This window comes from Acinetobacter sp. LF10 (assembly GCF_048585715.1).
In the GTDB taxonomy this organism is placed as follows: Bacteria; Pseudomonadota; Gammaproteobacteria; order Pseudomonadales; family Moraxellaceae; genus Acinetobacter.
Window position 1 is genome coordinate 230430 of record NZ_CP184160.1, and the last position, 115343, is coordinate 345772.

At 38.4% G+C, this 115343-nt stretch carries 96 protein-coding genes, 7 tRNA genes and 6 pseudogenes (2 of these 109 cut by a window edge); 72 read left to right on the top strand and 37 right to left on the bottom strand.

The genetic code is table 11. From position 1 onward, the window contains the following. The 4 genes in view from ACN19N_RS01025 to ACN19N_RS01040 are tightly spaced (at most 47 nt apart) and all read left to right on the top strand, a layout consistent with a single transcriptional unit that may run on beyond the window. Positions 1-563 carry the end of an N-6 DNA methylase gene (locus ACN19N_RS01025; RefSeq protein WP_270913299.1) on the top strand. 1000 nt of this gene lie to the left of the window's left edge, so only the last 563 of its 1563 coding nucleotides appear in the window; the start codon falls outside the window, past its left edge; it ends in the stop codon at positions 561-563. Beyond that, entirely contained in the window at positions 563-2092 is a 1530-nt protein-coding gene (locus tag ACN19N_RS01030; protein ID WP_270913301.1) for a restriction endonuclease subunit S, read from the top strand. Before ACN19N_RS01025 ends, ACN19N_RS01030 begins: the two co-directional genes overlap by 1 nt. Next, positions 2092-3732 (top strand): AAA family ATPase, encoded by a 1641-nt coding sequence (locus ACN19N_RS01035; RefSeq protein WP_270913304.1) that lies wholly within the window; start codon positions 2092-2094, stop codon positions 3730-3732. The genes ACN19N_RS01030 and ACN19N_RS01035 overlap by 1 nt, the downstream gene beginning before the upstream one ends. 47 nt (positions 3733-3779) lie before the next feature. Beyond that, positions 3780-4859: a hypothetical protein gene (locus ACN19N_RS01040; RefSeq protein WP_346808804.1), complete on the top strand. Its 1080-nt coding sequence runs from the start codon at positions 3780-3782 to the stop codon at positions 4857-4859. A gap of 77 nt (positions 4860-4936) precedes the next feature. Here ACN19N_RS01040 and ACN19N_RS01045 read toward each other — a convergent pair whose 3' ends face one another. After that, complete coding sequence (locus ACN19N_RS01045; RefSeq protein ID WP_270913308.1) at positions 4937-6118, bottom strand: tyrosine-type recombinase/integrase; 1182 nt, start codon at positions 6116-6118, stop codon at positions 4937-4939. Positions 6119-6285: 167 nt separating this feature from the next. After that, positions 6286-6375: transfer RNA gene (locus tag ACN19N_RS01050), tRNA-Ser, on the bottom strand. 122 nt (positions 6376-6497) lie between these two features. On the opposite strand from ACN19N_RS01050, the gene ACN19N_RS01055 reads away from it, so the two are divergent. From ACN19N_RS01055 to ACN19N_RS01065, 3 genes are all read left to right on the top strand, one after another. Continuing rightward, the gene (locus tag ACN19N_RS01055; protein WP_420001807.1) at positions 6498-8375 is read left to right on the top strand and encodes a potassium transporter Kup; all 1878 of its coding nucleotides are present in this window, start codon (positions 6498-6500) and stop codon (positions 8373-8375) included. Between the two features lie 163 nt (positions 8376-8538). Beyond that, positions 8539-9612 carry a DNA/RNA non-specific endonuclease gene (locus tag ACN19N_RS01060; protein WP_420001808.1) on the top strand — a complete coding sequence of 358 codons (1074 nt, stop codon included), beginning with the start codon at positions 8539-8541 and terminating at the stop codon, positions 9610-9612. Positions 9613-9685: 73 nt separating this feature from the next. Next, positions 9686-9928 (top strand): hypothetical protein, encoded by a 243-nt coding sequence (locus tag ACN19N_RS01065; protein WP_420001809.1) that lies wholly within the window; start codon positions 9686-9688, stop codon positions 9926-9928. Between the two features lie 43 nt (positions 9929-9971). Here ACN19N_RS01065 and aqpZ read toward each other — a convergent pair. Then, a pseudogene (gene aqpZ / locus ACN19N_RS01070) lies at positions 9972-10603 on the bottom strand (aquaporin Z). Positions 10604-10818: 215 nt separating this feature from the next. After that, positions 10819-11826, bottom strand: coding sequence for an AraC family transcriptional regulator ligand-binding domain-containing protein (locus tag ACN19N_RS01075; protein WP_420001810.1), 1008 nt, complete (start codon positions 11824-11826; stop codon positions 10819-10821). Between the two features lie 115 nt (positions 11827-11941). On the opposite strand from ACN19N_RS01075, the gene ACN19N_RS01080 reads away from it, so the two are divergent. Continuing rightward, on the top strand, positions 11942-12586 hold the full coding sequence (locus ACN19N_RS01080; RefSeq protein WP_420001811.1) for a hypothetical protein: 645 nt from the start codon (positions 11942-11944) through the stop codon (positions 12584-12586). 324 nt (positions 12587-12910) lie between these two features. Here ACN19N_RS01080 and hisF read toward each other — a convergent pair whose 3' ends face one another. Next, the gene (hisF, locus tag ACN19N_RS01085) at positions 12911-13669 is read right to left on the bottom strand and encodes an imidazole glycerol phosphate synthase subunit HisF (protein ID WP_004659983.1); all 759 of its coding nucleotides are present in this window, start codon (positions 13667-13669) and stop codon (positions 12911-12913) included. Between the two features lie 101 nt (positions 13670-13770). Between hisF and ACN19N_RS01090 the strand changes: the two genes are divergently transcribed. From ACN19N_RS01090 to ACN19N_RS01105, 4 genes are read left to right on the top strand one after another with little or no spacing between them, the layout of a single operon-like run. Continuing rightward, complete coding sequence (locus ACN19N_RS01090; protein ID WP_420001812.1) at positions 13771-14727, top strand: homoserine kinase; 957 nt, start codon at positions 13771-13773, stop codon at positions 14725-14727. A 4-nt stretch (positions 14728-14731) separates the two neighbouring features. Continuing rightward, entirely contained in the window at positions 14732-15349 is a 618-nt protein-coding gene (locus tag ACN19N_RS01095) for a DUF1294 domain-containing protein (RefSeq protein ID WP_420001813.1), read from the top strand. A 31-nt stretch (positions 15350-15380) separates the two neighbouring features. Beyond that, complete coding sequence (locus ACN19N_RS01100) at positions 15381-15773, top strand: DUF4870 family protein (protein ID WP_046739924.1); 393 nt, start codon at positions 15381-15383, stop codon at positions 15771-15773. Between the two features lie 12 nt (positions 15774-15785). Beyond that, positions 15786-16097 (top strand): antibiotic biosynthesis monooxygenase family protein, encoded by a 312-nt coding sequence (locus ACN19N_RS01105; RefSeq protein WP_420001814.1) that lies wholly within the window; start codon positions 15786-15788, stop codon positions 16095-16097. Between the two features lie 21 nt (positions 16098-16118). Here ACN19N_RS01105 and ACN19N_RS01110 read toward each other — a convergent pair whose 3' ends face one another. Next, positions 16119-17048, bottom strand: coding sequence for a DMT family transporter (locus tag ACN19N_RS01110; RefSeq protein ID WP_420001815.1), 930 nt, complete (start codon positions 17046-17048; stop codon positions 16119-16121). 63 nt (positions 17049-17111) lie between these two features. Here ACN19N_RS01110 and ACN19N_RS01115 point away from each other — a divergent pair, with 63 nt between their 5' ends. Continuing rightward, positions 17112-17663, top strand: coding sequence for a helix-turn-helix domain-containing protein (locus ACN19N_RS01115; RefSeq protein ID WP_293738495.1), 552 nt, complete (start codon positions 17112-17114; stop codon positions 17661-17663). Positions 17664-17705: 42 nt separating this feature from the next. Here the strand turns inward: ACN19N_RS01115 and hisA are convergent, their stop codons facing one another. The 5 genes from hisA to hisB all read right to left on the bottom strand — a co-directional run bounded on the left by hisA (position 17706) and on the right by hisB (position 21173). Then, entirely contained in the window at positions 17706-18437 is a 732-nt protein-coding gene (hisA, locus tag ACN19N_RS01120) for a 1-(5-phosphoribosyl)-5-[(5-phosphoribosylamino)methylideneamino]imidazole-4-carboxamide isomerase (protein WP_004659990.1), read from the bottom strand. 66 nt (positions 18438-18503) lie between these two features. Beyond that, positions 18504-19166, bottom strand: a complete 663-nt coding sequence (locus ACN19N_RS01125) for a 3'-5' exonuclease (protein WP_420001816.1) — start codon at positions 19164-19166, stop codon at positions 18504-18506. A gap of 140 nt (positions 19167-19306) precedes the next feature. Next, a complete protein-coding gene (locus ACN19N_RS01130) occupies positions 19307-19810 on the bottom strand; it encodes a DUF805 domain-containing protein (protein WP_420001817.1) in 504 nt (167 codons plus the stop codon). 152 nt (positions 19811-19962) lie between these two features. Continuing rightward, on the bottom strand, positions 19963-20580 hold the full coding sequence (gene hisH, locus ACN19N_RS01135) for an imidazole glycerol phosphate synthase subunit HisH (RefSeq protein ID WP_269229412.1): 618 nt from the start codon (positions 20578-20580) through the stop codon (positions 19963-19965). Continuing rightward, positions 20580-21173 (bottom strand): imidazoleglycerol-phosphate dehydratase HisB, encoded by a 594-nt coding sequence (hisB, locus tag ACN19N_RS01140; protein ID WP_000194096.1) that lies wholly within the window; start codon positions 21171-21173, stop codon positions 20580-20582. Before hisB ends, hisH begins: the two co-directional genes overlap by 1 nt. Before the next feature lie 103 nt (positions 21174-21276). Between hisB and ACN19N_RS01145 the strand changes: the two genes are divergently transcribed. The 4 genes from ACN19N_RS01145 (at position 21277) to ACN19N_RS01160 (ending at position 22887) form a co-directional block, all read left to right on the top strand. Next, positions 21277-21654, top strand: coding sequence for a GNAT family N-acetyltransferase (locus tag ACN19N_RS01145; protein ID WP_018678860.1), 378 nt, complete (start codon positions 21277-21279; stop codon positions 21652-21654). A gap of 109 nt (positions 21655-21763) precedes the next feature. Next, a tRNA-Phe gene (locus ACN19N_RS01150) sits at positions 21764-21839 on the top strand. A 138-nt stretch (positions 21840-21977) separates the two neighbouring features. Beyond that, positions 21978-22053, top strand: a tRNA-Phe gene (locus ACN19N_RS01155). Positions 22054-22149: 96 nt separating this feature from the next. After that, on the top strand, positions 22150-22887 hold the full coding sequence (locus ACN19N_RS01160; protein ID WP_420001818.1) for a class I SAM-dependent methyltransferase: 738 nt from the start codon (positions 22150-22152) through the stop codon (positions 22885-22887). A 50-nt stretch (positions 22888-22937) separates the two neighbouring features. Here ACN19N_RS01160 and ACN19N_RS01165 read toward each other — a convergent pair whose 3' ends face one another. From ACN19N_RS01165 to ompR, 3 genes are all read right to left on the bottom strand, one after another. Further along, positions 22938-24452, bottom strand: a complete 1515-nt coding sequence (locus ACN19N_RS01165) for an acetyl-CoA hydrolase/transferase family protein (protein ID WP_293739731.1) — start codon at positions 24450-24452, stop codon at positions 22938-22940. A 147-nt stretch (positions 24453-24599) separates the two neighbouring features. Beyond that, positions 24600-26054, bottom strand: coding sequence for an ATP-binding protein (locus ACN19N_RS01170; protein ID WP_269229415.1), 1455 nt, complete (start codon positions 26052-26054; stop codon positions 24600-24602). 17 nt (positions 26055-26071) lie between these two features. Beyond that, positions 26072-26836 (bottom strand): two-component system response regulator OmpR, encoded by a 765-nt coding sequence (ompR, locus tag ACN19N_RS01175; protein WP_004657337.1) that lies wholly within the window; start codon positions 26834-26836, stop codon positions 26072-26074. 318 nt (positions 26837-27154) lie between these two features. On the opposite strand from ompR, the gene ACN19N_RS01180 reads away from it, so the two are divergent. The 4 genes from ACN19N_RS01180 (at position 27155) to ACN19N_RS01195 (ending at position 31605) form a co-directional block, all read left to right on the top strand. Beyond that, a complete protein-coding gene (locus ACN19N_RS01180) occupies positions 27155-29512 on the top strand; it encodes a Tex family protein (RefSeq protein ID WP_269229416.1) in 2358 nt (785 codons plus the stop codon). 161 nt (positions 29513-29673) lie between these two features. Beyond that, positions 29674-30504, top strand: coding sequence for an AraC family transcriptional regulator (locus ACN19N_RS01185; RefSeq protein WP_269229417.1), 831 nt, complete (start codon positions 29674-29676; stop codon positions 30502-30504). A gap of 76 nt (positions 30505-30580) precedes the next feature. Next, positions 30581-31291 carry an AzlC family ABC transporter permease gene (locus ACN19N_RS01190; protein WP_269230388.1) on the top strand — a complete coding sequence of 237 codons (711 nt, stop codon included), beginning with the start codon at positions 30581-30583 and terminating at the stop codon, positions 31289-31291. Then, on the top strand, positions 31288-31605 hold the full coding sequence (locus ACN19N_RS01195; protein WP_420001819.1) for an AzlD domain-containing protein: 318 nt from the start codon (positions 31288-31290) through the stop codon (positions 31603-31605). The genes ACN19N_RS01190 and ACN19N_RS01195 overlap by 4 nt, the downstream gene beginning before the upstream one ends. A gap of 99 nt (positions 31606-31704) precedes the next feature. Here the strand turns inward: ACN19N_RS01195 and ACN19N_RS01200 are convergent. Further along, a pseudogene (locus tag ACN19N_RS01200) lies at positions 31705-32638 on the bottom strand (MFS transporter). A 178-nt stretch (positions 32639-32816) separates the two neighbouring features. After that, on the bottom strand, positions 32817-33194 hold the full coding sequence (locus ACN19N_RS01205) for a heavy metal-responsive transcriptional regulator (protein WP_420002340.1): 378 nt from the start codon (positions 33192-33194) through the stop codon (positions 32817-32819). Between the two features lie 105 nt (positions 33195-33299). On the opposite strand from ACN19N_RS01205, the gene ACN19N_RS01210 reads away from it, so the two are divergent. Continuing rightward, entirely contained in the window at positions 33300-34409 is a 1110-nt protein-coding gene (locus ACN19N_RS01210) for an SDR family oxidoreductase (protein ID WP_420001820.1), read from the top strand. 58 nt (positions 34410-34467) lie between these two features. On the opposite strand, the gene ACN19N_RS01215 is transcribed toward ACN19N_RS01210, so the two are convergent. Beyond that, complete coding sequence (locus tag ACN19N_RS01215; RefSeq protein ID WP_269229420.1) at positions 34468-35355, bottom strand: SDR family NAD(P)-dependent oxidoreductase; 888 nt, start codon at positions 35353-35355, stop codon at positions 34468-34470. Between the two features lie 245 nt (positions 35356-35600). After that, on the bottom strand, positions 35601-36878 hold the full coding sequence (locus ACN19N_RS01220; protein WP_005219416.1) for an O-acetylhomoserine aminocarboxypropyltransferase/cysteine synthase family protein: 1278 nt from the start codon (positions 36876-36878) through the stop codon (positions 35601-35603). Positions 36879-37174: 296 nt separating this feature from the next. Between ACN19N_RS01220 and ettA the strand changes: the two genes are divergently transcribed. From ettA to ACN19N_RS01250, 6 genes are all read left to right on the top strand, one after another. Next, entirely contained in the window at positions 37175-38836 is a 1662-nt protein-coding gene (gene ettA / locus ACN19N_RS01225) for an energy-dependent translational throttle protein EttA (protein ID WP_269229421.1), read from the top strand. A 183-nt stretch (positions 38837-39019) separates the two neighbouring features. Beyond that, complete coding sequence (locus ACN19N_RS01230; RefSeq protein ID WP_420002341.1) at positions 39020-39418, top strand: cation efflux protein, CzcI-like; 399 nt, start codon at positions 39020-39022, stop codon at positions 39416-39418. Positions 39419-39472: 54 nt separating this feature from the next. Next, a complete protein-coding gene (locus ACN19N_RS01235) occupies positions 39473-40900 on the top strand; it encodes a TolC family protein (protein ID WP_420001821.1) in 1428 nt (475 codons plus the stop codon). A 3-nt stretch (positions 40901-40903) separates the two neighbouring features. Then, entirely contained in the window at positions 40904-42151 is a 1248-nt protein-coding gene (locus ACN19N_RS01240) for an efflux RND transporter periplasmic adaptor subunit (protein ID WP_269238659.1), read from the top strand. Beyond that, on the top strand, positions 42141-45284 hold the full coding sequence (locus ACN19N_RS01245) for an efflux RND transporter permease subunit (RefSeq protein WP_420001822.1): 3144 nt from the start codon (positions 42141-42143) through the stop codon (positions 45282-45284). Before ACN19N_RS01240 ends, ACN19N_RS01245 begins: the two co-directional genes overlap by 11 nt. Positions 45285-45518: 234 nt before the next feature. Beyond that, positions 45519-46463, top strand: coding sequence for a cation diffusion facilitator family transporter (locus ACN19N_RS01250; protein ID WP_269238657.1), 945 nt, complete (start codon positions 45519-45521; stop codon positions 46461-46463). A gap of 31 nt (positions 46464-46494) precedes the next feature. Here ACN19N_RS01250 and ACN19N_RS01255 read toward each other — a convergent pair whose 3' ends face one another. Further along, on the bottom strand, positions 46495-46833 hold the full coding sequence (locus tag ACN19N_RS01255) for a hypothetical protein (RefSeq protein WP_269238656.1): 339 nt from the start codon (positions 46831-46833) through the stop codon (positions 46495-46497). A gap of 329 nt (positions 46834-47162) precedes the next feature. On the opposite strand from ACN19N_RS01255, the gene ACN19N_RS01260 reads away from it, so the two are divergent. After that, positions 47163-48773, top strand: coding sequence for a hypothetical protein (locus tag ACN19N_RS01260; RefSeq protein ID WP_420001823.1), 1611 nt, complete (start codon positions 47163-47165; stop codon positions 48771-48773). A 179-nt stretch (positions 48774-48952) separates the two neighbouring features. Then, positions 48953-49888, top strand: a complete 936-nt coding sequence (locus ACN19N_RS01265) for a hypothetical protein (RefSeq protein WP_004660107.1) — start codon at positions 48953-48955, stop codon at positions 49886-49888. A gap of 42 nt (positions 49889-49930) precedes the next feature. Here ACN19N_RS01265 and ACN19N_RS01270 read toward each other — a convergent pair. The 7 genes from ACN19N_RS01270 to ACN19N_RS01300 form a co-directional block, all read right to left on the bottom strand. Further along, positions 49931-50006, bottom strand: a tRNA-Glu gene (locus ACN19N_RS01270). Positions 50007-50043: 37 nt separating this feature from the next. Continuing rightward, positions 50044-50119: transfer RNA gene (locus tag ACN19N_RS01275), tRNA-Glu, on the bottom strand. Positions 50120-50330: 211 nt separating this feature from the next. Beyond that, the gene (locus tag ACN19N_RS01280) at positions 50331-51737 is read right to left on the bottom strand and encodes an amino acid permease (protein ID WP_269229427.1); all 1407 of its coding nucleotides are present in this window, start codon (positions 51735-51737) and stop codon (positions 50331-50333) included. Positions 51738-51853: 116 nt separating this feature from the next. After that, positions 51854-51929, bottom strand: a tRNA-Glu gene (locus tag ACN19N_RS01285). A 26-nt stretch (positions 51930-51955) separates the two neighbouring features. Beyond that, a tRNA-Ala gene (locus ACN19N_RS01290) sits at positions 51956-52031 on the bottom strand. Positions 52032-52089: 58 nt separating this feature from the next. Continuing rightward, on the bottom strand, positions 52090-53598 hold the full coding sequence (gene gltX / locus ACN19N_RS01295) for a glutamate--tRNA ligase (RefSeq protein ID WP_269238654.1): 1509 nt from the start codon (positions 53596-53598) through the stop codon (positions 52090-52092). Positions 53599-53703: 105 nt separating this feature from the next. Beyond that, positions 53704-53949: a DUF4179 domain-containing protein gene (locus ACN19N_RS01300; protein WP_413772447.1), complete on the bottom strand. Its 246-nt coding sequence runs from the start codon at positions 53947-53949 to the stop codon at positions 53704-53706. Positions 53950-54414: 465 nt separating this feature from the next. Between ACN19N_RS01300 and ACN19N_RS01305 the strand changes: the two genes are divergently transcribed. The 8 genes and pseudogenes from ACN19N_RS01305 to ACN19N_RS01340 all read left to right on the top strand — a co-directional run bounded on the left by ACN19N_RS01305 (position 54415) and on the right by ACN19N_RS01340 (position 63644). Then, positions 54415-55410, top strand: a complete 996-nt coding sequence (locus tag ACN19N_RS01305; RefSeq protein WP_269238653.1) for a sulfate ABC transporter substrate-binding protein — start codon at positions 54415-54417, stop codon at positions 55408-55410. 197 nt (positions 55411-55607) lie between these two features. Next, on the top strand, positions 55608-56531 hold the full coding sequence (rsmH, locus tag ACN19N_RS01310; RefSeq protein ID WP_269229430.1) for a 16S rRNA (cytosine(1402)-N(4))-methyltransferase RsmH: 924 nt from the start codon (positions 55608-55610) through the stop codon (positions 56529-56531). Next, positions 56531-56869: a cell division protein FtsL gene (gene ftsL, locus ACN19N_RS01315; protein WP_420001824.1), complete on the top strand. Its 339-nt coding sequence runs from the start codon at positions 56531-56533 to the stop codon at positions 56867-56869. Before rsmH ends, ftsL begins: the two co-directional genes overlap by 1 nt. A gap of 10 nt (positions 56870-56879) precedes the next feature. Beyond that, a pseudogene (ftsI, locus tag ACN19N_RS01320) lies at positions 56880-58713 on the top strand (penicillin-binding protein PBP3). Positions 58714-58716: 3 nt separating this feature from the next. Then, the gene (locus ACN19N_RS01325) at positions 58717-60216 is read left to right on the top strand and encodes a UDP-N-acetylmuramoyl-L-alanyl-D-glutamate--2,6-diaminopimelate ligase (protein WP_269229431.1); all 1500 of its coding nucleotides are present in this window, start codon (positions 58717-58719) and stop codon (positions 60214-60216) included. A 22-nt stretch (positions 60217-60238) separates the two neighbouring features. Then, positions 60239-61648, top strand: a complete 1410-nt coding sequence (locus ACN19N_RS01330; RefSeq protein WP_420001825.1) for a UDP-N-acetylmuramoyl-tripeptide--D-alanyl-D-alanine ligase — start codon at positions 60239-60241, stop codon at positions 61646-61648. Then, a complete protein-coding gene (gene mraY / locus ACN19N_RS01335) occupies positions 61649-62767 on the top strand; it encodes a phospho-N-acetylmuramoyl-pentapeptide-transferase (RefSeq protein ID WP_004660135.1) in 1119 nt (372 codons plus the stop codon). Between the two features lie 58 nt (positions 62768-62825). Further along, entirely contained in the window at positions 62826-63644 is an 819-nt protein-coding gene (locus tag ACN19N_RS01340; protein WP_420001826.1) for a putative RNA methyltransferase, read from the top strand. A gap of 19 nt (positions 63645-63663) precedes the next feature. Here ACN19N_RS01340 and ponA read toward each other — a convergent pair whose 3' ends face one another. Next, positions 63664-66234, bottom strand: coding sequence for a penicillin-binding protein PBP1a (gene ponA / locus ACN19N_RS01345; RefSeq protein ID WP_420001827.1), 2571 nt, complete (start codon positions 66232-66234; stop codon positions 63664-63666). A 162-nt stretch (positions 66235-66396) separates the two neighbouring features. Between ponA and ACN19N_RS01350 the strand changes: the two genes are divergently transcribed. The 27 genes and pseudogenes from ACN19N_RS01350 to ACN19N_RS01480 all read left to right on the top strand — a co-directional run bounded on the left by ACN19N_RS01350 (position 66397) and on the right by ACN19N_RS01480 (position 98237). Continuing rightward, positions 66397-67455: a pilus assembly protein PilM gene (locus tag ACN19N_RS01350; RefSeq protein ID WP_004660139.1), complete on the top strand. Its 1059-nt coding sequence runs from the start codon at positions 66397-66399 to the stop codon at positions 67453-67455. Beyond that, a complete protein-coding gene (locus tag ACN19N_RS01355; protein WP_269229435.1) occupies positions 67455-68096 on the top strand; it encodes a PilN domain-containing protein in 642 nt (213 codons plus the stop codon). Before ACN19N_RS01350 ends, ACN19N_RS01355 begins: the two co-directional genes overlap by 1 nt. After that, on the top strand, positions 68093-68836 hold the full coding sequence (locus tag ACN19N_RS01360; protein ID WP_269238646.1) for a type 4a pilus biogenesis protein PilO: 744 nt from the start codon (positions 68093-68095) through the stop codon (positions 68834-68836). Before ACN19N_RS01355 ends, ACN19N_RS01360 begins: the two co-directional genes overlap by 4 nt. Beyond that, positions 68836-69363, top strand: a complete 528-nt coding sequence (locus tag ACN19N_RS01365; protein WP_241306541.1) for a pilus assembly protein PilP — start codon at positions 68836-68838, stop codon at positions 69361-69363. The genes ACN19N_RS01360 and ACN19N_RS01365 overlap by 1 nt, the downstream gene beginning before the upstream one ends. Positions 69364-69424: 61 nt before the next feature. After that, positions 69425-71548, top strand: coding sequence for a type IV pilus secretin PilQ (pilQ, locus tag ACN19N_RS01370; RefSeq protein ID WP_420002342.1), 2124 nt, complete (start codon positions 69425-69427; stop codon positions 71546-71548). Positions 71549-71558: 10 nt separating this feature from the next. Continuing rightward, a complete protein-coding gene (aroK, locus tag ACN19N_RS01375) occupies positions 71559-72125 on the top strand; it encodes a shikimate kinase AroK (RefSeq protein ID WP_087535970.1) in 567 nt (188 codons plus the stop codon). 24 nt (positions 72126-72149) lie between these two features. Beyond that, positions 72150-73232 carry a 3-dehydroquinate synthase gene (aroB, locus tag ACN19N_RS01380; protein ID WP_269229438.1) on the top strand — a complete coding sequence of 361 codons (1083 nt, stop codon included), beginning with the start codon at positions 72150-72152 and terminating at the stop codon, positions 73230-73232. Between the two features lie 19 nt (positions 73233-73251). Beyond that, on the top strand, positions 73252-74118 hold the full coding sequence (locus ACN19N_RS01385) for a hypothetical protein (protein ID WP_269238644.1): 867 nt from the start codon (positions 73252-73254) through the stop codon (positions 74116-74118). Between the two features lie 463 nt (positions 74119-74581). Beyond that, complete coding sequence (gene gltB, locus ACN19N_RS01390) at positions 74582-79060, top strand: glutamate synthase large subunit (protein ID WP_420002343.1); 4479 nt, start codon at positions 74582-74584, stop codon at positions 79058-79060. Positions 79061-79131: 71 nt separating this feature from the next. Then, entirely contained in the window at positions 79132-80553 is a 1422-nt protein-coding gene (locus ACN19N_RS01395; RefSeq protein ID WP_004660164.1) for an FAD-dependent oxidoreductase, read from the top strand. Positions 80554-80721: 168 nt separating this feature from the next. Further along, positions 80722-81612, top strand: coding sequence for a metal-dependent hydrolase (locus ACN19N_RS01400; protein WP_241306546.1), 891 nt, complete (start codon positions 80722-80724; stop codon positions 81610-81612). A gap of 179 nt (positions 81613-81791) precedes the next feature. Beyond that, a complete protein-coding gene (locus ACN19N_RS01405) occupies positions 81792-82382 on the top strand; it encodes a LemA family protein (RefSeq protein ID WP_269229441.1) in 591 nt (196 codons plus the stop codon). Between the two features lie 85 nt (positions 82383-82467). Continuing rightward, positions 82468-83475: a TPM domain-containing protein gene (locus ACN19N_RS01410; RefSeq protein WP_420002344.1), complete on the top strand. Its 1008-nt coding sequence runs from the start codon at positions 82468-82470 to the stop codon at positions 83473-83475. Beyond that, positions 83469-84029 carry a TPM domain-containing protein gene (locus tag ACN19N_RS01415; RefSeq protein WP_420001828.1) on the top strand — a complete coding sequence of 187 codons (561 nt, stop codon included), beginning with the start codon at positions 83469-83471 and terminating at the stop codon, positions 84027-84029. The genes ACN19N_RS01410 and ACN19N_RS01415 overlap by 7 nt, the downstream gene beginning before the upstream one ends. Before the next feature lie 406 nt (positions 84030-84435). Continuing rightward, positions 84436-84837: a pilin gene (locus ACN19N_RS01420; protein WP_420001829.1), complete on the top strand. Its 402-nt coding sequence runs from the start codon at positions 84436-84438 to the stop codon at positions 84835-84837. Between the two features lie 94 nt (positions 84838-84931). Next, on the top strand, positions 84932-86878 hold the full coding sequence (locus tag ACN19N_RS01425; RefSeq protein ID WP_420001830.1) for a hypothetical protein: 1947 nt from the start codon (positions 84932-84934) through the stop codon (positions 86876-86878). Then, positions 86878-87735 carry a glycosyltransferase family 2 protein gene (locus ACN19N_RS01430; RefSeq protein WP_269238638.1) on the top strand — a complete coding sequence of 286 codons (858 nt, stop codon included), beginning with the start codon at positions 86878-86880 and terminating at the stop codon, positions 87733-87735. The genes ACN19N_RS01425 and ACN19N_RS01430 overlap by 1 nt, the downstream gene beginning before the upstream one ends. 3 nt (positions 87736-87738) lie before the next feature. After that, positions 87739-88467, top strand: a complete 729-nt coding sequence (locus ACN19N_RS01435) for a class I SAM-dependent methyltransferase (protein ID WP_269238637.1) — start codon at positions 87739-87741, stop codon at positions 88465-88467. A gap of 124 nt (positions 88468-88591) precedes the next feature. Beyond that, positions 88592-89302, top strand: a pseudogene (locus ACN19N_RS01440) (ABC transporter transmembrane domain-containing protein); the annotation flags it as partial. An 84-nt stretch (positions 89303-89386) separates the two neighbouring features. Further along, positions 89387-90065 (top strand): annotated as a pseudogene (locus ACN19N_RS01445) (ATP-binding cassette domain-containing protein); the annotation flags it as partial. 879 nt (positions 90066-90944) lie between these two features. Beyond that, the gene (locus tag ACN19N_RS01450; RefSeq protein ID WP_420001831.1) at positions 90945-92045 is read left to right on the top strand and encodes a DegT/DnrJ/EryC1/StrS family aminotransferase; all 1101 of its coding nucleotides are present in this window, start codon (positions 90945-90947) and stop codon (positions 92043-92045) included. Continuing rightward, entirely contained in the window at positions 92042-92695 is a 654-nt protein-coding gene (locus ACN19N_RS01455; RefSeq protein ID WP_420001832.1) for a NeuD/PglB/VioB family sugar acetyltransferase, read from the top strand. The genes ACN19N_RS01450 and ACN19N_RS01455 overlap by 4 nt, the downstream gene beginning before the upstream one ends. Continuing rightward, on the top strand, positions 92692-93912 hold the full coding sequence (locus tag ACN19N_RS01460; RefSeq protein WP_420001833.1) for a glycosyltransferase family 4 protein: 1221 nt from the start codon (positions 92692-92694) through the stop codon (positions 93910-93912). Before ACN19N_RS01455 ends, ACN19N_RS01460 begins: the two co-directional genes overlap by 4 nt. Positions 93913-93954: 42 nt before the next feature. Further along, complete coding sequence (gene gmd, locus ACN19N_RS01465) at positions 93955-95082, top strand: GDP-mannose 4,6-dehydratase (RefSeq protein ID WP_420001834.1); 1128 nt, start codon at positions 93955-93957, stop codon at positions 95080-95082. Continuing rightward, complete coding sequence (fcl, locus tag ACN19N_RS01470; RefSeq protein WP_269238631.1) at positions 95079-96056, top strand: GDP-L-fucose synthase; 978 nt, start codon at positions 95079-95081, stop codon at positions 96054-96056. The genes gmd and fcl overlap by 4 nt, the downstream gene beginning before the upstream one ends. A 15-nt stretch (positions 96057-96071) precedes the next feature. Then, positions 96072-97496, top strand: a complete 1425-nt coding sequence (locus ACN19N_RS01475; protein WP_420001835.1) for a mannose-1-phosphate guanylyltransferase/mannose-6-phosphate isomerase — start codon at positions 96072-96074, stop codon at positions 97494-97496. A 3-nt stretch (positions 97497-97499) separates the two neighbouring features. Next, the gene (locus tag ACN19N_RS01480; protein WP_269238629.1) at positions 97500-98237 is read left to right on the top strand and encodes a glycosyltransferase; all 738 of its coding nucleotides are present in this window, start codon (positions 97500-97502) and stop codon (positions 98235-98237) included. Here the strand turns inward: ACN19N_RS01480 and ACN19N_RS01485 are convergent. The 4 genes and pseudogenes from ACN19N_RS01485 to ACN19N_RS01500 all read right to left on the bottom strand — a co-directional run. After that, positions 98227-99249, bottom strand: coding sequence for a glycosyltransferase family 4 protein (locus ACN19N_RS01485; RefSeq protein ID WP_420001836.1), 1023 nt, complete (start codon positions 99247-99249; stop codon positions 98227-98229). The two genes, ACN19N_RS01480 and ACN19N_RS01485, sit on opposite strands and share 11 nt — an antisense overlap. Beyond that, positions 99246-100385: a glycosyltransferase family 4 protein gene (locus ACN19N_RS01490; protein WP_420001837.1), complete on the bottom strand. Its 1140-nt coding sequence runs from the start codon at positions 100383-100385 to the stop codon at positions 99246-99248. Before ACN19N_RS01490 ends, ACN19N_RS01485 begins: the two co-directional genes overlap by 4 nt. Next, a complete protein-coding gene (locus ACN19N_RS01495) occupies positions 100382-101350 on the bottom strand; it encodes an SGNH hydrolase domain-containing protein (RefSeq protein WP_420002345.1) in 969 nt (322 codons plus the stop codon). The genes ACN19N_RS01490 and ACN19N_RS01495 overlap by 4 nt, the downstream gene beginning before the upstream one ends. A 48-nt stretch (positions 101351-101398) precedes the next feature. Further along, positions 101399-102301, bottom strand: a pseudogene (locus ACN19N_RS01500) (acyltransferase family protein); the annotation flags it as partial. 164 nt (positions 102302-102465) lie between these two features. Here ACN19N_RS01500 and ACN19N_RS01505 point away from each other — a divergent pair. Further along, entirely contained in the window at positions 102466-104100 is a 1635-nt protein-coding gene (locus ACN19N_RS01505; RefSeq protein WP_420001838.1) for a Wzy polymerase domain-containing protein, read from the top strand. Positions 104101-104153: 53 nt separating this feature from the next. Here ACN19N_RS01505 and bfr read toward each other — a convergent pair whose 3' ends face one another. The 6 genes from bfr to gmk all read right to left on the bottom strand — a co-directional run bounded on the left by bfr (position 104154) and on the right by gmk (position 109099). Further along, positions 104154-104618, bottom strand: coding sequence for a heteropolymeric bacterioferritin subunit Bfr (gene bfr, locus ACN19N_RS01510; protein ID WP_269229455.1), 465 nt, complete (start codon positions 104616-104618; stop codon positions 104154-104156). Positions 104619-104880: 262 nt separating this feature from the next. Beyond that, positions 104881-105075: a bacterioferritin-associated ferredoxin gene (locus ACN19N_RS01515; RefSeq protein WP_004660183.1), complete on the bottom strand. Its 195-nt coding sequence runs from the start codon at positions 105073-105075 to the stop codon at positions 104881-104883. A gap of 172 nt (positions 105076-105247) precedes the next feature. Then, a complete protein-coding gene (locus ACN19N_RS01520; protein ID WP_269229456.1) occupies positions 105248-105637 on the bottom strand; it encodes a RidA family protein in 390 nt (129 codons plus the stop codon). Positions 105638-105809: 172 nt separating this feature from the next. Continuing rightward, positions 105810-107918: a RelA/SpoT family protein gene (locus ACN19N_RS01525; protein ID WP_269229457.1), complete on the bottom strand. Its 2109-nt coding sequence runs from the start codon at positions 107916-107918 to the stop codon at positions 105810-105812. Positions 107919-108126: 208 nt separating this feature from the next. After that, complete coding sequence (rpoZ, locus tag ACN19N_RS01530; RefSeq protein ID WP_004660187.1) at positions 108127-108405, bottom strand: DNA-directed RNA polymerase subunit omega; 279 nt, start codon at positions 108403-108405, stop codon at positions 108127-108129. Between the two features lie 70 nt (positions 108406-108475). After that, positions 108476-109099, bottom strand: coding sequence for a guanylate kinase (gene gmk, locus ACN19N_RS01535; protein ID WP_004660188.1), 624 nt, complete (start codon positions 109097-109099; stop codon positions 108476-108478). A 102-nt stretch (positions 109100-109201) separates the two neighbouring features. On the opposite strand from gmk, the gene ispH reads away from it, so the two are divergent. From ispH to ACN19N_RS01565, 6 genes are all read left to right on the top strand, one after another. Further along, positions 109202-110152 carry a 4-hydroxy-3-methylbut-2-enyl diphosphate reductase gene (gene ispH, locus ACN19N_RS01540; protein WP_269229458.1) on the top strand — a complete coding sequence of 317 codons (951 nt, stop codon included), beginning with the start codon at positions 109202-109204 and terminating at the stop codon, positions 110150-110152. Between the two features lie 140 nt (positions 110153-110292). Continuing rightward, positions 110293-110808: a pilus assembly FimT family protein gene (locus ACN19N_RS01545; protein WP_241306567.1), complete on the top strand. Its 516-nt coding sequence runs from the start codon at positions 110293-110295 to the stop codon at positions 110806-110808. Beyond that, positions 110805-111299: a type IV pilus modification protein PilV gene (pilV, locus tag ACN19N_RS01550; protein ID WP_269229459.1), complete on the top strand. Its 495-nt coding sequence runs from the start codon at positions 110805-110807 to the stop codon at positions 111297-111299. Before ACN19N_RS01545 ends, pilV begins: the two co-directional genes overlap by 4 nt. Beyond that, positions 111299-112300 (top strand): PilW family protein, encoded by a 1002-nt coding sequence (locus tag ACN19N_RS01555; RefSeq protein ID WP_269229460.1) that lies wholly within the window; start codon positions 111299-111301, stop codon positions 112298-112300. Before pilV ends, ACN19N_RS01555 begins: the two co-directional genes overlap by 1 nt. Further along, positions 112297-113046: a pilus assembly PilX family protein gene (locus ACN19N_RS01560; RefSeq protein ID WP_269229461.1), complete on the top strand. Its 750-nt coding sequence runs from the start codon at positions 112297-112299 to the stop codon at positions 113044-113046. Before ACN19N_RS01555 ends, ACN19N_RS01560 begins: the two co-directional genes overlap by 4 nt. Before the next feature lie 13 nt (positions 113047-113059). Then, positions 113060-115343: the 5' portion of a hypothetical protein gene (locus ACN19N_RS01565; protein ID WP_420001839.1), read on the top strand. The gene runs 1718 nt beyond the window's last position; the window shows 2284 of its 4002 coding nt (coding positions 1-2284); it begins with the start codon at positions 113060-113062; its stop codon lies off the right edge, out of view.

A 115343-nucleotide genomic window follows, 5' to 3' on the forward strand; every position in this document is an offset into this window, starting at 1 on the left:
TTCGTCGGGATTTGATGAATAAGTGTAATCTGCATACGATTTTGCGTCTACCGACAGGGATTTTTTATGCACAAGGTGTGAAAACGAATGTCTTGTTTTTTACGAAAGGCAGTGTTGAAGAAAAATACCAAGAAGAAAATTGTACCAAGCAGGTTTGGGTCTATGATTTGCGCACAAATATGCCAAGTTTTGGTAAACGAACACCGTTTACAGAGCAACATTTAAAGCCATTTGAAGTGGTATATGGTGATGACCCTAAAGGTACTAGCCCAAGACAAGAAGGTGAATATAGTTTTGATGCTTTATCAATAGAGTTAGCAAATGACGATGCAAACCGAAATGTAGATAAAGAGTTAGCTCATAGCCGTTGGCGCTGTTTTAGCCGTGAGTGGATTGCTAAGAACAAGGATGATTCATTAGATATTAGCTGGCTAAAAGATAAAGATAGTGTAGATGCTGCAAATTTACCTGAGCCTGAAGTTTTAGCGAGTGAGGCTAAAGAGGAACTGGTAGCTGCATTGGCTGAGCTAGATTCGTTATTAGCTGCTTTAGGGGTTAATTGATGAGTCAGAAAGAATGGTTGCCTAATGGATGGGTGATAGCGAAGGTCGGTGATTATTTATTTTTGAAGAATGGGTTTGCTTTTAAAAGTAATAGTTATGTTCAACCTAATGATGTGACATATCCTGTTATTCGCATTTCTGATATTGATGGCATGTATGCATCAGATGCGGATGCGATACACGTTTCGGACCCTGTGGTTGGGTTCGAAGTCTGTAAAGGCGATTTGCTGATAGCAATGTCTGGGGCAACAACCGGAAAAATTGGAGTATATAAAGGCAAAGAGCCAGCGTTCCAGAATCAGCGAGTTGGTAATTTAAAATTACGCTCAGATAAGTTAGGCAGTACGAGATTTAGGAACTATCTTATTGCTTCATTAAGCGAGAATATTCTTAAAGAGGCTTATGGTGGGGCACAGCCTAATATTTCGGGAAAAGCTATTGAGAATATGGAGATTCAACTCCCACCACTAGCCGAACAAAAAGTCATTGCAGATAAGCTTGATACCCTACTGGCTCAAGTAGAGAGCATTAAAGCTCGTTTAGAGCGGATCCCTGAGATTCTTAAACAATTCCGTCAGTCTGTGCTTGCTGCTGCTGTGAGTGGGAAGTTGACGGAGGAGTGGAGAGGGAAACAATTAGGCAGTTCACCTATAACTCGAAAGGATATTTTAGAGGCTAGGAAATCACATTGGGAGCATGCGGAGTATCAGAGACTTTGTAGACAAGATAAGGTTCCAACTAATGAAAAATGGAGGGCAAAATATAAAGATCCAGAATCTGTTCTGGATGAAGATTGCTTTGCACTACCTGCAGGCTGGTTGTGGACTAATCTCGGGGAGTTAGCTTGGAGTGTTAAAGATGGACCACACTTCAGCCCGAAATATACACAGGAAGGTGTCCCATTTATATCTGGTGGGAATATTACTGAAAAAGGAATTAATTTTACTCAATGTAAGTTTATTAGTAATGAGCTCCATGAAGAATTATCTAAAAGATGCAAGCCTGAAATAGGTGATATTCTTTACACGAAAGGGGGCACTACAGGAATTGCCTACTTTAATCAGGAAAGTAGGGATTTTAATGTATGGGTTCATGTTGCTGTCTTAAAAATAACAAACGTGATTGACGGGAATTATCTAGCGAAGGCTATGAATTCGAGTCATTGCTACCAATTGTCTCAGAGATATACTCATGGGGTGGGTAATCAGGATCTAGGTTTAACTAGGTTGATTAAAATTACAGTTCCAATTCCTCCTTTGGAGGAGCAATTGGAAATTATAAATCGAGTGGATCAGTTATTTAGCACTAGTGAGAGCATAGAGCAGCAAGTGCTGTCTGCTTTAGATCGTGTAAATAACCTTACTCAATCTATCCTATCTAAAGCATTTCGGGGAGAGCTCACTGCTGAATGGCGTGAGGCTAATCCAGAGTTAATCAGTGGTGAAAACAGTGCTGAAGCATTATTGGAAAGGATTAAAGCAGAGCGATCAGCTAAATCTGTTACAAAGCCTGGTCGAGGTAAAGCATAATGCGTTTATTGTCTTTAGAGCTAATTGGGCAATATAAGGGCTTAAAAAATCAATATTTTGATTTTCGAAATACTAAGGGAAATATTCATGCTTTGATAGGCTTGAATGGCTCTGGTAAGTCTCAGCTTCTTGAGTTAATCGCAGAAACCTTTGCTTATCTTGAGCGTTGGCAGCGTGAGGATTTTGTTGTACGAACTCCATTACCATTTGAAGTAAGTTTGGAGTATGCAATAAAAAATCAGAATCAAACTGAAGACGTGATTTTGGTGAATATTAATGAGAATGAGGTCAAGTCTTATAAGATTACTAATGATGGCGAACAACATCTATTGCTTTTAGGAGCTCCATTACCTGATTTTATAGTGGGTTATGCATCTGGATTGAATGAAAATCTTCAGCGTGCTTTTATGAAAAACTCATTACAGTACTTTGAAATTAAAAGAATAAGTGCACAGCGTCAAAAACTATTAACTGAGAGTGTTGATGAAGAGCAAGTTTCTGAAATTAATAAAAAATTTCTTAAGAAATATCCTCATATATTCGATAATCTCTATTCTGAAGATTATGATCAAGAGAACTATTTAAGTCTTAGGGAAGTTAACCCACAGCCAAGTAATCTTATATATCTGGATTACGATAGCACAAGCCTTTTGTTGTTGAGTCTCGTTTTATTACCTTTAGAAAAAGTTGAACAGATATTAGGGGAGTTAGGCTTTAAATATCCTATAAAGGCTAAGATTTATTATGATTTGAGATCGGGGGTTATCGATACAGATGCGATCCGTGATATAAAAATGCTCGTACGGTCTGTTGGGGAAAATAATATAACTCCTATTGGAAATAGAACGACTAATGATCAATTTGATCAATATGAGTTAAATTTTCTAGCTGGTATAATTGAGCTTGATTTTAGTAATTCGAGTATTTTGAATAATTTACGAGAAGCTAATTATCATGATCCTAGATCGTTTTTCCTAAGATTGTTGAAATTACAACAATTAGGGAATAAAAAATGGCCTATTACTAATAGAAGAAAGTTAGCTAAAGATGACTTTATTGAAACAGTTAAAACACCTTTGAAAACTCAGTTACCTTTAAGTATGGTTGAGCTGAGATTTCTGAACAATAAGAATCAGGAAGTATGTTTTGATGATCTTTCTGATGGTGAAGCTCAACTTATGCAGGTGTTAGCAGCTTCAACTATTTTTGGTCTTGGGCAGTCTCTCTTTTTATTTGATGAACCAGAAACACATCTTAATCCTTCATGGCGAACTTACTTCCATACTTACCTTGAAAAAGCATTGAATCTAAATGATGAGGGAGTTGAAGATTCACAAATATTTTTATCAACACATTCACCATTTATGATTTCTTCACTTAAAAAAGAAAATGTCTTCTTTTTTGAAAGAAATCACAATGGTTTGATTGATTTAAAACCTGTTGAGGAAGAAACTTATGGGGCCTCTTTTGATGTGATTATTAAACGGTACTTTGGGCTAAGATCTTTGATTTCTCATAGTGTCATTGATGAAATACGTGAGCAATTAAAATTCGGTGATGCTCAAGCTAAGCAATGGATTGAAGACAATTTGGGTCTTTCAGCTGAACGTGCATATTTGATTAAAAAGTTGAGTGATTAATGCTTTTTAGATTACATCCACAAACTCCTAAATTTCGAGTTTTCGAGTTGTTAAATGAAGAATTAATTTATTTCTTAAACAAATCTATTAATCAGCAGAGATTTGGGAGACGTCTATTTAGCTATACTCCTGTTGGTAAAGCATGTTGGAATAACTTTAGAAAACCAACTGGTAAAAATGATTTAACTCGTGATAAATTTAAAAAATTATTTCTATGTCTAAAAGGCGAAGAACAATTAATTCGTGAACAATTGTATCAAGTAATGATTGATAATCAAAATCTTGAAAATTTTTTTTCAACGCCTAATCCCAATTTAATCAGCTTTTTATCGCAAGAAAGTTTTGAAGCATTTAAAGTTCTAGCAACACATCTATATGAAAGTACTAAAGAATTGCAGCCTATTATTAATCAAGCTGGTGGTGTAAACATCTTAACTCATTTTCTTGAGTTTCGCTCAGATTCAATCAATGGAAATGTTTGTAAGGCCTGTGGTATGTCTACATTAGCAGATATTAGAGCAAATATTCCTGATGAAAAACAATGGAGGTCGGATTATGATCATCAATTATGTAAATCAGATTACCCATTGTTTTCAGTCCATCCTGACAATTTAGTTCCTATATGTGATACTTGTAATAAAAAAGCAAAAGGAGACGATAATCTCTTTTTTAAAAATAATAATATAAGATTTAGCTTTTATCCTTATACAGAATCCGCTTACAACTGCTTAGAACTAAAAATCATTAATTTGCGAGATCCTGTACCTATTATAGAACTTAACTGGAATACATCAGATCCAGATTTAATCAGTAAGTTGGATACATGGAATGATATCTATGAAATAAAAAACAGAGTTGAGGGTGAGTTTCGGTGTTTAGATGAAACAATTCTAGATATAATTAATCCTATAGATTTTAATGATTTCCAAGTACAAGTTCTACGACATGCTAGGCCAGTAGGCGATGAAACTCTCAAGAGAAAACCTTGGGCATATTGGTATCAGAAGTTTTTTTGTGAATTGAATTCTACAGATAAAGCTGCTTTTTGGCAGAAAAGTCGATTTTTTTGTGATATGGCGGAAGAAAGTGCTTTTTATATTTTAAATCGGACGAATAATCCTTCTTAGTACTATACTAAAAAAATAGATTAAGAAATTGATAGTTTTACATTCTATGTTATTAAAAATATTGAGAATAGTGAGTGTTATTTGCCCCTTAACCCATCAATAAAATCTGACCATTCTTGCATCATTTGAGTTCGATATTCAAGATGCTGTGCATGATTATATGCTTGAGATACAGCATTACCAACTCTATGAGCTAATTGTATTTCAATGGCATCATGCATATAGCCTTGCTCATGTAGGGTAGTTGATGCAAGTCCACGGAATCCATGACCAGTCATTTTACCGTTATAACCCATTGTTCGAATTGCACATAAAAGAGCATTGCTGCTAATTGGCTTAGCGGTACTGTAATTATAGAAAACGTACTGTTTTATACCTGTAATCGGTTGAATCCTTTCTAGTATCTCTAAAGCTTGCTTTGATAAAGGCACTATATGAGGCATAGCCATTTTCATTTTATGTGCAGGAATTCTCCATAAATGATTCTCATAATCAATCTCATTCCACTCCATCATTCTCAGTTCTGCCGTTCTTACAAAGGTAAGAGTCATCAACTGCAAGGCTGACCTAATGATCAGGTTGCCGTGGTAGCGATCCATACGTTCAACAAAGGCAGGAAATTCAGAAATGTCCAGACGAGCCATATTTTTTACTTTACGAGGCTTGAGAGCCTCGCCTAAGTGAGGGGTAGGATCGTTCTCAATAATTCCTTTACGAATCGCAAATCGGAAAATACGCCCAGCTAAAGGGATTGAGCGTTTCGCCATTTCCAGCGCACCACGCTCTTCAATTTTTTTGGCACAAGCGAGTACATCTTTACCTTTGATTTGATCAATTGGCATATCACCTAGAGCAGGGAAAAGGTCTTTCTCAAATACGGATAAATCACGTAAGTAAGTTGCTTCTTTTATAACTGCTTTACGATCTTGCATCCATTCCATAGCAAGTGCTCTGAAAAGTGTGCTTTCATCTACCTGCAATTTTTTTTGTTTCTTCGCTTCGTTTGGATTAATTCCATCTTTTAAGTTTAAGCGTGCTTCATCACGGATTCTTCTTGCTTGGGCAAGTGTGGTGTCGGGATATGTGCCAATGCTGAAAATATTTTCTTTCCCATTGAAGCGAAATTTCATACGCCAATGCATGCCACCTGAAGGGGTAACTTCTAAATACATGCCTTTTCCATCAGGATATTTTACTTTTTTTTCAGAGGGTTTGATCTTTCTGAGTTGAGCATCTGTAAGTCGTGTGGCATTTTTCATAGAAATTTGGGGGTAAAAAAATGAGGGTAATTTATTATACCCCCAGTTATACCCCCAACTATATCAGGATTCAATAGGGTCAATTGGAAAACATAAGGCAATAAAAAAGCCTAAACCCTTTAGATTTAAGCTTTTAGGACTCTATGAGATATCATAGAAAGTAAACTTGGCGGTGAGAGAGGGATTCGAACCCTCGATACGCGCAAACGTATACACACTTTCCAGGCGTGCTCCTTAAGCCACTCGGACACCTCACCAAGGTGTGCGATAGTAACTAAAAAAAAGCAGACTGCCAAGTTGTAGTCGAACAGATTTGCAGAAAAACTTCTTGGCTAATGATAATATTAAGGAATATAACGTTCTATATTGAAGACAATATATGCAAAGTACTGCAAAAAAAGCAGCCTTACCTGCCACTGCATTGGCAGCATTAGGGGTGGTGTTTGGAGACATTGGAACTAGTCCTTTGTACGCTTTGAAAGAATCCTTCCATGCTGCACATGGCTTAGGAATTCAACCTGAAAATGTATTAGGAATCTTGTCGATTATTTTTTGGTGTTTAATGCTGATTATTAGTATTAAATACATCGCGATTGTTATGCGTGCGGATAACAATGGTGAAGGTGGAATCATGGCTCTACTTGCTTTGAATCTACGCAAAGCAAAAATATCCGACAGTAAAAAGATTTATTTAATTGCGATTGGTTTTGTTGGGGCATCGCTATTTTTTGGTGACGGTATTATTACGCCTGCAATCTCAGTACTTTCCGCTGTTGAAGGCCTATCAATTGCCACCAATGTACTTGATCCGTTTATTGTGCCAATTGCAATTGTGATTGTAACGACATTATTTTTAATGCAAAAACACGGAACAGCGTTTGTTGGTAAATTCTTTGGGCCAATTACGTTACTCTGGTTCTTGTCATTGGGGATATTGGGCATCATTAGCGTTGTACAAACACCAATCGTACTCGGTATGGTTAGTCCTCATTGGGCAATTCAGTTTATTTTCACTCATCCTGTACAAGCATTTTTTATTATGGGTGCTGTTGTTTTAACGGTCACAGGTGGTGAAGCCTTATATGCAGATATGGGGCATTTTGGACCGCGTCCAATTCGTTTCGGTTGGTTTAGCGTTGTTTTGCCTTGCCTTGTATTAAATTATGCTGGACAAGGTGCGCTGTTACTTCGTAACCCTTCGGCTATTGAAAATCCATTCTATTTACTAGTCCCAGGTTGGGCTTTGTACCCAATGATTATCTTGGCAACGATGGCAGCTGTGATTGCATCACAGGCTGTTATTTCTGGGGTTTTTTCATTAGCACGTCAAGCAATCCAATTGGGTTATTTACCACGTTTAGGCATTAAACATACTTCTGATTCTGAAGAAGGACAAATTTATGTGCCATTTCTGAATTGGTTATTGCTGATCGCGATTGTCATCTTAATTTTAATTTTTAAAACCAGCTCAAATCTTGCGAGTGCTTATGGTTTGGCTGTGACTTTAACCATGTTATGTGACACGATTTTGGTTGCTGTTTTTGTATACTATGCATGGAAATGGAGTTTACCAAAAGTTATGTTTTTGATTATTCCATTTTTTATTTTAGAGTCGGTTTTAGTAGCGGCAGCATCATTAAAAATGTTCTCAGGTGGTTGGGTACCGTTATTGATCGGTGCAGTCGCGGTTATGATCTTGATGACGTGGAAGCGTGGGCGCGAACTGACGTTTGCCAAGCTTGAGCATGACACCTTATCACTCGATTTATTTGTTAAAAGTATTGGAGATAATGTTCATCGAGTACCGGGTGATGCTGTATTCTTAACGGGTACACCGAATGTTGTTCCACATGCGATGCTACATAATATCAAGCACAATAAAGTACTACATGAGCGCAATATTTTAGTAACGGTCGTGATTGAGGATGTTCCATTTGTTCCTCAAGAAGAACGAATCAGTGTCGAAACTTTAAATGCGCATTTTTATCGCATTAAAATCTTCTATGGTTTTAAAGATGAGCCAAATGTGCCAAAAGCATTGACTCAAGCCTATGAAGAATTAGAGTTTGAATACGATCTTATGCAGATAAGCTTCTTTATCTCACGTGACCGTATTGTGCATACAGTGGGTGATGGGATGTCGCCGTGGCGTGAAAAACTATTTATTTCGATGCAGCGGAATACCAGCCCTGTCAGCGATTTCTACCAAATCCCAACCAACCGTGTTGTGGAGTTGGGGAGTCAGATTGAAATTTAAATAACAGAAAGCGATTCAAAATGGCACTTTAGAGTGCCATTTTTATTATCTGGTGATCAAGTGAACAGTTTTGCGACATAAAGTGTCGTTCTTCGCTTTATCTGAATATACACGTGAGTCTAGAATTGCTAAGCTTCGCGCTCATATTGATTTTGATATAGCTATGGCGAAGAAAACAACTAGAAAGAGTGAAGCACCATTTGCTTTTTTGAGCCAAAATGTTGGAAAGATTGTGCTCGCTTTGATCGCGACGGGAAGTTTTGCGATTGCTTTTGGCAATGAAAAAATTAGTAAATTAATGCCTACAGCATCTAGTCATGATGCTTGTTTACAACAGTTTTATCGAGATGTTCCTCCTTTACTTACAAAAGAAAGTTTGAAGAAAGACAGCTATGCACTGTGCTTCACTGATTTTAATGTGATGTATTCGGGTATTTCAAAAACACCACTTTGGTCAGCAGAATATCTGACGCCTGAGCGTTTAAGTGTCAAAATTAAACGTGAAGACAGTTTCCATGAGGAAACACGGGTACAGCTTGCGCATCGTGCATTGTTAGCGGACTACCGTGGTTCTGGGTACGATCGTGGACATATGGCGCCGAATGGCGATATGAATAACACTGCGGCACAACATGATAGCTTTTCTTTAGCCAATATGGTGCCGCAATCACCGAAGAATAATCAGGAAGTTTGGCGTAAACTCGAAGAAGCAGTACGCTCTATTGTGACTAAACAGCATAAAGATGCCTATGTCGTGACTGGACCAATTTTTGAAGCGAAGCGCTTAAAAACCATTGGTAGTGGTGTGATTGTACCGACTGCTGTATATAAGGCAGTGTATTTACCTAAACAGGGGATTATTGGTGCGTACTATGCACCAAATAATGATTCATTACAGGTTAAAGTGGTGAGCATCTGTTATTTAGAAGAAAAGTTAGGAATTAATTTATTTCCACAACTCACAGAACAACAAAAGCGTAATGTTTATCAATTGCCTACATCGGCACAACAAGTTAAAGCCAATAAAGAAATTAGCTATGTGAGTTGGGATAGACAAAGTCAATGTGCTGAAGAAGCAACCACGGCAAGTATTCAAGCGCAACAGCAGCAATTTTCTTCAGGGCAATCACAACCGATTGAAAGTAAATTACCGCAAGTAGATGAAGAAGCCAAACATGCTTTAATCAAGCAATTAATTGAAGCATTGGTTCAGTTTTTTTTACAATTATTGCGATAATATCGCAGCTATCCTAAAGTGATTATGCTTAACTCAAATAGGCTAAAACAGAAAAGAACAATGAGAGGAAAAGATGTTTAAACCTTTTGAACAGGGCGATCAGTCTTCGGCAATTTATGATCTGACTTTGGAAAATCAAGTGGACTGTGTTAGTTTATATGGCAACTTACAAATTACCAAAGATCAAGCAGGTTTGAAAACAGCCAAAGCATTACAAAGTTTTATCAATGATGTGGTGGCAGCATTAGAAAAACAAAGCCTACCTGAACAGATTGAGCGTAAGCCAGAACAAGAAATTGAAAATCCATTTTTATAAAAAACAGCCTCTTGAAAAGGCTGTTTTTTATGGGAATGTGAGCTTAGCTTTTCTCGTTGCCGACCACTTTATAAATAAGCGCCCCAATGATTGCCCCAATAATAGGTGCAACCCAGAATAACCATAATTGGCTCAGTGCCGCAGTTTCAGCAAAAAGGCAACACCTGTACTACGTGCTGGGTTTACTGAGGTATTGGTTACAGGGATACTAATTAAGTGAATCAATGTTAATGCTAAACCGATAGCAATCGGTGCGAAACCAGCAGGCGCACAACGATCTGTTGATCCTAAAATCACAATCAGGAAAAATGCAGTCAGTACCACTTCAATTAAAAAAGCGGAGATTAAAGAAAAATGGTTAGGTGATAAATCCCCATAGCCATTACTTGCAAAGCCTGTTTGACCTTGCACAATAATGTAAAGTACCAAGGCTGCGATTGTTCCACCAATCAATTGAGAAATAATATAAGGCGCTAAATCTTTTGCTTCTAAACGTCCACCTACCCATAAGCCTACACTGACAGCAGGGTTAAAGTGACCCCCTGAAATATGACCAAATGCATAAGCACCCGTTAAAACAGTTAGACCAAAAGCAAGTGCCACAGCTAAGAAGCCGATCCCAAGTTCTGGAAATGCAGCGGCAAGCACAGCACTACCACAACCACCAAAAACCAGCTAAAAAGTCCCGAGAAATTCTGCTAAATATTTGTTTATTGTTACTACCCGATTCGTTATAAGAATAAAAAAAGTATGCATCCAAGAATTTATTATGGATATGTGTAAGTCTTTTGAAAAATTGTGAATTAATTCAAACAGATACATAGGCTCTTATATAAATGTTGTGGAAAAAAATGATCTGTTTTGAAACCTTTAGTGTGTCTTTAGTTTTATTAAGAATTGTAAGTAATGTTGTTGTTTCGCCATTGTTGTGGTGTTTGGTTGGTCCAAATTTTAAATGCACGTTGAAAAGCACTTTGTTCCGAATAGCAAAGTAGCAAGGCAATTTCTTGTAGGCTCAGATGCGGATCTTTTAAGTATTCGGTTGCCAACATAAAGCGAATTTGTTGTACCCGTTCCTGAAAGGTGGTGTTTTGCTGTTGTAAGTGGCGTTGTAATTGTCTTACCGATAATCCTAATTTTTCGGCAATAAAATCGATTTGATATTGGTTTTTCTGTAATCCTGTCAAAATGGCATGTTGCAGACGTTGATCGAGTTGAGTGGAATTGGGAAGCTTATCTAATAAAGCTTGAGCTTGTTGTAGCAACAATTGCTGTAAAGTGTGATCGCCTGTTCGAAGTGGCTTAAAGGCTTCGGTAACAGGTAGAAGTAGCTGAGTTTTAGGCTGATCAAAACGGACTTTACAACGGAAATACTGCTCATAAACCGTAATGTTTTTCGGTGCGGTATTCACAAAATGCACTTCGTGTAGATTGATATCTTCACCTGACATAAATAACTTAAGGAATTGCACCATCAGCGCAATTGCAATTTCATCTGTTAATTGGGTTGGATAGGGCTCTGGAGCTTCCCAGCGGATTGATGCGTAGGGTGGGTTAAATTCAACGACGAGAGGGCTGCCATCATAAATTAAGCGATGAAAATCATGATAACGCGCCAATGCTTCGCCCAAGTTTTCACATGATAGTACGAGGTAAGCAATAATTCCTAAATGTTTAGGTTGTACATGCTCTGCAATTTCTAAGCCTAAGCCTGTCTTGGGATTTAAACGATTAAGGTCTTCAAGTAGGTCTCGCCAAATCACATAATCAAAGCGTTCCAGATTTTGAACTTGTTGTAATTGTTCAGGAACAGCAATATGTTGTGCTTCACAATAGGCTTTTAATAAATGCCCTAATCCGCCATAAACAGAGCCTGTATAGTTCTTGAGTTGGGACATCCTGTCTACTCCTTATTCTGTCGTGTTTTGTCAATATAAATATATCGTATCGTCAATACTTCGCCTACAAAAATTTATATCTTTAATAAAAATAAGGAAACATTTGGAGAAAACTATGATTAAGGGTTTTATTGCAGGTTTGGCCGTTGCAAATGCATTTGAATGGTTTGCTCATAAGTATATTTTGCACGGTGTACATCGTCCGGGTCAGCCACGTTACAGTCCTGTACCAAAAAGTATGGAATCGCATTGGGCACATCATCGTGAGGTTCGTAAGCAAGAGTTTTCTGATGATTGTTATGTTGAAGGTTTGGACAGTTGGCGTACACGTAATGAATTAATGTCACTTGCTGTTGTGGCAGGTGTTGCCAGTGTGGCGTTTTATCCTTTTTCAAAAGGCATGGCGTTGGCAGCAGTTTATAGTGCAGGCAATTATTATTATGTACATCGCCGTGCGCATCTTGAACCTGATTGGGCAAAGCGTACCATTCCTTGGCATTACGATCATCATATGAATTCGAATCAAGATGCGAATTGGTGTGTAACGCGACCATGGTTTGATTATGTCATGGGCACACGCGTGGTTTCATCTGCTGATTTAAAAGAAGCCAATCCACTCGGTCTACCGTTACCTGCGCCACTTTCAAAAGCATTGACCCAAGCGATCGAGTCGTTTTTTCCCGCGAAATGGGTCGAGCAAAAACCAAAGTTAGTGACGTCACCTGTAGCCGATGTGGAGCAACAAGAATCAGTTGCTTAGTGGAAAATGCGAAGTGTGACAATAAAGCACCAAGATTTTGACGAATCACGACAATATTTCAGTTGTTCATGTCGTGAATTGTCAATAAAATCTGTTTTTAATGTCAATATTTTTGTCCAGTTTATGGCTATTTTAATTCAAGCATTTGAAATGCATAGAATTTGCCAAAATGAAAAAATTCACGTTTACCCTCTAGCGTTGTATAAACGCAGTTTCCATGCCTTGCTCCGCAAGGTATTTTTTTGTCTGATGAAATGTTGAGTGAATAAAAAAACCTCTCAAACGATGATTTTGAGAGGTTGGTTTTTTGAGTAATACTCGCGTTTAAAGACGCATTTCAATCCCTTGCTCAGCCAAATATTGCTTAGCCTCGGGAATGGTATGTTGACCAAAATGGAAAATTGAAGCAGCCAGTACTGCATCTGCACCGCCTTTCAAAATTCCGTCAGCCAAATGTTGTAAATTACCTACGCCACCTGATGCGATGGTCGGAATATTGACACGATCATTGATTTGACGCATCAAGGCAATGTCATAACCAGCTTTGGTTCCATCCGCATCCATACTAGTAATCAGCAATTCGCCCGCACCGAAGTCAGCCATTTTCACAGCCCATTCAATCGCATCAATTCCTGTCGGCTTACGACCACCGTGAGTGAAAATTTCCCACTTGTTTTCGCCAGTTTTTTTTGCATCAATTGCGACCACAATACATTGTGCGCCAAAACGTTGCGAAGCTTCTTGAACAAACTCAGGCGTAAATACTGCTGCTGAGTTGATACTGACTTTGTCTGCACCTGCATTTAGTAATAAACGAATATCTTCAACTTTACGGACACCACCACCTACAGTTAAAGGTACAAACACGCTTTCTGCCATACGTTCTACCGTACGGTAAGTCGTATCACGTCCATGATGGGTAGCAGTAATATCTAAAAAGGTAATTTCATCGGCGCCTTGTTCGTTATAGCGACGTGCGACTTCGACAGGGTCACCTGCGTCACGAATATCAAGGAATTGAACGCCTTTGACGACTCGACCATTATCAACATCTAAGCAAGGGATAATACGTTTTGCGAGCATAAAATTTTCCAAAAAATCGCCAATAAAGAAAGGGGTGCTACACCTTCATGGAGGGAACAGGTATTCTATCAAACTTCACAGCTATTTTTTGCAGGTTTTCCATGTCGGTTTATACCCCGTTGAGTTTAGAAGAAGTTCAAGCATTCGCTGAGCCTTATGGTTTAGCGGTAATTGGCCTGATTCCAATCCAAGGCGGTATTCAAAACACCAATTATTTTTTGGTGGATCAATCACAGAAACACTATGTTTTAACGGTTTTTGAAGAATTAGATGCTGAGGGGGCAGGTGAACTGGTACCTGTACTGGATTGTTTGGGTAAGGCAGGCGTACCTGTGGCAGTGCCCTTAAAATACAATGGGCAGGCAATTCATAGCATTGCAGATAAACCTGCTCAGATTGCACCTCGTTTGATGGGTGAACATCCTGAAGCAGCCAGTATTAAACAAGTACAGGCGATTGCCCAAGCGCAGGCAAAATTGCATTTGGCTTTGCAGGGCTTTCCTTTGGAACGTGATTTTAATCGCAATCATCAATATTGGTCTGAAGTAGCAAACCAATTACGTCCTCAATTGATTCAAGCAGATCAAGAACTTTTAAATCAGGTCTTTCACTTATTTACAGTGATTACGCAAGCATATCCAAACCGACCAACAGGCTTTATTCATTCTGATTTATTTCGGGATAATACCTTATTTGAGGGTGACCAATTACAAGGCATTCTTGATTTTTATGAACTCAATCAAGATGAGTGGCTGTTTGATATTGCGATTAGTATCAATGACTTCTGTACAGCTTATCCGCAAGCCCATTTGGATATAGAAAAAGCTGAGGCATTCTTAGGTGCTTATCAAAGCATTCGTCCACTGACACAAGATGAATTGGCTTGTCTGGATATTTTCCTAGCGATGGCTGCTTGTCGTTTTTGGAGTATGCGTTTACAGGTCGCACAGAAAAATGCAGCAGAAGGGCGCACAGGTGAAGATATTTCACAAAAAGACCCTATGGAAATGCGCATGATGTTACAAAACCGTTTACAACAAGTTTTAGGTTTAGGGTAGGAATATGCGAGATCAAGGGCGTTTAGTTGAATGGTTCGATGATAAAGGCTATGGCTTTATTCAACCGAATGATGCACATAAAGATCGTGTCTTTATCCATATCAAAGACTTTGCTCGCACAGGGCCGCGCCCAATTGTGGGGTGTGCCTTGGAATATGTGGTCATTTTGGATGAGCGCGGTCGTTATCGCGCTCAGCAAGCAACTTATTTAAAAGCATCACAAGTAATAGAACATCGCAGTAAACCTGCTCAGCCGACATCTGCCAATCGTTGGTCAGCGATGCAGATTGGTATTGTGATTTATATTGTATTTATGCTGATTGCGAGCCTTAGCAAGTTATTGCCGCCGTATACTTTGCTGTTTATTAGCTTGATGAATGTCGTTAGTTATTGGTTGTATGCGCAAGACAAAGAAGCGGCACAATTGGGGAATCGACGTATTCCAGAGCAGACTTTGCATATCGTGGATTCTTTGGGTGGTTGGTGTGGAGGGTGGTTTGCTCAGCAAAAACTGAGACATAAAACACAAAAACAACCGTTTCGTAAGATTTATTTCTGTACCATAGTCTTTCATATATTGTTGATATGTTGGTTAATTTCTCCACTCAATGTGTTCTATTGATTGGGAGGGGAGTTTTTGGAGATAAATAAAAATGAATTATTCCGTTGATCAAGATCCAAATCGTACTTTGACTTTGGTACTGTATGTACTTTATATCATTGCGATTTTTAGTGGTGGTTTATTGGCGATTATTGCTTTGATTATTAACTATGTAAAACGTAGTGATGTACAAGGTTCGATTTTTGAAAGCCATTTTACTTGGCAGATTCGGACTTTTTGGTGGTATTTGGCTTGGAATATCATTGCATTTATCCCATTTTTCTTTCTGTTTTTTACAGGCGATAATGCCAATGCTTTTGCAGGTGTCGCACTCTCAAGTACTATATTTTGTGGGTTAGTGATTTTTGCTGCATGGGTGTGGATTGTATATCGAGCAATTCGAGGTTTAATTGCATTAAATGATAATAAGCCAATGTATCAATAAATTGGATCAACCATGATTATTGAACATGTACATTTGAATATTAAACCAAATCAAAGTGAAGATTTCGAATTAGCCTTTCAAACTGCGAAAGAGATTATTTATCCAATGGAAGGTTTGAATGCTGTACAGCTCATTAAACATGTCGAAGACCAGCATCGCTATATTTTGATGATCTTTTGGGATCGTATCGAAAATCATACTGAAGGTTTTAGGAAATCTCCTGAATATCAGCAGTGGAAAGCATTATTGCACCCATTCTATGAACAGATACCAACGGTTGAATATTATCAGCCACAGATGTTGTTAAAAAAGAAAGCACCATAGATTATAGAAAGGGAGCGCTATTCAGCTCTCTTTTTTCTTTTCTAATATTTTGAATTTTAATTCACTGACTAAAACACCAAGCACCACTAAACACCCACCGAATAAAGCCAATAATGGTAATCGCTCACCTGCGATTCTTCCAAACACACCTGCCCAAACAGGCTCACCTGCATAAATAATTGCAGCACGGGTTGGATCGACCATTCGTTGTGCCCAATTCATTACAAATTGAATCAGTGCACTGGCTAAACCCAAACTAAGCACTAGAATGCTTAATTGCCATGAAAAACTAGGAATATTATGTTCGCCAACCAATGACATACTGACAAATGATAAGAATGATGCAACAGCCAATTGAATAACTGTGACTCGTCTTAAATTAACTTTTCCTGCGAAATAACCAATCAAAATAATTTCTAGCGCAATCACAAAGGCACAAATTAAGGTCAGTGTTTGTCCATAGCTTAAACTGATATTGGAGATGCCATTTCCAGTTAAAAGCACTAATCCAGTAAAAGCGAGTGCAGTTCCTAACCATGTCATCAGAGAAGGTCTTTTTTGGAAAATAACCCACATTAAAATTGGGACAAGAGGCACATACAGTGCGGTTAAAAAAGCAGATTCACTACTTAAAATCGTTTGTAATGCAATGGTTTGGGTGCCATAACCAATCGCAATCACGATACCAATTGCCGTTCCTGCAAGTATTTCTTTTAAAGTTAATCCACGCATTGATTTGATTGAAATGAGCAAGATGGCTAAAGCTGCAACAGCAAAACGACAGCCCACAAAAAACATGGGACTACTAAAATTCAAGACGTATTGCACCGCTAGAAAAGTTCCACCCCAAATCATGGTAATGAAAATAAGTGCAAATTGAGCTGCTTTGGGAGATTGAGATAAAGTTGTCACAACAACAAACCTAATATGGTGGTGCAATATATTGCACATATTGTATTATTTGAGCGTTTTGTGCAATATATTGCACTATAGTTAATTTAATTGCTGATGTAAATGAGCCAAGCTGAAACTGTTCTGCAATATGTAGGAAAAAATATTCGTTATTTCCGAGATCAATCACAACTCAGCCAACAAGAGTTAGCGGATCGTGCTGGTGTGAGTCGGCGTACTATTGCTGCCTTGGAAACAGGCCAAGTGAATATTAGTTTAGCTAAATTAGATGCGATTGCTGCTGTTCTGGCTGTCGATTTTAAACGTATTGTGAGCGCCCCTGAGCTAAGTGAATCGGCTATTGTGGATACGCTTGCTTGGCAAGGAAAAGATCAAGATAGTCATGCTAGGATTTTGGCTGCTGTACCAACACATACCCAAACTGAGTTATGGCGGTGGTCACTTGCAGTGGGAGAGGTGTATTGTGCTGAAGCTGATTCAAAGGATTGGCAAGAACTTATTTATGTTTTAGAGGGTGAATTAAGCCTTGAATTTGAAAATGAAACTCGTGTGATTTGTGCAGGTCAGTCGATTCTTTTTAAAAGTGATGTGCTTTATCGTTATGTTAATCGTGGCACATGCGTATTAAAATTTATTCGTAATGTTCTGTATTAAAGCGAAAGAAGCCACCTAAAAGATAGCTTCTTTTGCATTAGATTACAGGCGATTGTCATCCAACAAGAGCTGTGCTTCACGAAGATTTAATGTACCTTCATAAATTGCACGACCTGTAATAGCACCTAAAATACCTTGCTGACCTTTTAAGTTGCGAACATCATCGAGATTGGTCACACCACCTGAAGCGATCACAGGTAAGCCAGAGTATTGTGCTAAATGAACAGTTTGCTCAACGTTGACGCCTTGCATCATGCCATCACGTGCAATATCTGTATAGACAATGCTTGAAACACCAGCATCAGCAAAACGTTTTGCCAAATCAGTTGCCTTCACGTCAGTGACATTTGCCCAGCCATCTGTTGCAACCATACCATTGATGGCATCAATACCGACAATGATATGACCTGCAAAGCGTTTGCACGCCTCTTCAACAAACTCAGGCTCTTTTACTGCCTTTGTGCCAATAATCACAAAAGATACACCCGCTTCCAAATAGTGCTCAATCGTTTCTAGTGAACGAATACCACCACCAATTTGAATTGGAAGTTCTGGCTGTGCGCGTGCAATCGCTTCCACCACAGGTTTATGAATTGGCGTACCTGCAAAAGCACCATTTAAATCAACTAAATGTAAACGACGTGCGCCTTCATCAACCCAGTGTTGTGCAGTTGCGACAGGATCATCAGAGAAAACGGTATCGTCTTCCATGCGACCTTGTTTTAAACGAACACATTTACCATCTTTCAGGTCAATTGCAGGGATGATTAGCATGCTTTCGCTCCTAGCGTCATCATAAAGTTTAAATTGGCGATATATTAACAAAGTATTGATCAATCGCTAAGCCTTGTCTGCTGAACCTTGAAGTATTCTTACTATTTGTTGTTGAATTTGAGGAGGTAGTAACTGCTGATGATATAGGTATTGGTATATCAACAATGCAGCATAAGCATCAGCGGCAGCATAATTGATTTGTTGAGGACTTAGCTGTTTGACAGACCAGTTTGAAGTGCTGATTTTTTTGTTTTTGACAAAATAGCGTTGGAAAAGTAGAGCAATCGCAGTTTGTACACCGACTTGAGTGTTATAACCAAAACTCGAAAAACTCTTGGAAAGTTCAATCAGTGATTTGGGTTCAATCCCTTTACGGCGAAAACTACTCACATCATTTTTTAAACCAAAACCAACTTTGAGTTGATGTTCATTTTCTAAAATAGGCTTTAAGAAATTAAGAATGTCAGGCTTTACTTGGAACAGATAGGCTTTTTCATGTGTTGAAAGTTGAATTAAATGGGGGCCTGTAGATTTCTCACCGACTTTGAAGGTCGGTTTAGATTCGGTATCAAATCCGAACACAGCAAGGGCGTGAAGTTCAGTTTGAATTGCCATGCATTGTTCGAGTGTTTGAATCACTAAAATATTTTCAGCACTTAGATTTTGAAATGCAGGTAATGCACGGATTTGTTCTTTGCTTAAATGAGCTGTTGCTTGCTGCATTTCCATTTCTGAAACTCAAAACTTTGGGTTGAGCTTAAACGGTTTTGTGGCAATGAAAAAGCCAAGTGATACAACTTGGCTTTTAAATCTTATAGATTCAGTTTGATTAGACTTTATCTGATCTAGGTTGGTTCATTTTTTGAAAACTAATGAGGAGCAGACATTGATGCCATCCACATTAAAATGTTGGCAACCATACTTAGGGGGAATAAAACGGCACTAATTAAACCTAAAACTTTTTCCCAACCCTTGGTTTCTCGAACTGGTCCAAAATTATTAGGACCTTCTGTACCTTTGGCACATAATAAATAGAGAATAAAAAATAAATTGATGACAGGGACGATGATCAATAATGCCAACCACGCACTTCGATTGCAGTCATGCAGGCGACGAATCATGAAAACAATTGAAAGATAGTAAAAAGTAAGAGTAATTAGACAGAGTGTTAATATAAAGATCATGCTTACAGTGTTAGCTCCTTCGGATGTATTTTTATCCAACAAGCTTGCTGAAAAAATAAGAGGAATGATCGCAATAATTAAAAAGATAAGCGTCATCATAAATGACCATCCCAAATAGGACAGTCGACTAAAACGACCTAGTGGGCGCAAAGGGTTATCAGCGATTGTTTGTTGAATAGATGAATTCATTGTATATAACCTAAATGAAGTGTTTTTATATGGTTGTTTAAATTTAAATAATGTATATACAAGAATTATAAAGAAGAAATTAGAAAATGATAGTTGTTCTTATTTGAAACAGATCAAACGGTACACGACGTTTGATCTGTGATCAGAATGGGTTAGATCTTCCACTCAACAAAGTTTTTTAACAACTGTAAACCAGCCGTATGACTTTTCTCAGGATGGAATTGGGTCGCGAACAAATTGTCTTTGTGAATCGCGGTACAGAAATTCACGCCATAATCACAGGTTGCCGCAGTGATGGCAGAATCTTTTGGTTCAACATAATAACTATGCACAAAATAGAAACGCGCATCTTGTTCAATGTTGTTCCACATTGGATGGCTTGGATCTAATTGATGGACTTGATTCCAGCCCATGTGAGGTACTTTTAAGTTTGGAATTTCAGGAAAGTGTTTAACAACACCCTCAAAAATACCCAAAGCATCTACGCCACCATTTTCTTCAGAGCTTTGTAGTAGTGCTTGCATCCCTACGCAAATTGCTAAAACAGGCTTGTTAAATGCTGCTTGACGTACTACTTCATCAATGCCTGCTTCATGCATGCCTTGCATACAATCACGCATTGCACCCACACCAGGAAATACAATTTTATCCGCTTTGGCGATCAGCTTTGGGTCATTGGTCACATCAACTGTTGCACCGACATGTTCTAAAGCTTTTGCTGCAGAGTGCAAATTACCCATACCATAATCAAGTAAAGCAATACGCGTCATTACAGGCTACCTTTTGTTGAAGCAATGGTATTTTCTGCGCGTGGATCAATCTCACATGCCATACGTAATGCACGAGCTAATGCTTTAAAGACACTTTCAATCTGGTGATGACTATTTTTGCCTTTCAAGTTATCAATATGCAATGTCATTAATGCATGATTGACAAAACCTTGGAAAAACTCTGAAAATAAGTCGACATCGAATGTTCCAATGCGAGCGCGAGTAAATGGAATGTCCATAAACAAGCCTGGGCGACCTGATAGATCAACAACAACACGAGAAAGTGCTTCATCTAATGGTGCATAAAAATGCCCATAACGACGTAAGCCTTTTTTATCACCTAAAGCTTGTGCAAATGCTTGCCCCAAGGTGATTCCACAATCTTCAACTGTGTGGTGATCATCAATTTCTAGATCGCCATCGCAATGAATATCGATATCAAATAGACCATGGCGCTTGATTTGATCAATCATATGGTCTAAAAATGGAACTCCAGTGTTCAGTGTGCCTTGACCTGTACCATCGAGATTGAGACGAACTCGAATTTTGGTTTCGTTGGTATTTCTTACCACTTCACTGATACGTTGCGTCATGGACACGTTCCTCAAAAAACGTCAAAAATGATTGAATTAAAAACCAATATTTCGCTGTGACGAAAAAGTGACAGCATCATAGTTTGCTCAGGAGGGTTAATCAATGCCTATTACCGTACATGCTTACAGTTCTCTAGATAATCTAGGAATTCGTACTCAGCTCGAGCGACTCTACGATACCAGCCCAGAGTTTGGTGATGGGCAAGATGCAATGGAGCAACTTGCACAAAATCTACAACAATATACCACAGTTTATACTGCTGAATTTAACACCAAAATTATAGGTGCAATTTGGGCAACAGGACAAGGTGAAAGCCGAGTTTTGGAATATATTGTGGTACATCCGTCTAACCGTGGACGTGGAGTTGCAGAACGCCTAGTTGAAGAAGTTTGCCGTATGGAAGAGGAACAAGGGGTGAAGCAATTTGAGCCAGGCTGTGGTGCAATTCATCGTTGTTTATCGCATTTGGGCAAAATCTAGAATTAAAGTCTGATGTGTTTGCGATTTGCAGTAAAATTAGACGTTTGATAGAAAAATCCACAAATTTGCTTGACGCACGTGGGTAAACATTGTTTAATACGCCCACTTTGGCGCGATAGCTCAGTCGGTAGAGCAACGGATTGAAAATCCGTGTGTCCCCAGTTCGATCCTGGGTCCCGCCACCATAATTTGTATTTTCAATCCCCGATCCCATCGGGGATTTTTTTTACCCAAAATTGATTGCATGAAAAATGGGCAATCAAATCGAAAGTTCATGATAATTATTGACTATTGGGCTGAGATACGGCTTAATACACTCCATTGGCGCGATAGCTCAGTCGGTAGAGCAACGGATTGAAAATCCGTGTGTCCCCAGTTCGATCCTGGGTCCCGCCACCATATTTGAAAAACCCTAAACTTTAGTTTAGGGTTTTTTTTATATCTAAAATATTTTGCTATATTTATGCTTAGTCGAAAACTTTAAGAAAAAGCATTATGAAAGACTTATTTTCTGAGCAGAGTGAACTTTATCAACAAGCACGTCCAAGTTATCCCAAACTGATGATTGAAGCTCTATTGGCACAGATCAAAACACCTATACATGCATGGGATTGTGGCGCAGGCTCAGGACAACTGACGCAGTTGCTTGCACCATATTTTCAAGATGTGATTGCCACAGACCTCAGTCAAAATCAGCTCGATCAAGCTCCTAGATTTGCTAATGTGCAGTATTTACAGCAAGCCGCAGAGGATACGATTTTCCCTAATCAATATTTTGACTTTATTACAGTGGCTCAAGCCATTCATTGGTTCGATTTTGAAAAGTTTTATGCTGAAGTCAAACGAACATTAAAACCAGATGGTATTTTTGCGGTGATTGGTTATGGCTTGTTGCAACTTGAAGATATCGAGCTAAATCAGAAAATCATTCAGCTCTATACCGAGACTTTAAATGGTTTTTGGGATGCTGAGCGAAGCTATATTGATGAGCACTATCAAAGTATTCCATTCCCGTTTGATGAAATCATTATGCCTAGTTTTCAGATCGACCTGGCATGGACAGGGCAGCAATTGTGGGATTATCTAAATACATGGTCTGCGATCAAACATTATCAGAAACAGCTCAATCTGAATCCATTGGACAGTTTAAAGCAGATTATTTTGAGTCAGCACACGATTAATGTTTCATTTCCTATTTTGTTGAGAGTGGGGCGGTTGCCAGCATCGAAATAAACAAATAAAAAAGCATGTCGAAACATGCTTTTTTATTTGGTCAGGTGGAATTAAGCAGATTTAGCAATCGTCTTATTTTCTAACATATGACCAGTTTCTTCAAAGTTAGAATGCCATGACAACGCTTCACGAAGAATATGCGGCGTATGTCCACCACGTTCACATGCACGATCAAAGTAGTCATTGAGTGCAGCTTGATAGAGTGGGTGTACGCAGTTGTCAATAATCACACGTGCACGCTCACGAGGTGCTAAGCCACGTAAATCTGCTAAACCAACTTCAGTTACCAGAATGTCAACATCATGCTCATTGTGATCAACGTGGCTCACCATTGGCACAATTGATGAAATATCACCACCTTTTGCGATTGACTTAGTAACAAAGATAGCTAAGTGCGCATTACGTGCAAAATCACCTGAACCGCCGATACCATTCATCATTTTTGTACCGCAAACATGCGTAGAATTCACGTTGCCGTAAATATCGAATTCGAGTGCGGTATTAATTCCAATAATACCTAAACGACGTACGATTTCAGGATGGTTAGAAATTTCTTGTGGGCGTAATACTAATTTATCTTTGTAGTGTTCAAGATTGCCAAATACGCGCTCGCCACATTGTGCAGAGAGCGTAATTGAGCTACCAGACGCGAATTTCATTTTGCCAGCATCAATCAATTCAAAAGTACAGTCTTGTAATACTTCAGAATACATGACCAAATCTTCAAAGTTGGAATCTTTAAGACCAGTCAAAACTGCATTTGCAATTGAACCAATACCTGCCTGTAAAGGACCTAGGTTTTTCGCTAAACGACCTGCTGCAACTTCTTTTTCAAAGAAAGCGATGAGGTGATTTGCAATCCCTTGAGTTTCATTATCAGGTGCAGTGACTGTTGATGGAGAATCAGCAGTATCATTAAAAACGATGCCTACGATTTTTGCTGGGTCAATTTGAATCGCCGTTGAACCGATACGGTCATCCACTTGGGTTAATGGAAGTGGGGTACGTGTTGGGCGATAAGTCGGGATGTAAATATCGTGTAAGCCCTCAAAGTTTTCGCTGAGAGAGGTGTTGATTTCTACAATCACTTTTTCAGCAAAAATTGCAAAACTTGCTGAGTTGCCTACAGAGGTTGTTGGTACGATATGACCATCTTCTGTAATTGCAACGGCTTCAATCACAGCAATGTCAGGACGTTTGAGCTGCTGATTACGCATTTGCTCTACAGTCTCAGATAAATGCTGGTCAATGAACATCACTTCGCCGTTGTTGATTGCACGACGTAATGTGTTATCAACTTGGAATGGCATACGACGAGCAAGTACACCTGCTTCGGTCAATTGTTTGTCTAAGTCGTTACCGAGGCTTGCACCTGTAATTAACGTGATTTTTAACGGATTTTTTTTGGCTTGTTCAACCAGTGCTTGCGGAACAGCTTTTGCTTCTCCAGCACGAGTAAAACCACTCATACCAACCGTCATATCATTTTCAATAAAGCGAGCAGCTTGCTCTGCACTCATCACTTTGTCATGTAGGGTAGCAAGGCGAATACGACTTAAAGACATCATCCATTCTCAATATACTTTTTAGTTAGATATGGATTTTAGCGTCAAAACTTGAAAAGGGAATTGGACTACGGCTAAGGTCTAATATGTGAAATTCGTGATATTTTTTTAGAGATAAAACGAGTTATTTTTCCATCACCAATTGTTCTAAAAATGTCCAGTTATGGTCTGTTTAATTTTATCAATCGCATTCGTTTGAGATTCTTCAAGATTTTCATGGTTGAGTGGAAGTGAAATCACCACTTCTAAACCACCTTGCTCGCGGTTGCGAATGCTAATTTGTCCCTGATGAATGTCAACAATACGTTTTACAATGGCTAAGCCGAGGCCACTTCCTTGAATCGTACGTGCTGAATTACCACGAACAAAGGGTTGCATGAGTTCTTCAACTTGATCGGGTGGAATACCTTCACCATGATCAGCGACGGTAATCAGAATATGATCATCAACATGGCTTGCCGATAATTCAATTGGTTCTGCGCCATAACGTTTGGCATTGTTGACTAAATTCGCAATCAAACGTTTTAAGGATAGGCTTCGCGCAGGGATGATGGGGAGCTCTTGTGCTTCAAAACGAATATCTAAAGGCTTAAATTGTACAGCGACTTCTTGAAGCAATGTATTGATATTGGTTTGTGATAGTTCTTCATCAGATCCATCTCGCATATACGAAATAAATTGATTCAGAATCGCATCCATATCATCTACATCGTAAATTAGACCTTCGCGGAAAAACTCGTCTGGGAGCATTTCTGCAGTAAGGCGAATACGCGTCAGTGGCGTACGTAAATCATGTGAAATCCCTGCTAGCATGATTTGTCGATCGCGTTCAGTTTGCTCAAGCGTATATACCATATGGTTGAATGCTTGGTTTACTTGACGTATTTCGAGTGGGCCATGATTGGTGTCAAGATAAGGTGCTTTACCAGTTTTACTATAATTGTTGGCAGCATTCTGTAATCGACGTAATGGTCGATTCATTTGTCGGACAAGCGTTAAAATAATAATTGAAGAAATAATTGGAACGCCAAATAACCATGCTGCAATCAGTTCCACACTGTAGTTGGTATATGTTTTTAGTGGTTCACGCACCCAGTTACCTTGCATTTCAGGCGTTTGAATCCAAATACGTGGTATCGGTTTGAATTTGAAGTAAACGGTAACTTGCTGAACTCCTAACTCTTTGGCGAGTTTGGTTTCAATTTGATCAGTAAATAGTTCAGCAAGGAATTTATTTTCGATTACAGGAAATTCTTTGGGATCGGTAATGTATTCAATCCCAATTCGATTTTTGAGCCATGTATCGACATCAACTTCTGTATCACGATGTAAAATACGGATATCTGGATTATTGACTAATTCAAGTTCAATTGCGAGATAACGCGCATGTTGTTGTAATTCTGGTAAATATAAAGTTCGCCAAAAGAACCACAAGGACATAAACAAGCTAAAAACGACCGTGAACAATACCAAGATCGTGGTACGCATAGCCGCAGAACGTGGTTTAATTTTATCTAAAAAACGTTCCCATTTTGTTCGCGGTCTTTCTGAATAAGTCGCGAAATCTGTAAATGCTTGTGGATCAATTGGTTCAAGTTTCAATGAAGAATTTCCTAAGCTTACTCTGCACCATCTGGAACAAATACGTAACCTACACCCCAAACGGTTTGAATATAACGGGCACGCGCAGGATTATCTTCGATTAAACGACGTAGACGAGAGACTTGGACATCAATAGAGCGTTCCATCGCACCCCATTCACGACCACGTGCCAAATTCATCAATTTATCACGAGTTAAAGGTTCGCGAGGATGTTGAACCAAAGCTTTTAATACTGCAAATTCACCTGTCGTTAACGTGACCACCTGACCTTCACGCGTTAAAGTACGTGTAGAAAGGTCGAGCGACCATGGACCAAAACTTACGACTTCAACTTGTTGACTTGGTGCACCTGGTACTTCACGGACTTGGCGACGTAAAACGGCACGAATTCGTGCTAATAGTTCATTTGGGTTGAATGGTTTTGGTAAATAATCATCTGCACCCGCTTCAAGACCCGCAATACGGTCAGAATCACTACCACGTGCAGTGAGCATAATAATAGGTGTGTCGATATTAGATTGGCGTAAACGACGGCAAATACTTAAACCATCTTCAACAGGCAACATAAAATCTAAAACGATAAGCGAAAATAACTCACGTTGTAGTAAACGATCCATTTGCGTTGCATCATGGGCTGTTTTCACCACGAAGCCTTTATCTTCTAAAAAGCGTTGTAATAGGGTACGCAGACGCACATCATCATCGACCACTAAAATGCGTTCGACGCGATCTGTCTCATGATGTACGGTTTCCGTCGATTCGGCAGGTACAACTAAACTCATGATGTGCTCCTTTATCGTTTATTGTCATCGTCTTTATGCAATGCTAGGGAGTATACGATTCATTGCACAGTTTTGGCTATGTTATAAAGCAACAAATATTGCCAATAAAATCAAGAGATAGATACCAAATGTATACAGGTAAAATTATGACAATCGATCTATTTTTCAATATTTAGGCGAAAAATTCTTAGTATTTTATAAGTATTTATCAATTAGCATAATCTACTCTAAAAATATTCAAAAAAACAATAGTGGATTTTATAGTCACGGACTTTATAATCAGTGCTTTTAGAATTAACCCTTGTGGAATCAATCACGATGACTGACTTAGTTCAGCAGTTGGCAAATGAACTTGCCGTACGTCCAAACCAAGTAGAAGCTGCTATTCGTTTAATTGATGAAGGCGCTAGCGTTCCTTTTATTGCACGTTACCGTAAAGAAGTCACGCAGGGCTTAGACGATACGCAATTACGCCAACTCGACACACGTTTAACTTATCTACGTGATTTATACGAGCGTCGTGAAAAGGTGATTCAATCTTTACAAGAACAAGATAAATTAAGCGATGATTTATTAGCACGTGTAAATGCGGCTGAAACGAAAAATGCATTAGAAGAAATTTATGCACCGTACCGTCCAAAACGCACCAGCAAATCATTTAAAGCAAAAGAAGCTGGTTTAGGTCCAATAGCTGAAAAAATTATTGCCGATCAAGTTGATCCGACTGATGCATTGGCAGGTTTTAGTCATGAAGATTACCCAGATATCGAAAGCCAACTTGATGCAATTCAGCACATCTTGATTGATGATTGGGCACAAAATATTGGATTAATCACTGAATTAAAACAAATTTTTTCTAAAACAGCAGTTCTTAAGAGCGCGGTTGCTTCTGAAGAGAAAAAAGAAGTCGGTAAAAAATTCCGTGATTATTTTGAGTTTTCTGAAAACCTAAATAAATTACCTTCTCATCGTTTATTGGCGATGTTACGTGGTCGTCAAGAAAATGTATTGGGTTTAAAAGTGGACGGCGAAGATGATACGCTGTTAGCTCGTATTGAAACTGAATATAATCTTGATCAAATTCAACCACAAAGCCGTCAAGATTATTTAAAACAAACTGCAAAATTATTTTGGCTTGGTAAGATTCGTCCGCAAATCGAACATTCATTATTGACTGATAAGCGCTTGGCTGCTGAAGCTGAAGCAATGGATGTGTTTGCTGAAAATTTACGTCATTTACTCCTTTCTGCACCAGCAGGTGGTCGTACCACTTTAGGTGTTGATCCTGGTATCCGTACAGGCGTGAAGCTTGCGGTTGTGAGTGATGCAGGCGATGTTCTAGCACATAGCACAATTTACCCATTTGCACCGAAAGAAGATAAACAAGGCTCAATTACAGAGTTAGCTCGTTTATGCAGAGAGTTCCACGTGGAACTGATTGCGATTGGTAATGGTACAGCAAGCCGTGAAACTGAAGCCGTTGTTGCAGAAATGATGGTGGCCAATGCTGACTTGAAACTGACGCGTATTACAGTCAGTGAAGCAGGTGCATCAGTTTATTCAGCAAGTGAATTGGCTTCACAAGAGTTGCCAGAGTTAGATGTTTCAATTCGCGGTGCGGTTTCAATTGCACGCCGTTTACAAGATCCATTGGCCGAGCTTGTTAAAATTGATCCGAAATCAATTGGTGTGGGTCAATATCAGCATGATGTGAATCAAACTGGTTTGGCTAAAACACTGGATGCGGTAGTTGAAGACTGTGTAAATGCGGTGGGTGTGGATGTGAATACCGCATCTCCAGCGATCTTGGCATATATTGCAGGTTTAAATAAATCGATTGCACAGCAAATCGTTGAATATCGTAAAGAACATGGTCGTTTCGACAACCGTCAAGCCTTGAAAAAAGTGCCACGATTAGGTGAGCGTACTTTTGAGCAATCAGCAGGCTTCTTACGTGTTCAAAATGGTTCTGAACCATTGGACGCATCAGCAGTTCACCCAGAAAGTTATGGCGTGGTTGAAAAGATTGTTGCAGCAAAAGCGACAACGGTAAAAGATATTATTGGTAATACTGAAATCATTCGCCAAGTCAAAGCAGATGAGTTTGTTGATGACAAGTTTGGTTTGCCGACGATTCAAGATATTTTAGCTGAACTTGAAAAGCCTGCTCGTGATCCACGCCCAGAGTTTCGTACTGCCAAATTCCGTGAAGACATTAAAGAAGTTGCTCAACTCACTGAAGGCATGCAGCTCGAAGGTGTAGTGACCAATGTGACCAACTTCGGCGCATTTGTGGATGTAGGTGTGCATCAAGATGGTTTAGTGCATATTTCTGAACTTGCGAATGAATTTGTTTCTGATCCGCATAAAGTGGTGAAACCAGGTCAAATTGTGCAAGTGCGTGTGATGCAAGTGGATGTGGAACGTAATCGTGTGAACTTAAGTATGCGTGCAGAAGGTTCTGCACCTGCTAAAGCGCCACGTCAACAACAGCGTCCACAGCAAGAGCGAACTGAACGTTCAGAGCGTAAGCCTCAAGGTCAACGTCCACCACGCAAAGAAGGTGACTTTAAGCGCCCGCAAAATAACAAGCCAAAAACTGAAAAACCACAAGAGCAAAAAATTGGTGGTTTAGGTGCTTTGTTATTACAAGCAGGGCTTAAGGGTTCTAAATAATTTCAAATTCGTTTAAAAAAACCTCCCTTCTGGGAGGTTTTTTCTTTTTGCTCAAAGATGATTTAATAAAGTGATTGAGTTATAAAAAAGCAATTTTGTTCTATAAATCTATCTAAATCGCGTTAACCTGAAATGATGCATACATGCCTTAGGAGGTCGTGATGTCGCGCAGACCTCGAGAACAAGTCGATTACTTACACCTTGAAGAATTGGGTGGTTTGGAAATGTTGAAAGCCAGTTACTTTCAGCAGGAGTTTTCACGACACGTTCATGAAGGATTTTGTATCGGTGTGATCGAAGAAGGAGCACAGCGGTTCTATCGCACAGGTGGGAATCATGTTGCGCCACAAGGCGATATTATTTTAGTGAATGCCGATGAAGTGCATACAGGCTCATCTGCCGTAGAAACCGGTTGGCGTTACCGCGCGATTTATCCGACTCCTGAAATTTTCCATGAATTAACCCGTGATCTCACTACAGTACACGGCACAGCACCGTGGTTTAGAGAAGCGGTCTTGCATGATGAAGGCTTGGCACAGCAATTTCGTTTACTCTTTGATTTGTTAGAGCAACCTAACAATACCTTACTCAAACAAACTTTATTTCTGTCAACAATTGCTTGGCTCGTATCAAAGTACAGTCAAGTCAAGCCACTCGCAACAGATCTCAGCCATGCCAAACAACGTATTCTAAATATTAAAGAATTGATGGCGAGTATGCCTGAACAAGAGTTTTCTTTGGTTCAATTGGCAGAAATCGCCAATCTGAGTCAGTGGCATTTTTTACGTCAATTTAAAAAGCATGTTGGACTCTCACCGCATGCATGGCTCATTCAAGCACGTTTACAGAAGTCACAAAGATTATTAAGACAAGGATTGAACTTATCTGAGGTTTCACAACAGTGTGGTTTCTCGGATCAAAGTCATTTTAGTCGGCATTTTCGTCAAGCTTTTGGCATTACCCCAGGCGGTTATATCGCTTATCTCAAATAAAATAGCAATTTTATACAATCTTCATTTAGCAATTTTTGGCATAGTCTATTTTCTTTAATGAATAATTGTGATGTTGATGTTAGGTGAAAGCACAGATGACACTCCGATGACCGAATCACGGGCATTTTTAAATGGAGTGATCAAAATACTGCCATTGTGTTTTGCGGTGTTGCCGTGGGGTTTACTCGCAGGCTCAATGGCGATTCAAGCGGGGCTAACGACTTTACAAGCGATTGGGATGTCAGCACTGGTCTTTGCTGGTGCAGCACAATTAATGACCTTAGGTTTAGTCATGGCAGGAACGCCTGCGCTCACAATTATTATTTCTGTTTTTCTGATTACCACACAGCATTATTTATATGCATTGTATTTACGCGAAGATATTTCCAAACAACCATTAAAATATCGGTTGATGCTAGGTTTCTTGCTGACCGATGAATTATTTGCCGTCAGTATTAAAAAGCAACAGCATTATATTCACTATCTGTTAGGCGCAGGACTTTGCTTTTATTTATGTTGGGTTCTGTTTAGTGCTTGTGGAGTCTTTCTTGCCTCAGCCGTTCCTAATTTAGATCAATATCATCTCGATTTTTCGATTGTTGCGACATTTATCGCAATTGTGGTTCCATTTATTAAAAACTTAAATACTTTGGTTGGGGTATTGGTTTCAGTGATTCTCACTGTTGTTTTTCTAAGCTTAGGTTTTAAAAGTGCCGCGATTATGGCAGGTGTGATTGGGATGTTGGCAGCCACTTGCTTGCAGAATTTTAGGGAGCGTACAGCATGACTTGGTTTCTCCTGATTATTCTCGCAATTGTGGTGTTTATGAATCGCTATATCTTGCTTGAACCTAATCTTCCTTTGCGCTTACCCAAATGGTTTCAGCAGTCTTTGCAATATTCTGCGCCGTGTTTACTGACGGCTATTGCAACACCGATTGTGTTTATGGATGAGCAGGGGGCATTTCGTTCGACTTTACTGAATCCTTATTTTCTTGCCACGATTTTAACGATTTTGATTGCATATAAAGTCCGCCACACCTTGTTGACGATTATTTTGAGTTTGGCTTGTTTTTATGGATTGGTGTTTGTATTGAAATGAATAGATGAAATGACGTGCGTGTTGAAGTTATTGTGAAATCCTATATCAACAAAACTACAGTTGAGAAAGACAATGTAGTTTTGTTGATACTCGATTTATTTAGTGATCATGTTCCAAATATTCAGGTTTTTTCGGTAGCGCCAAGCTACACAAGAAACAAATAATCAGCATAAAAATGACATAGATAAAGAAGATATTTTCAATGCCTGCATCTTTAAATATGAGGGCACCAATATTGGTGAGATAGGTCTTTGAATAAACTGTCACCACATAAAAGGTCAGTGAACCTGCTGAGGTATAACCGACCACAAAGAGAAAGGTTTTCCAATGCTGCTTTAATAGAGCAATTAAGCTTCCTGATTCTTCGCGTTGAGCATCTTCATGGGAAAGATTTCTTCTAAGCGACTTCGTGCAGCAAGAGAAAGCAAGGCAGCAACACCGCCAATCCCAAATGGAATACGCCAACCGCCGTCATTTAATTGTTGCTCCGTCATAAACCCGAGCAAAATCACCCCAAGTAAACTGGCAAGAAGTTGTCCACCAGATAGCGTGACATATTGAAATGATGCGAAGAATCCACGCTGCCCTTTTAAGCCTAGCTCACTCATATAGGTGGCAACAGCACCATATTCACCGCCAACAGATAGACCTTGTAATAAACGAACCATGAGGAGTAGAAAAGAAGCAAACATTCCAACTTGTTCATAAGTCGGTAATGCAGCAAAAAGAAAAGAACTGAGCGCCATAAGGCAAATTGAAATCACCATAAATTGCTTTCGACCATGTCGATCCGCAATAAGACCAACCAACCAACTGCCTATTGGTCGCATAAAGAAACTCGCCGCAAATACTCCCTAGACATAAATGGCTTTAGTGGTTGGATCCATATCTGGAGCAGTCAATGCATGAGTAAAATAAGCAGCAAAAACTGCATAAATATAAAATCGAACCATTCAACGAGATTCCCTGATGCTGCACCGACAATGCCTTTAATACGGCTGGGTCTTTCTTCCTTACTATATGTTTGGTTCACTCCTATTCCTTTTTTTATCCAATCAGGTCTTTTTTATTTAGCTTTTAATCAATGTTATATACCGCTGAAAAACATGAAAATGACACTATTTTATATGCTTTTTATAGCGATATTTTAAATAAAAAGAAATTTTAAGGAGGCAGAAATGAAACTTGGACTCTAATATTTTGAAAAATAATTAATTTATATCAGGAATAGGGCAATCTGCTCTAAGTGGGCACGCAGCCCCTTGTGTAAATCGGCTTAACATGGTTTTGATATTCATTAACTGTTCAATTTTTTCATCAATCATATTCAGTTTGTCTTGGAAAATGTCTTGTACTTGAATGGCTGGAATTTCCCCTTGTGTAGTCAGTGCTAAAATTTGTTTAATTTCATTGAGTGAAAACCCTAGATTTTTTGCAGTTCGTATTAAGTGTAATTGTTGTAAGGTTTGTTCAGGATAATCTTTATATCCGTTATTACGAGTGATGGACTGAATCAGCTGCATTTTTTCATAAAAACGGATGGTATCTCGGCTTAAATCAGTTTGTTTTGCGAGTTGTCCAATTAACATCATAGTACCTTTATTGTTATATAAAATTTGATTAGAAATACCTTGACCATTGAGTGTACTCCATCCTTTAGCCTATTCCTATCTTGAAAAAATAAGGCATACACAATGGAAAATAAGCAAACAAAATCTCATCAACAACAGGTTGCTTTGGTTGCAGGCGCAACAGGATTTGTCGGTCGATTTTTAATTGCCGAATTATTAAAAAGAGGGCATCACGTTTTTGCCTTATTGCGTAATCCGATACAGCAGCAAGCTATTTTAGAACAGTGGTTGAGTCTCAAGCAGGTCTCGATTCAAAGGTTGAGCTTTATTCAAGGTGATGTGACTCAACCAAAGCTTGGAATCAGTGAGCAAGATTGGGAAAAATTAAGTTCAGTGAATACGCTGTATAACAGTAGCGCGCTTTTTGCGTGGAATCTCAGTATGCAACAAGCTCGTGCTGTGAATGTCGATGGTGCATTAAACTTACTTCGTTGTGTAGCACAACATTGTGATCTACAGCGTGCAGTACATGTTTCAGGTTATATGCTGACGATTCTCTCGCATTTGCAACAGGCGGGTGTGTGTTTAGAACAACCTGATCGAACCAATTGGTCATCTGTGTATCAACAATTAGGTGCATATGAAGCTTCCAAAATAGAGGCTCATTACGCTTGGATAGAATGTGCTGAAAAGCTTTCGATTGATTGGACGATTATTCATCCTGCGACGGTCTGTGGAGATGCGGTTTCAGGTGAGATACCAAACAATCAGCCGATTGCACAAATGATTGATCTATTAAAACGTCGGAAAATGAGCGCAATTCCTGCAACACCACAGCATTATTTACCTTTGGTGAGAGTGGATGATTTATGCCAAGTCATGGCACAAGCTGCAACTGATATAAACTTATCGAATCAGGCATTGTTGGTTGCCTCAGAACAAAAGATTCCACTTTCTCAATTGACGCAAATGATTGCTCAACAATTAAATGTCTCAGCACCGAAACAACATGTGCCGCTGGTTATTTTACGATTAATTTTGAAATGGACATGGTTGGCAAAGCAATTAGAGATGTCGGCTGAGATGTTAAGTTTTTTGAGGACTGAACAACTAGATTTAGAACCGCTTAAACAATTTAGACAACGTTGGGATATACAGACAGGGAATTTAGCGGATGCCATTACAAAAACAACAGATTGGATGAAACAAACAACATCCACACAAATTGTTTAAATCATAAAAAAACAGCGTATCTAGAGATACGCTGTTTTTTAAAATCGGAATCACAAGATTACCAGTGTTCACCTGGGAACAAACGCGCATAGGCACGTTGTACAAGATTTAATTTCTCTTGCTCGCCTACAGATGCCGTAGAACTTGGGAATAAGTTGAAGCCGATTGACATCAAAATATTATTTACATCTGGTGCAATCGCATAAGTAATTGATGCGAGACGACCTAAGTTGGTTGCAATCTTTTTCGGACGTTTCACAATCGCATAAGCAATCAAGTCTGCTGCTTGTTCAGGAGAAAGCGTCGGTACATATTTATAGATTTTAGTTGGTGCAATCATTGGCGTACGCACTAACGGCATGTAAATCGAAGTGATTGCAATTTTGTGCGAGTGAACTTCAGCAGATAAACAACGGCTAAATGCATCCAATGCCGCTTTAGACGCTACATAAGCTGAGAAGCGAGTTGCATTTGCAAGTACGCCAATTGAGCTGATGTTAATGATTTGACCGTCTTTACGTTGCATCATGTGTGGCAAGATATTCAATACCAAACGTACTGCACCGAAGTAATTTAATTGCATTGTACGTTCGAAATCATGGAACCGATCAACAGACTCATGTACAGCACGACGAATTGAACGACCTGCGTTATTCACTAAAATATCGATGTGATCAACGGCAGCTAAAATTTCTTTTGAAACTGCATCAATTGATTCCATGTCGTTAAGGTCACATGGAAAAACCGAAGCTTTTCCACCCTCAGCTTCAATCTCAGCTTTGACTTCGTCTAATTTTTCTTTAGTACGAGCAAGCAACAAGACATGAGCACCTGCCTGAGCGAGGTATTTTGATACCGTTAAACCAATGCCACTTGATGCACCAGTGACAACAATAGTTTTCCCGTCGACTTTTTGTTGAAAAAGTTTTTTGAGTTTTGCGTTCATGTAAGTTACCTACATTAATCAAGCTGTTGTTTGCAATGCTTTTTTATTGCGATTAAACATTGCACTTTATTTTGTATTAATATTAACCGATTTTTTTTGTTTGTCTAGTGTAAATATTTGAAATATAATAAATTTTTTAGAGTAAAAACTCTAAAAATAAATATAGGGATAGTTGAAAGGGAAATAAGTTTTAGTTTATTAAATCAAACAGCCTCTACAAGAGAGGCTGTTTGATTTAATGGCGTTTAAACATGAGCGAGTGCTTGATCTAGATCTGCAAGCAAATCATCAATATGTTCGATACCGATCGAAAGGCGAACTAGATCTTCGCTGACACCAGCAGATTTAAGTTCTTCAGCATTGAGTTGGCGATGGGTTGTGGTAGCAGGGTGACATGCCAAACTTTTGGCATCACCAATATTGACCAAACGTGTAAACAGTTGTAATGCATCGATAAAACGAGTACCGCCTTCTAAGCCATCTTGTACGCCAAAAGAAAGAATCGCTGAAGGTTTACCTTTCACATACTTTTGTGCCAAATTATGCTGTGGATGGTCACTTAAACCTGCATAATTGACCCACTTTACTTTTGGATGTTGTTTCAAATAATTTGCAACTTTTAGTGCATTCTCCGTATGGCGCTCCATACGAAGGCTTAAAGTTTCTAAACCTTGTAAGATCAAAAACACACTCAGTGGACTAATCGCAGCCCCTGTATTGCGTAGCGGAACAACGCGTGCACGTGCGATATAAGCAGCTTCCCCTAGAACTTCAACATAATTCACGCCGTGGTAGCTTGGATCTGGTGTGTTCAACGCTTTAAAACGTTCAGGATATTTGCCCCAAGGGAATTTACCACTATCAATAATGACACCACCAATACTGTTGCCATGTCCGCCAATGTATTTCGTCAGAGAATGAACCACGATATCTGCACCAAATTCAAATGGTTTCAATAAAGCAGGAGTTGCAACAGTATTATCTACAATAACAGGGACACCATATTCATGGGCAATTTTGGAGATTGCTTCTAGGTCGATAATATTACCAAGCGGATTACCAATTGATTCAACAAAGACTAACTTGGTCTTATCATCAATAATAGAGCGTAACGCTTCGGGATTCTGATAATCAAAGAAACGAACTTCAATCCCTTGTTTCGGCAATGTATGCGCAAATAGGTTATAAGTACCACCGTATAAAGTGGATACAGATGCAATATTGTCACCTGCTTCAGCAATTGTTTGAATCGAATAGGTGATCGCTGCCATACCTGAGGCTAGAGCCAATGCACCAATACCACCTTCGAGTGCTGCGAGGCGTTGTTCGAGTACGGCAGTGGTTGGATTCATAATACGGGTGTAAATATTGCCCTGAACTTTTAAATCGAATAAGTCAGCACCATGTTGTGTATTATCAAATGCATAAGACGTGGTTTGATAAATAGGTACAGCAACAGCCTTTGTAGTGGCTTCTGGTGAATATCCCGCATGAATGGCTAAAGTTTCATCTTTATAGGTCATGATTACATCATCTATGTGAGTTAAATACTGATCGAGTGTAGCCGAAAAGCTATTCAAAATGGTGCATAATTTATGCGATTTATTGCGTTTTTATTCATATGAATAGAATGTCGGTCTATTTTTATGTGTCATTATGACCATATGCCTGATGGTGTAATCTCTTGAAAAAGAAAATCCTTTGATTGGATGAAACAAAGATGATCTTAACTTCATGTTAATCCCGTTTTCAGCGTATAATACGTGCGATTATTTTTCGCTTTTTGCGATTTATTGGTTTTTCAATTGAGGAGTCCTGCGTGGCCCAATATATTTATACGATGAATCGAGTGTCGAAAATGGTTCCGCCAAAGCGCGAAATCTTAAAAGACATCTCTTTATCATTTTTCCCAGGCGCAAAAATTGGTGTGCTTGGTTTGAACGGTGCAGGTAAATCTACCTTACTCCGTATTATGGCTGGCGTAGATAAAGATTTCTCAGGTGAAGCACGCGCACAACCAGGAATCAAAATCGGTTACTTAGAACAAGAGCCGCCATTAGATCCAACCAAAGACGTTCGTGGTAACGTTGAAGATGGTGTACGTGAAGCACTTGATGCTTTAGCACGTCTTGATCAAGTTTTTGCTGAATATGCTGAGCCTGATGCAGATTTTGATGCGCTTGCAAAAGAGCAAGAAAAATTAGAATCAATCATCCATGCTTGGGATGCACATAATCTGAATAATCAGCTTGAAATTGCTGCGGATGCATTGAATCTTCCAGCTTGGGATGCAGATGTATCATTGCTTTCAGGTGGTGAGCGCCGTCGTGTTGCATTATGTCGTTTGTTGCTGTCTAAGCCAGACATGTTACTTCTTGACGAACCAACGAACCATTTAGATGCTGAATCAGTGTCTTGGTTAGAGCGTTTCTTGAAAGATTTCCCTGGTACGATCGTTGCGATTACGCATGACCGTTATTTCTTGGATAACGTGGCTGAGTGGATTCTTGAACTTGACCGTGGCATGGGGATTCCTTATCAAGGTAACTACTCTTCTTGGTTAGAACAAAAGAATGCTCGCCTAGAGCAAGAGAACAAACAAGAAGAATCTTTTGCGAAAGCATTGAAAAAAGAACTTGAATGGGTTCGTTCAAATGCCAAAGGTCAGCAGAAGAAAAACAAAGCGCGTATGGAGCGTTTTGAAGAACTTAACTCGCGTGAGTTCCAACAGCGTAACGAAACTTCTGAAATTTATATTCCACCTGGCCCACGCCTAGGAAATAAAGTTGTAGAAGTTGAAGGCATCAGTAAATCATTCGATGGCCGTTTACTTTACGAAAACTTAACATTTACTGTACCGCCTACAGCGATTGTGGGTATCGTGGGTCCAAACGGTGCGGGTAAAACCACGCTATTCCGTATGATGACTGGCGAACAGCAACCTGATACAGGTACGGTGACTTTAGGTGAGTCAGTTAAAGTTGCGTATGTGGGCCAGATCCGTGACACCTTGGATAATAACAAAACCGTTTGGGAAGAAGTTTCTGGTGGTTTAGATATCTTAAAAATTGGTGATTACGAAATTGCATCACGTGCTTATATCGGTCGCTTTAACTTTAAAGGTCAAGATCAGCAAAAACGTGTAGGTGAATTGTCTGGTGGTGAGCGTAACCGCTTACAACTTGCCAAGATCTTACAGTTAGGTGCAAACGTTATCTTACTGGATGAGCCATCGAACGACTTGGATATCGAAACTTTACGTGCGCTTGAGGATGCAATTCTTGTATTCCCAGGTACTGTGATGGTGGTATCGCATGACCGTTGGTTCCTTGACCGTATTGCAACGCACATCTTGTCATTCGAGAATGAACAGCCAGAATTCTACACAGGTAACTATGCAGAATATGAAGCATACCGTCAGTCTCGTTTAGGGGATACAGCAGCAACTAAACGTACAAAGTATAAAAAGATTACAGGTTAATTTCCTGTCTAAAAAACCAGCTTTCGAGCTGGTTTTTTTTATTTGCAGAAATTATAAATACAAATCAAGGATTGTGCGATAAAGCCAACTTTCAGGACGATCTTGTTTTAGTTTGTTTAATGTAATTTTATTACATGTACTTTACTTGCTATAGTGAGCCAAATTTTGAACAGTTGGTGTAACGTGCAACGTTCTGCTGTATTTATGACACTCTTGCTGAGTTTGTTCATGTTCCAAAGTTTTTGGAATGTGGCGGCAGCTTTTTGTGCGCATGAACAGCCGACTGAATATCGTACGTTGAATCATTTTGGGCATCATATCCCTGAAAATTTAGATGTTTCTGAAAAACATGCAGTAGTTGCAGATCAAGATGCTTCTGATTTACCCATGCCGTTAAGTTTGCAAGATCATCATGATCATTTGCCATCTTGTTTTCATGTCGTTGTGACCGAAGCGCAACAGCAGTTGAATGAACCAATTTTACGGACGCATGAAATAGAACAAAAATATTACTGGTCTAATTTGTACCAGTCGCCACATTTATCACAACTCACCCCGCCGCCTGTATTCACCCCGCTATAGGTGGGGTAGCCGAAAAATAGCCCACCGCAACCTTATTAATTTGCGGGGCTCTCTATGTCTTTAAGTTTAAATCAGCGTAGCTATGCATTTAAAAAGCGTACGCTTAGAAATCATCTGCTTTTATCATCATTGAAATTGTCAATTTTGAGTATTGGTTTATCAGTGGGAGTTTTAGCTCAAGCAGCTTTATCTGAGTCCTTACTCAATGTGAATCAATCGCCAACAACTGTTGCGCAGCGAAATAGTAACTTTGAACAAATTCTTGAGCAAATTCGTGCTTATCAAGCCAACCAATCCAATTGGCAAACCCAACAGCAGATGGCAAATGTACAGCTCAAACAAAGTGCTTTACGTGTGAATCCAAGCATTTCAATTGAGCAAACTGGTTTACAGAATAATCAGGATCAAGAGCTTGCCATTGGTATTTCACAGCCATTAGATTTATTTGGTCAACGACGTGCAGCACAAAAAGTTGCTCAGCTTTCAGCAACTCAAGTTGATTTAGAACAGCAACGCTACAATGCTGAACTTGAATTGATTGTGCAATATGCATGGTCACAAGTGGCATTATTCCAATTGGAAAAGTCTTTGATTGCAGAGCAATTACAAGTCAGCCAAGAAAATTTAGACGCAACGATGAAGCGTTATCAAGCTGGCAATATAGCTCAAGTTGATGTTGAGCGAGTTCGTATTGCACATTTAGAAAATCAGCGTATTTATCAACAAGCAGATCTACAACTTCGAGTTGCACAGCAGCAATTAGCAAGTTTTTGGGGAAGTGACCTTAATCAATTTGTGATTGCTCCAAGTGTCAATGAGCTTTGGTCTCGTGCCACAGTCGTAAAAACAGACAGACAAGATATAGAGAATTTATTTGAGCGAGGTTTGCAATTAGAAACTCAGCGTCAACAAGCCAATATTGATCAGCTCAAAGCAAAATCTCGTCCTCAACCGATTATGTCTTTAGGTGTAAATCGGACACGTTCGGCAGATCAAAATACTGAAAATCAAATTCGTTTAGGGGTAGAGATTCCGCTTAATATTTTTAACTCACAAAAATACGGTATCCAGATTGCGGAAGTGAAGCAAACACTGATTCAGCAACAACAACGTTTTTATCGTCAGCAAAATCAGTTGGATATTGATGTTCGTCTTGTTGAACTACGTGGATTACAAACGCAATTTAAACAGTTAAATGACCAACAAGTACCTTTAGCGATACAGGTTCAGCAAAAGACTTTGCAAGGTTTTCGTTTAGGTAAATTTGCTGTTACGGATGTACAACAAGCCACAACTCAGTTACAGGATGTCCGTTTACGTAAAGTTCAACTCCTTAAACAAGCTTGGCAATTGAATGTGGAAGTACAAAGTGCACGTATGGGGCTTCCAGTAGAGCAGATCACAGCGAAAGATGCCTTAATGCAATTAAATCAACGCGTTTGGCAACAAATTAACGCTTTTCCAAGCCAAGTAGGAGAATAAGAGATGGATATGAAACAAAAAACACGTTCTCAATGGCTTTGGATCGCTGTGATTGCGGTACTCACAATCGTTTTGGCAGTAGGACTATTATGGAATAAAAAAACCAAGACTTCTGAAACTGCCGCACAAGGTGAGCAGGAACATGCCCATCAAGAAAATGAAAAAGATGAACCTAAACATGATGAAAAGGATGAGGAACATGAGGCTGAAGAAAGCCTCAGCCTAACAGCAGAGCAGATGCAACAGCATAGTGTCAAATTGGCACAAGTGGCTTTGGGTGAAGTGAATCAGGTTCAAACTTTTCCTGCAAAATTGGTGGTGAATACAGATCGCCAAGCGCATGTTTCACCAAGTTTTGCTGGTCGTGTTGAATCCGTTTATGTTGAATTGGGTCAGCAAGTGAAACGTGGTCAGGCTTTGGCAAACTTATTAGTACCAGACTTAGTGGATCAGCAAGCGAATCTACAAATTGCTCAAACAAATTTGGATTTAGCCCAGCAGGATTATGAGCGTGAACGTAGTTTATGGTCGCAAGGGATTTCTGCCAAACAAGACTATCAGCGTGCTTATAATGCTTATCGTCAAGCACAGATTCAGGTCCAAGCAGCACGTTCACGTCTTAGCGCCTTTGGTGCAGCTTCTGGCTCAAGTGGCCGCTATACGCTAACTGCACCGATCAATGGTGTGATTAGTAATAAAGACATTGTTATTGGTGAAAATGTTCAACTTGCAGATCAACTATTTACCATTGATCAGTTAGATCAACTTTGGTTGGAATTTGTATTACCAACCTTAGCGAGTATCAATGTACAGCCCAATCAGCAGATTCGATTTAAATCACTGCAAACAGGCAATCTCTTTAATGCCCAAGTTCAAAGTTTAACGACTGAAGCTGATGCACAAACAGGTCGTTTACAGATTCGTGCCAAAGTGCTGTCAAATGCAACTGAATTACGTCCAAACTTGATGGTGAATGTTGAATTACAAGCAGGTTCAAAAACGTCTGCAATTCGCGTAAGTTCTGAAGCGATTCAGCAGGTGGACGGTAAAGATGTCGTTTTCGTTGCTCAAGCGAATCAGAAAAAGGGTTTTGATTTCAAAGCGATTCCTATTCAGATCGGTCAACGTACCCAAGATGGACAATGGGTCGAAATTACTCAAGGTTTGAGTGCGGGCCAGTCTTATGTAGCAGCAGGTAGTTTCTTGTTGAAATCAGAACTGGAAAAAGGGGAGGCTGAACATGGGCATTAACTCTCCTCAATTCCCCAAGCCTGAAGGTTTATTTGATCGATTGATTCAATTTTCGATTCGTAATGCCATTTGGGTGATGCTATTTGTGATGACGTGGATTGCAGTTGGTATTTGGAGCTATCAAAAGCTTCCGATAGATGCAGTTCCTGATATTACCAATACTCAAGTACAAATTAATACCCAAGCGAATGGTTATACCGCTTTAGAGGTAGAGCAGCGGATTACCTATCCGATCGAAACAGCGATGGCAGGTATTCCAGATCTAGAACAAACCCGTTCGATTTCTCGTTATGGCTTATCGCAAGTCACCATTATTTTTAAAGATGATACGGACATTTACTGGGCAAGACAGTTAATTAATCAACGTTTGCAAGAGGCAGACGGACAATTGCCAGATGCGGTTGATCCTGTGATGTCACCTATTTCTACGGGGCTTGGAGAGATTTACCAATGGGTGGTTAAAGCTAAACCCGATGCAAAAAAAGAAGATGGAACGCCCTATAGTGCGATGGACCTACGAGAAATCCAAGATTGGATTGTGCGTCCACAATTACAGCGTGTTAAAGGTGTGGCTGAAATTAACAGTATTGGCGGCTACAACAAAACCTATATTGTTTCACCTGATTTAAAGCGTTTACAGCAGCTTCAAATTTCTTTAACAGCGTTCCAAACTGCGCTGCAAGAGAACAATGAAAACCGAGGCGCAGGTTTTATTGAGGAAAATGGACAACAACTAACGGTACGTGTGCCGGGTATGCTCAGTACGGTTGAGGATATTCAAAACATTACTGTCTCGGTTAAAAATGGTCTACCCATTCGTGTTGCAGATGTGGCTTCAGTAGCGATCGGACATGATTTGCGTACAGGTGCTGCCACATATAATGGCGAGGAAACCGTGCTTGGTATCGCTATGATGATGATGGGTGAAAATAGCCGTACGGTTGCCCAAGCGGTTGATAGCAAGATCAAGGAAATTCAGCTGACTTTACCTAAAGGCGTTGAAATTGAAACGGTGTATGACCGTACGAGCTTAGTAAATAAAGCCATCAAAACGGTTCAGAAAAACTTAGTAGAAGGCGCGATTTTAGTCATCGTGATTCTGTTTATTTTCTTGGGCAACTTCCGTGCTGCTTTGATTACTGCCTGTGTGATTCCGTTGTCAATGTTGTTCACCTTAACGGGTATGGCTGAACAAAATATCAGTGCCAATTTAATGAGTTTAGGTGCATTAGATTTTGGGATCATTGTGGATGGTGCAGTGGTTATTGTCGAAAACTGTATTCGACGGCTGGCTGAAGCGCAGCATCATGCTGGACGCTTACTCACACGACAGGAACGCTTTAAAGAAGTCTTTTTGGCAGCCAAGCAAGCACGGAAACCACTCCTATTTGGTCAGGCCATTATTATGGTGGTGTATTTACCCATCTTTGCTTTGACAGGTGTAGAAGCGAAAATGTTCCATCCAATGGCAATGACGGTGGTAATGGCATTGTTGGGTGCGATGATTTTGTCGGTAACATTTGTACCCGCTGCGGTTGCATTGTTTATTACAGGTGAAGTCAAAGAAAAAGAATCTCGTTGGATGCAAGGCTTAAAACGTAAATACCAACAGATTCTCGATTGGGCATATCAATTCAAAATGGTGGTAGTGGCTTTAGCCCTAAGTATTTTGGTACTGAGTGGCGTACTGACGACCCAAATTGGCAGTGAATTTGCGCCACAACTGAGTGAAGGAGATTTCGCCTTACAACAAATGCGTTCGCCAAGCACAGGCTTGGAGCAGTCTTTACGTATGCAGGAAAATACTGAAAAGTTAATTATGAAGAATTTTTCAGAAGTCAAAGCGGTATTTGCTAGAACGGGGACTGCTGAGGTTGCGACCGATGTGATGCCGCCGAATATCTCAGATGCCGTGATTTTGTTAAAACCGCGTGATCAATGGGAAAATCCAAAAGAAACCATTGATGAATTGCGTAGCCGTATGCAGGTATTTTTGGAAACCATCCCAGGTAATAACAGTGAATTTTCACAACCAATTGAACTCCGTTTTAATGAATTGATCTCAGGTGTACGTAGTGATGTCGGGATCAAAGTCTTTGGTGATGATATGAATGTGCTGAACACTCAAGCACAGGCGATTGCACAAAAAGTACAGAAAATTTCGGGTGCGACTGCGGTCAAAGTAGAACAAACCACAGGTTTACCAGTACTTAATGTGGATATCAATCATGCATTAGCTGCGCAATATGGCCTGTCGGTAAAAACCATTCAGGATGTGGTTGCAGCGAGCGTGGGTGGTCAAAATGTTGGACAGATTTTGCAAGGTGATCGTCGTTTTGATTTTGAAATTCGTTTGCCTGATGCACAACGTACAGCACAGAACTTAGCGCAGTTACCTATTCAATTGCCGAATGGTGGTTTGATTCAGTTGCAAGATGTTGCCAAAGTGGAAACGATTTCAGGGATGAGCCAAGTTGGTCGTGAAAATGGTAAACGCCGTGTCATTGTCACCGCAAATGTTGAAGGGCGTGACTTGGGTTCATTTGTGCAGGAGTTACAAGCGACATTAAAACAACAACCTCTGCCAGCAGGTTATTGGCTAGAGTTTGGTGGACAATTTGAAAATCTGGCTTCTGCGGCGGCTCGTATGCAAATTGTGATTCCACTGGCATTGATTACCATCTTTATTTTATTGATGGCAGTGTTTCATAACTTTAAGGAAAGCCTGTTGGTATTCAGTGGTGTGCCATTTGCGTTGTCAGGTGGTTTGGTTGCGCTTTGGCTGCGTGATATTCCATTGTCGATGTCAGCAGGTGTTGGGTTCATTGCGCTCTCTGGTGTCGCAGTACTCAATGGTTTAGTGATGCTGAGTTTCATTAAAGAGCTTCGTGAGCAGTTTAATGCACATAAAGCGACATGGCAGGGAGCGATTCTCCGATTACGCCCCGTTCTGATGACTGCCTTCGTGGCATCGTTGGGTTTTATTCCGATGGCAATTGCCACAGGCACAGGTGCAGAAGTACAACGCCCATTAGCGACAGTTGTGATAGGTGGGATTATTTCTTCTACTTTACTAACATTGCTGATTTTGCCTGTAGTTTATCGCTGGATGAATGAGAAAGTTTCTGATTAGTGTCATTTAGCGGAATCTAAATCAGTATTCGCTATTGTGATAGGCGGCATGGATGCCGCCTGTAGGGCTGAGGTAGCATGGATGTACCGTCAGACCTACAAAGGATTTTGCCTACTTTGATCCTTCAAAGTAGGCAGATGCCTATACACATACCATTTGATTTAGGCTTTAATTCGAGGCAGTGTAAGCAAGATAAAAGAAGCTTCTTACTTATAAAATGATAAGGAGTCCAACATGAGTGGACATCAAGGGCATGATCATAGTCATGCTGCCGTTACAGAAGGCAATGCAAAAAAACTAACGATTGCGCTAATACTGACCACGACTTTTTTAGTCATCGAATTTATCGCAGGTATCATCACACAGAGTTTGGCATTACTTTCCGATGCTGCACATATGTTTACTGATGCCGCTGCATTAGCGATTGCTTTAGCAGCGATTAAAATTGCCAAACGCCCTGCTGATGATAAGCGTACCTTCGGTTATCAGCGTTTCGAGATTTTGGCGGCATTATTTAATGCATCTATGCTATTTTTTGTGGCGATGTATATTCTTTACGAAGCCTATCAACGTTTTACCCAACCGCCCGAAATTCAAAGTATAGGCATGTTGGTGGTCGCATCAATTGGTTTAATTATTAATTTAATTTCCATGAAAATACTAATGTCGAGTGCGACTGAAAGTTTGAACATGAAAGGTGCTTATTTAGAAGTGCTGAGTGATGCATTAGGTTCTGTGGGCGTCATTATTGGTGCTGTGATTATCTATTACACCAACTGGTATTGGGTTGATACCATTATTGCAGTTGCGATCGGTTTCTGGGTCTTACCAAGAACATGGATTTTGCTCAGACAAAGTATCAATATTTTATTAGAAGGTGTGCCAGAAGAAGTTGATATTGAGAAACTGCGTAATGATTTACTGACATTAGATGGTGTTGAGAGTATCCACCAATTAAAGGTCTGGGCAATTACATCGAAGAATATTCATCTTACCGTACATTTGTTTGCACCTAAGGTTGACCGTAATCAGTTGCATCGTGCTGCAATTGAAATGTTATCGCATGAACATGGTATTGCCGAAGTGACTTTACAGATCGAAGATGATGCTGAAATGAATTGTCAACATACTCATCAACATGTTGAAGATGAACAACACACTCATTCACATCAGCACTGAGCTGATGTGAATTGGAATTTAGAGCAACGTGTTAGTTTTGCCATTCGTGATTACAGTCACGACATTTCCAATGCTTTTGCGCTTGCATAAAAGCCTGCATTGAAATTTTGAAATCAGGTAAATCTCGCCAAAATAAGATGCCCGCGATGACACAGACAATAAATACTGCAACGGTCGCAATTTGCAGGCCTTGACCAGCGCCATGCCCAAAAATCCACATTCCAACACTAATTAACACCAACACCAGTAAAATAAAAATAGCAGGAACTAAAAGCACCAAGCTTTTAGGCACATTAGGGCGAGGGCTGTTGGCACCTTGACTTACAGGCATAATTTTCACGCTTTGGCATTTAGGGCAACGATATTGCATAAAGATTTCCTATAGTATTTTGCTTATTTTAGCGAAAATTATGCAAAAGCTAAAATCCTACGTTGTTCAAATACATAAACTTACTTATTTTATACTATCTTTAAAATAGACCTCTTGCGTAAGTGCTATTTTCAATGATTTTAGAATTGATCAAACTTAATAAAATCAATACTTACATCTGATTATTTTTTGACTTTTGCAAGAGGTCTAATATTAAGTTGATTCGAGCAATCCATATCGGTCGCAGCTCGTCTAAACCTGTTCGCTAAAATAATATCAGTCATGCTAATTTGTGAACTGAATGTGTTGAATAATGCGCAAGGACTCGCATGCTGCCTACCAAACTTCTAAAATTACGATTAGCTCGCATCGAAAAGGGAGAAGGTCATCTTTCGACCCAAGACAAGCTAATGTTGGTTAGCATGGAGAGTCCTGATTTAAGTGCAAATTTCTTTTTAAAATTGTTTAAAGTCTCGTTACCAAAGCAATGGAAATTCCAGCATGAGACAGATGAAGATATTCTATATACATCACAACTCATCAAATTAATTGAAAACGAATTTATTCCAAGTTATGAATCTCATGCCAGAAAACATGCATGGTATGAACAATGTTTGGTTTATCAGCTCAATTTTGTTGTGCCTCAACCGACACAGCCACAAATCAATCTTTATTTACGTCAGCTAGATAAATGTTTAGATCAACAACCTAAGATTGATTTATTGCTCTATTTTCAACAGCAATATCCAAGTGCAAAACATGCGGTGGCTTTAGCAAAAGCCTATGCAGGCGCAGAACAATATACTGAAGCGATCAAACAGTATGAATGGGCTTCACAGCAGTCTATACAGCGGAGTGAAATTGCTTTTTATGCATATATAGCGTGTTTGGTAAATCGCAACCAGTCTGAGTACATGCCTAATGTAAGCGATGTTGAATATGCAATTGATTTACTCTCTAAATTTGAAAAACCAGTTGATCAAAAAACCTATCTAAAAACGTTGAAATCTGCGGTAAATGCTTTGTTGCCAGCAGTGATATTGCAAACGCAAGCGATAGAAACGAATATTTTGGCAGATGTTGGGCGTAGCTTAAATTCACTGGGCAAGTCAATCGGCGGAATGCTAGGCGGACGGGATTTTCAGCTTCCTTACAATAAAGAAGTGATTGCAAATGCACCACAACTTTTAACTCATCCGCTCGTATTTGCAGGTCTTGCAGAATCTAGTGCGATACAAAATGCCCTATTACGTCTTTTGAAAAATGATCAACAGTGTGCTGATACTCTATTGTTGAAGTTATGGTTGGCGATTCAAAAAGATCTGGATATTTGGAGATGGCTGGTCGAGCCGATTCAAAGTGAAGAATTTATACAGGCTTTATCTAAAGTTGAATATGAACAACAGCCGACCATTATTTCAGGACCAATACAACTAGTTCTAGAGCAAGGGCTGATGCAATTTTTGGGTGACTTTCGTCTTGATAAACAACACGCTGAAAGACCTGCTTTATATGAGCAGCGAGATATTGTTGTCAATGAAATGGTGAGCTTTGCTCACATGTTCCAAAAGAATATTTTAGAACCTTATTTGGTAAAGCAGCGTTATTGCTCGCAACAGCTACAATTGAATTGGATGGGTAAGTTGAATGAAATTGCACTTTCAAGTGGTTTATTTGCTTATCAATTTAAAGCTGAACAACGTGCGCAAGCTTTATTTGATTGGATGCAACAAAAACTAGAGAAAGGGAACGACTTTGATAAAATGCAAGCCGCTTGGGTGGCATTGCGAGAAGTTGGTCATTTAGAGCGAGGCGATATACAAGAAAAACTTGTTTCTATTGAAATTGTGCTAGAAAAGTATAAACAACTTCGTCTGAATCAAATGTTATTAAAAGTAGATACGGATGAAAAAGTGCAGCTCGAAGAAGGTGAAATATAACGTTTTCTGAAACATATTTAGAAAATGGACGATTAAATTAATTTAAAAGTGTGCAACAAAAAGACGCAAATTGCGCTAAATAGCATGCTAATCTACATAAAAACAGCCAATAAGTTTATAAAACAGATTGTTGCTCATATCAAAATTGAGTTGCTGAGAAAGGGAAGAGGGAGAACATCTTGAATCGACAAGATGATAAAAAGGCAATGTTCGATATTATGCCTGCAGATATAGAATCATCAGATGAAAAACCGTCTTTATCACGTCGGTTAATCAATAAGACATTACAGCACGCACAAGATGCTGTTGAGTTTGCGAGTGATACCTCTCGTAATATCGCTGGTGTCGCAGATGCCGCTTTAGATGCCTTAGATCAGGTTACCCATCACACCAAACGTGGTGTTGAAGGGATGCGAAATACTGTTCGTGATATGGTATCAGAAACTAGCGAAGCAGCGCGTCAAGTTGCGTTAGCAATGGCACGTGCATCGTTAGGAAAAAGTAGCCTCACCTTATATTTGCCTGAAATGCTGCTCAATAATCAAATTCGGAAACGTATGGATCGTTCTGAAATTGATGATATTAAAATTGAATGTGGCAATGATCGCTTTCATATCGAATTAGATGGCCACTATCGCCGCTTCCTATATCGTCTGTCTTTAGAATTCAATGTTTTAGAATGTCGTATTGGGCAGGAAAAATATTTACGTCTTTGTCAGGTCGATGAGCATTTGGATTTACAAATTCGTCATGGTGGTACTTTAACAAATTGGGCAGCAAGACGTGTCGGTAATATCAGCTTTGAAGTGATTAATTCCTTACCGATCCCATTTTTGATCAATCACCTCATTCGTGATGTGCCGGGGATTCAAAAAGAAGGGCATCGTTTATGGTATATCGACCTTGAAGAAGCGGGTTTTATTGATTTCATTAATAACCGCTCATGGATGGTCGATAAGCTATTAAGCTTGACTGATTTTAGTATTTTGCCAGGACTTAATATTTTGCAAGAGAGTCGCGAATTGGTACAACAATTAGTTGATCAATTTGAGATCCGAGGCTTACGTGTTCAGTCTGGACGTTTAGAAGTTCAAGTTGGAATTGGAAGTGAATAAGTAATAAAAAAGCCACTGTCAACGCAGTGGCTTTTTAGAATTTGGCGTCCCTACGGGGATTCGAACCCCGGTTACCGCCGTGAAAGGGCGATGTCCTAGGCCTCTAGACGATAGGGACTTATATGAGGCATACATCTGAAAACAATAATAAATATTGGCGTCCCTACGGGGATTCGAACCCCGGTTACCGCCGTGAAAGGGCGATGTCCTAGGCCTCTAGACGATAGGGACGTTTCAGAGGTGGGCGTATATTAGGGTGAATTGGGTAGGGTGTCAAACACTTTTCCAAAGAAAATCCAAAAAAATCTTGTGAGTGTCTAAAAATAAAACATATCGTAGAATAAATAATCAAAATAAGGAAGTTAAAGTAAAATTGTCAAGTAAGTTAATTTAAGTTAAATAAAAAATGCAGCCTAAGCTGCATTTTTTATTTATTGCCATTTTATTTACGATCACGGTAAAAAACGTAGTAACTTAAATAACAAGCGGCAATAAACAGTAAACATCCAATAAAACCAGCCTGCATTTCAGGATCGTATGCCATGCTGAGACCTGTAATTAAACAGAAAACAAAACCTAAGATGGGAACGATTGGATAAAGTGGTGCAGCAAATTTTAAATCTTTTGCTGAATGTCCAGCCTTGTACCATTGGCGTCTAAAGTTAAACTGACTCCAACAAATACTCATCCACACGATGACCATGGTAAATGCAGCAACACCTAGTAAATTTTTGAAAATTGTCTCTGGGGCAAAATGCTCAGATAGTAATCCGGGAATTGCGCCAAACATGGTTACCACTAGCGCAATAATAGGCGTACCACTCTTAGACAATTTTGAGAATATGCTTGGTAGTTGGCGTTGATCAGATAAAGACCACATCATGCGGGAAGCCGCATAGAGACCTGAGTTTGCAGCGGATAATAAGGCAGTAATAATCACGAAGCGAATAATATCGTCAGCATATGGAATACCGATGTATTTAAATACTGTTACGAAAGGACTGCTACTCACTCCGTCACCGCCTAAGCCAGCTACATGGAATGGAAGTAATGCACTAATAACAACAATCGTACCCACAAAGAAAATTAATAGTCGCCAAATTGCTGCATTAATTGCTTTAGGAACATTTTCAGCTGGATTTTGGGTTTCACCTGCGGCAACACCAATGAGTTCAGTTCCAGAAAAGGCAAAGTTAACAATTAACATCGTGGTGAAAATTGGAAAAAGACCTTGTGGAAACCAACCATGTGCCGTTAAGTTATGAAATAACGGTGCAGATTCAGTGCCTTGGAATGGAATGAAACCAAAAATTGCGCATAAACCTAAAAGGATAAAGGCAATAACGGTAATGACTTTGACTAATGCAAGCCAAAACTCTGATTCAGCAAAAATGCGGGTTGAACTTAAATTTAATCCTAAAATTGTAATCGCAAAAATAATGGTCCAAATCCACATCGAAATATGAGGAAACCATTCTTGCATAAGTAACGCTGCGGCAGTAAATTCTGTACCAAGCGTTGCGGTCCATGTCAGCCAATACAGCCAAGAAATCATATAACCCGTTCCTGGGCCAATATATTTTTGAGCGTATGCGCCAAAAGATCCAGCCACAGGCATATGTACTGCGAGCTCACCTAAACAGAGCATAACCATATAGGCAATTAAACCACCTAAAAAGTAGGCAATAATTGCGCCGATAGGACCCGTTTGAGCGATGACCTCTCCAGAACCTAAAAATAAACCTGTACCAATTGCACCGCCTAATGAAAGCATAACTAGGTGACGGGTGCTCATTGCACGTTTTAATGTTTTTGATTCAGAGGTAGCATTTGAGTTGGAAGATTGCATACCACAATTTGTCCAAGCGTGGAGAAGCAAGTATTTTATGTAAAATTTTGAAATGTGCAATCTGAATAAATGAATGTTTAGTTGAAAATTATAATTTTAATTATTTTGCATAAATATGGCGTCCCTACGGGGATTCGAACCCCGGTTACCGCCGTGAAAGGGCGATGTCCTAGGCCTCTAGACGATAGGGACTTATTGAGGCAACACAAATTGAAGTTTGGTGGAGCCAAGCAGGATCGAACTGCTGACCTCTACAATGCCATTGTAGCGCTCTACCAACTGAGCTATGACCCCAGTCTGTGTGAGCGCAATATTAGGGCGAATGCGCTCACACGTCAATGATTAAACTGAATTAATTCTCACTATTTGCATCATTTTTCGGCAGTTTGAGTGATTCGTTTAATTTTTCCCAAACTTTGAGTTCTTTCTTGCTTGGTGCACCTACGATTTCTAAGGCATGACGTAAACGTGCAAAAGTCAAATCAGGACCTAGTGTCACCATAGATTGCATCACAGGCGTTGAACTCGTTGAACCCGCAATCGCAATAAAAAATGCTGGCATAAAGTCACGAAGTTTAATTTCCATTTGAGTGGCTAAATCCATCAGCGTTTGGCTGACAGTATCATTATTCCACGTAAACTGACTTTCTAAGCGCCAAATTGCAAATTGTAAGCTTTGACGAACTTGTTCTTCGGTCAATTTTTTGCTTTCAAACTGTTCTTTACTGATTTGTGGCATGTGATTGAAATAGAAACCAGCCCAATTCACAGCTTCTGAAAGTAGATTGATACGAGGTTGAATCGCAGCTGCAATGTCTTCAAGTGTTTGACGGTCGCTTTTCCATGCTAATAGGCGATCTAGAAGTTGTCCTGATGTTAAGCCTTTGATCCATTGACCGTTCAGCCAATTAAGTTTTTCAACATCAAAGATTGGGCCGCCCAATGAAACACGCTGTACATCAAAATTTTCAACCATGTCCTGTAATGTGAATACTTCACGCTCATCAGGCATTGACCAACCCATGCGACCTAAATAATTCAATAATGCTTCTGGTAATACACCGATGTCGCGATAGTAGTTAATAGAAGTTGGGTTCTTACGTTTAGAAAGTTTTGATTTATCTGGGTTACGTAACAATGGCATATGACATAAAGTTGGCATTTCCCAACCAAAATATTGGTAAAGTAACTGATGTTTAGGCGCTGAAGGCAGCCATTCTTCCCCACGTAACACGTGAGTGATTTCCATTAAGTGGTCATCCACGACATTAGCAAGATGATAAGTTGGTAAACCATCCGTTTTTAGCAACACTTGCATGTCAACTTGTGCCCAAGGAATCTCCACTTCACCACGAAGTAAATCATTAATCTTACAAATACCATCTTCAGGTACTTTCATTCGAATGACATGTGGTTCACCCGCAGCAAGGCGTTGTTGTACTTCTTCTTGTGAAAGTTTTAAGCCACGACCATCATATTTTGGCGTTTCACCACGTGCTTGCTGCTCTGCACGCATTTGGTCTAGCTCTTCAGCTGTTGCGAAACAATAGAAAGCATGTCCTTTTTCAACCAAATCTAAGGCATATTGCTTATAAATTCCCATACGTTCTGACTGACGATAAGGTGCATGTGGGCCACCGACATCTGGGCCTTCTGACCAGTTCAACCCTAACCAACGTAATGAATCTAAAATCATTTTTTCAGATTCAGGAGTTGAACGGAGTTGATCTGTGTCCTCAATGCGTAAAATAAATTCACCGCCGTGCTGTTTAGCAAAACATAAATTAAATAATGCAATATAAGCAGTACCTACATGAGGGAAACCTGTAGGAGAAGGCGCAATACGGGTACGAACTTTCATAAATTATCGAAGCTTAAATTAAAATTGAAACTATTATAACGAAAAAGCCTAGTCACGGCATGACTAGGCTTATTTAAACATGTAGAGCTTTACATATTTAAAAGATTAAGATGTGTGCGGTTGAAAAATAGTCTGAACAAAGCGCGAAAAACGTTCGTGTTGGCTTGCAAAGAACGTTTGTGTTGGCGTTGTACGGATGGTATTCAACATTTTTAATTCGTCATCTGTTGAAGGCAACATGGCCGTATTACGTTTTTGTTGATCAAGTGCTTTCACAATTAATGAAGACGATTTGTCTATCGTTTTAATATTATTGTTTTCTTTAATTGCAGCTGCATGTCCAACTTGAATAGAACACACCAAAAATAAGCTTAAGCATAGTGTTTTTTTAAGTTTTGATGCTTGCACGGTAACATCCCCTTCATGACTTCGAGTCTACAAGACTAACTAAATGACTATAGTATTGCTTTAAGCATACGATTCAAACATAAATTTTAATAAAAAAGCATAACTAAGTCACACTTTTTACAAAAAATAATAAATAAACACACTTTTTGGGTATTGTAAGCCTGATGGCTAGAATATGTGCAAATCAAATTTAACAAGCAAATGTGTAGAAAAAGTGGAGAATGATAATTTTTCTCAAAATAAAAATAACATGAATAAACATTTAGTATTTTAACTGCAATATATCCTTAATATTACGATATATAAAAAAAAGAATAATTTCTAAATTATTGATATAACTATATGATTGTAAATTATTTTTAAATAAATATAGTGGTCACAAATATACAGAAAATGAGTGAATAATAAATGAAAACAGTGATCGCCGCAGCATTGCTTGCTTTGGGTTTAAATAGCATAGCGCAGGCAGCTACAACGTTTTTAAATGTATCTTATGATCCAACACGAGAGTTTTATCAAGAATATAACCAAGCATTTGGTCAATATTGGAAACAAAGAACAGGTCAAGAAGTCGATTTTAAACAATCGCATGGTGGTTCAGGCAAACAGGCACGATCGGTGATTGATGGCTTACAGGCTGATGTTGTGACATTGGCTTTGGCGAATGATATTGATGAAATTGCCAATGCAGGTCTCATTCGTAAAGATTGGCAAAAACAATTTAAAAATAATTCTGCACCTTATACATCAACGGTAGTATTCCTTGTCCGCAAAGGAAATCCGAAAAATATCCGTGATTGGAATGATCTCACCAAAGAGGGTGTCGAAATTATTACCCCAAATCCGAAAACAGGGGGGGCACCGCGTTGGATTTATTTATCGGCATGGGGCTATGCCTTGAAACAACCCGGTGGTAATGAGACTAAAGCCCGTGATTTAGTGAAAAAATTATACCAAAATGTCAAAGTGCTTGATTCGGGAGCGCGAGGTTCTTTAACTACATTCGCTGAGCGAGGTATAGGCGATGTGTTACTGTCATGGGAAAATGAAGCTTTATTGGCGACCCAAGGTTTAGGTAAAGATAAATACGATATTGTTTATCCATCAATTTCAATTTTGGCTGAGCCTTCAGTTGCGATTGTAGATAAAACCGTGGATAAAGATGGTAATCGCAATTTAGCGCGCGGCTATTTAAATTTTCTTTATTCACCATTAGGACAGGAACTTGCGGCAAAACATTATTTCCGTCCACGTAATCCGCAAGTTGCAGCAAAATATGCAAAACAATTTCCAAAGATCAAACTCTTCAGCATTAATGATGTATTTGGTGGATGGACAAAAGCGCAGAAAACCCACTTTGTGAATGGTGCGATTTTTGATCAAATTTATGCAGATAAACAGTAAATAAATTACATATAAAATTTGTGATTGAATATGGGAAAGCAAATACACGGAGTATTTGCTTTTTTGTTGCGTAAAAAATGATAAGAAAACGGTTTTATCTATGAAAAGTTAAGAATTCTCTACAAAAAGTCGTTTGGTACTGGGATAAAACAAGGTGATAATGTGCAGTTACATTTTTAGCTGTTGATCCCATTCCTATGTCGCATATTTCTGTCTTACTTCATGAAACCGTTGATGGCGTATTGGCAGGTCGCGATACTGGTGTTTTTGTCGATGCAACGTTTGGTCGAGGAGGGCATACCAAGCTCTTACTTTCCAAATTGGATCAAAATGCACGTGTTTACGCCTTTGACAAAGATCCTCAGGCACTTGAAGTTGCCGCGCAATTAGAACAAGAAGATCCGCGGTTTAAAATTATTCATGCCAGTTTTGCCGATATTCAGGCGGAATTAACAAATATTGGTATTACCGAAGTCGATGGCATTATGGCGGACTTAGGCGTGTCCTCACCGCAACTTGACCAAGCTGAACGTGGGTTTAGCTTTATGCAAGATGGCCCGCTAGACATGCGTATGGATAATTCTCAAGGTTTGACTGCGGCTGAGTGGTTATTAAAAATCGAAGAAGAAAAATTAGCCAATATTATTTTCCAATATGGCGAAGAGCGTTATAGCCGTCGTATTGCCAAAGCGATTAAATTGGCAGGTGAAATTACGACAACTGCTCAACTTGCAGAAATTGTCAAAGTTGCTCATCCGAAATGGGAAAAGCACAAACACCCAGCAACACGTACTTTCCAAGCGATTCGTATTGCAATTAATAAAGAGCTTGATGATATTGAAACATTTTTACCGCAAGCTGTAGAATTGTTGAAAGTACAAGGACAGTTGGCTGTGATTAGCTTCCACTCTTTGGAAGATCGTTTGATTAAACAGTTTATCCAAAAAGAATCAACTTTAGCGGAAGATCATGGTTGGGGGATGCCTCAAGCACAGGTTGATACGCGACGTTTAAAGAAAGTGTCTCGTATTCGTGCGAGTGAAGCAGAAGTAAAAGCAAATCCTCGTTCACGTAGTGCATGGTTGCGTGTGGCAGAGCGTTTAGAGCAAAAAGGTAGATAATGAATAAAAAAAATGATGATGAGGTTTTATCCAGTAGTAAAAAGGGACTGAAAAAAGTTGTGGTGTATGCTGCGCTTCTTGCATTGGTCTTCATTAGTGCGATGATGGTGGTGTTTCAAGTATTTGAATATCGTCATGATTATCGTGATTTGAGTGGGTATATGCGTGAAAAAGATGATTTAAATGCCGAATGGGGGCGTTTATTGATCGAGCAACAAACCTTTGGTGCGACTGCACAGATTGGTTCTCGTGCTGTGACACAGTTACGCATGTTTTCACCGCCTGCTGCACAAACCGTCGTGATTTCTTTACCTATGACTTCAAAGCAAGACAAATAAGGCATGCTGTATGGCAGATAAGCGAAGCAAACCAATACGAAAAAAACAGCAGTCCATTTCTGAAAGACCAACACTTGCTTTGGATATGTGGCGATTTTATTTGCTTTGGGGAACAGTGCTCCTTTGCTTTATTGTCTTGGTCGCGCGCGCCTTTTATGTGCAAGTGGTCAATAAAGATTTTTTGCAGAACAAAGCCAATGCCAATATTTTACGTACCGAACGCTTAGAAGCGATGCGTGGCGTGATTAGTGATCGCCATGGTGTGCCTTTGGCGATTAGTACACCGATTATGAAAATCGTGATTGACCCAAGAGATTATTGGGAGACTAAAAAACAGTATGATGACATTACGGCAGAACTACAAAAAGACCCAACCAACCGTAAACTCAAACGTCAGTTGCCAGATAAGAATCTAAATTTAGATGAATTGGCAGATGCAGTGGGTGTTGATCGTAATGATTTGAAGAAGCAAATGAGTGATCGACCACGTTCACGTTATTTGGTATTGCAAAAGGAAATTCCACCTCAGCAAGCTGACCTCATTACCAAGCGAAACTTTCAAGGGGTTTATGCCGAAAAGACGTATAAGCGTTACTATCCGCAACCGCAGCCGAATGCACAAATTATTGGTTTAACCAATAGTGAAGGGGTTGGGGTTGAAGGTTTAGAAATGCAACTGAATAAACAGTTGTCAGGGGTAGATGGTGAACAAAAAATTATTCGGGATAAAAAAGGTAACCGTCTTAAAGTTTCAGAAGTGATTAAAGAAGTCGAGTCAGGTGAAAATGTCACACTCAGTATCGACTCACGTTTGCAATATATTATGTATCGTGAATTGACGGCTGCTGGTGTCGCAAATAATGCTCGTTCGGCAACCGCTATTGCTGTAGATGTAAAAACGGGCGAAATTTTGGCAATGACCAGTTGGCCATCGTATAACCCGAATGATAAAAATGGTTTAGCCAACAAAGATGCAATGCGTAACCGTGGCGCAATTGATATGTTTGAGCCTGGTTCGACCATGAAGCCATTTACCGTTGCGGCTGCCTTAGAAAGTGGCAAATACACACCAAACACAATTGTTAATACGTCACCAGGTTCAATGAAGTTGGGATGGCATACCATTCGTGATACACACAACTATGGTGCATTAACTCTGACAGGTATTATTGTTAAATCATCTAACGTGGGTTCAGCAAAACTCGCATTGTCACTACCAAAGGATGCAGTACCTTCATTCTTCCGTCGTGTTGGTTTTGGGCATCGTTCTGATGTGAAATTCCCGGGTGAGAGCGCTGGTCTGTTGTATTCGGGTGATAAGTTAAACCCATCTCAGTTGGGTACGATGGCATATGGTTATGGTTTAAACGCAACCATTCTCCAAGTTGCACAAGGTTATGCGATGCTCGCAAACCATGGTGTGGAGATGCCATTAAGTCTAAGAAAATTAGATCAAGCACCTCAAGGTAAGCAAGTACTTGATCCTAAGATTGCAGATCAAGTGTTATTGATGCTTGAGCAGGTTACTATGCCTGGTGGTACAGCTACGCAGGCCAATATTCCTGGTTATCGTGTTGGTGGTAAAACAGGTACAGCACATAAATTACGAGCTGACCGTAAAGGTTATTCGAGTAATGAATATCGTGCTTTATTTGCTGGGGTTGCTCCAGTGAGTGATCCTCGTCTGGCGATGATTATCGTCGTTGAAAATCCTCAAGGCCGTTATTATGGTGGTCTCGTTGCAGCGCCCGTTTTTGCGAGAATTATGCAAGAGTCGCTACGATTACTGAATGTTCCTTTAGATAAACCACTTGATACCTCTATAAAATCCAATCCGTAGGTAGATTATGTCGATTAGTTTTCAGCAGATATATCCGATTCGTATCGATGCGGCTTGGTTCACTCAGCCTTTTCAAGGCTTTTGTCTAGACAGCCGTAAGATTGAAGTTGGACAAATTTTTATTGCTTTAAGTAGTTATAGCCAACCTGAAAAAACCCGTCAATTTGCACAAAATGCGCTGAATGCAGGGGCATTGGCGGTTATTAGTGAAACAAGTTTAGGGCTTGCGAACGAGTGGGTTTGCCCTGAAGTGCGTTTTCTTATGGGTGAATGGCAGCAGCAATATTTACAAGCGGTCGATCCTGTACAGCCATTACGAGGAATTGCAGTCACCGGCACCAATGGTAAAACCACCATTTCACGTCTGATTGCAGAATTAGTCAGTTCACAAGCGAAAGGCTGTGCAGTGATGGGGACAACAGGCAATGGTATCTTGCCAAACTTGACCCCCTCAACCCACACCACTTTAGATGCGCTGCAATTACAGCAGGCATTGCATGATTACGCTAAACAAGGGGCTAATTTTGTTGCACTTGAGGCGAGTTCCCATGGTCTGGAACAAGGTCGTCTGAATGGTTGCGATCTTGAAATTGCAGTTTATAGTAATTTAAGTCGTGATCATTTAGATTATCACGGTACTTTAGAGGCTTATGCAGAAGCTAAGGCGCTATTATTTAAATTTACCACTTTAAAAGTCGTTGTAATTAACATCGACGATGCACATGCAAACGTGATGCTAGCTGCTGCAAAACAGAATCCATCAAAACCGAAAGTTTTGACTTATTCTTTGACTCAAACTTCTGCGGATTATCATATTGATCATTTGCAATATCGCTTGAGTGGTGCAAGTTTTACATTGATTAGTCCAATAGGTACTTTTGCTGTGCAAAGCCCATTGCTTGGACATTTTAATGTAGAAAATTTATTAGCAAGCTTGATTGCAGCAGAATATGCTGGTTTTTCGCTTGCTGATTTAGTGCAGTTCGTTCCGCAACTTAAGGGTGCCCCAGGGCGCATGCAAGTGATTCAAGATACGGATCGTCTATTTGTCGTTGATTATGCACATACACCTGATGCATTGATTCAGGTGTTAACCACGTTGAAACGTCATGTCACTGGACAACTATGGGCTGTATTTGGCTGCGGTGGTGATCGCGATCGCGGTAAGCGTCCTTTAATGACTCAGGCTGCGCTTGATCATGCTAATCCTGTGGTTCTCACCTCGGATAATCCACGAACTGAAAATCCTGAACAGATTTTTGCTGATATGAAGCAGGGAATAGATTTTTCAGAACATATCGTGCATGAAATCCATGATCGTCGTGAAGCGATTAAGTTTGTGGTTGCTCAAGCTCAAGCAGGCGATATTGTGGTGATTGCGGGCAAAGGTCATGAAAACTATCAAGAGGTGGATGGCGTTCGTCACTGGTTTGATGATGTGGTCGAGGTACAGTCTGCGATTAATGCACAAGCCCATTCAGTCGATTCAGCTTATCCTGCGCAATAAGGTTAAAAGGTAAATAAAGCGTATGCATACTTCAACAACCAGCACCGTTCCACTAGAACCTTGGACAGCAGAACAATTACAACAAGCGACTCAAGGTGAGTGGCATAATCATAAGATTCCACAAAGCGAAATTAAGCGTATTTTGACTGACTCTCGTCACGCTGAGGCGGGCGATGCTTTTCTTGCTTTAAAAGGTGAGCGTTTTGATGCTCATAACTTTATCGCTCAAGTGGCGACGCAAGGGTGTGAGATTGCAATTGTAGAGCGCCCAATTGATGCAGATATTGCACAACTCATCGTCAAAGATACGCGTTTGGCGTTAGGGCATCTTGGAGCGTATCGCCGTCAGCAAAATCCACAGTTGAAAGTCATTGCATTAACAGGCAGTAGTGGTAAAACCACCACGAAAGAAATGTTGGGTAGTATTTTATCCCGTTTAGCACCAACGCTGATTACGCGTGGTAACCTGAATAATGATTTGGGTGCCCCGATGATGTTACTTGAGTTACGTTCAGAGCATCAATATGCTGTGATGGAGTTGGGTGCGAGTCATCAAGGTGAAATTGACTATACTTCTCATCTGGTTCAACCGCATGTGGCTGGAATTTTGAATATTGGTACGGCACATTTAGGTGAATTTGGTGGACGTGAAGGAATTTGTCGTGCCAAGTCAGAGATTTATGCACATATTTTGCCTGACGGAATATCGATTGTTCCCGCTGATGATGACTTTACAGCGACTATTCGTGAAAATGCTCAAGCTCATTCAATGTTGAGTTTTGGTGATGGTGGCGATGTATTTGCGACAGAGGTTGAATTACATCCTCAATCAGCAAAATTCAATTTACATACTCCACAGGGCATCCGGACAGTAGATCTACCGTTTGCAGGTGCACATAATGTGCAAAATGCAACTGCTGCAACAGCATTTGCCTTGGCAATTGGGATTGCGCTTGATGATATTATACAAGGCTTAGAACAAGCACAGGGTGCCAAAGGGCGTCTGAATTTTATTCAACACCAAAATCACTTATTCATTGATGATACTTATAATGCCAATCCAACTTCAATGCGTGCAGCAGCAGAAGTTCTTGCTCAACAAACGGGCATTAAAGTGATGGTAATCGGGGATATTGGTGAGCTTGGAAGTACAGCAGCGCAACAACATTATTTGTTGGGTCGAGATTTGGTTTCGATGCAAGGTATTCATTTTGTAGTTGCAGTGGGTGAATTCTCACCTGCCACTCAAGAAGGTGCAAGAAGCACACAATACGGTAAAAAATTACAAGCTTTTCTGAATCAGGGGCAAGCTTTGTCATTTTTAATGAGTTTAGTAAAGACACATCAACCCCAGCACATGAGTTTCCTATTTAAAGGTTCTCGCTATACCCATATGGAAACGTTGATGGCTGACTTGATGGAGAAGATTTAAATGTTGTTATGGTTATTTGAACAATTGGCAGGCTATAACAGCTCTTTCCAAGTGGTTCGTTATTTAACATTACGCTCTTTGTTGAGTGTATTAACTGCTTTGACCATTGGCTTGGCTTTAGGGCCTGTGATGATCCGTAAATTACAAGCCTTAAAATATGGTCAGGCAGTAAGCTCATTTGCTCCTGAAAATCATGCGAAGAAGATGGGAACACCAACGATGGGCGGGATTCTAATCCTGCTATCCATCGGTATTAGTACTTTATTGTGGGCTGATTTATCAAACCCTTATGTTTGGATTGTATTGGGTGTTATGGTGGTCTTTGGTGCTGTTGGTTGGGCTGATGACTGGATTAAAGTTCGTTATAAAGATAATGCTGGTTTGCCTGCACGTAAAAAATTCTTTTGGACTTCTGTGGCATCATTAGGTGCTGGTATTGCTTTATATCTAATTGCAAAACAACAAGATAATCCAATGAATACTGCAAATATGCTAGATTTGCTGATTCCCTTCTTTAAGAATCTCTCTATTCCACTTTCAGCGGTGCCATTTGGTCTAGCATTTATTGTTTTTACTTATTTGGTGATTAATGGGGCATCAAATGCAGTCAATCTGACGGATGGATTGGATGGATTGGCAATTATGCCAATTGTCATGGTTGCAGCAGGTTTGGGCGTATTTGCTTATTTATCAGGTGATATTCGGTTTGCCAATTATTTGCATATTTCCTATGTGAAATATACCTCTGAATTGGTTGTGGTGTGTTCCGCCATGGTTGGCGCGGGTCTGGCATTCCTTTGGTATAATGCCCATCCTGCCCAAGTATTCATGGGCGATGTCGGGGCTTTGGCACTTGGTGCGATGCTGGGTACAATTGCTGTGATGGTACGCCAAGAAATCGTATTTGCGATTATGGGTGGTGTCTTTGTGATGGAAGCCGTTTCTGTATTTTTACAAATTGGTTCATTGCGAATGCGGAATAAGCGCGTTTTCTTGATGGCACCTTTACACCATCATTATGAAAAACAAGGTTGGAAGGAAACACAGGTTGTTATTCGTTTTTGGATTATTACCATTTTCCTTGTTGTGTTAGGCTTAATGACCTTAAAGTTGCGTTAAACCATGATTCAATAAGAAGCTGGTGATCACCAGCTTTTTTTATGTTTGGAGAAAATAGATGAATTTATTGATGTGTCCTGTTTGTCGCCAATCATTGAATTTGGTTGAGCGTTCTTGGCGTTGTGAAAAAGGCCATCATTATGATGTCGCCAAACAAGGTTATGTCAATCTACATGTGGTACAGCATAAGCATAGTAAGACACCAGGGGATACTGCAGAGTCGGTATTGGCCCGTCGTGAATTTTTGCAAACAGGTGCTTATCAGCCGTTACAGCAGGCGATTGTTGAACTGTTGCAGCCGCTCAAGCCGAAAACTATTTTAGATATTGGTTGTGGTGAAGGTTATTACACCAGTGCGATGCAAGCGCATACTCAACACTGTATAGGTGTGGATATTGCTAAAACTGCTGTACAACGAGCCGCAAAACTCAACTCCAAAGTCACTTGGATTGTTGGGACGGGTGCAACATTGCCTGTACAGGATCATTCAATCGATGTATGTACTAGTTTATTTAGCCCAATTCCACAAGAAGAGATCAGACGTGTTCTTCAAGAGAATGGTCATCTGATTGTGGTGACACCTGCACCTCGACATCTCTATAGGTTGCGTGAAGCTTTATTTGAGCAAGTAAATTTACACGAACCAGAAAAATTTGTAGAACAGCTAGGTGATCAATTTGAATTGCAGCAACAACAGCTTGTAGAGAGTGCAATCGAGTTGGATCAACAAGCGCTAAAAAATTTGATTGCTATGACACCTTATGCTTATAAAGCGAATCCTGAACGAAGAATGATTTTAGAACAAGAACAGCATTTCTTAGTGACAGCCGCTTTTCAAATTTATGTATTCCAGAAAAGAAAGAAGCCATCAAATTGATGGCTTCTTTTGAATTTATTTATTGAATATTATTAATTAAATTTTCAATACCATCATGTTCTTTTTGAGGTGATGCTGTTCCCATCGCTGGTGGCTGTTTTTTCGCTGGAACAATAATTTGCTCTTCATCAGATAGCGCTGTATCTGGTAAATCTGAAAAGTCAGTTTGCGCGGAGCGAGTTGGTGCAACAGGAGCAGGGCGATAAAGTGGGCGTGCCAACGGTGGGGAAGCACGATATTCTTTTTGCCCTTCATTTTTCTCCAGTTGTAATTTGTCGAATGAAATTGGATCTTTCGCGTCTTTATCGAAATGTACCCAAGCCGATGGCGTATCTTTAAGTGAGTTCGCCATGAAATTTGTCCAAATTGGTAAAGCAGCAACTCCGCCGTATTCACGTCGACCGAGTGTGCGTGGTTGATCGAAACCAACCCAAGCGATTGCAACTAACTTGCCATTAAAACCTGCAAACCATGCATCTTTTGCATCATTGGTTGTTCCAGTTTTCCCGCCTAAATCGTCACGACCGATTTTAAGTGCTGCTCGTCCCGTACCATGCTGAATCACATCACGTAAAATGTTAGCCATATCATAAGCTGAGCTAGATTTTAAAATGCGTTGAGCTTGGCGATAATTACTATTTGTCGATGCGGCTGTTTGAGAGTTAGACGCAACAGTTTCAGATGTGGCAGATACATCATCTAAAGTTTGATTGGTGATTTCATTTACAGCATCTTGCTCTTGAATAGCATCGGCTGTTGTATAGGCATTTGGATCACTAATACAAGGGATACAAGCATATTCTGGATTTGCTTCATAAATTACTTTGCCTGATGCATCTTCTATTCGTTTAATAAAATGGGGCTGAATGCGATAACCGCCATTTGCAAAAGTGGCATAGCCTGTAGCCATTTGCACAGGGAGTACTTGAGGTGTTCCTAATGCGATTGTGTAGTTACGAGGAATTTGATCTTCTTGTAACCCAAAATCCATAAATAGTTGGCGTGTGCGTTCAATTCCCACAGTTTGTAATAAACGGACAGAAACCGTATTCCTTGACAAATATAATGCACGCCGTAGAGGAATCATACCTAAGTAACGTCCATCGGAGTTTTTTGGAGACCATTTACCAATACTGATGGGGCTATCGTTCACCATGCTATAAGGTGTCATACCACGTTCAAGTGCCAATGCATAAACAAATGGTTTAATAGTCGAACCTGGTTGTCTCCACCCTTGTAACGCACGGTTAAACTTAGATTGATAAAAACTATAGCCACCAACAACAGCTTCTATGGAGCCATCATTTGGATTCAAGGCAATCAATTGACCCTGAACTTTAGGAACTTGTACTAAAGACCAAACGGTTTTGTTTTCATTTGGACGTAATCGAATAATATCTTTCACTTTAACGATTTGTGAAGCATTGGATATCGCGCCGCCTACACTGTTCGCATTCCGATAAGGGCGAACCCATGACATTCCTGCCCAATTTACGGTAACTGTTGAGCCATCTTGCATCAAAGCATCAAAAGAATTGTTATTCACTTTTATGACTTGTGCTGGATAGGTATTTGCATATGGGACAAACTGGTTAAGAGGTTTGTCATGTGCTTCTGGCCCACGCCAACCATGGCGGCGATCGTATGCTTCTAAACCGTCTTGAATTGATTGTTCGGCGTAACGTTGGCGATTACTATCAATCGTCGTATATACCTTATATCCTGAATCAATCGCCTGCTCGCCAAAGTTCTCAACCAATTCTGAACGAACCATTTCGCCAACATAAGGGAAAACATTACTGACAGAGCGATCAATCATATTCAGGTTGATTGGCTCAGCAACAGCTTTTTGATATTGACTCTGATTAATATAGCCAAGTTGTAGCATACGCCCTAAAATCCAATTCCTGCGTTCAAGCGCGCGTTCTGGATTTACGACGGGATTGTATTTTGATGGTGCTTTCGGTAATCCTGCAATCATTGCCATTTGTGCAATGGTGAGCTGATTAATATTTTTGTTGTAATAGATTTGTGCAGCTGCAGCAATTCCGTAAGCATTTTTGCCTAAGAAGATCTTATTGACGTATGAGCTGAGAATTTCTTGTTTGGTGAGATTTTGCTCAATTTTGCGAGCAAGAAAAACTTCAGTTAGTTTGCGTTTTAGCGTTCGTTCTGGACTCAAATAATAATTTTTTGCCACCTGCATGGTAATGGTTGAACCACCAGTTTGTACATCTGACCCTGTAATAGATTCTGTTAGTGCTCGCCCCAAGCCCTTAAAACTAATCCCATTATGCTCAAAAAATGACGAATCTTCCGCTGCTAGAAATGCATGAATAAATGCTGGTGGAATCTGCTCATATTTCACCGGAATTGAAAGTTTGCCGCCATACTCTGCAATTAACTTATTATCTGCCGTATAAACTTGCAATGGTTTTAGTAAAGGTGCCTTTTTTAATGAACTCATATCAGGCAAAGAGGGTGCTAGATAGAGATACATGCCATAAAATCCCATTGGAAGTGAGACTAATATAATAATAAGCATCAAAAAAAATGGACGAACAATACCAGAACTGGATAGCTTTTTCATAATAAGTAAGTTTTAATAAGAGCGAATGGCAAACTAATTATGGTCAGTATATCCTTTAGCCTTACGGATTGTTAGATGAGATATTGTATCCGTATCAATTAAAGACCAAAACGAATTAGTGAGTTGTATTTTTGGGGATAAAAAAATAAATAGGAATGTACTGTGCTCAGGTTATATCGTAAACCAAATAAGGGGTTAGTAGGGGTCGATATTAGTTCGACAACTGTTAAGTTATTGGAGCTCTCTGTAAAGAACGGTAGATATTGGGTTGAAAGCTATGCTGTGATGCCACTGCCTGAAAACAGTGTCGTAGAAAAAAGCATTCTCAATCCAGAAGCCGTTGGTGACGCGCTTGAAAGAGTCGTTAACCTTGCGAATCCGCGTACGACGAATGTGGCTATAGCTGTACCAACTTCAATGGTGATTAATAAAATCATTGAAATGGATGCAGATATGACAGCTGATGAACGAGAAGTTCAAATTCGTATGGATGCTGAGCAATATATTCCGTTCCCATTAGATGAAGTAAGTCTAGATTTTGAAGTCTTATCTGACAAATTAGCAAACCCAAATCGTGTAAATGTATTATTAGTGGCAACGCGTACAGAAAATGTTGACACACGTGTAGAAGTTCTTGAACTGGCTAATTTATCTGCAAAAATTGCTGATGTTGAAAGTTATGCCATGGAACGTGCTTTCAGTGTATTCGCAGATACTTTGCCAATGGGTGCAAACACAGTTGGTATTTTAGATATTGGTCATACTATGACCACCTTATCTGTCATGCAGAAAGGTAAAATTATCTATACACGTGAACAGGTATTTGGTGGTCGACAGCTAACCCAAGATGTTCAGAGCCGTTACGGTTTGTCTTTTGAAGAGGCTGGGCGTGCGAAAAAAGAAAGAACACTGCCTGACGACTATGATACTGAAGTGCTCGAACCCTTTTTAGATGCTGTAGTTCAACAAGCGGCTCGTTCCCTTCAGTTTTTCTTTTCATCATCACAATTCAATGAGATTGATCATATTTTGTTGGCAGGTGGTAATGCCAATATTCCTGGTTTAGCCAAGTTGTTACAACAAAAACTAGGTTATCGCGTCACCATTGCCAATCCATTCTTACAAATGGGCTTTTCTCCGCAGATTGATATTAAAAAAATTGAAAATGATGCTTCCTCATTGATGGTTGCATGTGGTTTAGCATTGAGGAGTTTTGATTAATGGCAAAGATTAACTTACTCCCTTGGCGTGATGAGCTAAGAGAACAAAAAAAGAAACAGTTCGTTGCATTTTGTGCTGGGGTAGCAGCATTAGGCGTAGTATCAGTTTTCTCTGGGTGGATGTACTTTGATCATAAGTTGAATGATCAAGAACAGGCAAATCAGCTAATTGTAAGTACTAACCAGAATTTAGATACTCAACTTAAGTCATTAGATGGTTTGCAAGAACGACGTAATGCAATCATTGAGCGTATGAAACTAATTCAAGGATTGCAGGGGCAGCGTCCAATTACAGTACGTTTAGTTGATGAGCTAGTACGAGTAACACCACCTACAATGTATTTGACAAAATTTACCCGTACAGGTGATAAATTTACCATTGAGGGTAAGGCAGAAAGCCCAAATACCGTTGCTGAGCTTTTAAGAAATCTAGAAGCTTCACCTTGGTATCGTAACGCGTTTATGAATTCTTTTTTAGCGGCAGATGATAAAAAAGATAAAACAGCAAGCTCTTTAGTTCCTCGAGTTGAAGAAAACTATGGAAGTTTTGTGGTAACTGTTGATTTGGGAGAAATAGGCACAACAGCTGAGGCTGACCCAACTTTAGAAGCAGTTGCATCAGGATCAGGGGTAGTGAAATGAGCCAAGAAGATTTAAACGAATTTGATCAAGAGATTGTTGCTTCGAAAAAGAAAAAAATGACATTAGAGCAATTTTTTCAACAATTCAATACATTGGATATGAATAATTATGGAGGGTGGCCACTTTCTGTAAAAATTACCTGTTGGATTTTTGTTTTTTTGGCAGTGCTCGCTCTAGGGTATTTTGTCGTAATTAGAGGTCAACTTGATGGTATTGCAAATGCTCAAGCACAAGAGCAAAGTTTGTTAAATGAGTTTAGGGAAAAAGACTCTAAATTACGTAATTTGCAACAATATCAAGCCCAATTACAAGAAATGGAAGCGAATTTTAATCAGCAACTTGAACAATTGCCGAAAGAAACTGAAATTCCAAGTTTAGTTGAGGATATTAATTTAACTGGTGTGAACTCTGGATTAAAGTTTAAAAATATCCGCTTAGAAAATGAAGTAAAGCAAGAGTTTTTTATTGAACAGCCAATTAGTATTGAAGCAACTGGTGATTATCATGCGTTTGGTGCTTTTGTAACAGGGATTGCTGCGTTACCTAGGATTGTGACATTGCATGATTTTATCGTTGAGGCGCAGCAAGATTCTCAGAAAAAATCAGATATCCCTGTGATTAATTACTCAATTAAAGCAAAAACATATCGTTATATTAGTCCTGAAGAGCAAGTTGAGAAAGAATCTATGACTCAACCAGCTACAACGACAACTCCATCAGTTCAAGGAGGTCAGCACTAATGACTAGTTATAAATTATTGTGCGGTCTATTGATTAGTCTCGTTTTAGTTGGATGTGATTCTCGTATAGATGCTGTAAATCAACAGATGGCTGATATTCGTAATCAACAACCGTTACCTATCGAACCTGCTCCTGTATTTGCTCCAGTACCATTATTTAATTACGCATCGCACCAGTTGAAAAGTCCGTTTATGCCAAGTTCATTAGCTGCTGAATTAAAAATTATGGCTGGTAAGCGTGTTTATCCTAACCTTAACCGGCAGTCACAACCTTTAGAGAGTTATGCTCTTGAGGCCTTGAATATGAAAGGTAGTATGCGTGGTAAGCAAAATGACACGATCGCCTTGATTCAAACACCAGATGGTCAGATTGAGCGTGTACAGGTTGGTAGTTATTTGGGTATGAACCAAGGGCGTATTGTAAAAATTAGCCCAACACAAATTGATTTAGTTGAAATTGTGCCAGATGGGCGAGAAGGTTATGTTGAGAGACCGCGTACGCTCGTTTTAATTGGTCCGGTATCGTGAGATTAAGGGAATAACAATGAAAAAGCAGTTAAAAAGTTCTTTATTTGGGGAAGTCAAGACCATGAATCATGCATTCCGTCAATTTTCAATGGGTGTAGTGGCTATTGCAATTATGCAAGCTGCATCTGCACAAGTGAGTATGACGAATATTGTTCCAATGAGTTTGGCTGATCAAGGTACAGAAATTCGTATCATGTTTAACGGTTTGCCTCCACAGCCACAGGCGTATCAACTAGAACAACCTTCTCGATTGATTTTAGATTTTGATAAAACGCAACAAAATTTGAAACAGGCATCAATACCAGTTTCAACTAATGAAGCATCAACAATTGATGTTGCAGCTGATGATCAGCGTTCACGTCTGGTTGTTAATTTAAAGGAAGCAGGAGCTTTTACGACACGCGTTGAAGGGAATACGTTTATTCTTAAAATAAATGCAGTTCAACCAGTAAATGCTGCTCGTAATGCTACGGTTGTCAGAAAACCACAGCAAGGTGTATCAAATATTGGTTTCCAGCGCGGTGCTCAAGGTGAAGGATTAGTTGTTGTTGATCTATTGGGTAGTAACACTCCCGTAGATGTGCAGCAACAGGGAAGTAAAATTGTTATTAGAACGATGGGAAATAAAATTCCAACGCATTTAGCTCGTCGTTTAAATACCAACGATTTTGCTACACCTGTCGCAAGTGTAGATGCTTATAATGATAAAGGGAATGGTGTTATCACCATTCAGTCTGCTGGTAGTTATGAGTATATGGCTTACCAAGCGGAAAATAAATTAACGATTAGTCTGAAGCGTCCAGAAGATAAGTCTTCTCCGAAAGCTAAAGCCCAGGTCTATACTGGGAATAAAATTTCATTAGATTTTCAAGATATTGAGGTGCGTCGAGTTCTGCAGCTGTTGGCTGATTTTACCAGTATAAATATGGTTGCAGCTGATACTGTACAAGGGAACATTACTTTACGCCTTAAGGATGTACCATGGGATCAAGCTTTAGATATTGTGCTTAAAACAAAGAATTTAGATAAACGCCGAAATGGAAACGTAATCTGGATTGCACCAGTTTCTGAACTAATTAAGTCAGAAGAAGAGGAAGCTAAAGCAATCGCACAAAGCATTAAACTGGCTCCAATTCAAACAGAATATATTAAACTAAGTTATGCAAAAGCTGCGGATATTTTAAAACTTATAGAGGACTCTCGCGATAATAAAGCGGCGAGTTCAAACCGAACAACTAATTCAGATTCTTTAGCTTTAGAAAGCTTATTGAGCTCACGCGGGAGTGCTGTCGCAGATACACGTACAAATACTTTAATTGTTAATGATGCTGCCGTAAATATAGATAAAATTCGTAAATTAATTGATTTATTAGATGTTTCAGTAAAACAGGTTATGATTGAAGCACGAATTGTGAGTGCGAGTACTGATTTTACAAAAGAAATGGGTGTTAAGTGGGGTATTTTATCTCAGGGCATTACTAGCAATAACGATTTATTAGTTGGTGGTAGTGATACTACTTTATGGAACTTAAGAAAGCCTACTAAAGATAGTGACACTGGTGGTTGGAAATATGAGATCGAACGCCCGGATAACTTGAATGTAGATTTGGGGGCTGTAACACCTGGTGCAAGCCGGATTGCATTCGGTTTGATTAGTTTATCTGATTTTATGTTGGATTTGGAGTTGTCAGCAGTTCAAGCTGATGGCTATGGTGAAGTGATATCTACGCCAAAAGTTATGACAGCTGATAAGCAGTCAGCTAAAATTTCATCTGGTAAACGTATCCCTTATGCAACATCTAGTGGGAATGATGGACCAAAAACTGAATTTGTTGATGCGGTATTGAGTTTAGATGTAACACCTAGTATTACCCCAGAAGGTAAAGTTATGTTGAAGCTGAATATTACTAAAGACTCGCAGAGTAACCCTACTCCAACAGGTCAATTGACCATTAATAAAAATGAAATAAATACTAATGTATTGGTCGATAATGGTGAAACGGTTGTGTTAGGTGGTATTTTTGAACAAGAAAATATTAACTCGCAAACTAAAGTCCCTTTTTTAGGCGATTTACCTTATTTGGGTAAGTTTTTCCGAAATGATAGAAAGACTGATACGAAACGCGAATTACTTATTTTTGTGACACCAAGAATTGTTAATGACACTTTGACGAGAAATCATTAATATATTTTGAATAATTGCAATTAATATAGGTGGCGCGTTGCAAGGCAAAGCGTTTGAAACCCTACCAAATATTTATTTGGTAGGGCCAATGGGGGCAGGGAAAACAACAGTTGGTCGACATTTAGCAGAGTTGTTGGGGCGTGAATTCATTGATAGTGATCATGAAATTGAGCGTAAAACAGGTGCTACAATCCCTTGGATTTTTGAAAAAGAGGGTGAATCTGGTTTTCGAGCACGTGAAACTAATGTGTTAAATGACCTAACTGCACGTTCTGCTCTTGTTTTGGCGACTGGTGGTGGTGCGGTAACACAATCGGAAAATCGAAAATTTTTAAAACAGCGAGGCATCGTTGTTTATCTATATACTCCTGTAGAGCTTCAGCTACAGCGAACTCATCGCGATAAGAATCGTCCATTGTTGCAAGTAGAAAACCCAGAAAAGAAATTAAGAGATTTGTTAACTGTGCGAGATCCACTTTATCGTGAGGTTGCACATTTTATTGTTGAAACAAATCAGGGTGCAGCGCGAGATTTAGCGCAAAAAATTCTACAGCTTATTTTATCTAAACAAATTTAGTCATTTTCTTGTTGGTCTAATTTTATGCAAACACTACATGTTGAATTGGGTGATCGTCGCTATCCTATTTTTATTGGAAGTAATTTAAATCCCAGAGATTTGCTAGCGCCATATATTCATGGTCGACAAGTGATGTTGGTTTCCAATACAACAGTCGCACCATTATATTTGCAACATTATATTGAAGGATTACGCCAGTTAGATAAACAGATTGCACAATGTATTTTACCCGACGGGGAGCAATTTAAAGACATTCAGCATTTGAATTTAATTTTTGATGCGCTTTTGGAATCAGGTTTTAATCGTGATTGCACAGTGCTTGCATTAGGTGGTGGTGTCATTGGTGATATGGCTGGTTTTGCATCTGCTTGTTTCCAGCGAGGAGTGAATTTTATTCAAGTACCAACTACATTATTATCTCAAGTTGATTCAAGTGTGGGTGGGAAGACAGGAATCAATCATCCTTTAGGTAAAAACATGTTGGGTGCGTTTCAGCAACCTCAAGTTGTATTAGCGGATATGGCGCAGCTTGATACTTTACCAGATCGTGAACTTTCTGCTGGTTTGGCTGAAGTGATTAAATATGCATTACTAGGTGATGTGGATTTTCTAGTATGGTTAGAGCAGAACATGGATGCGCTTGTTGCACGTGATGCGAATTTACTCGCAGAAGCAGTCTATCGCTCATGCGCACATAAAGCTAGAATTGTGGCTAATGATGAAAAAGAGCAGGGTGAGCGTGCACTTCTAAATTTAGGGCATACTTTTGGGCATGCAATCGAATCCTATCTAGGTTATGGGGTATGGTTACATGGTGAAGCGGTTGCAACAGGTATGGTCATGGCGGCAGATTTGTCACATCGTCTAGGTTGGATATCTGCTGAAGATGTTGAGCGTACAAAAAGAATTATTCTACGTGCCCATTTACCGATATCATGTCCACAAATTCCACTCGACGAATTTTTGGCTTATATGTCACATGATAAAAAAGTGCTCAATGGCAAATTGCGCTTGGTTTTACTTAAAAAGTTAGGTCAAGCCATCATTACCAAAGATTTTGATGTAGATTTAATGAAGCAAACGATTCTTGTGAACCAATCTTCATAATCAATATATTGAGAAAAATATGCTTATTTCTAGATCAATTTGGCAAAATATTCAACAATACAGCTGGCTCACACTTGCAATTGTATGCTTGATTGCTGCATTGGTCTTTTGGGGCGTTACTGATGGAGATGCTTTGGTTGAAGTAGATCAACCAGCTAAAACTGAAGTTCAAATTCAACCTGAAAAAGTGACTGCGACTGTTCATTTAGGTGCCTTTTCTAATGAGGTGAAACCGCTAGATTTAACAACCAGAGTTGTTGTTTCTAATGAGCATGCACCAGAATTTCGTGGCACTAAATTTATTAAAGAAAATCAGCAACAATGGACGATGGAAATTTTTCGTAGTTCAGATGAAGCAATTGTTAAAAATTTCTTATTAAGTCGATCAGATCGGAAAAAGTTTATTTATTTCCGCTTAACTGGAGAGGATCGCGCAGAACAATATATTCTTGCTTATGGTATGTCACCCAATATGGAGGAAGCAAATCGTCAGTTTGCTCAACTAAATTTGGTACTTCCTCAATCCGTGCAACCTAAAGCGCAGCAATTATCAAAATATGCTGATTTTGTGAATGACTTAGGGTCGGATGAATTAAAAACAGCGACAAATCAGCTTTATGAAATTCAGTTAAAACCAGCAGCGCTACCTAAAGTGGATGAAAGTTTGTTGGTTGGAGGGGCTGTGGCTTCACAAGGTACTTTGGGTGTTGGTGCGGGAAAACCAGCAGTTGATCCTGCAATAGCAACACAGACTACAGTCACCCAGCGTGATGCTCAAGGTAACGTGGTAAACGTCAAACAAAGCCAATCTTCAACACAAAACCCTGAAAAATTAAAAGAAAATTCAGATTCTTCTAAACGAGATGTGGTAGATCCATTTAATTAGTGTTGCACTAATTTTGAGCATTATTAGCGCCTTTTAAAGGCAAAATGATTTATTTTGGTGCAATAAAACTTCATAAGATATAGCTTTAGTCTATTATAAATTAAGGTTATTTTAATTTTTTTAATGATTTAGTAAATTTATAGTTAATTGGTATGTTTTTTGCTTCCTTGTGGTGCTAATTTATCTGCTCATTGCGCTTTTTCACACTAAATACCCAATTAATTTAGTGAAATGGAAAGTTTTTGTGCTTTACAAATATTGGTGAAGGTGTAATAACTGAAAACACTTTATATGCTTGGGTACGCTGTTTCTTGTTAAAGAAAGGCGTATATTGCAAATCCGCCAGGAAAAATGTTTTTGCGAAGCATTGAACTTTATATGAGTTGATCGGCAATATCGCAGAAAATGAATTGATTGTTTGTTGCTCGAAAGAGCCATGTTGAAAGAAGGGTACGCTATGCACATGCCATCGCCTAATACTGTAGCTCCCGCTCAAGGCTTATATCAGCCTGATGAGTTTAAGGATAACTGTGGTTTTGGTCTGATTGCCCATATGAAGGGTGAATCAAGCCATCATCTGGTCGAAACTGCGATTCACAGTTTAAGTTGCATGACGCACCGTGGTGGTATTGCCGCGGATGGTAAAACAGGAGATGGTTGCGGATTGTTATTGGCAATGCCAAAACAATTTTTCCGTGAAGAAGCTCAGAAGCTAGGCAGTAATCTAACTGAGATTTTTGCTGCGGGTACAGTATTTCTGAATATTGACCCTGCTTTAGCTCAAAATGCAAAGAATATTTTAAATAAAGAAATTGCAGCAGAAGGTTTAACGGTTGCGGCATGGCGTGTTGTACCAACAAATAATGATGCTTTAGGTGAAATTGCATTGCAATCACTCCCAGCATTTGAACAAATTTTAGTTAACTGCCCAATGGGTTTAACTGAAGTTGAATTTAACCGTAAGTTATTTTTAGCTCGTCGCCGTGCAGAACAACAATTACAAAACGACCCATTATTCTATGTGACAACACTTGCAACAACTGTCATCACATATAAAGGCTTAATGATGCCAGCAGCGATTGCTGACTTCTATACAGACTTAGCTGATGAACGTCTAAAATCGCACATTGTGGTATTCCATCAGCGTTTCTCAACCAATACTTTGCCACGTTGGCCATTGGCTCAGCCATTCCGTTATCTTGCACATAATGGTGAAATTAATACTATTACGGCAAACCGTAACTGGGCACTGGCTCGTACGCCAAAGTTTGAAAATCCATTACTGCCGGGTTTAACTGAGTTAAATCCGATTGTAAACCGTACTGGTTCGGATTCATCAAGCCTAGACAATATGCTTGAAATTCTTGTTGGTGGCGGAATGGACTTATTCCGTGCACTGCGTATGTTAGTTCCACCAGCATGGCAAAATGTTGAAACTTTAGATGCTGATTTGCGTGCATTCTATGAATTCAACTCTAAGCATATGGAAGCTTGGGATGGTCCAGCAGGTCTTGTGATTCAAGATGGTCGTCACGCGATTTGTATGTTGGATCGTAATGGTTTACGCCCTGCACGTTGGGTGATCACCAAAAATGATTACATCACGCTTGCATCAGAGATTGGTGTATGGGGTTATGAACCAGAAGATGTTGTGTCTAAAGGTCGTGTTGGTCCAGGTCAGATCTTAGTTGTTGATACTTTGACTGGTAAAGTGCTTGATACAAAAGACGTCAGCAATCACCTTAAAAACATGCGTCCGTATCGTGAATGGTTGCGTGACCATGCGATTCGTTTGAAAGCAGATCCTCAGCTTGAAGAAAAATTGAGTGATCAGGGTTTAACTGGTGATGCATTAAAAGCGGCTCAAAAAATGTTTATGGTGACATTTGAAGAGCGTGATCAAATTTTGCGTCCAATCGCAGAAAGTGGTCAGGAAGCTGTTGGTTCAATGGGGGATGATACGCCAATGGCAGTCTTGTCTCGTCAAGTTCGCCATGTATCAGACTATTTCCGTCAACAGTTTGCGCAAGTAACGAACCCACCAATCGATCCATTACGTGAATCGATCGTAATGTCATTAGAAACATGTTTGGGTCGTGAGCAAAACGTATTTGAGCAGGGCCCTGAACACGCTGACCGCATTATTATTTCAAGCCCTGTATTGTCACATTCAAAAATGCAGCAGCTTCGTGATGTTGAAAAAGAACGTGCGGGTTATGCTGTTGCTGATATCAATCTGAATTATGCAGAAACCGAAGGTTTACAAGCCGCAGTTGCTCGTATTTGTGAAGAAGCTGCGCAAGCTGTTCGTGATGGCAAAACTTTAATCGTTTTGACCGATAAAAATATTCGTGAAGGTTTCTTGCCAGCAAACTCGGCATTGGTAACAGGTGCAGTACATCACTACTTGATTCAAGTTGGTTTACGTACTGATGCAAATATTTTGGTTGAGACTGGTTTCGCACGTGACCCACATCAATTTGCAGTACTACTAGGTTTTGGTGCGACAGCAATTTACCCGTATTTGGCTTATGACGTGATCAATGATTTGGTTGCGAAAGGCGAATTATTGGGTGACCCAATTTATGCGCAAGCAAACTTCCGTAAAGGGATTGAGAAAGGCCTATTAAAAGTTCTTTCTAAAATGGGGATCTCGACAGTTGCTTCTTATCGTGGCGGTCAATTGTTTGAAGCGGTAGGTTTGTCATCTGAAGTCGTGGATAAATGTTTCCTTGGCGTACCAAGCCGTATCCAAGGCGCGACTTTTGCTGATTTAGAAAATGACCAGAAAAAATTGGCAAGCACAGCTTGGTCAAATCGTAAACCAATTGATCAGGGTGGTTTACTGAAATTCGTATTTGGTAAAGAGTATCATGCGTTCAACCCTGACGTAATTAACTCATTACATAAGGCGGTACGTTCAGGTCAATACCAAGACTTTAAAGAATATGCTGAGCTGGTGAACAACCGTCCTGTTGCTACAATTCGTGACTTATTCAAGTTAAAAACAACTGATTCAATTGCATTGGATCAAGTTGAAACGATTGAAGAAATTCTACCGCGTTTTGACTCTGCGGGAATGTCTTTAGGTGCGTTGTCTCCAGAAGCACATGAAGCAATTGCAATTGCAATGAATACCATTGGTGGTCGTTCAAACTCTGGTGAGGGTGGTGAAGATCCTTCACGTTACGGTACGATTCGTAACTCGAAAATCAAACAAATTGCATCAGGTCGCTTTGGTGTAACGCCAGCATATTTAACGTCTGCTGAAGTGTTGCAAATTAAAGTAGCGCAGGGTGCAAAACCAGGTGAAGGTGGTCAGTTACCAGGTGGTAAAGTGAATGGCTTAATTGCACGTTTACGTTACTCAGTACCAGGTGTGACTTTGATTTCTCCGCCTCCACATCATGACATTTACTCAATTGAAGATTTGTCACAATTGATTTTTGACTTGAAGCAAGTCAATCCTCAAGCAATGGTTTCAGTAAAATTAGTATCTGAACCAGGTGTAGGAACAATTGCTGCTGGTGTGGCAAAAGCGTATGCAGATTTCATTACCATTTCAGGTTATGACGGTGGTACAGCGGCATCTCCACTTTCATCAATTCACCATGCGGGTTCACCATGGGAATTAGGTTTAAGTGAAGCGCATCAAGCACTTCGTGTAAATGATTTACGTGGTAAAGTTCGTGTTCAAACCGACGGTGGCTTAAAAACAGGTCTAGATGTCATTAAAGCTGCAATTTTAGGTGCGGAAAGCTTTGGTTTTGGTTCTACACCAATGATCGCATTAGGTTGTAAATATCTTCGTATCTGTCACTTAAACAACTGTGCAACTGGTGTTGCAACACAGCAAGATCATTTACGTCAAGAGCACTATATTGGCGAGCCAGAAATGCTCATCAACTTCTTCAAATTTATTGCTGAAGAAACGCGTGAATGGTTGGCTGCTCTAGGTGTTGTAAGTCTTAAAGATTTGATTGGGCGTACTGACTTACTTGAAGTATTACCAGGTGAAACAGAGAAACACGCTCACCTTGATCTCAGTGCTCTATTAACTTCACATCCATCTGCTGAAGGTAAAGCACAGTATTGCCAAGTTCAAGGTAATGCACCATTTGATAAAGGTGTATTGGCTGAAAAAATGGTTGCTGAGATGTTACCAGCAATTGAAGCAGGTACAGGTGGTTCGTTTAACTTCACTGTAGGTAACTGTGACCGTTCGATTGGTGCGCGTATTTCAGGTGAAATCGCACGTCGCTATGGCAACTTGGGTATGGAAAACAGCCCAGTGGTGATGAACCTTGTCGGTACTGCTGGTCAGTCACTAGGTGTTTGGAATGCGGGTGGTTTGCATATCAAACTGGAAGGTGATGCCAACGACTACGTGGGTAAAGGTATGGCGGGTGGTCGTGTGTCGATCTTCCCACCAAAAGGTTCACCATTCCAAACGCAAAATACTGCAATTATTGGTAACACCTGTTTATATGGTGCGACTGGCGGTAAGGTCTTTGCTGCGGGAACTGCGGGCGAGCGTTTTGCGGTTCGTAACTCTGGCGCATTTGCTGTGATTGAAGGTGCAGGCGACCACTGTTGTGAATATATGACAGGTGGTGTCGTGACAGTACTGGGTAAAGTCGGTCATAACTTCGGTGCAGGTATGACGGGTGGTTTTGCTTATGTCCTTGACCTTGATAACGACTTTGTCGATTACTATAACCACGAGCTGATTGACCTAAATCGTATCTCTACAGAGGCGATGGAAGATCATAAAGAAAACCTCCTTCGTATTCTTGATGAACATATTCAAGAGACAGGAAGTGCTTGGGCATATAAAATCCGTAATGAGTTCGACTTCTATAGTCGTAAGTTCTGGCTTGTAAAACCAAAAGCTGCTAATTTGCAATCGCTTTTGAAAACAACCCAAGCTGACCCACAATAATTCCACGACTGCAAAGACATAGGCAGGTGCAGAGGTGAAGGACATCGCTGCGCCTACCCACGGAGAGAGACATGGCAGAACGCCTCAATAATGACTTTCAATTTCTGGATGTAGCACGCCAAGATCCAGAGAAAAAAGATATTACTGTCCGCAAAGCAGAGTTTGTGGAAATTTATAAACCCTTTACTGCGGAAGTTGCTGCGAATCAAACGCACCGCTGTTTAGGGTGTGGTAACCCGTATTGTGAATGGAAATGTCCAGTACATAACTACATTCCAAACTGGTTAAAGTTGATTGCAGAAGGTCAAATTTTCCAAGCGGCCGAGCTTTGCCATCAAACCAATACCTTGCCAGAAGTATGTGGTCGTGTTTGTCCGCAAGACCGTTTGTGTGAAGGTGCATGTACCTTAAATGATGGTTTTGGTGCTGTCACGATTGGTAATGCAGAAAAATATATCAATGATACAGCCTTCGCTTTGGGCTGGCGTCCAGATATGTCTGGCGTGAAATGGACCAATAAAAAAGTTGCCATTATTGGTGCGGGTCCAGCAGGTTTAGGCTGTGCTGATATTCTTGCCCGTGGCGGTGTGAAACCAGTTGTATTTGATAAACGCCCTGAAATTGGTGGTTTACTTACATTTGGTATTCCAGAATTTAAAATGGAAAAAGATGTAATGAAACGTCGTCGTGAAATCTTCACGGGGATGGGTATCGAATTCCGCTTAAATACTGAAATCGGTGTCGATGTAACGATTGAACAACTCCTTGCTGAATACGATGCCGTATTTATGGGGATGGGAACTTATACCTACATGAAAGGTGGTTTCCCTGGTGAAGATCTTGATGGTGTTTACGATGCCTTAGATTTCTTAATTGCTAATGTCAATCGTTGCCAAGGTTGGGAAAAAGATCCAAGCGAATACATCAGTGTTGATGGTAAGAAAGTGATTGTTCTTGGTGGTGGTGACACTGCAATGGACTGTAACCGTACTTCATTACGCCAAGGTGCGCATGATGTCACATGTGCTTACCGTCGTGATGAAAGCAACATGCCAGGTTCTGCTCGTGAAGTGAAGAATGCCTATGAAGAGGGTGTGAAATTCCTGTTCAACCGTCAGCCAATTGAGGTTGTTGGTGAAAATGGTAAGGTAACTGGCGTTAAGGTTGTCACTACACAAATGGGTGAGCCTGACAGCCGTGGTCGTCGTAGCCCTGAACCTGTTCCGGGTTCTGAAGAAATTTTGCCGGCAGATGCAGTATTACTTGCATTTGGTTTCCGTCCAAGTCCTGCTGATTGGTTTGGCTCTGCAAATGTAAGTTTAGATGGTTCAGGTCGTGTCGTTGCGGCTGAACAACAAGAATTTAAATTCCAAACGTCTAATCCAAAAATCTTCGCTGGCGGAGATATGGTGCGTGGTTCTGACCTTGTTGTTACTGCAATTTGGGAAGGTCGCCAAGCAGCAGAAGGTATTTTAGATTACTTAGGTGTCTAACTAATCTTTATGGTTTGATTGCGATAAAGCCTGCTCAAGCAGGCTTTATTTTTTTCATCTTATCTTTTTGGTAGTTTTAGCAAATCTTGTAAGCTTTTTTGCCCTGTCGCTGATCATTTTTCAGCATGATACTCGAAGACCAATCAGGAAATTGTGCAGGCAATAAAGATGGCTCTTGCAAATGTGAATGCTGAAAAAACCTATTTAAATAGACCAAAAGCTTTGGGTATTACGGTACGTCGTTTGCAGTTTAATCCAAAAAAAATTAAACGACATTATTTCGCTAATTCTCCACTAATGTCACATCTCTTAACCGCTTTGTCTTCAACATTTCCAATCGGTGAACAATATTTTGTAAATAGCGTGAGGAATGTTAGGGATAAAGTCCAAGAGCCACAGTTACAAGCACAAATTGCAGCATTTATCGGGCAAGAAGCGATGCATTCTAAAGCACATACTGAATTTAATGATGCATGGCGAAGAGATGATTACAATCTAGACCGTTTTCAAGCGTGGCTTGCAAAACGTGATGACACACTGAGAAATATTCACCCTAAATTACAGCTTGCGTTGACCTGTGCATTTGAACATTTTACAGCGATGTTAGGTGGTTATATTCTGAAGCATCCAGAGATTCTAAGTACTTTAGATGATGATGCGATGAAACTTTGGGTGTGGCACGCGATTGAAGAAATCGAGCATCGCTCGGTTGCTTTTGATGTCTATCAAGAGGTCTATGGTGATGACCGAATTCGTCGCCTGTTGATGCGTAGCGTGACCACTGGATTTGCAAGTCTCACTTTTTATGCAACATCACGTTTGATTTGGCAAGATAAGTGGAAAAGCTTGCCGAAAGTTGGTGGCAATGTATTTGGGATGTATTTGCTTGGGAAAATGTTTATTCAACTGATTCCAGAATACTTGTCTTATTATCAAGCGGATTTTCATCCTGCAAAGCACGACTATACAAAATTAGTGAATTATTGGAAAGCACGTATGGCAGATGAGTATGGTATGGTCAGTTTTCAAGAAGAAAAAGTTTCAAAATTATACAGTTAATCTATTTTTATAAACATAAATGTTGTGCTTAAAAAGGCATTACTCGAGGCCATTGAGTAATGTCTTTTTTATTTAAATACGTATAAAGTAACTTTAATAAATGTTACACAGCGAACAAAAAATCACATTACAATGAATTATTGCAAAAAATATAAAGAAAAACCTGAGGATAAATTTTTATGAAAGTTATTAAGAAAACCGCATTAGCAACAGTATTAACAAGCACCTTGTTGTTCACAGGTTGTGGATATAATACTTTACAAGTGAAAGATGAAGCCGTAAGTGCTTCATGGTCTGAGGTGCAAAACCAATATCAACGACGTGCTGACCTTGTTCCAAATCTTGTCAATGTCGTGAAAGGTTACGCTAAACATGAAGAACAAGTACTGGTAGAGGTGACACAAGCACGTTCCAATGTTGCGGGTTTAAAAGTGGATAAAGAGGTTTTGGAAGACCCAGCACTTTTTGCAAAATATCAACAAGCGCAAAGCCAGTTGACAGGTGCATTATCTCGTTTGATTGCAGTTTCAGAAAGTTATCCTGACTTAAAAGCCAATGAACAATTCCGTGATTTACAAGCACAATTGGAAGGTACAGAAAATCGAATTGCGGTTGCTCGTAATCGTTATATTACGACAGTGCAAGATTACAACTCATATGTGCGTCAGTTCCCACAAGCAATGACGGCAAAAGTGATTGGTATGAAAACCAAAGAGAATTTTAAAGCAGAGCAATCTGCGCAACAAGCGCCAACAGTTTCATTTAATTAAGATTTGAAATTGTTCTTGATGGGTTTGGAGTTGCCATATGTTGGAAGAAATTAGACAAAAACTTAAGCAGCTTTCGGCTGTTCTCATGATTGTTTTTGTAACACTATTTTTTCAACATACAGTTTGGGCTGAGGTTGCGACTGCAACAGATGAAACTGATTTAGTTGTTGCAGGTAAAATGATTCAGCAGCCACAACAAAATCAATCACAACCAAACACTACAGCACAACAAGCACCTATTTTACCGCAAGTTGCCAATGATATGGCTGAGGGTGAATCCATACGTGGTTTACCGACCTTAAATCAGCCTATCATAGATCAAGCCAAAATATTAAGTGAGGCGGAAACACAGCAACTCAATCAAAAAATACTGACGTTATATCAGCAGGGTAAAGCTCAGATTGGGGTAATTATTGTACCAACCACTGGACAGGAAGCTATTTTTGATTTTGCTTTACGTGCAGGTGAAAAATGGCAATTAGGTTCTGCTAAACGTGATAATGGTTTGTTGATGGCAATTGCAGTCAATGATCGCAAAATTCAGATTCTAACAGGCTATGGTCTCGAAGGTATTTTACCTGATGTGGTTCTTAGCCGCATTATTCGTAATCAGATCACACCCTCTTTTAAACAAGGTCAGTATGCACAAGGCATTTCATCAGGCTTGGATGAGATAAGCAAGATTGTGAATCAAGATCCAGAAATTGCACAACAGGCTGCCCAAGAATTAAAAGATCGTCATGAGCAAGCTTTACGTGAGCAACAAGCGAAAGATAATACGCTAACTATGGCGCTATTTATCCTTATAGCTGGTGTTGTAGGTTCATTCATTGTTGGCAATCGTTTAAGCGCTGCTACAGCTGGCGTTACTGCTGCCGCGGCTGGGCTTTTAAATGGCGCTGGTATTTTGATGAGCTTATTGCTTGGTTTTGGTATTTTCTTTTTACTGATTACCTCATTAGCTCAGCTTATTTTTCAAGCTTTTCTATCTGGAGGGGGGCGAGGTGGCGGTGGTTTTGGTGGAGGAAGCGGTGGTGGATATAGTGGCGGTGGGGGTAGTTTTGGTGGAGGAGGAGCATCAGGTTCATGGTGACAAAGACGGATACAACGGAAATCATTACGCAATCGAAGCTAGAAGAATACGCGCAACCTAGTTTAAAACGCTGGTTCAAACATTTTTTCTATATTTCTTCTGCACATCGTTTTTTTAATAAAAAAGATCGCTTAAATATTGCACAAGCTGTGCAGCGAGCCGAAAAAGGGCATGTTGGGGAAATTCAAGTGGTAATAGAAGGGCATATACCATGTTCACAGGCTTATCATCAAAACACACGGCTACGTGCTCAGCAGCTATTTGCTGAATTAGGTGTATGGGATACTGAATTGAATAGTGGGGTTCTGCTTTATTTGAACCTTTGTGAGCGCAAAGTTGAGATTGTGATTGATCGTGGTCTTAAAAATGCGACTCAAACTGAGATTTGGAATCAGATTTGTCAAAATATTGTCTTTCAACTTGCTCAAAAACAACATCTAGAAGCTATAAAAAATGGAATTGCTGAGATTGGTCAAGTATTGGATCATTATTATGTTAATTCTAAGATAGATAACAAAAATGAATTGCCAAATGAGCCTATTATTTTAAATTGAACGATTTAATAGTTTTATGATCTTTTTGACACATTGATAGTAGGCCTATGTAGTAAATAGCTCTGTAAAGAACCATTTCTGAAAATAAATCTTTTTATCTTCCGATAAACGGTTATGTAAATATTCATAATTTTTATGTGATTTGTTTCGCTCAATTTTACACCTCTTCGATAAAAATCATGCTTAATTGGTACGTAGTTTGAAAATAAGTTGTGAAAGGTGACGAATATTGTCACATATTGTCATATATTGGAATAACTGGGTTGTTTATCACCAATAATAATATTCTTTTAAGTCTCTGTTTTTTTGAGTTAAAATTGGCTAAGCTAAGGATTGGCATAGAACATGCTAAATACAAAGTAGCTGAATAAAGGCTCATAAAAATTTATATCATTGGAGAAATGTTATGAAATCAATGCAAAAAGGTTTTACTCTTATCGAATTAATGATCGTTGTAGCGATCATTGGTATTTTGGCTGCATTCGCAATCCCTGCATATCAAGACTATATCGCGCGTTCACAAGCAACTGAAGGTGTTGCTATGGCGAGTGGTAAGAAAACTGACGTAACTGATAACTTGCAAAACGGTAACTGTGGCGGTGGTACATATAGTGGTAAATATGTACAGTCTATGGTAATTAGTAATGGTAATGCACCATGTACATTTTCAATTACATATAGAGCCACTGGTACTTCAGAGTTAATCCGTAATAAAACATTAACTTTAAGTATGGGCGCAAATGGTTCTTTAGTTAAAACTGGTGGAGATATTGATAACAAATATGTACCTAAAGCGAACTTACCTTAATATTTATTTGTATCAAATATAAAAATAGCCCTACAAAGGGCTATTTTTATTATAATTTAACAAAAAATTTAAATATATTGGATGTATGGTTAAGATGTTTGAATCAAAAAAAATATTACCAATAGGGGCTTTAATATTTAGTTTGTTATTTACTTTTCTTATATATTATCCAGGCTTAAAAGGCGGTTTTCTTTTTGATGATTATTATAATTTAGCTGAAATAAGCCGCTATGGCGATCCTCATGATTGGAGTGCAGCTGAAAAATTTGTTACAGAAGGTGGTTCTGGACCAACGGGTCGACCTATTGCTTTAGCTAGTTTCTTATTACATATAAATAGTTGGACAGAAGAAATGGGGTGGTTGGGAAATGCTCAACCCTTTAAGCAAGTCAATTTATTTATTCATTTACTCTGTGGTCTACTATTGTTTTTTGTAACACGCTTGTTGTTACGTAGTTATGGTTATGCAGAACAAAAAATCACATGGATTGCTTTATTAGCAACAAGTTTTTGGCTATTACATCCCCTATTTGTTTCAACTACTCTTTATGTCATTCAACGAATGGCACAATTACCACTATTATTTAGTTTGATTGCAATGATTGGCTATTTAAAAGGTCGTGCACTAATTGTGCATAAACCTTTGAAAGCTTATTTCATTATGACCATATCGATTGGTTTAGGTACAATATTGGCAACCTTCAGTAAAGAAAATGGTGCATTATTACCTTTATTAATTTTGGTTATTGAATTTTGTAACCCCAAGCGAGATGGAAAACCAATTTTGCTATGGAGGGTTATTTGCCTTTGGCTGCCATCTTTACTCATTGCTGCCTTACTTATTCATTATATTGATTTTTCAGGAAACCCTTGGTCAAATCGTACATTTAATCAGATTGAACGTTTGTGGAGTGAGGGGCGAATTTTAACCGATTATTTAAGGTGGTTGTGGATTCCTCGTATTGAGGGTACGGGACTGTTGCAAGATGGTTTTCTTGTTTCTAAAGGTTGGTTAAGTCCTGCTTCTACATTATATTCCGCTTTTTTCTTATTATGTTTATTGATTGTTGGTTTTGCTGTTCGTAATAGATATCCTCTAATTGCACTGGCAATTTTGTTCTTTTTTGCAGCTCATTTAATAGAATCTACGGTAATAGGTTTAGAGTTATATTTTGAGCATAGAAATTATGTAGCTGCTATATTTATGTTTTTACCCCTAGCTGCTGGTTTGAGTAGTTTATCTGAGAAAGTAAAACCGAGTATTGTTATTCTGATTAGTGTCTTGATACTAAGTGTTTTGTCATTTATGACATGGCAGCGTACTATGTTGTGGGCAGATACTGATAAATTACAAATGTACTGGGCACAGAATAATCCTAATTCAGAACGTGGATTGGTCTTTATGGCAAATTATTGGGCTAGCCATGGAGAAAATGAAAGAGCAAATCAGCTATTAGTTGAAGCATCGCAAAAACATCCTGAAAGTGGCTTAATCGCATTTCAATTATTATTACAACAGGTGAATGATAAAACCGTAACAGAACAGGACTTTGTTAGTTTACAGAAAAAAATACCTCAACAGCGTTCTGATCCTCAAGTGATGATACGTGTACGAGATATTGTTGTGAGTATTGTTAGTGATCAACAGAAAGTGGTCGATGCTAGAGTGATGATGGAAGTGTTAGATGCTTTCATGTTACCAAATTCAGCATATCGAGATATACCGAACTTAGATGCTATGATTCTTGTGTTAAAAGGTTTGTTATTTGTTGATATGGGAGATGTTTCAAATGGTTATGATTCTTACCATAAAGCTATTTTACTAAATCCAGATATTGATAAAGCTCTTGCTATGGTGTCAGATCTAGGTAACCATGGATATCGTCAGCAGGCTTTGCAGTTGTTAGGTGTTGCAGAGGCTGAGTATGTTAAACAGCCAGATCTAATGCTAGCAAAACCAAGAGCATATTCTAACGAACAAATTGTGCAGTTAAGGCAAGCAATACAAATAGACTTAAAAAACTCTGAGGATAGTAATTGATGGCAATTAGTGTGGTGCTGCCTGCTAAAAATGAAGCAGCTGCAATTGGACAAACAATTGAGAAGATTAAGCAGCTGCAGGCTATTGATGAAATTGAAATTATTGTAGTAAATGATGGTTCGACTGATTCAACCAAAGTTGTTGCTGAGCAGGCTGGAGCAAGAGTTGTATCGCATCCATACTCTAAAGGAAATGGTGCCGCAATTAAGACAGGAGCTAGGGAGGCTATTGGGGACATTATTATATTTATGGATGCCGATGGGCAACATGATCCACAAGATATCCCGCGTTTGATAGAGAAAATTGGGCAAGGTTATGATTTGGTTGTTGGGGCAAGACAAAAAGGTTCACAAGCAAGTATTGGTCGTGGTATTGCAAATAAGCTCTATAATAATTTAGCAACTTATATGACAGAGCATCCAGTAGAAGATCTTACTTCTGGTTTTAGAATTGTGCGAGCAGATAAATTTAGAGAGTTCTTATATTTATTACCAAATGGTTTTTCTTATCCCACCACCAGTACGATGGCTTTTTTTCGTGCAGGATATTCTGTTGGTTATGTCCCTATTCATGCGGCTAAACGAATTGGAAAAAGTCATATTAAGCCCATTAAAGATGGTGTAAGGTTTTTCTTGATTATCTTTAAAATAGCAACACTTTTCTCGCCATTAAAAATGTTTCTGCCAATTGCCATGATTTTATTTGTGATGGCAACAGGATGGTATGGCTATACCTTGTATGAATTCGGGCGGTTTACTAATATGAGTGCGTTACTTTATACAGGTAGTGTAATGATTTTTTTAATGGGGCTAATTTCGGAGCAGATTACCAATTTGATGTATAAAGATGGAAATTAAGACATGGAACACTTAAGAAAGCCCCATGTTGTTCTGGATAATCGAAATAGTAAAGCCATTAAAATTCAAAAAATTATTGCATCCGAAAGAGGGTTTCGGCAACAGGATTTTATTCTTGAAATTGGTACAGGTAGTGGTGGAATAGCAGCATATTTCGCTGCACAGAACATACAATTTAATGTTCAGACTGTTGATGTAGTTGATAGTCGGGTATCTAAAGAAGGTTATCAGTTTCAGTTGGTTAATGGTACAACCTTGCCATTTGAGGATGAAAGTTTTGATGTCGTGATTACCAATCATGTAATAGAGCATGTAGGGGAATCGGATGCGCAGCTTCATCATCTTTGTGAGATAAAGCGTGTATTAAAGAAAGATGGTGTTGCTTATTTGGCAGTCCCAAATAGATGGATGCTAGTTGAACCTCATTATCAGTTAATTTTTTTAAGCTGGTTACCGAAAAAATATCGTTCAAAATATCTTAAAAAGATGAGAAATATTGATTTTTATGATTGTGAACCATTTGAGAAGAAACAGCTGGAAAATTTATTTGATATTGTTGATTTTTCTTACCAAAATCAAACGATTCAGGCACTTAAGATTTTATTGCAAGATGAAAGAGAAAATCATAAATTTTTGTATTATATGTTCTTGTTTATCCCTGATTTTGTGTTAAGAGTATTTCTAGGTGTTATTCCAACTTTAATTTATACAATGAAAATCAATAGGCATTGATGTGTTAAATACTTTAGTACAGCTTTGGCGGATTCTTACACCACTAGATAAACGTAAATTAGTTTTAGTTCTAGTTTTGGTTTTAGTGATGGCGTGTATTGAAGCTGCTGGGGTAGTATCGATTATGCCTTTTTTAGCAGTTTTATCAAACCCTTTAATTATTGAAACAAATTCTATTTTTCATAAACTATATGTATTATCAAATAGCCAAAGTACCCAGCAATTTATTATGTATATGGGAGTATTATCTCTATTTGTTGTGATATTTTCAGCAGGGTTTAAAATTGTTACGCAGTATGCTCTATATCGTTTTGGTAATTTGCAGCGTCATTATTTTTCAACTCGATTACTAAGTATCTATTTAAAACAGGATTATGAATTTTTTATACAGCGTAATAGTTCAGCGCTTATCAAAAATGTATTAGCAGAAACAGATCAGTTGGTCTGGAATATGATTCAACCAGCTTTGCTCATCTTATCCTATGGTGTTGTACTTTGTGCAATGGTGGGGATTTTGTTGATTTATGATCCTATTATGGCAATTTCAACGGCATTGGTTTTAATTGGATTTTATTTTGGTATTTACTGGATAGTGAAAAGACGGCTTAATCGTATTGGATTGGGTTTTGCAGAGGCGAATACTGAACGTTATCAATCCTGTCAGGAAGCATTGGGTGGGATTAAGGATGTCATTATCAATCATGCTCAGCAAGGCTATCTTGATAATTTTGAAAAATATTCTAGAACTTATGCAAGACATTATGCAACGAAAGATACATTAGGACAGATTCCGTTACATATTATTGAAACAGTAGGTTATAGTTGTTTGATTATTTTGGCAATTATTCTAGCGTATTCTGGTAAGGATGTATCGCATATTCTGCCAGTATTAGGCTTGTATGGTTTTGCTGCTTATCGTATGTTACCAGCAGCGCAAAATATCTATCGCTCAGTGACCCAGATTAAATTTTCAGAACATGTTTTTGATAATGTGCAAAGAGAATTTGCCCTAGAGCAGGGTCAGAAAAAATTAGCACAAAATGGCGAGACTTTAGATTTTCATCAGGAAATCCGGTTAGAGCATCTTGAGTTTGCTTATCCAAGCAGGCAGGATAAGTCCGTGATTAGAGACTTTAGTTTTACGATTGTTAAAAATACGAGTGTGGGCATTGTTGGCAAAAGTGGTAGTGGAAAAAGTACGCTAATGGATTTGATGTTGGGTTTGCTTAAACCTCAAAGTGGTCAGATTTTTATTGATGATACTGAGTTAGTGCAGCAAAACATGGCAGCATGGTATAATATTGTTGGCTATGTTCCACAAAGTATTTATCTGGCAGATAAGTCCATTGCAGAAAATATTGCCTTTGGTGTGCCAATCGAGCAGATTGATTTAGCTCAAGTTGAATTTGTGGCTAAACAGGCGCAAATCCATAATTTCATAATGGAACAATTACCGCAAGGTTACGGTACAATAGTTGGCGAATGTGGAGTGATGTTGTCTGGTGGGCAAAAACAACGTGTTGGAATTGCTCGCGCATTGTATAAAAATCCACAGATTTTATTTATGGATGAAGCAACTAGTGCTTTAGATACAGAAACAGAGCAAGCGGTAAATGAAGCTATCCAAAAATTGAGTGGGCAAAAAACTATGATTATAATTGCTCATCGGGAAAGTGCAGTGGCGAAGTGTGACAGGATTGTGAGATTGGGGTGAGGTGATGCAATGCAAGATATTCGCTGAGTACAACTTAAATAGAATGCTTGCAAACGAACCAGAGAGCGTTAACCAGTATAGTTAAACTTGGTATAATACGAGATAACTGATCTTGAAAAATAAGGTTTAATCCAAGTCTTTTAATTTGCATGGAATGTAATGAAAGATTATTTTATCCATCAAAGTAACCCAGAGATTACAGGTTCATGTGATGCGGTACTGTCTTTAAACAAGGCATGATTGAAAAAGGTTAGGGTTGGATGGATGTGATTAAAAGCTGCAATTAATCGTCACATACTTATAATGAAGCAGTTGTCAAAGCAATTTGTGAGAGAATAATTAGCTTTTATCATCCATTATTTATCTTATTTGAAAGTAAAATGTATAGTCTGGTTGAGTATGATGACTGAACAATATGGACTTCCTAATTACGCCATAGAGAAAGTTTGTGTAATATTTAAAAAGTATCCGCAGATTGAAAAATTGATGTTTTATGGATATCGAGCAAAAGGGTGTTGGTATAGGTTTAGATATAGACTTGAGCATACAAGGTGATCTTGATGTGGACACATTACTCAAGATAGAGGGTGAATAGATGACTTATTACTACTTTGGCCTTTGGGTTTGTCCGTATTACATCAGATAGATAATATAGATTTGATAAAACATACTCGGCGTTGTGGTGTGGTTTTTTATGATGGTGATCATCGCTCATAGGGAAAGTGTGATAGGACATTAAGTTTATAGTAATATTAGGAATGGCATGACTAAGATACCAGTATATCAACCTTCGCTTTCTGGGCGTGAAAAGGAATATGTTATAGATTGTTTGGATTCTACTTGGATTTCTTCAAAAGGAGAATATATTAATCGGTTTGAGCAAGAATTTTCAAAAAAAATTGGTGTTAATCATGCAATCACGGTGAGTAATGGAACAGTCGCTCTTCACCTAGCTCTTATTGCCTTGGGAATTTCTTCAGAAGATGAAGTGATTGTTCCAAGTTTGACATATATTGCATCTGTGAATGCAATTTCTTATACAGGTGCACACCCTATATTTGTTGATTCTTTATATGATACATGGCAGATGGACCCAAATGATATAATTAAAAAAATTACACCTCGTACAAGAGCAATCATGGTGGTTCATTTATATGGACATCCGTGTGATATGGATGCAATTATGCAAATTGCTTCAGAGCATAACTTATATGTAATAGAAGATTGTGCTGAAGCTTTTGGATCTAAATATAAAGAAAATGTTGTAGGTAGTATTGGAGATATAGCAACCTTCAGTTTTTTTGGTAATAAAACTATTACCACAGGCGAAGGTGGAATGGTTGTAACTAACTCATCATCCTTAGCTGAAAAGGTTATGCATTACAAAGGTCAGGGGTTAGCCAAAAATCGAGAATATTGGCATGATGTTATTGGCTATAACTATAGAATGACTAATATTTGCGCTGCAATTGGTTTAGCTCAAATAGAACAAGCCGATGATTTTATCTATAGAAAACGAGAGATTGCCACACGATATCGCCAATATTTATCTGAATGCCCGATAGAAGTTCATCATGATTTTTTGGACGGATTACATACCTACTGGATGGTTTCCATTCTGACCAATGATACTCAAGATCGTGATAAGCTAAGAACTTATCTAGCTAACAATGGAATAGAAACTCGCCCACTATTTCACCCTATTCACACGATGCCTATGTACAGTAATCAGCCATATCATTACCCCATAGCAGAAGATTTGGCTAAAAGAGGTATTAATTTACCGAGTTGGCCTACCATGACTATTCAGCAACAAGATTTAGTCATTCATACCATTCACCAATATTTTCAGGATAAACCATGAAAGTTTTTTTCGGTGCTTCAGGTTTTGCCAAAGAAATTTACTGGTTGTATAAACGCCAACAACAAGCAAAACAACAACCTTTCGATGATATTGAATACTTTATTGTTTCAGATGATGAAATAATATCATCCCATTTATTGAAAGATATTAAAGTTATACACGAATCAGTATTTTTTAATAAATTCAAAAAAGTAGATCTCATTGCTTATATTGCCATTGGTTCACCAGAGATTAGAAAAGTAATTTTCAATAAGGTGTTGAATTGGAATAACAATGTTAACTTTCCATCTCTTGTAGATCCTTCAGTAATTATGGACAACGATGGTGCAATAAAGATTGGACAAGGTGCTATTATTTGTGCAGGCAATATTATTACAACAGATATAATAATCGATGATTTCGTACACATTAACATCGATTGCACAATAGGGCACGACGTTAAAATAGCCTCATTCTCTACACTTTCGCCAGGTTGTCATATTTCAGGAAATGTGAATATTGGACATAGTGTCTTTTGTGGTACAGGTGCAGTGATTCTTGAAGAAATATCTATCGCTAATAATACAATAATAGGTGCTGGGGCTGTTGTAACTAAAGATATCTCAGTCACAGGAACTTATATAGGGATACCTGCAAAGAGAGTAAAATGAAAATTAGTATATTAACTCATGGTTTTGCAAATTGGGGAGGGGGGATTGATTTTATTCGTTTTATTTCATCTTCAATTGCGTGTGCTGCATCTAACGATCACATTCATAAGAATTTGATCATTCCAAAAAATGATTATAAGTTGAAAATCAGGCATTCTATTTACCCATTCAAACAAGCATTAAACCAAATCGCCAATGGTGAGTTTCCTGATTGGAAAACCAAACCCAAATTATCGGATGCATATTATCAAAATATGTTTTCTGATTTATCACCTGAGTTTGAAATCTTGCAAAGTGGCTCTAATTATACTGATCAATTAAATACTACCATACGACTTGATTCAGATATAGTTTTACCCTGCCTTGTTCCACCAAACAAAAATTTTTCATTACCTTGGATTGGCTATTTGCCTGACTTTCAACACCGACATTTTCCACAATTTTTTTCAAAACAAGAAATTAAAGGTAGAAACAGAAATTTCAAATATATGTTAGATAATGCAGATCATTTGATAGTGAATGCAAGAGCTGTACAACAAGATATCGAGTGCTTTTATGCGGATCATAAAGCCAATATTCATGTTTTACCATTCAGTCCACATCCCCAATTAAATTGGCTGACTAGTGAATTAGATTGTCGCGAGAAATATCACATAAATAAGCCATATTTTATGATAAGCAACCAATTCTGGAAACATAAAGACCATGTGACAGCGTTCAAAGCATTTGCACAATATCTTCAAAATAGGGGAAATGCAATCTTAGTTTGCACAGGTGAAACTAACGACTATCGGTTTCCAAATTATTTTAGAGAGTTACAAGACTTAATTAAGCTACTTGAGATTGAACAATATGTCAGAATATTGGGGCATATTCCAAAAATTGAGCAAATTTCGCTATTAAAGCAGTCATTGGCGATAGTACAACCGACTTTATTTGAGGGCGGACCTGGTGGTGGGGCGTGTTATGATGCAATTGCACTAGGTGTACCTGTAATCGTTTCAAATATTCCTGTTAATTTAGAAATTGATTGTGGAGAGGTTTGTTTTTTTGAGGCAGGTAATCATATTTCACTTGCACAAGCCTTACATCAACGAGGTGATAAGCAGTTATTACGCCCAAGCGTTCAGCATCTAATGCACGTTGGACATGAACGACAGCGACGCTGTGGCGAATTTATTTTAAATGTTATAGAACAAGCATGTGTTAAGGGATAAATAGTTCTGTGACCATATGAATGGAAGGTAGGTAAGGAAGGTATGAGAAGAAAAGCACTGATTACAGGTATTACAGGACAAGATGGTTCATATCTAGCCGAATTTCTGTTAGAAAAAGGTTATGAAGTTCATGGGATTAAACGTCGTTCATCATTGTTTAATACACAGCGGATTGACCATTTGTACCAAGACCCACATATAGATGGAAAACGTCTAATTCTACATTATGGTGATTTAACTGATTCATCAAATCTAACCCGTATTTTGCAGCAAGTACAACCTGATGAAGTCTATAACTTAGCTGCACAATCGCATGTAGCAGTAAGTTTTGAATCTCCTGAATACACCGCAGATGTGGATGCCTTAGGAACATTACGTTTACTTGAGGCGATTCGGTTTTTAGGCCTAGAGAAAAAAACTAAATTTTATCAAGCATCTACTTCTGAATTATATGGTCTAGTACAAGAAACACCACAAACAGAAACAACACCATTTTATCCTCGGTCACCTTATGCAGTTGCAAAATTATATGCCTATTGGATTACGATTAATTATCGTGAAGCCTATGGAATATATGCTTGTAATGGCATTCTGTTTAACCATGAATCTCCTCGTCGTGGTGAAACTTTTGTGACTCGCAAAATTACTCGAGGGTTAGCATATATCGCTTTAGGTTTAGAAAAATGCTTATATCTTGGTAATTTAAATGCTTTGCGAGATTGGGGGCATGCTAAAGATTATGTTCGGATGCAATGGTTAATGTTGCAACAAGAACAGCCTGAAGATTTTGTAATTGCTACTGGACAACAGTTTTCAGTTCGCCAATTCATTCAATGGTCTGCACAAGAATTAGGTATTTATTTACGATTTGAAGGTGAAGGGGTAGATGAAATAGCAGTGGTTGAACAAATAATAGGTAATATTGCCACAGGGTTAAAAGTTGGGGATATTATTGTACGAGTGGATGCTCGTTATTTTAGACCTACTGAAGTAGAAACATTATTAGGTGAACCACAAAAAGCTAAAGAAAAATTAGGCTGGATTCCTGAAATTACTGTGCAAGAGATGTGTAAGGAAATGGTACAGGAAGATTTAAAGCTAGCCCAACGTAATGCTTTATTAAAACAATCTGGACATGAAGTCTTTTTACCGTGGGAAGCGGATAGATGAGTCAAGCCAAAGCACAGAAAATATTTATTGCAGGGCATCAGGGGATGGTTGGCTCTGCACTTGTGCGTGTATTACAGCAAGATACAAATAATGAACTTGTTACAGCATGTCGGGAAACTTTAGATTTAAGTCAGCAAAATGCAGTATTAGATTTTTTTAAACAGCAACAATTTGATCAGATTTATTTAGCTGCTGCCAAAGTCGGTGGAATTTATGCTAATCAGCATTATCCAGCCGAGTTTATTTATCAGAATTTAATGATACAAAATAATATTATTCAGGCAGCACATCAGACAAATGTACAAAAACTATTATTTTTAGGCTCATCCTGTATTTATCCAAAATTTGCAGAACAACCCATTAAAGAAGAAGCATTATTAACAGGATACTTGGAAGCGAGCAATGAACCTTATGCCATTGCCAAGATTGCAGGGATTAAATTGTGTGAAAGTTATAATCGTCAGTACGAACGTGACTATCGTAGTGTTATGCCAACCAATTTATATGGTGTAAATGATAACTTTCACGATCAAAATAGTCATGTGATTCCAGCCTTAATACAACGTATTCACATTGCTAAAATTACCAAGCAAAAACAGGTTGAAATTTGGGGAACTGGGCAAGCAAAGAGGGAATTTCTTTATGTTGATGATATGGCAGCCGCCTGTGTACATGTGATGAATACATCTTTAACGCAATATCAAAATGTGACCGAAACAATGCAATCACATTTAAATATTGGTACAGGTGAAGAAGTGACAATACAGACACTTGCACAGCTGATTTGCGAAGTTATTGGATATTATGGGGAATTAATCTTTAATCACCAAAAACCAGATGGTACCCCCCGAAAAGTATTAGATGTTTCACGTTTGCATCAACTAGGTTGGAAACATCGAATTTCCTTAAAACAGGGATTAAAACAAACCTATTTATGGTATCTTAATCATCAAGGACAGCTAAGAAGTATATAGTTCAAGGATAGGATTATGATTGTACCTGTGATTTTAGCGGGTGGTTCTGGTACAAGATTGTGGCCACTGTCTCGACAATCTTATCCTAAACAATTTTTGCATTTGGTTGATGAAAAGTACACCATGTTGCAATTAACATTAAAACGTTTGGAAAATTTGTCACAAAAAACGTTAGCACCGATTGTGGTATGTAATGAAGATCATCGTTTTGTTGTTGCGGAACAATTACGCCAAATTAATATTGAGCAAGCTTCTATTATTTTAGAGCCTTGTGCAAAGAATACTGCACCAGCAATTACTCTAGCGGCTTTAAGAGCACAAGAATTATATCCCGAGCAAAATATTACATTACTAATATTATCCGCAGATCATTATATTGCCGATATCACTAGTTTTCAGAACAGTATTCTGCTTGCTGAATCGCAAGCACAATTAGAGAAATTAGTAATCTTTGGTGTAAAACCGACTGAACCCAATATAGGTTATGGTTATATTCAACTAGGTGAACAAATAATAAATAAAAAAATATATAAACTAGATAAATTTGTAGAAAAACCAGATATTCATACCGCAGAATATTATGTATCAAGTCAAAATTATTTGTGGAATAGTGGAATGTTTATGTTTCAAACACAAATTTTTCTGCAAGAATTAAAAAAATATCGAATTAATATTTATCAAAATTGTTTAAATGCATGGCAATATAAAACTAAAGATTTAGACTTTATTCGGATCGGTTTAAATGAGTTTCAACAATGCCCAGAAGACTCAATTGACTATGCGATTATGGAGCATACTACACAAGGTGTTGTAGTTGGGCTTGATGTAGGGTGGAATGATTTAGGTTCATGGTCATCATTATGGCAGTCTAATCAAAAAGATGAACAACAAAATGTAATATTTGGAGATGTTCTTACTGAACAAAGTCAAAGTAATTATATTTATGCATCTTCTCGTTTAGTGACAGTCTTAGGGGTGGAAAATCTCATTGTGGTTGAAACCAAAGATGCTGTTCTTATTGCACATCAGGATAAATCACAAGAAATAAAAAGTATTGTTGCACAATTAAAACAGCAACAAAGAATAGAATTATTACAACATAAAGAAGTAGTTAGACCTTGGGGAAAATATGATTGTATTGATGTTGGAGAACGCTATCAAGTTAAACGGATTACAGTGAATCCTAAAGCAAAGTTATCGTTACAATTACATCATCATCGAGCAGAGCATTGGGTTGTGGTTAAAGGTACAGCAAAAGTAATAAATGGTGAGAAACAGTATTATGTGACTGAAAATGAATCAACATTTATTCCTTTAGGTACAATGCATAGTTTGGAGAACCCAGGTTGTATTCCCTTAGAATTAATAGAAATTCAGTCAGGTAGTTATCTTAGTGAAGATGATATTATACGCTTCAAAGATCAATATGGGCGTGCTTAGTGAATGATCAAAGCAGAAGATTTTGATGGGAAAATTAGTATTATTACAGCCATTTATAATGCAGAAGATTGTATTCATCATTTAATTGAAAGTCTAAGGATGCAAACGGATCAAAATTTTGAATGGGTTGTAGTGGATGGATTATCTACAGATAGTACTTTAGAAACTTTAAAAAAGATTGTTGACTTAAATATAAAAATAATCTCAGAAGCTGATTTTGGAATCTACGATGCACTGAATAAAGGGATTAAGGCTTGTGAGGGAGAGTATTATCTAGTTGCTGGTGCAGATGATATATTTTATTCAAATGCTGTGAAGGATTATAAGAATGCACTTGAAGGAAGAGTAGATATGGTAACTGCACAAATCAAGATAGGGCAATATATATCAAAGCCAAGTAATAAACCGTCTTGGTGGGTGGGACAATTTCATTGGGTTTCTGCACATGCTTTAGGGTTATTGATTCGGAAAGAATTACATCATCAATATGGTTATTATTCAAGAAAGTTTCCAATCGCTGCAGATCAATTATTTATCAAAAAATGTTGTCAAAGTGGAGTGAACGTAAAATATATAGATTGTTTGGTTGGAGAGTTTGGAGTTGAGGGCGTAAGCTCATATGATGCTATTGGAACATGTACAGAGGCATTTCGTGTTCAGCTCCTTACTGAAAAAAATAAATGGGTTCAATATATATTGTTTATACTAAAGTTAACTAAAAGAATGTTTATTAGGTTCTAACGATTAGATTATATATATTGATATATTCTTTCAACATATTATCGGTATTAAATCTTTGAATAGCCATTTCTCTCGCCATTTTTCCTATCTCTATACATTTTTTGGGGTTTCGTTTTAAATATTGAATCGTTTCGACGAAATCCTGAATATTATCTTTTTCACATAAAAGACCTGTCACACCATGATTTATTAGTTCAGTTAATGCTGAACCATTGGTAATAACAACAGGTAAACCACAGGCCATTGCTTCAATAACAACTAATCCGAATCCTTCACTTCTTGATGGAAATAAAAGAGCATCAGCATTTTGCATTGCTTTAATTACTTGTTCATGAGTCAACCTTCCTAAATCATGTGTATTCGGTGGCATATATATGCTATCTTTTTTTTCTGCTTCACCACCTGTATATTGGAGCTTAAAATTATCACCTAATTTGCTTATTATGGGGAATAATAAGTCTACACCTTTTAAATTACGCCATGCTCCCACATAAAGTAATTGAAATTGTTCATTAGATTTTTTATGGTAGTGACTAGGTTTATATTTATCTGTATCAATGCTGTTATAAATTACTTGTATTGGAACATTACACAAGGTCTGTTGTGCCATTTTTGCCACAAATTGGCTTACAGCAGTAACATGATTTGCTAGTTGCATTACGCGTCGTTCATTCGGTGCTATCCAATACCTGTGATAAGCTGCTCTTAACATGCCCTTGCGTGGATGTAATTCAGGATCGTGAATAGCATGGTGTAAGGTCGCAATTACAGGTAATTGTTTAGGTAAAAATCGAGTATGTAACCAAGTATTTACATGTACTATGGTTGCCCATTTTGGGGGAGATGGAATGGGTACAGTCCAAGGTAGATATTCAGCTCGTAATGGTAACCAAGTTATTTCTGCTTTTATTCCTTGTTTATTTAATCCTTCTACTAATCGTTCTGTAAAAACATCTGTACCAGTATGTGTTCTTATTGCAGGGAACCATATAGCTGGTTTGCTAGTTGTCATAAATTATCCATTAAAGACTGTAATTTACTTTTTAAATTATACCAAGAAAATTGTTCAGCATAGTTCTTGCATAGCCTTTCGTTTAATACAAGTTCATTTTGCAAAAGCTGTATTGTAAATTTATTAAACATAGAATAACTCTGATTTTTAATTAAATATCCTGTCTCTGTATGTTTAACAGCATCCACAATTCCTCCTGTAGCAAAAGCGATTGTTGGTATACCGTGTGCTGCTGCTTCAATAGCAACCATCCCAAAACCTTCAGGATCATTGGGAATATTTTTAACAGGAAAAATATGAATATCTGCTAGATAATACCAAGAAGAAAGTAGCTCATCATCAGAGATATTGCCAGTGAAAAGTATATTATTCTGAATATTATATTTTTTTGCTGCGATAAGGATCGACTCTTTGCTTTGTAGGTTTTTATTTAATGATTGAGATGGAGTATCACCAATAATCACTAATATTGTATTTGGACAAGATTGAATAATTGTTGAAAGGCTATTTTCTATAAATTCAAGAATACCCTTACGTGTTGTTAGGCGACCAACAGAGATTAGAATTTTTTTATCTTCCAGTTGAAACTGTGCTTTTAAAATATTTATAAGATTTTGATTTTTGTTAGGGGCAGGGAAACTTACTCCTGGAAAAATAATTTCTAGTTTATCTTGATGGACTCCTTTTTGCACACAAATATTAGATGTTGGGGTGCTATTCGCAATTATTTTATCAGCCATTCTAATTGAAGGAACCCAAATTAAATTATAGATTGGGTTGTCCGTCCCTATATCTAATCCATGGATGTAGACTAAACTTTTCTTACGGAAAATCTTAGCCCAAAAAACAGTAATTGGGGCTGTTAAGCCACTACCAGCAAATAAAATGTCTGGACGTTGTGTTAAGCAGATCCAAAAAGTTTTGATAAAAGCTAATATAAGGAAAAAAAATAATGGATTTAATTTTACTCCGTAAAATGAGACTTTTGCTGGTACAATTTTTCTTGCATCAAGATGGCTAATCAGCAGAACATCATGATCCGTAGATAATTCATCTATTATATGCCAATTTAAGCGTTCCATACCTCCAATAAGAGGAGGTAAATTGCGTGTAATAAATAAAATTTTTTTTTTCAATTGTTATGACCTTGCAAAAAAGGATTGGTATGCTTTTGAAGGTAAATTTTACCTAAAATACTTGAACCTTCATAGGTTAGATGCTGTTGATCTCGATATAAAGAAGTATTTTGCAGTGATGAAAAGCATTCCTCTTTATTGCAAATGATATCTGTAAAATCAATTACAATAAGTGATGGGAATGACTTTTGCAGTTCGATTAGCATTCTTTGCCATTCAGTAAAATCACTGTCATGCTTGATCCGAGGGAAATTACAGCTTTTTTTGAATGATCGAAGATGGCAATTTACGTCAACATCCATCAAAATTGGATTGTCATTAATGATAATTGGTTTGGCTCCAGATTGTATAATAGATAAAATGGTTTTTTTTAGCCCCCAATAAAAAAATTCTTTTGACTTTGATTTGTCGATAAAATTATTATTTTTTTTTGAATAAATACTTCTTTCCCAATTATGTGGAAAATATCCGCCCATAACCACATATTTAAAATTATTGTTATAAATATGTTTTTCTATAAATTTGTTTATATTATAAAAATTATCCTCTTTTTTGATTTCTTTTGTTTTATTGTTTATTGTATATCTATCTAAATTTATTAGATATGCTGTGGAAGAATATGTTATTTCATAACCTTTCATATTCGCATCTTTGGCAAATATATCAATCATTCCTGACTGAGAATTTGAATGACTATCACCAACTAAGAGGATATCTATATTTGTTTTTTTTATTTCTCCAAAATAACAACTTTCAATTGGGTGATTATTATTATCTATGCATTTAATTGATGTTTCAGAAGTGGTGGTGCTTTTACTATCCTTTAATTGGTAATTTCTGTATTGGTATATGCCAATAATTATTATAGATGGAAAAATGAATAAAAAAACAATTATTATATTGTTATTTTTAAAAATATTTTTAATTTTCTTTTCAATTAATTCATAGCTAAGTATAGAAAGCATTATTGTTAGTAGGAAAATTATAATTTTTTGGTTTGTATCTAAATTTAAGGATAAAATTGTAAAATATGAAATAATTGGCCAATGCCACAAGTACATCGGGTAGGATATTTTTCCTATATATTCAAATGGTTGTAGGATTTTATATTTTACTTCTGTACCATAAGTAATATATATGGCAGAAAGTATACATATAACTGCTGCATTGTATGATGGAAATATGGATTCATTATTAATAAAGACATTTGTAATAAAAAGTAATATGATTGCAATAGATGCTATTGGAGTTGAATATTTTTTTAATACTATATGTGGTTTGTGGAAATTAATACAAGCACCAAGTAGAAATTCAAAAAGGCGAGAAGTTAATAGATAGTATGCTTTAATGGGGTCTTTAACTGCGTAAATATGTGAAATTAAAATTGATACTAAAATTGTAATTGTTAATAATATTAATATAGTTTTATTTTTAAATTTAAGCAATGCTATTAATGTGAGTGGTCAGATTAAATAGAACTGTTCTTCTAGACTTAAAGACCATAAGTGAAGTAATGGAGTGGTTTCAGCATTAATTTTGAAATAATTTCCTAATAAAATCGAGTAATAAATATTTGAATTTAGTGTAATTGCTGAAAGTGCAGTTTTAAACAACTCATTCAATTCCGTAGGTGTTAGAATGAGAGAGAAAACAATTATTACGGTGAAAACAACCAAGAAAAATGATGGTGCTAAGCGAGAAATGCGTCTGCTGTAAAATGATTTAAGTGAAAAGTGCTGGGTTGTTAATTTTTCATATTTTATATTTTTTGTTATGAGATATCCTGATATGACTAGAAATATATCTACACCAATAAATCCTCCATTAAAGTAAGGAACTTTAAGATGGTGTAAAATCACCAGTAAAACGGCTATTGCCCTTAATATATCAATGTGACTCAGGTAGCTTTTATTCATAAAAATGCTATATTTATCTTCATTTTACATAAGATACTGATAAATATATCCTATTTTTTTTGTTGTGTCATTTTAAATTAAAATTCAAATTGAATACATGTGAAATTAGCATGAATGTTAGACTCATCATATAATCTCTAGATAGCTTTTCCTTTGAGCAAAATATGTTTTTCCTGAGCCTAATTTTGTCAGCTGCCTTATTTAGTTTTGCTTGGCTGTCACCATTTCATACCTATCCCTGGGTGACATTTTCTAGTGAGTTGGCAAGCTTCGGAGCTGCGTTGGCGTTACTAGGTGTTCTGCTCAAACAAAATATTAAAATTCCTAAACCACAACTTTTGATGTTGCCTTTGCTTTTGATTCCTATATTTCAATGGCTATTTGAACTCGTTCCAGATTTTAGTGTGGCATTGCTAAGTTTTTCATATGTTTTTATGTTCTGGTTGATGATGATAGGTGGATATAACCTGTCCTCTACATCTGAAAATCGTCAACGCTCTATGCAAGGGGCGAGTTATGTAGTACTAAGCGTTGCTTTTATAAGTAGTTTGATTGCGATTGTTCAATGGTTGAATCTAGAGTCAAATTTTAGTTGGATTATTCAACTCAAAGGAAGCCGACCATATGCGAATTTTGGTCAACCTAATAATTTAGCTACATTTTTGATTGTAGGTTTAATGGGTGCGTTGTTCTTATATGAAAAGCATAAAGCATCTTTGTGGCTACTTATTCCATCAAGCTTATCTATCTTATTTGCGATTTGCTTAACGCAATCACGGACTTCTTGGCTAGTCTGTATTTTTATTTGTATCTATTGGGTGATTAAGCAATATAAGAATAAACCAAGGCTTAATTTTATTAAGTTATTGGGTTGGGCTGCTACGTATTTTTTAATTGCGGGCTATTTATTGCCTATTATCGCACAATTCATGACGATAAGTGTTGGAGAGGCGGTAACCCATACAGCATCACTAGCAGAACGTGCAGGTTCAGGGCATGAGCGTCTTGGGATGTGGATGCAAATTATACATGCCATAGGTGAGCGTCCGTGGTTTGGTTATGGCTGGAATCAAACAAGTGTCGCGGTTGTGGAAAGTATCCATTTTAATACCGTACAAGTTTGGTTTAATAGCGCACATAATATCCTGTTAGATCTGTTGGTTTGGAATGGTTTGCCATTAGGCTTTTTAATTATTGCTTACTTTGCGATTTGGTTGTTTTGGTTAAGTAAAAATGCAAAAGATACTATTTCGATTGTAGCAATATTAATGGTCAGTGCAATTTTGATTCATGCAATGTTGGAGTTTCCGCAGCGTTATGCTTACTTTTTATTGCCAATCGGCTTTTTGTTGGGGTTGATTCAAGCCCAAACGCCAAATTTAAACGGTGTTAGCTTACATCGGAATATTATTCGTTGTGTATGGCTCATTTCTCTGATTGTTTTACTGTTGATTTGGCGAGATTACAAACTGTTCCAAGATAATAGTCAATTGGTTTTTAAGCAAAAAACAGCTTCAGAAGAGATATTGGGTAGTTCTAAAATATTGATACTCACTCAATTTCAACAACGATTAGATTGGATTGCTTTAAAGCCTCAGACATTGATGTCCGATTCAGATCTTAGCGTAATTGGCGAAATGGTTGAAAATAAGGCTACACCTTATAATTTAAAAAAATATGCACAATTACTTGTTTATAATCATAAGCTTGATGAAGCGGAGCAACAATTATTTGTTTTGCAACAATTGTATAAGCAAAAAATAAGCTTGGCAGAAATTATGGAATTAAATAATAAATAAACTTGTAAAATTCATCTACTTTATCTTTTAAGGGATAAAGTAGATGGCATGCTTTAAATTTGGCTTTGGATATAGTTTTCGATGCCAATATTTTCAACTAAATCAAGTTGCGTGTCGAGCCAATCCCAATATTCTTCTTCTTTCTCTAAAATTTCCTGAACTAAATCACGTGTAACGTAGTCTTGTTGTGCTTCAGCAAGTTCAACAGCTTGTTTAATCGCTTCAATGTTTTCTTTTACTTTACGAATGTCGCAATTGAGGACTTCGATGGTATGTTGCCCAATATATAACTTACCTAGATGCTGTAAATTAGGTAGGCCTTCTAAGAATAAGATCCGTTCAATGACCTTATCAGCGTGTTTCATTTGACGAATTGATTCTTTATATTCAGCAGAACCAAGTTTTTCAATTCCCCAGTCATTAAACATACGAGAGTGTAAAAAATATTGGTTAATTGCAGTTAAATGGTGATAAAGCACCTGATTCAGTTGATTAATCACGTCTCGATTGCCTTTCATTGCACTTACTCCATAAACACCACGTGATGCCCTAGTTGCTAAGGCAATTTATATGATTTTAATCAACAAATCGTGATATGGCGAGTAAATTATAGAACGGCAAATGAAAATCACAATCAAAATACGAAGAGGGTTTGAAGTTAAATCGGTAGCTATGATTTATTAAAAAAACCGCTTATCGGAGGAATGGTTAAAGTTCTACAAGAAGCGGCGGAGTCGTAAACCGAAAGTTAAAGATGTAGATATTATAAATTTGGCGGAATCAGGCAGCAACAGAAATACGGGCGGCAATTTCTGCTAATTCATCGCTAATAATTGAACGTGCTTCAGGTGCACAACGACCACAGCAAGTGCCTAAGTCGAGTAAATCACGAATTTCACGATAACTTTCAGCACCGTTTGCAACAGCGTCTTTGATATCTTGATCTGTGATTCCACGGCATAAACAGACATACATGGGAGTGATCCACAAATATTAATGCGATAATTGATATTATTGATAATTATTATCGTTTGTCAATGAATTTCATTCTTAGAGTGAATATATTCTTATTGAGAATTTGAATAAAAAAATACCACCTGATCGGTAGTATTTTTTCTTTATTTTATCTATTTGATAAATATTGTATTTAATTCTGTGTTGGAATAATAACAATACCATCCATTTCGACTAATGCGCTTTTAGGTAGGCTTGCTACACCTAATGCTGCACGAGCTGGATATGGCTGAGCAAAATATTCGCCCATAATTTGATTCACCAATTGGAAGTGAGAAAGATCTGTAAGGAAGATATTCAATTTAGCGATATCTGCTAAGCTGCCACCTGCGGCTGCACATACTGCTTTTAGATTATCGAATACACGACGAATCTGAGCCTCAATACCTTCTACAAGTTCCATACTGTATGGGTCTAAGCCAATTTGACCTGAAAGATAGAGCGTATCGCCAACAAGAATTGCTTGAGAATATGTTCCGATAGCAGCAGGGGCGTGTTCAGTATGAATAACTTGACGTGACATTAAGCTCTCCTATGTCATTGTTTCTATCTTAAACAATGTGACTTTAACACAAAAGTTTGGCTCGGAAACGGTCGAATACTGTTTAGTCGCAATTGTTTGCAAATGATTCATTAGCTTTAATAATAAGGAATCTTTCAATTTTAATTCTGGGCGAACATCGTGTATTAAACGATTAACTGACTTTTTCAACCTCTGGTTGAGCGGTTGGCATATTTAAGCGCTCAATTCTTGGGAAGCCAAAATGCATGCGTAAATCACGAATAATTTGGGCAATTTGATTTCGATTACTCACGACTATATTCACATAGGTTTTCTGTTCTTGTGAATAGACCATTTCTACGCCTGTTTTGGCCTTTCGGCATTGATAAATCAGGTCAGAAATTTGTTCGTCACTCATCGTCATATGAATACATAAGAATGCACTAAAGCGAACATCATCAATTTCTTCTGATTGCCAGTGTAAAGGCATAATGTTTTCAGGATGGAGGTGTTGTTCATGCAGTAAATTACGGCAGCGTGAACGATGTACGATTAAACCACGTCGAGATAAATGTCCTTGAATTGGATCTCCAAGCACAGGATTACAACAGTGTGCATATTTTACATCAACACCCTCAGTCCCTAAAATCAAGCGATCGGAAGTTTCATGATGCTGAGAGTGGTAATCTTGAGCAAATAAATGATTGGCAACCAATTGAGGTAATAAATCCCCAACTGCGATTTGTTCAAATAGCGTATCTTTATTAGCTAAATGTCGCCATTCAAGTACACTAATCCAGTCTTCTGCTGAAAGGTCATCTATAGAGCGATGAAATAGTTTTAAAGCGCGGTTAAGTGCTTGTTGACCTACAAGACGTTGCTCATCAATATCTTGTTCTCTTAGTAGATTCTGTAATGCACGACGTGCTTTTTGAGTATTAATAAAACTGAGCCAATCTGGATTCGGTGTTGCTAATACGTCTGTGATAATTTCAACTACTTGTCCGCTATGTAATGGAGTTGAAAGAGGGCGGATTTCACTATCCACTTTTGCGCCAACAGCATGATTGCCTAAAAATAGGCTAGCTGAGTAGGCGAAATCAACGACAGTGGCGCCTTGAGGAAGCTCGTGTAATTGACCATGCGGCGTATAGACCCAAATTTTTTCCTGATGTAAATAATCAAGTAAATCGCTAAAAGTGGTTTTTGCACAATCACTATCTATGAGCGTATTTAGGTTCTGCATCGAAGCTTGAATTGCCGAACGGCATGCTTGAGGTGCATTTTCTCCGAGTACTACACCAAAACGAGCAGCTTTACGCATTAATTCGGTTTGGATCGTCAAAGATAATGTGGTTTTTTCACCTTTTAGCTTAATCATTAATGATTGATTGCCACCTGGTAAAGGGCGGCGAATATGATCGTGATATTGTAAGACTTGAAAATTATCTTTGAGTGCTTCAACTAGACGGTCGCAATCAGCAATACTTTGCAGAATAATTTCAAAAGCATGGCTATGGCTTAATTCATTTAAATCAATTTCATTTTTTACAAAATGACGTAGTAATTCGATGTTATTATTTTTCTTCTTAATACGCCCTTGTAGATTATATTTTTTAAGCAAATCTGATAATTTTTGTTCCCATACCGCTTGGTATTCACAACGTTTGGGTTTGGTTTCTAAGAGTGCGGTTTGCACATCATTAAACATATCTAAGTCAAGATTTTGATAACATAAGTGTTCTAGGTTATCGGCCATTTCATTCATACCGACAAGACGTGCCATGGGTACGAAAATATCAAAGGTTTCTTGCGCGATACGTGCTCGTTTATCTGGACGTAATGCGCCTAAAGTCGTCATATTATGATAGCGATCAGCGAGTTTAATAATAATGACACGCGGATCTTGTAAGGTGGCTTGTAGAATTTTGCGGAATGATGCTGCCTTATTATATTCTTTATCACTTGAATGGCTGAGTTTGGTGACACCATCAACAAGTTCAGCAACGACAGATCCAAATTTTTCACCAATCTCATCTTTAGTAAATTCAGTATCTTCAATGACATCGTGTAATAAAGCTGCCATAAGCGTGTCGGCATCTAAACGCATATGCGCCAGAATGCAACTCACAGCAATAGGATGAAGAACGTAGGGCTCACCACTTTTTCGTGTAATACCACTATGTGCTAAATCAGCAAAATCACAGGCAGCAAGTACACTCTGAATATCACTATCTTTGAGATAGGCTTCAATAATGACCTTGAGTTGTTGCTTGGCTTGGCTGACCTCTTCGCCTGGCATAAAACACCTTTTATAACATGAATTCAGGAATAGATAAGATTAGCTTCTAATGAAAAGCATATTGTGGAACTTGTCAATTTGTTCATTAGAAAAACTCGTAAATTTTTTCAATGAAATATATTGTTTTTACCAATATAGCGCTGAAATTTTCAACAAACAAAAAAGCCCAGTGTATTCACAATGGGCTTTTAGACAAAGCAAATCCAATTTAGAAAGAGAAGCCTTCTAAATTTAATGAGTTTGTAGACAACACCATATCAAGATTTGAAGTCTGATAATCTTGATCGCGTTGTTTTAAAATTTCTTTAGTGACATGACCTGCCGCAATTTCGCGTAATGAAACGACTGTTGGTTTATCATTATCCCATTCTACAGTTGGTTCCATACCTTGACGTGCTAATTGGCGTGCACGTTTACTCGCTACCAGTACTAACTCAAAACGGTTATCTACGTGGTCTAAACAATCTTCAACGGTTACACGTGCCATAAGTTGTCTCGTTTGAACATTACATTTGAAAAGACTAAGTAGTATAAAAGGCTTTTAAATAAGACTCAAGTTATTCGCGATTAAGGGTGATTAACTTTTCAATTAATTGCTGGTGACGAGCACTTTGCTGTAAGGTAACTAAACGATTTGCTGTAATAATTGCTTCTAAATCATGAACAGCTTTATTGAAATCATCATTGATGATGATGTAATCGAAATTTGCGAAATGACGCATATCTTCTACAGCACAACTTAAACGATGTTCAATTACTTCAACTGAATCTGTTCCGCGATTAGATAATCGTTGTCTTAAATCATATTGAGTTGGCGGTAAGATAAAAATTTGTTTTGATTCAGGAAAAAGTCGACGAACTTGATCAGCACCCTGCCAGTCAATTTCGAGTAACACATCATGACCTTGTTGTAATTGTTCTTTGACTTTGGCTTGAGATGTGCCGTAGTAATTACCAAATACTTCTGCATACTCAATAAAACCACCTTGTTCTACTTGAGCTAAAAAAGTTTCAGTATCAGTAAAATGATAGTGAACACCATCTAGTTCACCAGGGCGTTGACCGCGTGTCGTATGTGAGACAGAAACATGTAGATTGCTGACTCGATCGAGTAGGGCTTTAACGAGAGATGTTTTGCCTGTTCCTGATGCCGCAGAAACGACAAACAATAGACCCGACATGATATTTTTCCTGATATGATAAAATATCTTGGCTATTGTAGTGTAGCGTGCCATTAAACGAAATAGTTTGGCATAAATATTCAGGTGATAAGAGAGGATGTTATGGAAATTGTGTTGGCCAATCCACGAGGCTTTTGTGCTGGTGTTGACCGTGCTATAGCAATCGTTAATCGGGCACTAGAATGTTTTAATCCGCCAATTTATGTACGTCATGAAGTGGTACATAACAAGTTTGTTGTTGATGATCTGCGTCAGCGTGGTGCGGTTTTTGTAGATGAGCTTGACCAAGTGCCTGATGATTCGATTGTAATCTTTAGTGCGCATGGCGTGTCTAAAGCAGTACAACAAGAAGCAGATCGCCGTGGTCTAAAAGTCTTTGACGCGACTTGCCCTCTAGTAACTAAGGTGCATATTGAGGTCACGAAATATGCCAGAGAAGGAACTGAAGCAATCTTAATTGGGCATGAGGGGCATCCTGAGGTCGAAGGTACAATGGGGCAATATGATAAATCTGGTGGTGGAAAGATTTATTTGGTTGAAGATGAAGAAGATGTTGCAGCTTTGGTGGTTGAACATCCTCATAAAGTTGCATTTGTCACTCAAACGACGCTTTCGATTGATGATACGGCTAAGGTCATCGATGCCTTAAGAACAAAATTTCCTAAGATCCAAGGTCCGAGGAAAGATGATATCTGTTATGCCACTCAAAATCGTCAAGATGCAGTACGTGATTTGGCGGAACAATGTGATGTAGTGTTGGTAGTAGGTTCTCCGAATTCATCGAATTCAAATCGCTTACGTGAATTGGCAGAGCGGATGGGTAAATCTGCTTATCTCGTGGATAATGCTGATCAGCTTGAAAAAGAATGGTTTAAGCAGGAAAGTAAAATTGGTGTGACTGCAGGTGCATCAGCCCCAGAGATACTGATTAAACAAGTGATTCAACGGTTACAAGATTGGGGGGCAACCCCTCCTAAAGAGTTGGATGGACGAGAAGAGAACATTACATTTAGCTTACCTAAAGAGCTACGTATTCAGGTGATACAAGCCTAATTTTTATAGAAAAATGTGAACTTGAAACGGATAGGGTGCAGCCTATCCGTTTTTTTATGGAGTTTATCTGCTTTGTATTGGTTCTGTAAAAATAAGATTTAATATAGAGTAAGGGAATTTGGATGATTAGGTGTAAAGCGATGGGGAACAATCGAGGATTCACCTTAATAGAGATGGCGGTAACGATTGCCATATTGGCAGTTGTAGCAGTAATGACGATACCGCCCCTAAGTGATTTAATCGCTAAGCAGCGTTTAAATACTACAGCGAAAGATTTAGCCTATATTTTTGGGCAGGCAAGGGCTCAATCTGCGGTGTTACGAAAAGAGGTAACCGTAAAGTTTAGCGATGGCACAAGTGATGCCACTAACTTTTTTTGGATATCAAAATATGATGATATTAAATTAACAAGTGATACAACAGACGTTGTTTTTCAACCTATAGGGTTAGTTACTATAAGACAAAAAGAAATTAATAATCCTTCTTTTAATCCTAGCCAACCAGAAGACCCTATCACTAATCCTAAAAAAATAAAACAGCCTGTTCCTTTAGTTTTTACTGTATGTAGCCAAAAATTGAGCTCATCCAAACAAATCAGTATCTCTAAAACGGGAGTAATTCAAAAAATTGAGGATAAATCAGGGGGCTGCTCATGATTAAGCAACAGCATGGTATAGGAATGGTAGAGATTTTGGTTGCCTTATTTATTTTGGCAATAGGTGTACTTGGATTTTCTGCTTTACAACTTCGTGCTTTGCAAGCAACAGCAGAAGCAATGGATCGTACAACAGCAATGACCACAGCAAGAGATTTAACTGATCGTATGCGAATAAATCGATTAGGTATTAATGATTATATTTCTTCAATCAATAATAAACAGACAGAAACAGATTGTTTTGGTACATCAACAGCTTATCAACCTGCATGCGATGTTGCAAAGATGGCTAAATATGATGCGACTCAGATTTTAACAAAAGCTAATAATGCTGGACAAACCATAATAATGAAGCAATGTGATGGCAGTAGTCGCACCTGTATCTATATTGCATGGGGGAAAACGGTCATTACTAAAGATGATCTTTCTACTTGTATGCTTAATGGTATTTATAAGCCAGATGCTCAATGTTTGGTCATGGAGACATTCTAGTGAAAGCAGCCAATGATTATTTATTTATTCAAACTAGAAATGACTATTATAGGAATCAGTCAGGCTTTACCCTGATTGAATTAATGATCGCTATTATTTTAGGCTTATTAATTACAGCAGCAGCAATTCAACTTTATATAACAGGGCAGAGAGGTATGGCTATTCAGCAAAGTGCTGCTAATTTGCAAAATAGCGCTAGTTTCGGTTTTGAGTACATGTTGAGGGATATTCGGCTAGCCAATCTAAATGCAGTAAAACCAGTGATAGATCCGACTATTTTGCATGGGGGGATTGTATTAAGTAAGGCAAATTTAAGTAGCGTGAATACTTTTACAATTACAGGTGGGACTGCTGCTAATAATTTAATGACGCAAGGGAATATAGGTTTATCTAATTTACAAGACGAAAAAAGTGATCAATTGGTAATTCAATATCGGAATACTATTGGTAATTCATTTGATTGCGAAGGAAACCAAATAAATGTAAATGCTTATGTTGTTGAGCGTTATTTTTTACGTGCTGATAGTCAAAATAATAATGATCCAAATACACCTCTAGTTTTAGCTTGTAAAGCCACTACCTATACAAAGGATGATGAACTTAAATTGGATGGGCTTAATGGTGATGGGGAGATTATTATTCCTCGCGTTGATCATATGCACATTTTACTAGGAGTGGCTTCCGATACACTAGATGCCACCACTAATCCAGCAAAAGCTGGTAAGGACGGCCTGTTAGACCGTTTTGGATATATTAGTATTCCTAATTATTTGGCACTTACTACAAAACCACAAATAGTTTCAATTCAAATTGGTGTATTGGTACGCTCTCCTGACAGTGTTGGTAAAAATGATTTAGCTGATCCGAATAAAACATATCAAATTTTTGATGTGAATAAACCACTCAAAACGGATAGTAAAAACAATCTTTATAATCGTCAGGTAGTTACTCAAACAGTAGCATTGCGTAATGGTTTTGGCTTGCAGGAGAATCCAAAATGAGAAGATTAGCAATGCAGCGCGGTGCAACTTTGATTGTCGTTTTGATCATGCTTGTACTGTTAACTTTAGTAGGGACATGGGCAATTCGTGGTAGCTTGACATCATTAAATATTGCGATGAATACGCAAGCGCAAGCATTATTACAGCAAGCATCTGATGCGGTGTTTTTTAACTTAGAGAATCAAACTTCTGATGAATTAACATTAGCAAAAATGCAAATAGGTGATGGAATGTTGGCTTATGTCTTACGTCCAGAGAATAAGGGTAAAGAACTTGTTTTCTGTATCCGAGGTGGCGATGCGAATAGTTTGTCTGGTAGCCGCAATGCTAGTGTGGTTTATTGGGAAGGATCACAAATTAAAAATACTCAACTTGGAACAGTTGGATTTTGTAATGTAGATCAAAAAGCTGATTTTATCAGTGGACGTTCCGCTGTAATGACTCGTGTCGGCATCCGGGCTGCTAGCAATAGTCAAGACTGGGAACATTTGCTTGAAGGGGATGATTCAGAAATGTCTAAAACCCAAAAAATTCAAAAAGTAGTAGTTAACGTTACATCTATTATCCCTAATTTAAGTAGTAATAGTTCAAGTGATATACAAGCCTGTTTATCAAACTACACCAGTTTTGTTGATAGTACTGTAACAAATAATGAAACAGTATCCGACTGCTTGAAAACAAATAACGTGCCTTACAGTAATCAAGAGATGGAATATACCTTAAAGCCTGTAACAGGTGCATCATAGAGGAGTGTCAAACATGAAAAATGTACAAAATCGAAGCGACATGACACCACGTCAGCAGACCTCTGTGGTGTCTAAGTTTAAAGTTGCTGCACTTTCAGCTGCGATTACTAGTTTATTGTGTGTAAGCTTACCATCAACTTATGCTAGTGATATTGAAATTTACAAAGTTCCTGAAGATAGTGTAGGGACCACGACCTTAATGATGATGTTAGACACCTCTGGAAGTATGGGGGCAGGATCTAATTCTTATAATGAAGATCGTATAGGTGCCCTCAAAAAAGGTTTAAATGATGCATTAAATGGTACGTCTACGACCCCAAGAATTGAAGATAAAGTAATTATAGGGTTGGCGACATTTAGTGCGACTAAGGGATATATTAGAATTCCTGCTAAAGCATTAGGGACAGTTACAGGTTCTGTTCAAGATGGAAATTATATTAAACCACGGTGGACGAGATATACTGTACGTACTGTCGTAAGTGGTCAGAATGTAGACACAATATACTATAATGAATGTAAAACATGGAATCCGGATAATTATAACTGTTTGTCATGGGGAGGGGATAGTACTAAATTGCCGACAGGATTTAGTAGAGCTTCACCATATATAACGGACAAAAATATTAGTTGTACGTATGGTAATCGAAGTGATTGTACTTATGTTTGGGAGAATATTCCAAAATATAAAAATGTGACTCATCGCGATGATTTAGTAACTGTGATTAATAGTTTATCTGCTAGTGGTAGCACTCCAACTGCTTATGCTTATGCTGATGCAGCTGCATATTTGCTTGGGACTACGACTGCCTTACCGCAAGTCACAGTGAATGTTCCTGTTTATGCGCGTTTTAATGGTAATCCTAGTACAGGTTGGGCTTGCCAAAGTTGGAATACGAATACAAAAGCTTGTTCGAATTGGGGGAACTATATTTCCTCGGGTTATTCGGTACCTGCAGGTTTTACTAGTAGTAGAGCTTGTAATGTAGGTAATAACTCCGCCACATGTTTCAATTATAATATGACATTAGATGATACGGATAATAATAATAGTGGTTTTAGTAGTTCTATAAGCACCTCAAAAGATGGTGCAATATATGATATGCCAAGTTCTATTAAAAGTCAGATAGATAACTCTGCTAAAAAAGAGTGTAGTGGGCAGGGAATTTATTTCCTGACTGATGGCGAGCCTAATCCGAGTGGTGGTATAGGCACAGGGACAGATGGTGTAAGCGGAACAGCATACAAGTTGATGAAACAGTCTTTGTCAACGAAAGGGGGTTTATTTAATTGTAACAACAGTTCACTTGGTAATCGCACTAATATTTATAGTAGTTTACTTGGTAGGACTGGATATTTTAACTCATCAAATAATGGATGGTCATGTATTGGTAAATATGCCCAATCATTGTTGGATCCTGCTAAGAATCCTGTAGGGTTACAGATTAAAACAGTCGTGGTTGGATTTGGTAGTGATTTTACTAGTACAGGTAATAACGATGTAGAAGATGCTAAAGTTTGGGGTACGTTAGGTGATGGGGGTTGGGTTGCTGGATCAAATTCACAAGATGTTGTGAATAGTATTAATGCTTTTATTAAACAGCTTAACAAAGATATTCCATCAATGAGTACAGGTTCGTCTACAATACCATTAGATGAATTGAACCCCTCTATAGTGCAGCCATATGCATATTTTCCACAGTTTGAACCAAAGGTTAAACCTGAAGATGTACAGCAAATTTGGTTTGGTAATCTTAAAAAATATTATGTATTAAATAATGGGGTTTATTCAAGTAAGTCTGTTGCTGATGATAATACGGTTGTTGTTAAGAAAAGTGTCCTACAAGATCTAGCAGATATTTGGGAAAGTAAATCTAGTTATCCAGATGGCACAGCTTTGTTTAAAAAGGGCGGAGTTTTAAATCGTTTAACATTAGGTCGAAATGCACAAGGTGAAACAGGGCGAAAACTACTGACAGATTATAACTATGATGGGACTAAGGCCGCTAATAATGGTCAAATCTCACAAAATCTTAATTTATCACAGATTACATATAAATATACTAGTGATGATAAAACGAAAACAGATACGAAGTATGCGCCAGCCCTAATGGGACTACTAGGTTATATTATATCGGATGGTACGAATACGAATGGTTTAGATTTATCTACCCAATCGGCAAGTTTGCGTCAAATGGGTAGTGTTTATCATTCAAAACCTCTCTTAATTACACAATCAGGCAAAGCAATTGCTTCTAAAGATGCAACGACAGGAAAAGTTAGTATTGATACGACTAATC

Bases quoted from the DNA above. Each gene is read 5' to 3' on its own strand.
- ACN19N_RS01030 (WP_270913301.1), top strand. From the start codon at position 563: ATGAGTCAGAAAGAATGGTTGCCTAATGGATGGGTGATAGCGAAGGTC.
- ACN19N_RS01035 (WP_270913304.1), top strand. From the start codon at position 2,092: ATGCGTTTATTGTCTTTAGAGCTAATTGGGCAATATAAGGGCTTAAAA.
- ACN19N_RS01045 (WP_270913308.1), bottom strand. From the start codon at position 6,118: ATGAAAAATGCCACACGACTTACAGATGCTCAACTCAGAAAGATCAAA.
- ACN19N_RS01055 (WP_420001807.1), top strand. From the start codon at position 6,498: ATGCAAAGTACTGCAAAAAAAGCAGCCTTACCTGCCACTGCATTGGCA.
- ACN19N_RS01060 (WP_420001808.1), top strand. From the start codon at position 8,539: ATGGCGAAGAAAACAACTAGAAAGAGTGAAGCACCATTTGCTTTTTTG.
- ACN19N_RS01065 (WP_420001809.1), top strand. From the start codon at position 9,686: ATGTTTAAACCTTTTGAACAGGGCGATCAGTCTTCGGCAATTTATGAT.
- ACN19N_RS01075 (WP_420001810.1), bottom strand. From the start codon at position 11,826: ATGTCCCAACTCAAGAACTATACAGGCTCTGTTTATGGCGGATTAGGG.
- ACN19N_RS01080 (WP_420001811.1), top strand. From the start codon at position 11,942: ATGATTAAGGGTTTTATTGCAGGTTTGGCCGTTGCAAATGCATTTGAA.
- hisF (WP_004659983.1), bottom strand. From the start codon at position 13,669: ATGCTCGCAAAACGTATTATCCCTTGCTTAGATGTTGATAATGGTCGA.
- ACN19N_RS01090 (WP_420001812.1), top strand. From the start codon at position 13,771: ATGTCGGTTTATACCCCGTTGAGTTTAGAAGAAGTTCAAGCATTCGCT.
- ACN19N_RS01095 (WP_420001813.1), top strand. From the start codon at position 14,732: ATGCGAGATCAAGGGCGTTTAGTTGAATGGTTCGATGATAAAGGCTAT.
- ACN19N_RS01100 (WP_046739924.1), top strand. From the start codon at position 15,381: ATGAATTATTCCGTTGATCAAGATCCAAATCGTACTTTGACTTTGGTA.
- ACN19N_RS01105 (WP_420001814.1), top strand. From the start codon at position 15,786: ATGATTATTGAACATGTACATTTGAATATTAAACCAAATCAAAGTGAA.
- ACN19N_RS01110 (WP_420001815.1), bottom strand. From the start codon at position 17,048: ATGTGCAATATATTGCACCACCATATTAGGTTTGTTGTTGTGACAACT.
- ACN19N_RS01115 (WP_293738495.1), top strand. From the start codon at position 17,112: ATGAGCCAAGCTGAAACTGTTCTGCAATATGTAGGAAAAAATATTCGT.
- hisA (WP_004659990.1), bottom strand. From the start codon at position 18,437: ATGCTAATCATCCCTGCAATTGACCTGAAAGATGGTAAATGTGTTCGT.
- ACN19N_RS01125 (WP_420001816.1), bottom strand. From the start codon at position 19,166: ATGGAAATGCAGCAAGCAACAGCTCATTTAAGCAAAGAACAAATCCGT.
- ACN19N_RS01130 (WP_420001817.1), bottom strand. From the start codon at position 19,810: ATGAATTCATCTATTCAACAAACAATCGCTGATAACCCTTTGCGCCCA.
- hisH (WP_269229412.1), bottom strand. From the start codon at position 20,580: ATGACGCGTATTGCTTTACTTGATTATGGTATGGGTAATTTGCACTCT.
- hisB (WP_000194096.1), bottom strand. From the start codon at position 21,173: ATGACGCAACGTATCAGTGAAGTGGTAAGAAATACCAACGAAACCAAA.
- ACN19N_RS01145 (WP_018678860.1), top strand. From the start codon at position 21,277: ATGCCTATTACCGTACATGCTTACAGTTCTCTAGATAATCTAGGAATT.
- ACN19N_RS01160 (WP_420001818.1), top strand. From the start codon at position 22,150: ATGAAAGACTTATTTTCTGAGCAGAGTGAACTTTATCAACAAGCACGT.
- ACN19N_RS01165 (WP_293739731.1), bottom strand. From the start codon at position 24,452: ATGTCTTTAAGTCGTATTCGCCTTGCTACCCTACATGACAAAGTGATG.
- ompR (WP_004657337.1), bottom strand. From the start codon at position 26,836: ATGAGTTTAGTTGTACCTGCCGAATCGACGGAAACCGTACATCATGAG.
- ACN19N_RS01180 (WP_269229416.1), top strand. From the start codon at position 27,155: ATGACTGACTTAGTTCAGCAGTTGGCAAATGAACTTGCCGTACGTCCA.
- ACN19N_RS01185 (WP_269229417.1), top strand. From the start codon at position 29,674: ATGTCGCGCAGACCTCGAGAACAAGTCGATTACTTACACCTTGAAGAA.
- ACN19N_RS01190 (WP_269230388.1), top strand. From the start codon at position 30,581: ATGTTAGGTGAAAGCACAGATGACACTCCGATGACCGAATCACGGGCA.
- ACN19N_RS01195 (WP_420001819.1), top strand. From the start codon at position 31,288: ATGACTTGGTTTCTCCTGATTATTCTCGCAATTGTGGTGTTTATGAAT.
- ACN19N_RS01205 (WP_420002340.1), bottom strand. From the start codon at position 33,194: ATGTTAATTGGACAACTCGCAAAACAAACTGATTTAAGCCGAGATACC.
- ACN19N_RS01210 (WP_420001820.1), top strand. From the start codon at position 33,300: ATGGAAAATAAGCAAACAAAATCTCATCAACAACAGGTTGCTTTGGTT.
- ACN19N_RS01215 (WP_269229420.1), bottom strand. From the start codon at position 35,355: ATGAACGCAAAACTCAAAAAACTTTTTCAACAAAAAGTCGACGGGAAA.
- ACN19N_RS01220 (WP_005219416.1), bottom strand. From the start codon at position 36,878: ATGACCTATAAAGATGAAACTTTAGCCATTCATGCGGGATATTCACCA.
- ACN19N_RS01235 (WP_420001821.1), top strand. From the start codon at position 39,473: ATGTCTTTAAGTTTAAATCAGCGTAGCTATGCATTTAAAAAGCGTACG.
- ACN19N_RS01240 (WP_269238659.1), top strand. From the start codon at position 40,904: ATGGATATGAAACAAAAAACACGTTCTCAATGGCTTTGGATCGCTGTG.
- ACN19N_RS01245 (WP_420001822.1), top strand. From the start codon at position 42,141: ATGGGCATTAACTCTCCTCAATTCCCCAAGCCTGAAGGTTTATTTGAT.
- ACN19N_RS01250 (WP_269238657.1), top strand. From the start codon at position 45,519: ATGAGTGGACATCAAGGGCATGATCATAGTCATGCTGCCGTTACAGAA.
- ACN19N_RS01255 (WP_269238656.1), bottom strand. From the start codon at position 46,833: ATGCAATATCGTTGCCCTAAATGCCAAAGCGTGAAAATTATGCCTGTA.
- ACN19N_RS01260 (WP_420001823.1), top strand. From the start codon at position 47,163: ATGCTGCCTACCAAACTTCTAAAATTACGATTAGCTCGCATCGAAAAG.
- ACN19N_RS01280 (WP_269229427.1), bottom strand. From the start codon at position 51,737: ATGCAATCTTCCAACTCAAATGCTACCTCTGAATCAAAAACATTAAAA.
- gltX (WP_269238654.1), bottom strand. From the start codon at position 53,598: ATGAAAGTTCGTACCCGTATTGCGCCTTCTCCTACAGGTTTCCCTCAT.
- ACN19N_RS01305 (WP_269238653.1), top strand. From the start codon at position 54,415: ATGAAAACAGTGATCGCCGCAGCATTGCTTGCTTTGGGTTTAAATAGC.
- rsmH (WP_269229430.1), top strand. From the start codon at position 55,608: ATGTCGCATATTTCTGTCTTACTTCATGAAACCGTTGATGGCGTATTG.
- ftsL (WP_420001824.1), top strand. From the start codon at position 56,531: ATGAATAAAAAAAATGATGATGAGGTTTTATCCAGTAGTAAAAAGGGA.
- ACN19N_RS01325 (WP_269229431.1), top strand. From the start codon at position 58,717: ATGTCGATTAGTTTTCAGCAGATATATCCGATTCGTATCGATGCGGCT.
- ACN19N_RS01330 (WP_420001825.1), top strand. From the start codon at position 60,239: ATGCATACTTCAACAACCAGCACCGTTCCACTAGAACCTTGGACAGCA.
- mraY (WP_004660135.1), top strand. From the start codon at position 61,649: ATGTTGTTATGGTTATTTGAACAATTGGCAGGCTATAACAGCTCTTTC.
- ACN19N_RS01340 (WP_420001826.1), top strand. From the start codon at position 62,826: ATGAATTTATTGATGTGTCCTGTTTGTCGCCAATCATTGAATTTGGTT.
- ponA (WP_420001827.1), bottom strand. From the start codon at position 66,234: ATGAAAAAGCTATCCAGTTCTGGTATTGTTCGTCCATTTTTTTTGATG.
- ACN19N_RS01355 (WP_269229435.1), top strand. From the start codon at position 67,455: ATGGCAAAGATTAACTTACTCCCTTGGCGTGATGAGCTAAGAGAACAA.
- ACN19N_RS01360 (WP_269238646.1), top strand. From the start codon at position 68,093: ATGAGCCAAGAAGATTTAAACGAATTTGATCAAGAGATTGTTGCTTCG.
- ACN19N_RS01365 (WP_241306541.1), top strand. From the start codon at position 68,836: ATGACTAGTTATAAATTATTGTGCGGTCTATTGATTAGTCTCGTTTTA.
- pilQ (WP_420002342.1), top strand. From the start codon at position 69,425: ATGAATCATGCATTCCGTCAATTTTCAATGGGTGTAGTGGCTATTGCA.
- aroB (WP_269229438.1), top strand. From the start codon at position 72,150: ATGCAAACACTACATGTTGAATTGGGTGATCGTCGCTATCCTATTTTT.
- ACN19N_RS01385 (WP_269238644.1), top strand. From the start codon at position 73,252: ATGCTTATTTCTAGATCAATTTGGCAAAATATTCAACAATACAGCTGG.
- gltB (WP_420002343.1), top strand. From the start codon at position 74,582: ATGCCATCGCCTAATACTGTAGCTCCCGCTCAAGGCTTATATCAGCCT.
- ACN19N_RS01395 (WP_004660164.1), top strand. From the start codon at position 79,132: ATGGCAGAACGCCTCAATAATGACTTTCAATTTCTGGATGTAGCACGC.
- ACN19N_RS01400 (WP_241306546.1), top strand. From the start codon at position 80,722: ATGGCTCTTGCAAATGTGAATGCTGAAAAAACCTATTTAAATAGACCA.
- ACN19N_RS01405 (WP_269229441.1), top strand. From the start codon at position 81,792: ATGAAAGTTATTAAGAAAACCGCATTAGCAACAGTATTAACAAGCACC.
- ACN19N_RS01410 (WP_420002344.1), top strand. From the start codon at position 82,468: ATGATTGTTTTTGTAACACTATTTTTTCAACATACAGTTTGGGCTGAG.
- ACN19N_RS01415 (WP_420001828.1), top strand. From the start codon at position 83,469: ATGGTGACAAAGACGGATACAACGGAAATCATTACGCAATCGAAGCTA.
- ACN19N_RS01420 (WP_420001829.1), top strand. From the start codon at position 84,436: ATGAAATCAATGCAAAAAGGTTTTACTCTTATCGAATTAATGATCGTT.
- ACN19N_RS01425 (WP_420001830.1), top strand. From the start codon at position 84,932: ATGTTTGAATCAAAAAAAATATTACCAATAGGGGCTTTAATATTTAGT.
- ACN19N_RS01430 (WP_269238638.1), top strand. From the start codon at position 86,878: ATGGCAATTAGTGTGGTGCTGCCTGCTAAAAATGAAGCAGCTGCAATT.
- ACN19N_RS01435 (WP_269238637.1), top strand. From the start codon at position 87,739: ATGGAACACTTAAGAAAGCCCCATGTTGTTCTGGATAATCGAAATAGT.
- ACN19N_RS01450 (WP_420001831.1), top strand. From the start codon at position 90,945: ATGACTAAGATACCAGTATATCAACCTTCGCTTTCTGGGCGTGAAAAG.
- ACN19N_RS01455 (WP_420001832.1), top strand. From the start codon at position 92,042: ATGAAAGTTTTTTTCGGTGCTTCAGGTTTTGCCAAAGAAATTTACTGG.
- ACN19N_RS01460 (WP_420001833.1), top strand. From the start codon at position 92,692: ATGAAAATTAGTATATTAACTCATGGTTTTGCAAATTGGGGAGGGGGG.
- gmd (WP_420001834.1), top strand. From the start codon at position 93,955: ATGAGAAGAAAAGCACTGATTACAGGTATTACAGGACAAGATGGTTCA.
- fcl (WP_269238631.1), top strand. From the start codon at position 95,079: ATGAGTCAAGCCAAAGCACAGAAAATATTTATTGCAGGGCATCAGGGG.
- ACN19N_RS01475 (WP_420001835.1), top strand. From the start codon at position 96,072: ATGATTGTACCTGTGATTTTAGCGGGTGGTTCTGGTACAAGATTGTGG.
- ACN19N_RS01480 (WP_269238629.1), top strand. From the start codon at position 97,500: ATGATCAAAGCAGAAGATTTTGATGGGAAAATTAGTATTATTACAGCC.
- ACN19N_RS01485 (WP_420001836.1), bottom strand. From the start codon at position 99,249: ATGACAACTAGCAAACCAGCTATATGGTTCCCTGCAATAAGAACACAT.
- ACN19N_RS01495 (WP_420002345.1), bottom strand. From the start codon at position 101,350: ATGCTTTCTATACTTAGCTATGAATTAATTGAAAAGAAAATTAAAAAT.
- ACN19N_RS01505 (WP_420001838.1), top strand. From the start codon at position 102,466: ATGTTTTTCCTGAGCCTAATTTTGTCAGCTGCCTTATTTAGTTTTGCT.
- bfr (WP_269229455.1), bottom strand. From the start codon at position 104,618: ATGAAAGGCAATCGAGACGTGATTAATCAACTGAATCAGGTGCTTTAT.
- ACN19N_RS01515 (WP_004660183.1), bottom strand. From the start codon at position 105,075: ATGTATGTCTGTTTATGCCGTGGAATCACAGATCAAGATATCAAAGAC.
- ACN19N_RS01520 (WP_269229456.1), bottom strand. From the start codon at position 105,637: ATGTCACGTCAAGTTATTCATACTGAACACGCCCCTGCTGCTATCGGA.
- ACN19N_RS01525 (WP_269229457.1), bottom strand. From the start codon at position 107,918: ATGCCAGGCGAAGAGGTCAGCCAAGCCAAGCAACAACTCAAGGTCATT.
- rpoZ (WP_004660187.1), bottom strand. From the start codon at position 108,405: ATGGCACGTGTAACCGTTGAAGATTGTTTAGACCACGTAGATAACCGT.
- gmk (WP_004660188.1), bottom strand. From the start codon at position 109,099: ATGTCGGGTCTATTGTTTGTCGTTTCTGCGGCATCAGGAACAGGCAAA.
- ispH (WP_269229458.1), top strand. From the start codon at position 109,202: ATGGAAATTGTGTTGGCCAATCCACGAGGCTTTTGTGCTGGTGTTGAC.
- ACN19N_RS01545 (WP_241306567.1), top strand. From the start codon at position 110,293: ATGGGGAACAATCGAGGATTCACCTTAATAGAGATGGCGGTAACGATT.
- pilV (WP_269229459.1), top strand. From the start codon at position 110,805: ATGATTAAGCAACAGCATGGTATAGGAATGGTAGAGATTTTGGTTGCC.
- ACN19N_RS01560 (WP_269229461.1), top strand. From the start codon at position 112,297: ATGAGAAGATTAGCAATGCAGCGCGGTGCAACTTTGATTGTCGTTTTG.